Origin of the sequence: Myxococcus xanthus, from assembly GCF_006402735.1 — a bacterium.
Taxonomy (GTDB): domain Bacteria; phylum Myxococcota; class Myxococcia; order Myxococcales; family Myxococcaceae; genus Myxococcus; species Myxococcus xanthus_A.
Genome location: NZ_CP017174.1, coordinates 2,367,044 through 2,481,480 on the forward strand (window position 1 = coordinate 2,367,044; position 114,437 = coordinate 2,481,480).

Below are 114,437 nucleotides of genomic sequence, written 5' to 3' on the forward strand. Positions count from 1 at the left end.
GGGCCTGCGCCGCCTGCCCGGCCTCGACGACGGACTGCCGGGCCACCTCGCGGTAGAGCTCCAGCCGCGTCGACGGAGACTCGAACTCGAGGAACTCCGGCGGGTTGGTGAGGGCCTGCCGCGCGCTCATCGTTGCACGGACAGGTGCACCGACCTCACCACAGGCGGTGAGGACCGTCACGAGAGAGAGGAGCAACCCAGGGAGCCAGCGACGCATCAATCGGGAATATACCGATCTGCTTCGGGATCAACCAGCTAAACTCAGCGCATGCGGCCAGGGGAGCAGCTTACCGTTGTCCTTCATCAGACGCGTTCAACCGACAACCTCGGCGCCGTGGCCAGAATCATGGCCAACTTCGGGTACTCACGGCTGATTCTGTCCGAGCCGGTGCTGAAGTCCATCGAGGGCGCGGAGCGTCTCGCGGTCAAAAGTGACTTCGTCCTGCGAGGCATGGAGGTGGCGTCCGACCTGGGCGAAGCGCTGAAGGATTGCGTGTACGCGGTGGGCACGACTTCTCGTACCCAGCTCAAGGGACGCACCGTGCTGACGCCGGAGGAGGCCATGCAGCGGCTGGCGGAGGAGAGCGTGCGCGGACGCGTGGCGCTCGTCTTCGGCGGCGAGCAGCGGGGCATGTCCGACGAGGACCTGGCGCGGTGCACGGACGTGCTCGCGATTCCCACGTCGGCGGTGCAGCCGTCCATGAACCTGGCGCAGTCGTCAGCGGTACTGCTGTACCTCTGCCACCGTCAGGGGCTGACGCCCACGGCCGCGGTGGAGGAGGCGCCGGGCGCGAAGCTGGGCACGCTGGGGGCGCTGGCGAAGCGGATGCGGGACGTCATGCTGCGCGCGGAGTTCCTCAACCCGCAGGCGCCGCAGCATGTGCTGAACGAGCTGGAGCAGACGTTGATGCGAGCGCGGCTGACCCAGCGCGAGGCGGAGCTGTGGCTCACGGCCTTCAAGCACCTGGAGCGCGCGGTGACGCGGGGCGCCTCTACCTGAGGAAGAGGCCGCCCCGGCGCCGACGGCGAGTCGCGGTCTACGCCGCGTCCTTCTTGAAGGCCTCGCCGTGGTGCTTCTCGCACAGGCCGCCCTTGAACGTCTTCACGCGGCACTCCGGCTTGGAGCAGGTGCGGTAACGGCTGTGCGGCAGGTCGCCCTGGCGCCACTGCTTGTAGTGGAAGTAGCAGTAGTTCTTGGCGCGGTAGGGGCGCTTGCAGCCCTCCACGGTGCACGCCTTCTTGCCATTGCTCTTGGCGAAACGCGGCCAACTGGTGCGCTTCTGGGTCGTCTGGGCCTCGGCCATTGCGAAACTCTCCTGCGAAACGATGCGAAGTCGCGGCGCCACACCGAGGTGGACCCGCCGCAAGGGTACGGAAAAAGGCGCACTGTCTAGCGCCCATGACACCCGAACGCAAGGAGGCCGGGAAACCAGGGTTCTTCGCGGGCCATCCCAGACTTCAGGGTGCGGGGGCGTCTTGTCCAGAACCCCCCGTCCCAGGGCCTGCTTCCCCCGAGGGCGGAGCCGCCTGGCGGCTCTTCGAGCGAGGCACCGGCGACAGCAGGTCGTCCAGCACCGGCTGAGGGGCTCCCGCGTGCCGCCCGGGCGCGGTGCTGGCCACCGTGGGCAGGGGCGTTTCCTCGGAGGGCATCTCGTCCAGCTTGAGGGTCAGCTTCATCGGGCGCCCCAGCCGGTGGACCTGGAACTTCACGTCACGGCCCACGCCCCGGGCGGCCACCTGCCAGCGCAGTGCATGCGCCCGGCGCACGCTCCGCTGGTCCACCCTGACGATGACGTCGCCCACCTGCAGGCCCGCGCGCTCGGCCGGTCCGCCTTCGACGATGTCCGTCACCACCACCCCGCGGCCGCGCCGCAGGTTGAAGGCCTCCGCCACCTCCGGCGAGAAGTCCTGCACGCTCATGCCCAGCCACCCGCGGCGCACGCGGCCGTGGGCCTGGAGGTGCGGAATCACCGTCTTCGCGATGTCGATGGGGATGGCGAAGCCGATGCCCTGGCCCGCCACGTTGACCGCGTTGGCCACCGCCACCACGTCCCCGTGCAGGTCCAGCACCGGCCCGCCGGAGTTGCCCGGGTTGATGGAGGCGTCCATCTGCATGTAGTCGAAGTCGCCGTCGCGCCCGTTGGGCGTCACGTCCGTGCGGCCCATGTAGCTGACCACGCCCACCGTCACCGAGTGCGTCAGCCCGAACGGGTTGCCGATGACGACAATCCAGTCCGCCGAACGCACGTGCGACGCGGAGGCCAGCTTCAGCACGGGCAGCTTGCGGGGCGCGGCGATTTTCAGCAGCGCGCAGTCGGTGCGGGCGTCCTCGCCCACGACGATGGCCTCGAACTCCTCCACGTAGCCGCGCGGGTGCAGGACGGAGACGATGACCTCCACCGCGCCTTCCACCACGTGCGCGCTGGTGAGGATGTAGCCGTCCGGATGGATGATGAAGCCGGAGCCGATGCCCTTCTGCGCTTCTTCTCCAGCGGCGACGGCCTGCACGTCGGCGGCCTGCTGTGTGGTGATGGACACCACGGAGGGCATGGCCCGCCGGGCGACGTCGCTCAGCGTGGAGCGTTGCTTCTGGAGGGCGCGGTTCTGTGACTCCACCCACAACCGATTCCGCTCGCGGCCGGTGGCTTGTGCTGGCAGCACCAGCGCGCACACCAGCGCGGCGAACAGGATGACACTCTTGCCTCGCGCCCTGCCCATGGCCCCGCCTCCACCCCGACCATCCGCCTCCCGTGCAACCTAAGGAGGAGGGAAGGCCAGGGGAAGCGGGCCCGGAGGCGGACTACTTCTTCTGCGCGATGATGCGGTTCACCGCTGCACGGTCCTCGGCGCTGATGCGCTCACGAGGCGACGAATCCTTGTTTCCGGCGACGGCGTCCTTGGCGTCCTCGTACGCGTCCTCCAGCCCGTCCTTGAGCCGATCAACCGCGGACGGGTTCACCGAGCGGCTCCACGCCCGCTCCATGTGGTTCAAGGGCGTGCGGCCATCCACCTTGCCCGAAGCCAGGAAGACGCCGAGCCCCACCGCACAGCACGTCCAGATGATGAACTTCAATGCGTTCACGCTCACAGCCTCCTACCTCTTCGTACACCAAGGAGGAGGGCGTGGCCAGTTTCCGACCGCGGCGGTGTCCAATGCGCTGACAGCGCGGGGTGGGGCCTTTAATGTCCGCGCGCTTGCAACCCGAAGAACTCTTTCAGGCGGCCCGTGAGCGGGCCGCGCAGCTGGACGTAGGGCGTGGCGACGCGGCGGTGGAGCGGGTGCGCGCGGCGGCCTCGGCCCTCTTCGTCCGTATCCCCGAACCGCCGGTGTACCGCCGCGCGGAGGACCCTTCCCGCAAGGCCGCCCAGGCCCTTCTCCCCGAAGTCGAGCGGGTGTTGGCGGAGGCGCTGGCCGCGGGACGTGATGTCTCGGCGGTGGCTCCGCTGGAGAAGCTGGTGGCCGCGCTGCTGGCCCACGGCGAGGCGCTCTGCCACACGGCGGCCGGACGGCTGGAGGCCGCGGAGACGGCCTGGCGCCGGGCGCAGGAACTGGAGCGCGCCGCGCACCCGACGCGCCACCTGGTGACGTCGCCGCCGCGTCCGCCGCCGGTGTTCGACAAGGGCTCGCGTGTGTCGCGTTATGACCCGCGGCCCGCGCCCCAGGCGAGCGTGAAGCTGGTGTGCCCGAACATGGGCTGCAAGCGGGTGGGGGACTACGCGTTCCTCACCAGCCACGCCTACAACCGCTTCATCTGTCCGGTCTGCCGCACGCCCTTCCTGGCGTACTTCGGTGAGCTGCGCGGACTGGAGGTGGAGGTCGGCCGCAGCTCCAAGCGGTACTTCTTCACGGTGGACGAGGTCGGCACCACGGGCAGCACGCGCATCGAGTTCGAGGAGGCCAGCGGCCAGGAGTTCCCCTCCGCGCGGCGTGACTTGCTGGCGTTCGTCTACACGGAGGCGCGCGAGCTGAAGGCGGTGGTGAACCTCACCAACCAGCGGCTCATGTGGGTGAGCCCGGCGTCCTCGTGCTTCGTGGCCACGGTGGCGTTCGGCGAGGGCGCGCCGGAGCTCGTGGCCTTCCGCGCCTACCGCGACGACGTGCTGCGGAAGAGCGCGCCGGGCCGGGTGTTCATCCGGGGCTATTATCGGTGGGGCCCTGACGTGGCGGCGTGGGTGTCGCGGCGGCCGGTGGCCCGTGAGGGTGTGCGGTGGGTGCTGCGGCGGGTGCATGGCCGCCTGACCAGGAGTGGATTCGAGTGACGGATAGCATCGGGGCTCCGCCTCCGGCCCCGAAAAAGGCGGGCGGCGGAACGAAGTTGGTACTGGGACTGCTGGGGGCGCTCGGCGTGGGCGGCGTGGTGTACCTGGGCGTGCTGGAAGCGCAGCGGGCCCGGCTGGTGCCGGATGGGACGACCGCGCCGACCATGGAGATGGCGCGCCATGGCGGCGGGACGATGAAGCTGGAGGACCTGAAGGGCCAGGTGGTGATGCTGGACTTCTGGGCCACCTGGTGCCCGCCGTGCCGTGAGGAGATGCCGGCGCTGGTGAAGCTGGCCAAGGAGTACGAGCCGCAGGGGCTCGTCTTCGTGGCGGCCAGCCGGGATGACGGCGACAGCGCGCCCAAACTGGTGGAGGCCTTCATGCGCAACCACCTGCCGGAACTGGCGCCGTACGTGGTGTACGCGGACGACAACGTGGCGCGGGCCTTCCAGGTCAGCGCGCTGCCGACACTCTACTTCCTGGACCGCGACGGCAAGGTGACGGACGCGCAGCGCGGCGCGCTGTCGGAGGACGGCATTCGCCGCCGCATCGAGCGCGCGCTGAAGCAGCCCTGACACGTACGCCTGAAGTGGGGGGACTTTCGACATGTCCTGGTTCCTGACGCTGTCCTTGCTCGCGGCCACGCCGGAGGGCGGCGCCGCGAAGAAGGCGGAGGACGCCGAATCGCTGCGTCTGCGCGCCACGAAGCTCTACCGGGCGAAGAAGCTCGGTGAGGCCTGCCCTCTGTTCGAGCGCGCCGCGAAGCTCGCGCCGGAGCACGGCCCCACGCTGGCGGACCTGGGGCTGTGTCTCCAGAAGCAGGGCCGGCAAGAGCAGGCCCTGGCCGTCTACCTGCGCGCGCTCAAGGCGAGCGGCGCGGACGCCAAGACGCGCGCCAACGTCTACTTCAACCTCGCCGCGTTCCATGACGTGACGCCTGAAGCCCTGACGCTGGAGCACCAGCCCACGCCCCGGGGCCACTATCTGGCCATCCGCGGCGCCGGGCCGTGCGCGGACCTGCCCTCCTCGGAGCCGAGCTGCGGCACCGTGCTGCAGGCGTGCTTCAGCGAATGGACGGCGCCCGTCGAGGCCGTCTACGCGGAGACCCCGCCGATGTTCTACACGGAGACGGGCTTCAACATGCACGTCAACGGGGCCGGAGCGCGGGAGGACGCGTCCACCCCCGCGCGGCGTGGAGAGGCGGGGTACTGCCCCAACGCGCCTTCGCCGGCGGATGGGGGCTCCCCGACGGGGCGGCACTGCCTCTACTGGGCGAGCAACGAGTTGCTTGACGAGTGCCACTACAAGGAACACGTCTGCGAGGCGCAGCGGGAGCCGTGGCTGAAGAACGGAGGCAGCTGCAAGTTCGTCTACGTGAATCCTTGCGAGGGCCGCGTCGCCGTCGCGTGTAGCGGCGCCCGCTTCTCGCCCAAGCAGGTCTGGGTGGGCGAGGTGTTGGTGGCGCCCGTCCGCTGAGTGGGGCGGGCGCCTCACGGGCGCTCCGCCCCTGCTCGCGCGGGCTACTGCTTGCCGTCCTTGCCCGGGGCCGCGTTGGCCGGCGTCGTTCCCGGCGGCGGCTGCTGACCCGCCGGGACAACGGTCTCCTTCTGCTCCGTCTCCACCTCGGCGCGCACGAGCCGGAAGTCGACGCGCCGGTTCTTCGCGCGGCCCAGCGCCGTGTCGTTGGTGGCAATCGGGTTGTCGAAGCCGAAGCCCTTGGAGCTGAGGCGCTTGCGCGCGATGCCCTTGGCCACCAGGTACTCGAGCACGGACTTCGCGCGGCGGTCGGACAGGCCCATGTTGAGGGCGCGCGAGCCGCGGTTGTCGGTGTGGCCTTCGATGAGGACCGGGCCTAGCGCCGGGTTCTTCCGCAGCACCGTCGCCACCTCGTCCAGCAACGGGTACGACTGCTTCTGGATGACGGCGGAGCCCGTCTCGAAGAGCACGTTGCCCTTGATGCGGATGCGGTCGGACTCGACGACGACGTACGGCGGCGAGTCGTACGGGCAGCCGTTGTTCTCCGGCGGACCGAACTGCTCGGGGCAGTCGTCCTCGTTGTCGGGCACCTCGTCGCCGTCGGTGTCCGGGCAGCCGTCGTAGTCCTTCGGGCCGGGCTTGTCCGGGCACTTGTCGAGCTTGTCGGGGATGCCGTCGCCGTCCGCGTCGTTCTCGTCCTCCGGGCAGCCCTTGTTGGACTTGGGGCCCGGCTTGTCGACGCAGGCGTCCTCGCCGTCGACGACGCCGTCTCCGTCCGTGTCGTAGTTCGGGTCCGGGCAGCCCTTGGTGTGCTTGGGGCCCTTCTCGTTGGCGCAGCCATCCTCGCCGTCGGGGATGCCGTCACCGTCGTTGTCCGGGTCGGGGCAACCGTCGCCGTCCTGGAAGCCGTCGATGTCCTCGGGCTCGTTGGGGCAGCGGTCGCGGATGTCGGGCACGCCGTCGCCGTCCGAGTCGATGAACGTCTCGTCGTAGCGCACCGCGAACATCACCCGCAGGGCCTCGCGGCCGTAGCCGCTGGACAGGTGGATGCCGCGGCCGACGTTGAGCTCCATGCCCCAGTTGCCCCAGACCTTGGCGCGGGCGCCCACCAGCGCCTCCCACGGCGTCTTGAGCGTGTCGGCCTGGTCGAAGTTGAAGGGGCGCACCAGCGGGGTGCTCAGGTGCATCTCCGCCACGGCCTCCACGTCCGTGAAGCGGCCCATGTTGGGCAGCTCCGCGATGGCGCCGGCACCCAGCGTCAGCTCGTCATCCACGAGCAGGTTGAGGTACTGCGCATGGGGCCGTAGCCGCACGCCCACGTTGCCGAGCACGCGGATGGGCACGGGGAGGGCGGTGAATCGCTGCTCCATCGCGATGCGAGGCGCCCAGAGCACGCCGCGCTCGCCGGTGAAGCTGGAGGCGCTGCCGGTGGGCAGCCGGACCTCGGCGACGAGCGACACGCCCACTGGGAACGTCTCGCGGTCCAGCAGGTGGACGCGCGGCAGCAGGCGGATGTCGCCCAGCGTGGTGCGGCCCACGCCCGCGGCGCCCGGGAAGTTGGGAGCGTTCAGCGCGTCGCGCAGCAACTGGAAGTTGTCACCCTGGAGCAGCGTGACGGGCAGATCCACCGCCAGCTCCAAGCGCTCATGGAGCTGATAGGCGAACAGCAGGTGCGCATCGAGCCGGTAGGGCAAGAGGTCGCCCAGCTTCTCGTCGCCCAGCTTCAGGGCGAGGATGCGCCAGTTGAAGTCGAACAGGAGCGCCGCGCGGAAGCTGCCCGCGGGCAGCGCGTTGCTCGTTCCTTCCAGCGCGATACCGCTGTGCTGGGCCGCGGTGGCCTTGACGGGAACGGCGTCGAATCCGCGGGCGAACGGGTCGTGGTCGGCGTGCGCAGCCACCGAGGCCAGAAGCAGGCCCAGGACGGCGAGTCGGGTGGCTGAGCCACGCAAGCTGAAGCCTCGCATGTTTCAGGCTCATAGCACCCGACTCCGGGGGGTGGAAGGAAACGACCCACCCCCCGGTACTGCTGATTACAGCCGTGTGTTATTTCTCCATGAACTGCTGCGCGGGGATGACCTGAATGGCCTCCGGGCGCAGGGGCAGCTTGGACGAGGAGATGCTCTGGTCCTGCGTCAGCAGCTCCTCGGGCTTGGGTGACGCGTAGGTGATGGGCGATGGCGCACCGGAGCGCAGCGCCTGGGCGAGCCCCTCCGCGTCCTCGGTGACGAAGGCGAAGTTGAGGGCCTCGGGCTGCACGCGGCGGCGCAGCGCCTCCTGGACGGACTGCGGCGTCATCTTCGACATGGCCTGGCGGTACTGCTCCAGGAAGTCGGGCGTGCCGTAGAAGAGCCCGTCAATGGCGTAGCCCAGCCGGCGCTGGTCCGTCTGCTCCCACAGGCGGGTGTAGCCCTGGAGGAAGCCGCGCATCAGCTCGAATCGCTCCTGGGGGATTCCCTCCTTCACCATCTGGTCCAGGAAGAACACCGCGCCGCGCGTGGCGAACACGCCGTTGGTGGGCACCACGGGGCGAATCCACAGGGACAGGTCCTGCTGGGTGCGCGCGATGTTGGTGCGGTTGTACGTGGTGCCGGGCGACTCGATGAAGTGCTCGGCGTAGGCGTAGTCGCCGTAGTTGAGGCCGCGCTTCTCGCGCAGCTCGGTGAAGAGCACGCCAATGGACTGGCGGTGCTCGCCCAGGTTGGACATGGCGAAGGCCACCGGGAAGAAGTCCGGGTCGCCGCGGCGGATGGTGCTGACGAAGCCCATGCTGACGGCGGTGGAGAGCGTGGGCTTCTGGATGATGACGGTGCGGCCGGCCGTCGTCGGCACGGCGGGCAGCTCTACGCGCGGAGCCCCCTTCGCGGGCAGCGCGGACAGGCGCGAGCTGAGCGCCTGCGCCAGCGCGTCATCCACCGCGCCCGCCAGGCCGATGACGAGCCGGTCCTGCGTGAAGACGTGCTGGGCGTGGGCCTTCACGTCGTCCAGCGTAATCGCCTTCAACCCCTGCACGGTGCCGCCGGTGAAGTGCGCGTAGGGGTGACCCTGGTAGAGCAGGGCGTCCAGCGCGACCTTGCCCAGCGCCTCGTCATTGGCGCTGCGCAGGCCGTTCTCCACGTCGCTGATGGCGTTGGCGCGCAGGCGCTCCAGCTCGGCGGCGTCCAGGCGTGGGGCCAGGAGCACGTCGGTGAAGATGTCCTGGAAGCGCGTCAGGAAGTCCTTGTGGACGCGGCCGGAGAACGTCGTGAACTCCTTGTCCACGAAGACGTCCAGCTCCGCGGCCATGGGGTACAGGGCCTCGAGCAGTTGCGAGGCGGTGAGCTTCTGCGTGCCGCCCTCCGCCATGAGCTGCGCGGTGAGGGCGGTGAGGCCCTCCTTGCCCTTCGGGTCGTCCACGGAGCCGGTGTGGAACACGAGCCGGAACGAGACGATGGGCGAGTCCGGACGCGCCAGGACGACCTGCTCCATGGGCTTGGGCTGGCGCAGCGGCGTCGCGGGCACGGCCTCCGGGCGCGCGGGCCGCGGAGCGGGCTCGGGCGCCGCCGCCTGGGCGGGCACCGCGGGCGGCGGCGCGTTCTCGTCGGGAGGCGGCTTCGGCGTGGTGGCGCAGCCGGCGAGCCCCAGCAGGGCGGTGAGGGACATGAGCGCTCGGGTCTTCATCACTTCGTCCCTCCCTGGGCGTCCGTCTTGGGGGTGAGGCTGAGCAGGATGAGTTTGTTGGCGGTGAGGTAGCGCTTGGTGAAGTCGGAGAGCTGCGCGGGCGTCACCTTGGGCAGGCTCTGCAGGTGGCGCTGGAAGCCGTCGGGCGAGCCCGTGACGCCGGCGTACCAGCCGAGCTGGATGCCCACGTCCCGAGGCGTCTCCAGGGCCATGAGCGCGCCGTAGCGGGCGTGGTCCTGGATGGCCTTGAGCCGCGCGGCGTCCACGCGGCCAGCGGCGAGCCGGCTGACCTCCTGGAGCAGCGTCTTGCGGACGGTGTCGCGGTGGCGCTCGTCCTTGAGGGTGGCGGTGAGGGTGAAGAGGTGCGGGTCGCGGTGCTCGGAGTAGTCGCTGCCAATGGACTCCACGAGCTGCTTGTCCAGGACCAGCGTCTTGTAGGCGGGGCTGGTGGGGCCGGCCAGGTAGTCCACGAGGAGCGTCTGGATGGCGGCGTCGGCCGGGCTGGTTCCGGCGCCGGGCGTGCGCCACGCAATCACCTGCCGAGGCTGCGTGGGCTGAGGCCAGTCGATGTGGGCGGTGCGAGGCCCCTTCTGGGGCGGCTCGGCAGGGACGGAGACCTGGGCGGCCTTGCGGTCCCAGGGGCCGTAGTGCTGACGCACGAGCTCCATGACCTTGGCGTCGTCGAAGTCGCCGATGATGAAGAGCAGGGTGTTGTCGGGCGTGTACCAGCGCTCGAAGAAGGTGCGGCTGTAGTCATAGGCCTGGGGCATCGCCTGGATGTCCTTGTAGAAGCCCATGGTGGTGTGTTGGTACGTGTGGCGGGTGAAGGCCGCGGCGTTGAGCTCCTCCTCCATCTTGAGGAAGGGGGCGGCGGCGTTCTTGTGGTACTCGCCGAGCACGGCGAGCGCCTCCGTCTGGAAGGACGGCTCGCTGTACTCCAGGTTCCGGAAGCGGTCCGCCTCGATTTCGATGAGCTGGGGCAGGCCGGCGGTGGGGCCGTAGGAGTAGTAGAGGGTGATGTCGTCGGTGGTGAAGGCGTTGTCGTCGTAGCCGAAGTTCCCGAGGATGCGCTCGCGGTCGCCTTCCGGGTGCGTCTTCGTGCCCTTGAACATCATGTGCTCGAAGAAGTGGGCGAAGCCGGTGCGGCCGGGTTCCACCTCGTTGCGCGAGCCCACGCGGACCACGGTGACGTAAGCGATGATGCCGCGCGACGGGTAGGGCACGCGGACCACGGTGAGGCCGTTGGGCAGGGTGTCCGTGTGGAGGGTGTACGGGAACGCGTTCGACGCCGGGGCGGGCGCGGCGGCGGCCGGCAGGGCGGTGCCCAGCAGGAGCAGAAGGAGGGGGAGCAGTCGTCTCATTCAGGTGCCTCGTGGCCGGGGCGGAAGAAGCGGGACCCGGCGGGTAGGCGACCCTACGACGGCTGGCTCGGTGGGGGAGGGGCTTGTGCGCGGAGTGTCTACGGCCGTGCGCCCAGGTGTGCCTGAAGTCGTTCAGGAGGATTGACGCGCCCTCGTCAGCGGTTAATGTGAGGAAGACGGGGCGCGGTGAGTGGCCGCGTCACCAGCAGTGAACCTACCGGGGGCGACCTGGTTTCGACGGGGGCAATGAAGTTCGAGACGCGTGCCGAGCTTGTCAGGTAGCTCGTAAATCCAACCGGGCAAAGACACAAAAGCCAACGACAACGTTGAGCTCGCGCTGGCTGCCTAAAAACAGCTCTTAGTGCGCGGTCCCCCCGCCCTCGGCCTGTGGGGTTGGGACAGACCGTCATAATGCAGGCTGGCTGCCGAGGGGGCCTGGACCCGAGGTGGCGAGACCTTTCCAGGACCGGCTCTGAGTATCCCGTCCGTGGGAGCCTCAGGGACGTAGCAAATCGCGGACTACGCACGTAGGGTCGAAGAACGGACGGCTTTCGGACGCGGGTTCGATTCCCGCCGCCTCCACTGAGTGAAGCCCAGCAATCTCAACGGGTTGCTGGGCTTTTTCTTTGTCCTCGTAGCTTCATGTGCCCTCAGTGTGCCCCTGCGGCGTCTCTGGTCGGTTCGGCCTGGAGCTGGGGCGCTGGTTGGTCGAGCTGCTGCACGGCACTCTCCCGGGCCCCCGGCGCGAGGTGGGCGTACCGATTCGTGGTGCTGAGGTCCGCATGGCCCAGTAGCTCCTGAATGACCTTCATCGGAATGCCCCGCATGGCGAGGTGGCTGGCGTAGGTGTGCCGTAGGTCATGCCAGCCGACTTGCCCCACTTCGCGGGTGATGCCTGCCGCCCGGAGGGCTCGACGAAGGGGGGCCTTCATCTTCCCTTCGGTGAGAGGCTGTCCGTCCTCTTGGCAGAAGACATGGCGGCCTCGCAGGTGGCGGTGGGCCTTGAGCGTTTCCACCACCGAAGTCGGGACGTCCACGGTCCGTTCGCGCCCGCCCTTGGGCAAGTCCTCAACGCCCCTCCAGACGGTGCGGCGAACCTGGAGCTTGCGGCGCTGCAAGTCCAGGTCGTTCCACTGGAGCCCGATAAGCTCCCCCTCCCGCAGCCCTGTCTTGATGGCCACGAGAATCAATGGCCGCCACTCCGGTTCGGCTGCATCGATGAGCCGCTCGGCTTCCTCAAAGGTGAGGAAGTCGAAGTCGGGCTTGGGCAACTTCCCGAAGGGCTTCACGTAAGGAGCCTCCCGGATGACCTTCTGCTCGACCGCGACGGCCAGGAGCTTGCTGAGCGATGACAAGACGTTGTTGATGAACTTCTTGCTCAGTGGATTGGGCGTCACGTCCTTGCGCTTTCTGATGGCTGCCTTTGTGGGGGCTGCCTTGCGTGAGCGCGCAGCCGAGGGCTTCTTCTTCATGGCGGCTTTGAAGTCCTCGATTTGCGACGGGCCGATGGCGTCCAGAGCCATTTCTCCGAAGAACGGAATGATGTGGTCTTCCTGGTGCTGCTGTTTGGTGACGACGGTGGAGTGTTTGTCGTTGTTCTCGCTGTAGGTGAGGAAGCGCGGGACGAACTCCCCGAGGGTGAGGATTCGGTCCGGCTCGCTTTGCTTCTCCTTTCCGAAGGTTCCAGTCAGCAGTGCGTGGCGAACCTGACGCTCGTACTCTTCAGCTCCACGGCGGGTGTTGAGTGGAGACGCCTTGCGGATGCGCTCCACACGCCCGTCGGGGTGCTGGTACTTCACGTCTACCCACCACGCCTCCTGCACCTTTCCCTCCTTCGTCTTCCACTTCCGCAGCCTGACGCTCATGGCTTCTTCTCTCCGAGCGCAGGACCGCTGTTACCCGGCATCCAGTTTACCAATGCGCTTCGACGGATGCGGAGGACTCTTCCGAGCCGCACGATGCCGGGCACCTGCCCGAGTCGGATGGACTCATAGAGCGTCTTCCGATTCACGCGCAGGAGTGCTGCGGCTTCTTCCACGGTGAGGAAGTCGGGGGCCCCGGGGAGAGCCACCGCTGCGAGCACAGGGGCTTTGCGACAAGTGCTGTGGCTCATGAAGGTTTCCCCATCAATCGGTCCCGCAGGGATCGCGGCCTCGTAAAGTGGGGATGGGCATTCGAGGTTGATGGTGGGATGGAGTTCGGCGAGGGGAACGGAACGACCTTCGCGTCGTGGCTCGAAGGGGCATCGCTCCTGTTCACGTGCCATGGCGGAAGCCAGCCCCTCGCCTTGTTGTCGCGTTGCTCAACCCAGCCCGCTGCCTTCAACGCGGCCAGGAAGGTCCGTTTCTGTGGGGGGTGCTTCTGTCCGGTGGACTTGCAGAACCCCACCATGGCCACGAAGAGGGCGTCATTTGTGAGCGCTTGAGTTTTTCCGACTCGGGGCCCCATGGTCGTGGTCCAAATCGAGGCGAAGTTGGAGACGTGTGTCGCCCAATTGTAGAGCTGTCGGTCTGGCTCGGGGCTCTCGCTGAGTTCACGGAGGAATTGCTCCGTTACGGGCTCGCTGAGCTGCTGGAGTTCATCGCGGGATGCGTTCGTGTGCGGTCTGCGGACTCGCTTCATGTCCACCGCGCGGGTACTCATCTCGTAGGCGAAGGCGGCCACCTGCCGCATGAACTCTGGGGTGAAGGCGTCATCCGTGCCCGGAGCATGGAGCGACTCCAAGAAATCGCGGTGGGACAGCCCCATGTCCGGGTGGTGGTACTCGGCGGGCTTCGTCCTGTTGTGGAAGACCGTCCATCGCCGGTCGCTCTCCTCCAGTTCGATGGGCTTGGATCGGTTGGTCGCCGCGATGAGCGCGACGCGGTTGACCGCTGGAGTACGGGCAACGCCCTTGCTCTCCAGGAACACCTCGCCATCGGTGATGGTCGCCTTGAGACCGTCGCCCAGTGCCCCACCGCGCTTGTGGTTGTCGAGCAGCTCGTTGGCGAAGACCAACAGCTTCGTGGCGTAGTGGTGGTTATAGGGCTTGGCGAGGTCGTCTTCCCCAATCTGGACGCAGTTCGCGTGGCCGAGTACGTGCGCCAGGATGCGATAGAGCACGTTCTTTCCGGTGCCCGGGGGGCCCTGGAGAAGGACTGCGGTTCCTGGCTTGGAGCCTGGGTTCTGCACCTTGAACGCAATCCAGTTCAGGAGCCAATCGAGCCCGGCTTCATCCTCCGCGAGCCAGAGAAGGACGCGTCGCACGTCGGCCCAGTCCCCCGGCGCTGGGGTGAGCGTTGGTGCCTCCCACGTGTTGACCGCATACGTATCGTCCTCGCGAGGCAACAGCTCGGGGGCGTTGGGGCGGCATTCGAGCCCCATGACTCCGACGCAGAGCTGCGACACGTTGGGTCCTACGGCCAAGGGGCTGGCACCTCTCGGCCACGTGTCGCGTGGGTGGAGAAGCTGGCGCAGTATCAAGTAGTCCTCGGCGGCCTTCTGGGTGAGGAAGTCCGAGCTGAAGGAGCGGCCACCCGGTCGGCGCGACAGGTAGCGCTCCAGAGGGACGACCTTCACCAGGGGAAGGCTCGCAATCTCCGCGCGAGCCGCTTCTCGGTCGGCGTCCGTGGCGGCCTCATTTTCGGGAGGGCGGTTCGGAGTCATGAGGCGCTCCCAGTGCGGTGGTTGGAGGTGGCGGCGAGCAGGATGGTTCTTCGCCACTTGGCGTCTTTCGCCTCGCGATTGGCCTTCTGCTGAAGGTCCCACTGTTGGAGCTTGGCGCGTGCGCCGTCCAGCCCTCGAAGCGCCTCCCCCCAGACGTCGCGGGAGGGTTCCAGCTTACCGAGCGCATCGAGTGAGCGCTGGGCGATGGCGAGCAGGCTCTCCGAGCTTTCTTCCGGTGCGGCAACCCTGGCGAGCATCTCCGTCAGCCGGTTGATGCCAAGGTGGCGCTGGCCGTCGAGCATGAGCACTTCGCTTGCGTCCATCTGCGCGATGACCTGGCAGTAGTCCTTCCGTTTGAAGCGGCGCAGTCGCTTCCGAACGGCCTGGAGGTCCACGGAGGCCGCTCCGGTGACCTGCTGCATGTCGGGGAGCTCGACGTAGCGGGCAAACGGCTGGCGCAGCATGGGGCCAAACATCGCTTCCACGTCGAGCGGTTGGCCTCGGTGATGCTCGGGAGCCGGGCGCGGGGTGGGGTTCGCGGGGTTCCAGCTTGGAAGGTAGTAGAGGCGCGCCACGTCCTTGCAGGACGCATCCGCCTTCAACGCGGCCGTCGCCTGTGCCGCGAGTCCCAAGTAGTCCATGAGGCGCGGCCAGAGGCTGTCGGCCCACCGGCTTGGCGAGCCAACCGCGACGGGCTCACTGAATGGAAGGACGACGCGGTAGCGGATGGGCTTGAAGTGATGCCCGTAGGAGTGGGTCGGGTATGCGAGGAACCAGAGGCCACGCTGGCGAAGGCTCGCGAGCCACGCGTCCAACGCGGCCAGCTCCTCGCAGTCGAAGTCCACGACGGCCAGGGCGACGTGCGAGAAGTTCGCATTGCGCCTGTATGGCGTGGGTGTGGGGTCGCCGCCCTTGCCCTCGTAGAACCCATTGGCGCGAGGTGGGAGAGGCTTGGCGGGGATGACGGCGTGACCGTCCTTCTCCGTGCGAAGCGTCGGGTCCAGGGCGTCCTCGAAGAACTCCGACATGAGGCCATCGATGGACGAGAACTCCCGGACGGAGAGTTGGTCTGGCTGGAAGCGCGAGGGGGTGATGCAGAGAGTCCAAGTCATGGGGCCCGACGCTGGGGAGTTCGATGGATGCACGACGACGGCGCCGTGTTGAACAGGGAGTGGCGACACTTCGCGGGGGTGTGACGGACGCCCCGGCGCTGGGTGTTCCGTCACAGCTCCGTCATGCCCTTTTTCACTCTGTACGTGACGGAGTGACGGAGACCTCTCATTCCTAAGAGAAGAAAGAAGAAGAGGGAGTGGAAACCATCGTCCGTCAGTCACAGCGTCATGGCCTCGGTGGGGTTGGGGACAGCGCGCGCTCATTCGCCCTTCCCGACAAGGCTGTAGGCCCGAGGCACTGCGCCGCGAACGCCGGGCTGGTACTTGGAGAACTCGCGCACCACGCCAGCGGCGACGAGCACCGCGAGACTGCGCCGGATGGCCTGCTCTCCCGCTCCAAGCGCGCCGCACAGCTCCTTCACGGTACGCCCCTGGGGACCTGCGTCGGTGAGTGCTGCGACGATGCGGGGGCGGTACTGCTCAACCTGTTCAATCACGCGTTGGACTCCTCTAGCGATGTCCTGCCCCCGGTAAATGCGTGCGGTTTTTGCGGGTGGCCCACGCGACCATTTCCGGGCCATTTCTCGGCCATGACTGACTGGGGGTGGCCCCAGCTAAATGCGTGTGGATTCCGTGGGTGGCTCGGGTGACTTGCGGAAGGCCCCCCGGCTCGGATTTCCGATGGGTGGCCACTCAGGACCGTGCTCGGAGGTCATCCACGCTGAGAAAATCCCGCAGAAAATCGCCGGGCCCGCCTCCGATGAACAGTTCGGCGCTCCCACCTATGGAATGAACACATGCTGCGTGTGGACCGCGTGCTCCGGAGTTGTTTTGAGGGGTGTGACCCGGCAAATGCGCTGGATTTCTTGTGGGTTGCCGAAGTGCCCTCGCACCAGGACAAACGGAGAAGGGCTGGAAGCCGCGCGCATCCTGGTACGGTCCTGCCATGCCCCATGGAGGTCGCCCGCGCGTGTTCTCGTCACTGGCCCGGCTTGTCCTGCCCCTCGTGTTCCTGGTGGGCCTGACGGCTGCGGCACAGCCCCAGGAGCCCCTCCGCGCGCGGGAGCTGAAGCGGCGGCGGGTGGCGCTCTCGGCGGCCACGTCTGGCAAGCCTGTGGTGCTTCACGTTGCGCCGGGCTACCTCACGACCTTGGAGTTCGACTCCCCTGTGGACCGGGAGGCGGTGGTGCTCGGGGACGCTGGGGGGCAAATCGCGCTGTTCGAGGTCAATGGGCGCAGCATCGTGCTCAAGCCCGCGATGGAGCAGGGGCCCGGGCGAGGTGTGGAGCTGACTGTCCCATTCGCGGACGGCGCGGTCCCCTCCCGTGTCGCGTTCTCGCTCGTCACGCACCCTGCCGAGGTGGACGCGCAGGTGATGGTGTCGCGCCTGCCGCGAACGGCAGATGCGATTCAGGCTGAGTTGGACGAGGTGCGCGCGGCCTGTGCGGCCAAGGATGCCGAGTTGGAGGCGCTCCGTGCTCGTTCTGTGGCGAGCGGTCCGGCTGGGCTGATCCTCGCGGGGCTTCTCGACGTGTCCGGCGTCCGGGCAGGATGGAGCGAGGTGGCGAGCAACGAGGTTGGCAGTCGTCTCTTCCTCGAAGATACAACCTCCTACCGCTCAAGCACGTGGGCCGCGCTTGCTCTTCGGGTGCGCAACACCGGCTCGGAGCCCTGGACGCCTGTGGAGGCTCGGCTCTCCGTGGCTGCGAGAGGTGAACGCATCAACGTGCTCGCGGTGCGCATGAAGGAGCCTCGGATCGAACCGGGTGGGACAGCTCTCGTGGTGGTGGAGACTGGGGCGCCCAACTGGCCGGAAGGCGCGGCGCTCCGGTTGGAGCTGCGCGACAACGACGGGGGGCGGCGCCTTCTCATTCCTCGACTCCCGTTCTAGAACCGCCTTCCATGTTGATCGGGTTGAGTCCGGCACACCTGCAACCTGGGCAGACGGTGGACGGCTGGCGCGTCGTGAAGCCGCTGGGCGCGGGGAGCTTCGGCGCCGTCTACCTCGTGGAGAAAGAGGGCCACCACTTCGCGATGAAGATGGCCATGCACCGGGCCAGTAGTGGAGACGCTGAACAGGCCGACGCGCGTCTGCTGCGGGAGATGGTCTGTCTGTCCCAGGTGAGCGGCCATCCCAACGTCGTGGAAGTCCACGCCCACGGACGTTGGCAGCACCCGACCCAGGGGTGGCTCTACATCATCCTGGACTACGTGGAGGGCTACACGCTGGGGGAGTGGGTGGAGAAGACGCACCCCACGGCGCATGAAGTGGCCCGGGTGTTCGGCAAGCTTTCGGGCGCTCTCGCTCACCTGCATTCGCGTGGCGTCTTTCACCGCGACTTGAAGCTGGGGAACATCCTCGTGCGCGCCACGGATGGTGAGCCCTTCATCCTGGATTTCGGCGTGGGGGATTACACGCTGGCCCCGGAGCTGACGGACACGCCCTTGCCACCTGGCACTCGGCGCTATCGGTCCCCCGAAGCGTCGCGCTTCCTTCGTGAGCACGGTGATGAGCAGGACGCGCGTTACGAGTTCAAGGCGACCGACGACGTGTACGCGCTGGGAGTCTGCCTCTATGACGTGCTGACCAATCCCCAGCCTGTGCGCGAAACGCCCCGCGTCCTGGTGGGCGCCCAGTGGCCTCCCCCCGCGCCGCACGCACTGAATCCGCGCGTGCCCGTGTCCTTGAGCGCTGCGGCCATGCACTTCATCGAGCGCCACCCCGAGAAGCGCGCCCCTTCCGCCGAAGTCATGCGGCGCGAGTTGGACGCGCTGCTACACGAAGAAGGCGAGGCGTGGACGGCGACGTTGCATGTCCCCACGCCGCATCTTCCGCTTGCCCTGGAGGTGGCGCATAACGACGTGCCCCAGGACGAAGCGCAGCCCTCCACGCCGAAGCGGACCCCTGGGCGACGCGTGGCGGGCGCAGTGGCCATCCTGGCGCTCGTTGTGGCCTCGCTGGTGGGCTACGCGGCTCTACGCCCCACGGCCCCAACACGGCAGGCGCAGCGGCTTGTGGAGCCCCCCGCGCCGCCCCCGCCAACGGATGCTGGCGCCATTGAGCCGGTGGCTTCCTCCGTCCCTCCTACACCCCCTGTGTCGTCCCCTGGGGTAGCTTTGCCCCCTCCCGTGCCTGTCGAGAAAGAAAGCCCTCCCGTGAAGCGCGCTCCTGCCCGAATCCCTCTGCCCGCCGAGTCCACCGCCAGGAAGCCAAAGGCCCTGGCCTCCCGTCCGAGCTGGCCCCCCTCTCCGTGGGCTGGGTTCCTCAAGACGTGCGCGGGTGCGACCGCTGCCGCCGCGCTTTCCATTGGTTGCCCAGGTGCGCAGGTGCGTCCCGAGCCCGGCGCCTGCCCCTCAGAGGCACGTGAAGTCATGTTCAGGTGGGAGCAGAAAGGTGGCCTGCGCTTGAGTCCGGGAGATTCGGTGCTGCTCACGCTTGATAGGCGCCAGCCCGGCTTCCAGGGGGAAGCCGGTACTTATGCCGATGGTCCCGTGACCGGAGTGGTGTTGCGCAGCTACTTGAAAGGGCTACCGGAAGGAACCCGGCTGTCAGGCTACCTTTGGACGAGCGGAGAGTTTCTCGTGGGGCGCTACACAGAAGCAGAACTCCCCGATGGTCGCACCGTGCCCGTCTGCTTCGCGCTGGGAAGGCGGGGGTACATTGAGAAGTGGGAGGAGTCCAAACCCGGGGCTACGGTTGTGGGGAGAAGTAACCCCGCCTATCCCGTCGAGCGTTGGCCCTAGTTTCCCTCTGAGAGCGTAAAGAAACTTTGCAAATCTGGCCTATCTCGGTTCACTCGGGGTGAAGGATAATTCATCCTTTTTAGACCTGACACGTCGTTCAACTCGGAATGGGCTGGCAGTACCTTGAGTTTGCCTTTGCGAGAATCCCTCTCGCGCGGGCACTCGGAGCTTCCTGCCCATGTCCAATCCGTCTGACTCTCGGCCTGCCGGGAGCGCTGTCCTATTCACCAACGGCGACACCTCCTACGAGTTCTTCCGGGACTTAGGGGAGGGGCGCGTGGGTGAGCGAATCCTCCTCGCGCGGACCCGCACGCCCAAGGGCCTCGGTGACTGCGTGGTGCTCAAGTGCTTGCCGGTGCCGAAGTCCACGGACGTGACGGAGAAGTACCATCGCGCCCGTGCTCGACTGGAAGAAGAGGTGCGGTTGGCGCAGTACCTTCGTCACCCGCGCATCGCGCGCGTCCATGGCCTCTATGAAATCCCGCAGGGGCTGTGCGTGGCGATGGAGCATGTGGAGGGGCTGTCCCTCAACACGTTGCTGGCCGTTGCCCAGTCGCGCGGGCGCTACTTCTCCGAGGCGTTCATTCTCTACGTGGGCGCGGAGGTCGCGGCGGCGCTGGCCTATGCGCACGAGCGCACGGACGACGCGGGCTTTCCGCTCGGCATCGTCAACCGTGACGTGAATCCCGCTCGAATCCGCGTGGGGCCCCATGGTGAGGTGCGGCTGACGGATTTCGGTGTGGCCCTCTCTCGTCTCTCGGGGCGGCTGGCCACGTCCCTGCCGCGCCCCCAAGGTGAAGTCCTCTACTCGGCACCGGAGATGTTGCTGGGCGAGGTGGTGGACGCGCGAGCCGACGTGTTCTCCCTGGGACTGACGCTGTTGGAGTTCGCCACGGGCCGTCACCTCTACGACCCGGGCCATGTCCGCATTGAAGAGGTGGAATCGCGGATGTCGAAGCCGGAGCGGGAGCAGGCGTTCTCGGCTTCGGTGGCGTCAGTGGTGGCGGAGCTGCCTGACTTCGCTGAAGACGCCATCTGGTGCGCCATGGCATTCCGCTCCGACGACGTCGAGCAGGCCGCGCGAGGGCTCTCCGTGCCCCTTCGGGACATCCTCCACACGATGCTGCGCAGAAGTCCTGCTGAACGCTTCGGGACGGCTGCTGAGCTGGAGGTCATCTTGCGTGCCCAGTTGGCGCGGCTGGGGCCCTACACCCACGAGGATGCCTTGGGAGAGATTCAGCGGGCGCTCGCGGATGCCAGTGAAGGACTTTGGGACTTCGAGGTGCCCAGCGATGAGGGAGGCATTACGCCCCCTGTGCCCACGGGGCGGGGCGGCTACGAGCCCACGACGGAAGCGCCGTCATCCCTTGGGGGCGCGCGTCGTGCGTTGGCGGGCTCTCTCCATCCGGACGACGTGCCAACGGAGCCCGGTGCAGGCCCCCGGCGTGCGTTGACGAAGCAGCCGACCGTTTAACGGCGGCCCTCAATCCCTCTCACCACTGCTGATTCACCACCGGCCCGACTCAAGTCGATGAGCCGACCGGGAGACGTGTGTTTCTCGTGCCTCAAGTCGGGGCACGCACAGGAGGCGTGTATGCACAGGAAGCGAAGGTATCTGTCCGCGCTGTTGCTGGTGCTTCTGCTGCCGATGACGGGATGGGCCTCGGAGCCTCCCTCGCCAGAGGAAGAGGCGCCGTCCACTCCACCGGCCTCGCCCGCGCGCAGGTGGTACTACCTGACGCGCCTGGAGGCGACGACGTTTGCGCTGCTCCCTCGCGCGGGCGCTGGTGGTGATGACGGCTTCATCCAGGTGGAGCCCACCTTCATCATCGACGGTGGCCCCGAGTTCGGCGTCAACGTGGGCGCCCCAGTGCGCTTTCGCATGTGGGGTGGTGGCGAGGGCGCGGGCCTCGTGCGGCGGGAGGATTGGGACTCCCTCTCGGACTGGGGGCAACTCGTCCGTGGCCTCAAGTTCGGCTCGGACAACGCGCCGCTGGGAGTGTGGTTCGGTGGCCTGGACAGCTACAGCCTGCTTTCCGGGCATCTGGTGCGCCGCTACTCCAACCGCGCGAATCCGGACTACCACCCGGCAGGAGGCTTCCTCACTGGCACGCTGGGGCCCCTCTACACGGAAGCGTTCGTCTCGGACGTGCTGGGCGCTCGGCTGATGGGCGCGGAGTTCTCCCTAGACATGGAGCACGTCTTCTTCGGCAAGGCCAAACATCACAGCCGCTACACCCTGGCGTTGTCCGTCGTGCATGACTGGGGGCGCGCGGGTGGACGCGCAGCCTCAGTGACGCTGGCCCATGCGGACGCAACGGCGGTGGTGGTGGTGCGACCTGACTACGAGGTCCACTTGGTTGCGGGCTGGGGCGGGCGTCCTGGCGAGGGCGGCGCATGGGGGGCCGTGGCGGGCGCTGGGTTGGACGCGGGGACCGAGACACTCAACCTGCGGTTGCGGCTGGAGGCGAGGCGCCAGCAAGGCGGCTTCCGGCAAGGTTTCTTCGGAGCGGACTACGAACTGGCGCGCTTCCAAGCGGCGGGCCCGGATGGCGTGCCTCTCGCGGATGCTGGCTTCCCGGACGGCTACTCGGCTTTCGGTGAGGCAGAAGTGGGCTGGGACGCCGTCAGCTACGGGGGCCTCTACAAACACCTGAAGCTGTCGCTGGGAGCGGAGGCGTTCTCCTGGGGGCGCTTCGACGTCGACGGGCGCGTGGCGGTGCAGCTCTTCGAGCGCAGCTTGGAAGTGGCGTTGAAGGGCCTGGGCGTGGGTATGGGGCAGCCCGGAGCGCGCTACCTGGGGGCGGCGGAGGTGCGCTGGAGATTCCTGGGCGGGAAGCTCTACGCGATGGGGACAGGCGGCACATTGCTCTTCCCCACGGCGGAAGGGACGCTGCGACCGGGGGCACTCGCCTCGGTGGGCCTGGGGGTGGACAATGCGCGCTAACGCCCTGCTGGTGGTGGCGGTGCTGGCCACGGGGGCCGCTTCGGTGGCGCATGCCTCCGGGCTTGGCGGAACGTTGAGCTATGCGCCGCGCGTGGCCGTGTCTCCCGCGTGGGAAGACGCGCTAGACGATGAGCCTCCGCGTTCCTCGGACGCTTCTCCGTTCTCAATCTCGGGGCCCGAGGAGGACCAACGGCGAGCGCGCCAGCGGGGGCCACGGCACGACGCAACAGGGGCTGTGCCTGGCACTGCGTCCGTAGCTGTCGGAGGTGGAGTGCAGAGCGCCGTAGCGGTGCGTCAGGCAACCCTCGACGCCATTGATGAGGTGAAGCGCTCCCTGGAGGGCATCGAAGCCGCGCGCGCTCGACTTGCGTCGCGTCCTTCCTCTCTTGGTGGCCGGGGACTCGACGGGGTGTTTACGCGCTATCTCGACCATGGCTCCAAGCAACTGACGTGGCTTCGAGGAACGCTGGGGAGTGCCACGGCGCTGGCGGGCGTGGCGTCGGAGGTGGGGGATTCCGGCATGGAGCTGGGCATTCTCCAGATGACGGGGCCCCGGCTCCAGGCCGCGATGTTCGGAACCCTGCTGCTGGCGACCTGGGTGGACTTCCTTCAACTGGCTGATGCCTTGCTCCGCGACTGTCCCATGTGCGGTTCCGAGAAGCTGTTCGCGGACCTGCATCGAGTTCAAAGCAAGCTGACTCCGTCGCTGGCGGACCTCTCGTCTGGGGACGCGGAGCGGATAGAGGCGGCGGCGACCGCGATGCCCGTGCTGATGGGGGCGCTGACCCACGAGTTCGACACGATTCGCCGGGAGGCGCGCTCGGCCATGGAGGTGGGCGGCAAAGTCATGGTGGCGGCGCAGGTGATGGAGCTGCTCGCCCTGATTTCCACGCTGAAGATGTCATTCCCCCGGCCACCCCCAGCCGCCCCCGCGACGCTCGGCGTGGGGCTCGTCATGAGTTCGGGAGGCGTCATGGCGGGCTCGCGGCTCGTCGTCTCGGCGGAGTGGGTGGAGATGATGCGCTGGCTGGTTCAGGCGGGCGTCATCTCCCTTCCAGCAGTGAGCGCGGCCGTCCGCATTCACGGTGGGCAGGTGATGATGGCCCAGGCGCACCAGGACTTGCCCGAGGGCGTGCGAGAGGCGCTGGGGGACAGTCCCGAGGTGCGAGGCATGCGCGTGACGGGCAAGGCGGGGGCCGGAATGTCCGAGGCCCCGAAGCACCACGTGTTGCCGAAGGAGCACCGCGAGTGGTTCGAGGCGCGTGGCTTCAAGGGGGACATGGACATCGACCAGTTCTGTGTCCGGCTGGAGCAGGCCCACCACGAGGCGATTCACGGAGGGGGGAACTGGAAGCTGGGGCGCATGTGGCCCGAAGAGTGGAGTAGAAGGATTATGCGCGCGCTCCAAGATGCTGAAGTCAGCGCCGGGAGGCCGTTGACGCGACATGCGATCCTCAAGATCGTCGGTAAGAATATGAAGGCCTACGATATTCCAATGAACTTCACTCCCGGGAGAAGCCGATGACCGATGGACGCTCGTGGCAGGGGAATTGGATCGCCCGCCTGTATGAGCGCGTCCGTGAGCGGGGGTACGACTCGGTCACCGCCTTTGCTGAAGATCGTCCCACGGCATCCCTAGTCGCTCTTGCAGAGGAGCTTGGCCCGGACGACGTTGCCGGTGTCCAGGTGTTCAAAGGGCTGGTCGCTGAGGCTGAGCGCAGCAAGAAGCTCACTCGATTAGCTCGCGGACAGCTTGTTCGCGAACTGTCGGAGGTCCACCCCAACGGCTGGCCAGCCGTGCTGGATGATGATGCCCGCATGGAGGTCGCGATAGCACTTGGCCAATGGTCGGCATACACCCCGGAACCCCTCGTGGAGCGTGTAAGAAGTGCTAGCGGCGCGCTCCTCGCCAATCCTCCGCCGGCCGGCTGGCGCCCGCTCGGTCCTGACGACGAAGTTCTCCGGGCGCTCCTTCCCAACGACGAAGCCTGAACGACTGTGGTGCCCCTCCAGTTGGGGAGGTGGGGCGCCACGCTGCTACGCCGTCACTTCGTCCCGCAGACGTTTACGAAGGGGAGGAGTCAATGACTGCTGGACGTTCGTGGCAGGGAAACTGGAAGGCCCGCCTGTATGAACGGGTCCGTGAGCGAGGCTACGACTCACTCACTGCTTTTGCCGAGTTCCGTCCCACCGCATCGTTGGTGGAATTGGCCGAGGAGCTTGGGCCGGACGACGTTGCTGGAGTCCAGGTGTACGATGGCCTGGTGGTCGAGGCGGTGCGAAGCAAGCAAGTAACCCGCTTGGTGCGTGGACAACTTGTGCGCGAGCTATGGGGGAGCCTCCCCGATGGGTGGCCGGTGGTGCTCGATGACACGAGTCGATTCGCGGTCGCAAAGGCGCTTGGCCCCTGGATTGCCTATACCCCAGAACCGCACAAGGAGCGTGCACGCGAAGTCAGGACGTCGCTCCTCGTCAATTCGCCCCCTGCTGGCTGGCGTCCTCTCGGTCCTGACGACGAGCTTCTCTTGACGCTCCTTCCTGATGACGAAGCCTGACCGTCAGTAGTGGCTGGCGAATCAGAGATGGAACTGCGATGTGCCTCCCAGGGTGCCCTTACTGCGTGGTTCGCGGCGGTGCACTGGGAGGACAGTGAGGGATGGGTAGGATGACAAGCCTAAGGAGAGTCAATACGACAGCGAATAACAGCGGTCCTGATCGGGCATCTCATCACCTTGTCCGTGGATTCTAATTCATGCTTCTTGTCGATTTCTGAGCGCGGGCGATTACGGAGCGATTGTTCGTCATTCCGTCTTATCTCGCATGATGTGCAGCATGGCTTATGCTCAAGCGCCCGACTAGCTCGTGACCGCGGTTGGACCGCAGCGGGAGTTAGACTGCAAGGATGGCAAGGAGAGTATTTGTTTAGGTTGGGAGTTGTGCCTCGCAAGTCATCGGGCTCAATGTCGCCGCCCGTAGTAGTGCGGATCGAACCAGCAGAGGTCCGGCGGAGTCGAACTCGTCAATCCAATCGCGGAACAGTCTACGACAGTCGACTTTGAGGCCGTGGCACTCGCGAAGCGTGGGCATGAACATCTACACGTACCATTATGACGAGTGGCATACTGGGTTTGCCGTCCCGTGTGCCAAACGCACCAGAGATGCGCATGAGGACAGATCACGAGCCTGCTTGCTGCCCATGCTTGGCTCTCGCACTGCGTCGCGGTAGTCGCGGGCGTCGGGCGGGGGCTGGGCCTGTTGGGAATCGCGAATCGATCTCCTCAAGAGTTGCTCTCGCCGTGAATGCGTTGATGCGAATCATTTGCTCAAAAAGGTGAATCCCAAGGTCGCGTGTTGGGCCACCAAGTCGATGGAGGGTGATGGAGATATTTACCAGTTCCGGAGCGGAGTGTGCTGCGCTTGTTCTGAGGTCGCCGAGGTCATCAATCAAGTTAGTGATGACGCCATTCGTGAGCTGACCAACGACAACGGCATGTTCGGGGAGCAAGTCCTGTAGTTGGCTGGCTAGAAAAGTATTGTCTTGCTTTCCTGCCTTGCAGATGTGCGCAGCCATGGTTTCGAGGAGGCTCGCCACCTCAATTGTGTCGCGTAAGTTCTTTGCCAGTCGAAAAATGTCGAGGATAGCACTCCAGAGCTTTGGGTCTGCCTGTGGGATCAGAGTGATGAGGACGGCGTTCGCTCGTGCGCGGAGCTTGGGGTCTTCCCAGAGGCGAGCGGCACTGAATGCGATGCCGATCTTGCGCTCAGGTGGAGTGTTAGATGCCAATCCTTCATCAAGCAGGCATGTCGCCCAGTCTAGAGTCGGATGCACGGCTGCAACGAGGGTGCTTATCTCGCCTAGGACTTGCTGTAGCCAGGGCTCCTCCCGCGCGCGCCAGGAGTACAGGAGCTCCCGTACTTGGTCGGGGGCCCACCAATGTGCATACCCGAGAAGGTGGACTGCATCGTGGCTCTCAGCAATCTTTGGGTATCGGCGGAAAAGTTCGTCTATAAGACGTCCTCGCGCGGCCTTGTCTGTTGGGTTGATATAGGGCAGGTAACGTAGTAGTGCCCGCCAGACCTTTGGGTTCTCTCGTCGGGCGAGATGCCGTTCCCAGATTTCAACGATTCGATCATGTTCTCCGCGCACAATCAGGGTGCGGGTTAGCGCCTCAAGGGTCGGAAAGTTTCCGTGCGGCAATATGGTGAAATGAGTCTTGTCCCATAGAATAGGGCGGACGCCCTTCGTCTCGTCCTTCTTTCCCAGTCCTCGTATTTCGTCGTCATCTGACTCTGGTGCGTCCGGATCGGAAGCGTCGCAGAGCCAGCCTTGCAGGAGCGTAATCACCTCCTCATCAATGACCACATTCCGGCTTGCTAGACGCTCGATAGCGCTTGCCGACGAACTTCGAAACTCCTCGCTATAAAATCCGCGGCGTTCCGCATCAATAAGGGTTGTAACAACTAAAGTGGGGGCGGCGGTTTCTGCGATAGCTCTGAGGGCCATGCCGACCGCACGCGAACCGAAAAAGGGATCAAAGCGGGTGATGAGGCGTGTTGCACGCTCCGGTTGCTTTTTGGCGAAGTCTGCGAAGGCTTGAGACAGTTGCATGTTGCCACCCCGCATTGAGTCGCGGGGGTGTCGGGTTTCAGTCAGGTCGGGCAACGTGCGAAAGGCATTAAGTATGTTGTCGTCGGAAGCCTTGAGCATGGCTTCAGTGCTCATTGGTGAGTCGATTGATCTGAAGCTTGGTATTGGTATTCTAGTTCGCTCGTCCTGGAATACCCGGGCCTCTTGTCGGATGTGACTCCTAACTTCCTGGTCGAGGCTCTCTTGCGGAAGAGCCTTGAGCAGACCCAAGCAGTGAATGCGCAGGCTGCGGGCTCTGATTCGCATGCGCTCTGCATTCACCTTCGTCCCCCCTGGTGGTCGATAAGTGCGAATACGTCGGACGAAGGCGACAAGCATCTTTTGGGGCCAATGAGGACTCGCAGCGCGGATAAGGGCTCTTGTGGTGCTCGATTCGTCGGCGTAGTTGCCTAAATAAAATCTCCGACTGTCCGCCATGAGGAAGTCGAAGGCGTCTTGCGCGTATTCCTTTCCATCTTGCGCTAATGAGTGCGCAAGGAGACGCTGAGCAGGCACTACCTCCAAATTGATGGTCTGCGCTATCCAAGATCTTAGTAACTCTGGAGTCTTCGCCAATCTCTCCGCCGCGATCGCTAAGGCACTGAGAATATGGGACTGCTGATCAAAATCGCCGGATTCATCCTCGTGGAAGTGGAAGTTCAGTGTCCAGTTCAGAGGATAGGTTTGTTGATCTGGCTCCGGCGCGGCTCTGAGTGCGATGGCGTCGACGACGCGTGTGAACCATGGCCACATTGCTGCCATGAGCGGCTCCGGCGCGGTTTCTGCGAGAACTGAGAGGACAGCCCAGTCGTGGCGCTGTTCGATCAGTTCCTTCAAAGGCCTCATCGTAGAATGTTCGATGCGCCAAGCTAGCTCGTCGGCTGTCTCTGTGTGTGCGGGGATTGGCGTCTTTGCATTTTCAAGGGAAGCTTGTATTGCTACAGCTAGGTCCTGATCCAAGCGCGCACGAATAAGACGAAGTGCAATCGTGGGCTGGGTTACTCCGAGATGGGCAGCGACGCGCTCAATGTGATAGGTGGCAAGCGGCGTTCTGTTCAGTATTGCAATTGCCAACTCTGTAATCTCATCGGACCATTCTGGTAAATCTGCGATAACTGTCCAGCTATGTTCGTCGAATCTTGAATTTGGTGCCCAGTGTTGCTGGATCAGTGAAAGTACCCTTGTGGGGGAAAAGTTCCAGGCTTGTTGCAATGCAGTCGTGACAAGCCATGCGGACTCTTCGCGTTCAGTCATTGCCGATGCGATAGCTGATCCGGCTATTGCGGCGAACCATCCAGGGCTTCCGGTGATAGCACTGAATGCCAGAGCGCGTTCCGGGCCTGATTCCAGAATTGGCTTCATGAGACGCCGCTCTGATTCAATGGGGTCTTTCTGCTGTCCCATAAACTCGATCAGTAGCAGTTTTAGATGCGAGCGTAGACTCCTTGAATGCCAAATTGCGAATAGCTCGCTTTCATAGGTGTTTATCTCTGCGTTACGTAGATACGTAAGCGCCACCCAGAGCTTTGGCCTGAGAAACAAGGAAGATTCCCGACCGGTCACGTAGGCCGACAGCCGCCCCTTCCCACGGGCAAAACTGCGCGCGAGTACATAGTCGTAGAGCGTCTGATGGCTGAATCCGATGGCGATCCCGTCGGCAGATGGCTTTAGTATCTCAAGTCGCTCCAGATCTCGGAGATCTTTGGCGTGGTCGTCGTAGCGCGATCGGGCGAGCCATAAGCTCTCTTCCTCTGCCATAGCATTGGCGATATCTGTAGCCAATCCAGCTAATCTCTGGCCGTGTGATGCATGTAGCACGCGATCAATCCAGAGTCGCTCCAGCATGGCTTGGTAGTTCTGGAATGGCGCTGTCGCACCGCTATCCGCAAGGCGCAAAAATATAGCTAGGTGCTGTGGTGTTCGGAGGGTTTCTTGGGCATCCGTGGGCCAGCCCTCTGGGTTGAGATTGCGGGCGGTGAGCACGGGCATGACCTCCTTCCATGGGGGGAGGTCAAGGTTAAGGGTGTCCGCCTCAATCGAGCGTAGTCGCACGTCGTGATTAAATTCGAAGGTGCGGGCCGAGACGATTATGTGGATATTGTTGCGCCGCCCGAAGCGCCGGATCAAGTTTAGAAGTACGTTCAGTCGGCCGGTCTTAAGGTCCACAAATCCTGCGAGAGCATCTAGTTGGTCAATGATTAATACGATAGGCCCAAACCCGGAGAATTGCGTCAGCAGCCGAGAAGGCGTTTCATCGAGCATTAGTTGGCGCTGGAGCCCTGCTTCGTCATTGATCTCCGGGTCCAAGACATCAGCCTTAACCCCCAAGACTGGCCAACCTCGTGCGATAATCTCCTGGGCCGCACGGGCTAGTAGGGCGGACTTCCCTGCGCCAGGAGGGCCAAGCACTGCCGTCGCGCTGCTGTCGAGTTCGTCAATCTTCTGCAGGAGTTGACTGAACTCGGGGCGCTCAAATCGCGTGCCGCCCGGCAGGGCTTGGGGCCACGCGAGGAGGTCATGTGAAGCCTGCTGAAGGCTCGTCTTGGTCTCCTGCAGGTGGTTGAAAGCTGCTTCCTCAATGCCACCTAAGAGGTTGAATCCTTTCGCCTTTATTGCATCGAGAACATCCGACCCGGAAAGCAGCGCTAGAACGTCAGTTTGTGCAGTTACGAAGACCTGTTCTGCTCCTGCCTCAATTCTTGTGACATCCAGCGTGTCATCGCTGGTGGCCTCGCGGAGGGCGGCGCGAAGGGCCGCAAGGCGTTCGGGCGTGCCGTCGGCGAGCGAGCCTTCGAGATTGAGTACAAATCGGAGCCGACGGGACGCTGTGCTTGGGGGCCGTTCAGTGCCCATCTTGACAGGATATTCGTCTCCGAAGGAGTCTTTGATGGGTAATTGCGAGGCCTCTGCGCTAGGAAGCTTGTCGTCGCCAGGACGGAGTACCCCTTGAGTGGAGTGTCGTGACTTGAGCGAATTTGGGGCGAGGGGGCCTTCTTTCAATAGGCCGATAGAGTAGGCTGCCGCGACATCGCAGGCGTAGGTGCGCCAGAGTTGCTTTGTCTCAGCGTTGCCAATGGCGTCAGCTAGATCCGAAATTCCCCTGATCATCAACATTCCGGGGCGCAGTTCGGTCTGATGCAATACGATGCTAAGTGCGCCACCCTCCATTTCAACGCCAGCAAGCTTGGAATGCGCCTCCTTGAACTTCGCAATGATTTCGGGCGAGGCGATGACGTCTCCACCAGAAGCGAAGAGGCCGGTGCGTCGTTTCGGCGTCCCAGGGGTGGGCCGTGCGGCTTGCACGAGATCTTCCCACCCTGTGGGGAAATTGACTGCTGCGTCGAAAAGGCTGGCATCCACCGGAGCGCTCTTCCAACGGATGTTGCGATTCCCGTTCTCCTCGAACTTACCAAGCGCATAGTCCTGGATTTCGGAGGCTACCAACACATCCCCAAGTTGTACCTCTCCCGCGATCCCTCCAGCGATTCCTACCATCAGAACGCGGCGAGGCTTCCACCGCTGCACAATTGCCGGCGCCTTGGCCGCCGCCTCGATAGGGCCCATTCTGGCGAGCGACGTTACAATCAGGCGATAGCGGGCCTGATCCTCTCGCCGTGACTCAATAAAGGCTTCATAGTACGTATGGGGCTCCTCCCCAACGCGGTCGAGTTTGCGGTACCCCGGGAGCTTCGACAGAACCGCGTCACGCTCCTCCTCCAGCGCTGTGAGGATAATGAAGTCAACCTCTGAATCGGAGGTTTGGATTGTCGCGTTCACGGATGGGCCATGGATTAAGAGGAGTGAGTCCCATACTAACCCCGAGGCGCATCGCCACAGACGATGGAAGCGCTCATCCGTGGAAACGAGGCCTCTGGAACCCGCCAGACACCATCAGAAACTAGCCGGGTGTTGCTGTACCCAGGGGGCTCATTCGGGTTGTAGTGGGCGCAGAGGCTCGACTGGACCCGGTTGAGAGCCGCGAGGATTCGAGGGAAGGGAAACTGAATGGCTACGCGTAGGGCAAATACCCAGGCACGCCGTGCCCCACCTGGCTCGACGCCGCTCCGCTATGCGTGTGGCCGAGGTCTCTCTGATCGCCTCATGCAGCCGAATCCCCTTGGCTGTCTCCTCCGGTACTCCGACTTGTCCGGCTGCCCCTCTCGACCTCCACCTCATCTGGGCACAAGTTTCTGTCAGCCTCCCCTCGCTGCGCGTGGGCTCTGGGAGTTTTGTAGCTCGCTTTGGTGAGTGGTTTGATCCTGTAGAGTTGTATGTGCCCCCAGTGTGCCCCTCCAGCGTGGTTCGAGGTGGCACCTGGGGGAACGTCATGGGACGAGGCGGGATGACGAACCCGAGGAAATTCAAGGCGATAGGGGGTAACAGCGCGTCCTGCCTAAGGTTTTCTATCTGCCTACCTGCGGGTTCGATTCCCGCCGCCTCCACTGTGAAGAATGAGCCCAGCAATCCAATCGGGTTGCTGGGCTTTTTCTTTGGCCTCGGTGCCTCATGTGTCCGCTGTGTGCCCCTGCGGTGTCTCTGGTCGGTTCGGCCTGGAGCTGGGGCATGGGTCGGTCGAGCTGCTGTACCGCGCTCTCCCGGGCCTCCGGCGCGAGGTGGGCGTACCGCATGGTCATCTCGATGGTCGCGTGGCCCATCAGCTCCTGGATGACCTTCATCGGGACACCGCGCATGGCGAGGTGACTGCCGTAGGTATGGCGCAGGTCGTGCCAGCCGATGCGCCCCTGCTCGCGGCTGATGCCCGCCGCCCGCAGCGCACGCTGGAGCGGCAGCTTCATCAGGCCAACGGTGAGCGGCTGGCCGTCCTGCTGGCAGAACACGTAAGGGCCTTGCCGAAGGTGAGGAAGTCGAAGGCGGGCTTCTCCGTCCGGAAGAGCTTCACGCGCGGGACGTGGGCGATGACGCCCTGTTCCTGCGCCAGTGCGAGTAGCTTGTGCAGCACCGTGAGCACGTTGTTGATGGACTTGAGGCTCAGGAGCTTCGGGCCGGTGGTCTGCTCCCCATGACGGGGCCTCCCGAGCGATACTCCCGGCCGGTGGACAGACCGATTGAACCCCCTTGGGGTCCACGCCTGCCCAGGCCGCGCTCCCATCAGGTGCGAGGCAGGGGCCGCCGACCTGGTGGCTGTCTTGCGCCTCAACACCCCGCGGCCTGGGGTGGCCCTCGTGCCGGGGCCAACCACGCACAGGCCGTGGGCAAGCCCAGGTGCTCCAGAATCGCCCGCACCCCGGGGGCCCCCTTCACGTACGCCAAGACCCTTAAGCCTGCCTCCACACCTCACGCAGGCGAACACGTCAACATCGGACGTCCTCCTCCGCAGCTCTGCCCAGTCCACGTAAGAGTTCACCGTGCCCTGTCGTGCCGGACTCCCTGGGGGGCGTGAAACCTCCAGGCCTCGTGAAATAACTGTGCACTGATGCCACGCCCCCGCTGCGATGGCACGAGGTCGTAGAGGGCGCGCGTATCCGCTTACGTCCGGCCTCGCGCTCACCCCCGAGTTGACCGGCGAACGCATCGTCGAGAAGCGCGAACGCGAGCCCCTCCGACATGAGGGTGGCTTGGTGCGAGAGCCAGGCGACGTACCGCTCCGCATCAAGGGGATTCAGAGAGCTGATTCCGTGGTCCTCAAGCGCCGCGGCGCGTCTGTGCTCCCGGTCAGAGAGGTGACTCGGCAAAGGGCAGGGCGTCGTGCCGACACCGCTTCAGCTTCGGGTTTCTCAGCCTTTTCAAGCGAGGAGCCCCTACATCACGCCGCAACCTGGCATGGGCCGCAGGGGGGCTTGCACCATGGGTGTTCGTTTGATACGCGAAATCCTGCCGGTTCCAGACGGTGTGGCGCGTGATTGTCGCCTCCGCTGCCGGTGCTCCATCCGAATGTTCGGAAAAGCTGGCGGGCTCGCTTGTGCTGCAAGGCGCGGCGTTCCCTTCACTTCGTCCGTCCGTGCCGTCCCCGCCGGGGGCGGAGCGGGCGTCTTCTCCATTCGAGGACATGACATGACCATTTCCGTTCGATGCGTGCTGCGGCACCACTTCCGGCACTTCAACGCCCGGACCCTCGTGGATGCAGCGGACGCCTGGGCGGCGCACGCCGATGACGGTGGCAAAATGATGGTGACGCTCGCCGGTGCCATGAGCACGGCGGAGCTGGGGATCTCGCTCGCCGAGATGATTCGCCGCGACAAGGTCCACGCGATCACGACCACGGGCGCGAATCTGGAGGAGGACGTCTTCAACCTGGTGGCCCAGGAGCACTACGTGCGGGTGCCCGATCCCCGCAGCCTCACGGCGGAGCAGGAGGCCGAGTTGCGCGACAAGGGGCTCAATCGCGTGGCAGATACCTGCATCCCGGAAGAGGAGGCAATGCGCAAGGTCGAACGCCCCCTCCTCGAGCTCTGGCAGAGGGCGGAGCGGGACGGGCGCCGCCACTTTCCCCACGAGTACCTCTACGAGTTGCTCCTCTCCGGCGCGCTGGCCGGCTCGTATCAGGTGGATCCCCGTCATTCGTGGCTCCTGGCGGCTGCGGAGAAGCGCCTTCCGATCTTCGTACCGGGATGGGAGGACTCCACGCTGGGCAACGTGTTCGTCGCCAGCGTGATGCGCAAGGAGCTGGAAACCTGGAGTCCAATCCGCGGCGGCGCCGAGTACATGGCGGCCCTCGCCGACTGGTACCGGGAGACCTCCTCGTCCGCGAAGGTCGGCTTCTTTCAGATCGGCGGGGGGATCGCCGGCGACTTCCCGATCTGCGTGGTGCCGATGCTGCGCCTCGATTTGGAGGAGGAGGTCCCCTACTGGTCCTACTTCTGCCAGATCTCCGACAGCACGCCCTCGTTCGGCTCCTACAGCGGCGCACCGCCCAACGAGAAGATCACCTGGCACAAGGTCGACGTCGACACGCCCCGCTTCGTGATCGAGTCCGATGCGACGATCGTGGCGCCGCTGATCTTCTCGTACGTCCTCGACTGCTGGGGCATGCGCCAGAAGACGGGCTGAATGAGCGGCTCTGGAGACCCTGCCGACGTGGTGCTCCGGCTCGGGCTCCACAAGCTCTCCGCCATCGACTCGGGCGTGCGGAGCGGCTCCGCCGCCCGGGTGCTGCCCGCCAGCGCCCGGGGCGCGATTCGCATGGGACACGGCCTATCGTGGCCGAGGTCGACCCCAAGGATGCGCGCATCGCGGAGCTCGCGCGTCAGGTCGAGGCGCTGACTCGGAGGCCCTTCCCCGCCTGCTGCGCACGGAAGGGGCCGCGCCAGATCAGCGCCTCAGTCCGCGGGCGAAGCGTACCCGCGCCGCCCACTCCGGGAAGTCGATGAAGGGGTTGCGGTTCTTCTGGATGGAGAAGATGGCCTGGTTCCGATGCAGCTCCCACTCGGAGGGGAGTTCTTGCTGGTGCCAGCGCAGCAGCGTCTCCAGCCGCTCCTCGGCGAGCTCCGCCGGGCTGTTGATGGCGTTGGGATAGCGGACAAGGAAGTAGAGCGTGGCGCGCGCGGCGGCTCCCTTCCCGGCGCCCGGCTCGAACCGGTTCTGCTCGGCCCGCCCGCAGTCTTGTTGGAAGGCTTCGGTGCTGGGGAACTCGAAGTAGGCATTGTTGCTGCGGAAGCTGTTGCAGCGCATCTCGCAGGCGAACAGGTGGTGCAGGTCTCCGCGCATCGGCTCCCTGGCATTGAACCAGGACTGGGGCACGACGTGCTCGCAGTTGTACGGCAGGGCGGACTCGAGCTGCTCCAGGAAGCCTTCGTCGAGACTCTCTGTAAGTGGCCGCTCCAGGAGCCGTAGCGCACGCTCCCTCTCCACCTCCAGGTCCTTCTGGAGGATCTCCTGGAGCGTGAAGGAGTGGCCCGCCGCCGAGTACAGCGAGCGGAGGAGGAGGTCCTTCTGGCGGTCCACCCATGGGTAGAGCCATCGGCTCGGCTTGTAAGATGGGCGGTCCGTATGCGTCCGCTCGAGGAGTCCGTGCAGGCCGTCATAGAACGTGTCCTGGTCGGAGTCCGGCTGCACACCTTCGTAGTAGCGCTCCCGGTCCAGCGCGTCCGCCTGGGCGTCGTAATAGGGGAGGTCCCGCGTCCGCTGGGCTTCCGCGACAGCCTCCGCGACGTCGACCTGTGTCAGGCCCGGTGCCCCAGCCCCCACGCCTCCCCCGGGTTGGCCTGGCACTGGCGCGGGCACTGCCGGCCCGGGGACGAGCGCGGTCTGGCCATTCCCCGCCAGGGCGGGAACCCCCAGGCGGAGGGTGATGTGGAGCGGAATGGTGAGCGCCAAGGACTCGCCGCGCGGCGCCGGGACGAAGAGGACGGGAGACGGCGGAGGAGGCGAAGGCGGCACCGCCGGGGGGCCCTCGTTGTCCTTCCACGCGTTCGCCCATGGGAGCTGTCCTCCGACGTTCGTCTTCGTGACCAGCACCCCGGCATCGACCACGCGGGAGTCCCGGCTGAGGTCATGGGCGGACACCGCGTAGTTCGCTTCGAGGTACCGGCCCCCGAAGTGGAGCCCGAGCACCTTGCCCGAGCGCGCATCCAAGATGGCCGAGCCAGAGTTGCCTCCGAGCGTCGAGCTGTCGTGCGCGAGCGCCTCCACCATCCGGCCGAAGCTCGAGGTGCGCCGTGCGCCCATGATCTTGCCCGGCTGCAGGCGCTTGACCTGGTAGACGCCCCGGAAGATGCGGTGCTGGAGCGCGGCATCGTTGCGTGGGTCCTGCGCGGGATACCCGATGACGACGACGTCCTGCTCGCGCACCTCGTCCACGTGGCGCGAATCCAGGGAGAGGGGCCTCAGTTCATCAACCCCCTCTACCTCCATCAGCGCCATGTCCCAGTAGGGATGAATCATCAGGACACGCCGCACGCGGAAGGGCGCGGACGCGCTCGAGCCGCGCTCCCGCTTGAAGTCCACCTGCACGTTGTCGAGCCCCGGCTGGAACCGCAGCCCCCGCATCCCCAGCCCCATCGTGAACAGCTCGGCAACGTGGCGATTGGTCATCAGCAGCCCGCGCCCGACTACGAAACCCGTTCCAACGTACGGCAGCGTCGGGTGCTCGGGAACCTCCACGCGTCCGATGGCGGGAATGGCCGCCTCGATGGGCTTGCGGAACTTCGCATCATCCAGGGCGCTCCAGGGGGCCCCGGGGCGCAGGTAGCTGCCGTTGATGATGTCGATGACCGGTCTGTTCCGAGGCAGGACGATGGCCTCGAGCGCCCACAGCTCCTCTGGCCGTAGGGTGGACTCCAGACCCCGGGTCACCGCGTGGGCCGCCTTGATGGCATGCTCCAGGACCTCGGCACCTGGCTCGAGCGGGGCGCTGCTTTCCGTCGCCAGCGACTCGATTGTCTCGGCCGAGGGGGCGATCCGCTTCGCGTAGGTCAAGAGCCGCCGCTGCTTCTCCTGCTCGTTCACGCATCCTCTCCCGGGCCTGGCCACCTCATCGGTGGGCGCAAACCCCATGCATGCAGGCAAGGGAAGAGGAGACACCATCACCCTCCAGTGCGTGAGTTGCCCAGAAGCCCAGCGGTGTTGGTGGGGGACGGCTGGACGGTGTTCCGCGGCGGGCACGCGGCCCTGAAACTGGTGGCCACGCTGCTCCACGACACCTGAGTGTTCCGGAGGGGCTGGGGCCGTGAGCGCGGGCGCTCTGTCTGTCTTCACCCGACCATAGGGGGGCACTGATCCAGGGCCACGCGACAGCGCCCCTCGGGCCGAATTGGCAGGGCCCGTCGCTCGAACCCCGGGCCCCCATCGCTGGCGGCGAAGAAGACGCGCCGACCTACCGCGAATGGAGACCGGGGAACTCTGGCCGCTCGCCTCTGTAAGCGGCTTGCAAGGTCTCCGTCGTGACCAAGGAGCCTCCGGCCCAGGCTGCCCACTCAAGTGACGGTGGAAGGCTGTTCGGAGCGCGTCGGACAGCCCTTCTCAAACCCAGTGTCACAACAAACAAGCCAGGGCGGGGCAGACCCCGTCAGGGCTTCAGCCCCAGCAGGAACAGGTCGCGGACGCCAGAAGGCACGAGCGTCTTGGGCCCAACGTCGAGGGGGGCGATGAGGCCTCCCAGAAACACCGACGCCCCCGCTTCGTCAACCGACACGCGGTAGCGGTCAATGGCGGTCGACACATCCGGCGGGTGGGCCATGGGAAAGCCCCTCGTCCAGCGGGGATGTCCGTCGACCCGGTCGTACTTCGCGGCGAAGAGGTTGGTATCACTTCCAGGAACGCCGCAGAGCGGCCCGAGGCCGAGGTCATCTCCGTCCTCATACCTCCCAACGACCACCAGGTCGTCGCGGTGGTCCAACGAAATATCCAGCACCTCGCGACCGAGCTGCTTCGCCCAGCGCGCCTCGTTCGCACGGGTGAGCGCGACGACGAAGCCATCCTGCGAGTGCTGGGGGAAGAACGTCTGACCACCGAAGGAGAGCGGCGACATGAAGGTGCCGGTGAGGACCACGCGATTTCCGTGCACTCCCACGCTCTGTGCATAGCCAAGGGTGGTGTCCAACTGTCGCTGCCACAGCCGCGTCCCCGCCGGGGAGAACTTGTTCACGAAGGGAATGACATCCAGCGGCGGATACAGGTCCGTGATGATGGTTCCGGCCATGTAGAGGTTGTCGTCCTCGTCCGTGGCGACGCCGCCTGACTGACCGAAGTACGGCGATTCGACGTAGCTCCACTGGTAGCTGCCCGTTGGCGAGAACCGGAGGAGGACGGGCGCGCTGTCCGCAACGACGCCCTCGGTGTCGAAGTAGATGGCGCCTCGCAGCACACCGGTGACCGCGATGTTGCCATGGCTGTCCGTGAGCATCTTTCGCGCGCCGAAGAAGCTGAAGAACTCCAGCGGATAGGCGACAGACCAGACGTGGCGACCACTCGCGTCGAACGCAGCCAGGAACACGCCCGCCAGGAATTCACCAACGGTGAGCGGGCCCCCGCCCAGGTCGATGCTTCCTTCGAAGGTGCCGGTGACAAGCACGTGCCGCGCTCGGTTCGTCGCGAGCGCCCTCACCTGCGCGGGCACGGTCCGAGCCCACACCCGCTGACCATTGGGTCGGTACTTCGCAAGGATGGAGGCCCGCGTTGTGGACTTCCCCAGTGTCCCCTTCGCATCCGACAACTTGCCCTCGAAGGCCGCGGCGATGAAGAAGTTTCCGTCTCCATCATGTGCAACATCGGCTGCCACCTCCTCGCTCGGACCGGTGAGTCGCTGTGCCCACCGGGTCGCGCCAGACAATTCCCGAGGACTGGAATCCAAGCTGTGCGTCTGTGCTGTGGTGGCCGGTACGACGTCCACAGGCGCTTCGTTTCCAGCGCCACATCCCAGGAACAGTACGGCGAGCACCGTGAGACTCCATCGCATGAGCTGTCGCATGACATTCTCCTCACTGGCTTCGCTTCCAGGCCGTAGCCGTCCGCGAAATGGGCTCATGCTGGCGCGGCACGAGGACTCGGGACAGGGACCTCTGGCTCCACGACTTTGCGCTGTCCTGTACGAAATGGATGGACCGCAGCGCTATCGATGACGCGACGGAAGAAGCAAACCGTGTCGGCTTAGAGCTTGTACCAATGCGTCAGACTGGCCGCATCACGGAGGCGCGACCGGCCCCGGGGGCCGGCCCGGGATGTGCTCAAGCGCTCCGTGACGCGATGAGTGCGAGGTTGCGCGGGGACAGGCGCGGGTCGAAGAGCTGGAGGAGCTCGACCTGGAAGCCCGATTCCTCCAGGAGGATCGCGCGATCAAGCAGGAGCACGACCTCCAACGCCCTCGCGAAGCGGTCCCTCAGCAGATGGCAGAGCAAAAGGTCCCGTGTCTCGGCGCGAACGGACACCTCGAAGGCATTCAGCTCGGCGTCCGTCATGCGGGGATCGAGGCCCAGGCGCTCCAGGCGGTCGCGTGCGTAGACGGCGAAGCGTTCGGCGTAAAGCGCCCGGGGCGCGTCCCCTGCTCTCACGAAGCCGCGTTCGGGAAAGTGCCGCCTCGATAGGAGATCGAATGCGAAGCGCCACGCATACACCCGCTTCATCCGCGCGAACTCCACCTCGGTCTTGTGATGCCGTCCCCGCGTCGTCAACGCCAGGGCATGCGGGGTGAAGGGCAGCGGATGCACGCTCCCGAAGCGAGAGACGGGGTAATCCCGCGGGACCTCCAGCTTGTCGTAGCAGCAGCCGATGTTCAGGACGAAGCCCGCCCCCCGGCTCTTGCGGATCTGCGTGAGGGCGAGCGGCCCGCAGGTGTGCAGACCGATCGAGGCCCGGTCCCGGCCGGAGAAGAGCGGATCGAGCTGTGTCTGGAGCCCGTCCTCGACGGAGGCCTGGATGAAACACAGGGTGTCCCCACCTGGGGGATGGGTTCTCGTCAACCACCGTCGGCCCTTGTCCTGCAACGCGGCGTCCCGATCGATGCTGTGGAAGGTCCACCCGAACGTCCGCGCACAGAGGCGGGCGAGATGTCCCATGCCGCCGCCAATATCGACCGCCTGGTGGATGAAGCGCGTTCTCGGCTCGAGCAGGGCGAGCACCCGCTCGAGCTCGTGGGTCTTCTTGGCGCTGAGGCCCTGCGTCTCCGCGACAGTCAGCGGGTGAAGGCCCTCGTGCCATGGCAGCGCCGTCAGTTCCTGGAGCGCGCCCAGGAGTGCGCTCAGGGCCGGAGGCGGGACGCCCGAGAGCGCCCCCTGGTCCAGCCGCTGCTCGCCCGCTTCATCGAGCGACCGGGCATAGGCCAGCCAGTCCTCGGGATAGGCGGCTCCGGACCCGGGCCAGCTCTGGAGGATGGAGCGGGACCAGAGCGGGGACCAGGGCCGGAGTTGGTGCGTGAGCGCTTCGAGTCGCGCCTGGAAGTCCATGTCGACGCATCCTATGCGCCGCTGCTCCGCCGGTTGGGGATGACGGTGCCGATGTCCCAGGACCTGGCGGCGATTCAATCATCTCGTACTTCCCCCGTCAGCGGTCCTTCGCCGTCAACAGCGCCTCGAATTCTCCGAGGCGCCACCACCCCCGGAGGCATCACGGATTGAGGATGTGGACCTCGACGGCCAGTGGCGCATTTCGGTGGATGGCGACCAGGTCCTGCCCGCTCCCGAACAGCTCGAGGCCAAACAGGCTCGGGTCATCCCATCGGCCCCTCTCGAACGTCCAATCCCAGTTCGCGGGATGCAGTGCGGTGCCCGTCTGCGACACGAAGCTGGAGAAGCCGCTCGCCCCGGACACGGCATTGGAGCCGCGACGACTGGGCGGCAGGTCAGGCCATCTCGCGACGCTTGCGCGCCCAGGTCTCGAAGCTCATGGGCGAAAGGCCATAGGACCGCGCGATCTCGGGCCGCGCCAGCACCGGGGCGACGTTCATGTACGTCAGGCCTTGCGCCACGCCAGGATGCAGGCCGGCTGCGACGGCCTCCTCGACCGTGCTGACCTGGACGATGTACTCCTTGCCGTCGAGGCGCGAGAGGACCTCGGCGATCTGAGGAAGCGTGAGCAGGTCACTCGCGAGCTGCAGCGTCACTCCGTTGAACGTCGCGGGATTGTTGAGCGCCGCCGCGGCCGCCTTGCCGATGTCCTCTGGCGCGACCAACGCGATGGTTTGATCGGTTCTGATCACCGTGAGCAACCGGCGCCCGTCGACGAAGCCAGCCGGATCCAACATCGGATGATCCATGAAGGTGGCGGGCAGGATGAGGGTCCAGTGCTTGAATCCCGCGCTGCGGACGAGGTCGCAGGTGGCAAGCTTGTTCTCCCAGTACGTCTCGTGCGACTTCCAGCGCCCCTCCGCCCAGCCCTCGACGTTGCGGTGGTCGCCGACACCGGAGGTCGCGGTGTGCACGAACGTTTCGACACCTTCGGCAAGCGCGGCCTCGACGAGGTTCCTCCCTTGCTGGAGTTCCTTGCTGTAGTCGACGCCGGTCGTGGAGATGATGGGGGACTGCATCGAGAAGACCGCCCGTGCCCCAGCGCAGGCCGCGCGCAACGAAGCCGGATCGTCGAGGTCCCCGACGACCACCTCGGCGCCAGCCGCCGCGAGGGCCTTCGCGTTTGGCTCCTTGGGATTGCGCACCATCACACGCACCGGGGTGCTGCCTTCGGCCAGCAGCGCCCGGGCGGTGGCGCCGCCCTGACGCCCCGTGGCAGCGGTGACGAGAACGCATTCATTGCTGCTCATGGACCGCTCCTTTGTAAGTGGGGGACCCCACCGTTTATTCTCGTGGTTAGATATGGAGGGGGACCCCATTTGTCAACGCGGGTTCTCGTGAGGAGGCGGTCGCGGTGGAGCATGTGAAGCCGTTGCGAGCGGACGGGCGGCGCAACCGGGAGCGGATTGTCGCGGTCGCCGCGGAACTGGTCGGCAGGGATGGTGCGCAGGTGTCGCTCGAGGAGATCGCTCGGCGGGCGGGGGTAGGCTCGGCGACCCTGCACCGGCACTTTCCCTCGCGGCAGTCGCTGTTGGAGGCGGTATTCCGCGATGGCGTCGCGCAACTCTGTGCGCGGGCATCCTCGCAACCGGGAGAGGATCCCGCCGCCGAGTTGGCCGTCTGGCTCGAGGACTTGACGATCTACACGGCGACCCACCGCGGGCTTGCCGCAGCGCTGTTGACCGGCCCGGATGGCCTTACGGCTGAGGAGGTCTGCTCCACCGACAAGCTGCTCGATGTGTTGAGCGTTCTGGTGGCGCGGGCGTCATCGGCAGGCGCGATTCATGCTCGTGCCACGACGGAGGACCTGCTGATGCTGGCGAACGCGATTGCCGTCGCCAACGAAGACGATCCGCTCACTGCGAGCCGGGTGCTGCGCCTCGCGCTCACCGGCATCCGGCCGTGAAGGCAGGGCGCGCGGCGGTCTGGTCTCCCGCTTGAGGACGCCCTTCTCGGGGACGCCGGAGTGATTCTGTCGGCGGGTGGACAGGCCGCGCTGCCTTTTGGGGGGACACGCGGCCCTGTCCGCGCTCCCAGGCGGTGCGCGGCAGGGGCCTGGCTCGCTTGGCTGGGATAGCTCGAGCCTCAACACCACGCGGCCTGGGGCCAGCTCATCGAAGCCGCGCGCAGAGTGAAAGGTCAGACGGTTGCGGCCTTGCGTGGCTTCTTCGGCCACGCAGGGCGCTCTGCTCGCGGACCTACCTGACGGGGATCAGGTGACTTCGCGCGTCAGCTTGGAGTCCCACGGGCACCAGTGACCGCCCGGGAGGAATGCACCGCCCGCCTCGTCGAGGTGGTCTTCCACATACGTCATGTTGGCATCGCAGACCTCGATGGCCATCGAGAAGAAGCGGATGGTGCTCGGGTCCAGGTGGAAGGAGAACTTCGGGTTGTAGGCCGCGGCCCGCTTGATGATTCGTCCGTGGACGTGGACTTCGTTCCGCTCCTCGCCAGAGAGAATCTTCCGTGCATGTGCAATCGTCTTCTCGTCAGCCAACTCGATGATGAACTCCAAGTTGGGCTGGGAGTGCTGCGTGAAGGCGAATCGTACCGTGTTTGCCATTGCAAGGCTCCTTGGGTAAGGGGGCCCCATATAGGCGATTGTCCTCACTCGCTTGTATCACCTGCCGGTAGCGGTGGTGTGTCTTGAATGCGGCATCGTGAGGTGTGTCATCTGAGGCAGTCGCATGGGGCGGGGTGTCAGCCTCGCGAGAAGGAGTTCGTGCTCGCGGCGTTGCGCTCCACCCTGGCGGCGAAGGCTCCGCGCTGCGATGGAGTGGGAGCGCCCGAGGCCTGGGCCGGGTTGGGGCGGCCTCCGAGAACCGGCAGGCCGCCTGCGCGATGGGTTGGCGAGGCGTCAGTGACTCGCGACCCGCGGCTTTGGCACGGGCAATACCCAGATCTCCCGGCCGAGTTGCCCATCCAGTGCCGTGAAGTAGATGAAGTTGCCCGCGCGCAGCAGGTCCTGCGGATAGGAAGAGGCGGGGCCCGGGACGATGTCCTGCAGGAGCTTGGTGCCGCTCGGCTGTCCGTTGCTCACCCAAAGCTCGTGGCCGTGCGCTTCATCGAAGGCGTAGAAGACGACGCGGTCGTCATCGGTGGGGACCGGCGTGGGCGGTCGGAGGTCCGGAGAGACGATGAGTGGCTGGTACAGCAGCTTCGTTCCCTGGGGGGTGGCATCGGTCCGCCACAGCTGGACGTCGAAGGGGGCGGGGCTGCCGATGTCGTAGAAGAGCGTGAAGTAGAGTTTTCTCTCGGTCGCCGTGGACGTGGCGACGAAGATGAAGAAATCGAAGGGAAGGTCGGCGTAGGGGTTGGGGATGCTCGCGACGAGATTCGAGCGCGGGTGGCAGGAGGGATCCGGGTCGAGCTTGCGAATCTCCGTTACCGTGAAGCCCGGTGTGAAGGTGGCGAAGTAGAGGCGCTCCTTGAACAGGGCGAAGATTTGCGCTTCCGAGCCCTGGGGGCCGGGAACGGTGTCCTCGACCAGCTCCGTGCCCTTGGCCGTGCCATCGCTGCGCCACACTTCACGGCCATGCACGCCGTCGTCCGCGGAGAAGTAGAGCACCCCCTCCGCTTGCGTCAGGCTCCGGGGGAACGAGGAGGCTGCACCCGGGTTGATGTCCTTGACGAGGCGGGTTCCGGAGGCGCTGCCGTCACTCACCCAGAGCTCCACTCCGGTGTCGGGCACCCCGAGGCTCATGAAGAGGCGGTTGCCCACGCTCGCCAGGTCAAAGGGCCCGTTCACGGTGTCCCTCGGTCCCAGGTCCTTCACGCGCACCGTGCCGGCCGAGGTGCCATCACTGCGCCACAGCTCCAGGTTCTCGGCGGCGATGAGGGTGGGCCGGACCGACCGGAAGAAGTAGAGCTTGTTGCCCACCGCGATGAAGTCCGCCAGGGAGGCGGTGCCGCCCTCCGGGGAGAGGTCCTTCACCTGACGCGTGCCCGCAGTGGTGCCATCACTCACCCACAGCTCCGCGCCGTGTTCCATGAATCCTTCGGTGAAGAAGAGCTGCTGGCCGACGACGGTCAGCCGTCCGGGAGAATCGTCCAGGTGCTTCACGGGGACAGTGCTCGCTGTCGTGCCCGCGCTCCGCCACAGCGCGCCCTGGTCCGCCTCGAAGTCGAAGGCCGAGAAGAAGAGCTTGCCGCGGAAGGACACCAGATCCGTTGGCGACGGGCCACCCAGCGGGTCCGGGAATGGCCCCGGGGGAGGCGGGTAGATGTCCTTCAACAGCGTGGCGGGCCCCAACTTCGGGAGTGGGGCATCCCAATGCGCGGTGGCCTCCTCGGGGACGTGTTCCTCGGAGAGCGATGCTTCTGGAAGAGGCCCACCGCATCCCGCGGTTGCCAGACAGACCCATGCCACTTGCCACCATGCACGCATGATTTCCCCTCGTTCTCGGGTGGGCGACAGCCCCGATGGCGATAAGTCCGGAGCAGAGCCGCGGCCAGGGGGAGCGCCGGGTTCCTGGTCGCAAATCTTCAGCAGGTCCAGTCGCGCTCACTTCCATCGCCTCGTGATGCTTCGTTGATGGATGAGAACGCGACGCAGGCTCCTGCATGCGGGCGACGGCTCCCGCGAGCATGTGTCCTTTGGACGGTGCGGTGCTCTCGGCCCGGACTACCGCGTCGTGGAGCTGGGCTTCCTCGCGCCGCAGGCCACGTTCACCGGGGGGGCGCTGGACTCGCTAGCCCGATGGCCGAGTACGTCATTCCCGGGCGCACACGGTTGCCTGCCTCCCCGCGGCCGGGCTTGCGCGGGCGAATCGCTTCCCCTGGACACCGCCCGTGCGTATCACTGGCCTTCGTGTGTACGCCCATCGACCGATACCTGCCGCCGCGCCCCGACACTTCCTCCGCCGTCACGCCCCAGCGTGGGCGGGTGGTGGTCATCGCGCCCACGCGCGCCGCGTGCGAAACCATCGAGCTGGCGCTCGGGTTGGAGCTGCGCACGTATCTGGAGGAGCACCACGGCGAGCGCCTCCGAGAGCTGGCCCGGAGCGGGCAGGGGTTTGGCATCGTCGCGGGCACTGGCACGGGCAAGACGCTCGCCATCCGCCCCATCGCGGAGGAGCTCGTGGGCCGGCGGCCCCTGCGGGTGGCGGTGGTCAACCGCGAGCGGGAGGCCACCGCGGAGGCGCCGCTCGCGGACGTGGTCATCGTCACCACCGGCATCGCGCGGCGCTGGTTCCAGGGCGGCGCCATCCGGCGCGAGGACACGCTCATCGTGGATGAGATCCACCAGACCTCCGCCGAACTGGAGCTGTGCCTGGCCCTGGGCAAGCGCGTGGGTTGCCGCTTCATCTGGCTGTCCGCCACCGTGGACCCGGCCTTCTACGCGCGCTACCTGGACAGCGCGGACGTGCTCCAGGTGTCCTCCTTCGACCCGAGGAAGGCGGCCCGGGTGGAGGTGGAGCGTCGTCAGCCGCTGTCCTTCCTCGACGAGGACTTCCTGCGGGACGTGCAGCAGCAGGGGCGCGGCGTGGGCGTGTTCCTGGCCACGCGCGCGGGCGTGGAGGAGGCGGCGGCCCACGTCCGCGCGAACGCGCCGGAGCTCCACGCGGCGCACTACCACGGCGGCGAACCGCTGCGCGCCATCCGTCCCTTCCTGGAGGGCACGGCGCCCCGGCCCTTCGTGCTCGCGATGACGGCGGCGGGGCAGAGCGCGCTCAACGTGCCAGGGCTGGACACGGTCGTCATCGACGACATGCGCTTCACGAACCTGGTCGAGCGCGGCCGCAACGTCCTCACCCGCGTGCACCTGGGCAACAACGAGCTCTTGCAGATGGCGGGGCGCGTGCACGGGCGGGTGGAGGGCGGGCGTGTCTTCATCATGAGCGACCGGCCGCTGCACTTCGCCTCGCTGCGGCCCACCGAACCCGAGTTCCAACTCGCGGGCGAGCCGGAGCGGGTGGCGCTCACCGCCGCGGCCCTGGGCGTGCGGGCGGATGAGTTGGACCTGCCCGTGCCGCTGGACCGCAATGCCTATCGCCGGGCGCTCGCGAAGTTGCAGGCGCGCAACATCGTGGACGCGGAAGGACGGCTGTCCGACTACGGCCGCGCGGTGGAGGCCCTGCCGGTGGAGCGTCCGTGGGCGGAGCTCATCGTCAACGCGGAGGACGCGCTGCTGCCGTTGCTCGCGGTGTGCAGCTCGGTGGAGTCGCTGCACCGGATGACGCGCGAGGAGCGGAACCTGGACGGGCTGCTCGTGCCCGGCAGCGACCACCTGACCGCGTACAACCTCTACGCCGAAGCCTTCCGTGAAGCGGGCACGGTGGGGGAGGTGCAGGGGCTGCCGCGCCACGTCTTCCATGCGGAGAAGCTCGCGGCCTGGGCGGAGGTGCGTGGGGTGCTGGTGAAGGCCCTGGAAGACGCGGCGCTCGCGATGGCGAGCGTGTACCGGAGCGTGGGGTTGGCGCTGCCCGCGCGCATGCCCTTCGCGAACCCGCGCGTCTCCCAGCGCTTCTGCGACCTGCTCGCACGCTTCATGCCCTTCGACCTGGTCATCGACGAGCGCACCGCCTGGGGCGAGGTCGCGCGCGTGTCGAAGACGAGCGTGTGTGGCAACCTGGGCGCGGTGGCGGGCACGCTGCGCTACTTCGCCGGCCGCAACGGCGACTCACAGGCCGGCATCGAAGGCACCCAGTTGCCCCAGGCCCTGCTGCGCCGCTACGCACGCCGTCACTCGGCGGCGCCGGTGTACGACATGCGCTTCCGCTCGGTCGTGCTCGAAACGCGGGTGGACTACTTTGGCTTCGAGCTCGAACGGGAAGTGGAGGTGCTGCGCGCCTGGGGGCCGGAGCTCGCCAAGGCGGCCCGGCACGCGCTCGCCGAGGCGCTGGCGCAGGGCGAGGTACCCCATCCCGCGGTGGACCGTCACCGGGTCGCCATCGACGAGGTTCGCGAGCTGTGGCGACGCTCGGGAGGGACCACCGCGCCGCTGGGGTTGCCGGAGCTGACCGCGCTCTACGAGGCGCAGCTGGAGGGGGTGGACACGCTCGACGACTTCAAGGCGCGCCCGCTGCGGCTCGAACTGGACGCGCTCGTGCCACCCGCGACGCGCCAGGCGCTCCTGTCGCTCCCGGACGCCGTGGTGGTGCGCGAGCAGGAGGTGCCGCTCGAGTACGACGTGGAGATGCTGTCGGACGGAGCCCCGCGAGGTGTGGCGCGGCTGCACCTGCCAGAGAAGCTCGCGCGCACGCTGGTGGAGGAGGAGCTGCCGCCGCTCGACCGCCCCCAGCGCTTCAGCGTGGCCCGGGGCCGGCGGGGCGTGCTCGAGGCTCGCTCGCTCCTCGAGCTCCAGGAGCTGCTCGACCGGCCCTGGATGCCGGACGAGATCGCCGAGGCCACCCGTGAGCGTCCACTCCCGCGACAGGACCGGGAGCGCGGCGCCCCCAGGCCTGGGGGGCACCGGGGCCATCACGGCAAGGCCCCCAGGGATGGAAGACGGAAGGGCGGCGGCGGGTGGCGGCGCTGACCTGACGCACGGGCAGGGCGCTCACCACGCATGGCGGTCCGGCCAGCTCCGGACGGGGGATATCGCTCGTCGAGCACCTCATGGGTGAAGCGCATCTCGATGCCCTTCGGCTTGACGACGACATGGGCCGAGTCACTCACCCGCTCGCTGTCGGAACGCACCAGGCGTCACGCCCACGCTTCGCTTGAAGGCCTTGCCGAAGGAACTCTCCGTCTCGTAGCCCACGGCGCGCGCCACCTCCGCCATCGACCGGTGCCGCTCGCGCATCAGCCCCATGGCGCGATGCATCCGCCACTGGGTGAGGTACGCCAGCGGCGCTTCGCCCACCAGGGAGCGGAAGCGCTCCGCGAACACGGAGCGGGACATGCTGGCGATTCGAGCGAGTCCCTCCAGTGTCCACGGCGCTTCCGGCTTCTCGTGCATTCGCTGCAACACCGCGCCGATGCGCGGGTCCACCAGGGCGCGCAGCCAGCCGTTCTCGCCGGAGGACGACGCCATGTGCGCTCGGAGCGCCTGAACGAAGAGCACGTCCGCGAGCCGGCTGACCACCGTCTCGTAGCCTGGCTGCTTCGCCTCGACTTCAGCGGCCACGAAGCGCAGCGTGGGCTCCAGCCAGCGCGGCGTCGTCTCCGCGTCGCCCTTCACGTGCAGCAGCGTGGGTAGGTGCCTGACGAGCGGGCTGTGCGTCTCGCCCTCGAACGTGAACGAGCCCACCACCAGCGTCACCGCGGCGCCCCCTCCGCCGTAGTGGAGAATGCCCCCGCATCGCATGGGGCCGCGCGTCGCGTACACCTCCGCGATGGGGAGCGTCCGCGTGCCCGTCCTGTCTCGAAGCGCGAAGCGCACGCCCGCGGGGATGAACACGAAGTCTCCCCCCGCGAGGGACAGCTCCTGGTCGTCCGTGGACAGCAGGCAGTTGCCTCGCATCACCGCGTAGAAGAGCGGGAACGGGCACCCGTCGACGCGCATGCCCCATGGCGCGGTCATCTCGTAGCGGGCGTCCACGCGGCTTCGCAGCCGCACGCCGCGCAGCGCATCCGCGAGGACGTCCAGCCCCGGCGGCTGGGCTCCGGACGATTGGACGAGAGAAACGGACTTCTGGCGCATGTTCGTCCTTTCCACGAAGACTATAGGTTCAGGCGCATCCTCACAGGAGACACAGCGCCATGAAAGCCATCCAACTGCGTGAGTTCGGCGGCCCCGAGCAACTTCGTCTCGAAGAAGTGCCCATTCCGACGCCGGGCGACCACGAGGTCCGCCTCCGGGTCCATGTCGCCGGGCTCAACTTCACCGACCTGGGGCAGCGGGAGGGACGGCTGCTCGGCACGCCTCCACTGCCCTTCATTCCCGGGCTGGAGGCGGCGGGCGTCATCGACGCAGTGGGCAGCGCCGTCCAGGGCCTCGCGTCGGGGATGCGGGTCGTCGCGCTCCTGCCGAACCAGGGGGCCTTCGCGGAGTACGCGCTCGCACCCGCGTCGGCGCTGCTCCCGATTCCAGCGGCCGTGTCCTTCGAGCAGGCGGTGGCCCTGCCCTCGCAGGCGCCCACGGCTCTGCTCGGCCTGCGCGTGGGCGCGCGCCTCCAGGCGGGAGAGTCCGTCTTCATTCCCTCCGCTGCGGGCGGGGTGGGCACGCTGCTCGTGCAACTCGCCAGGACGCTGGGGGCCTCGCGCGTCATCGGCGGCGCGAGCAGCGAGCCCAAGCGCGCCCTCGTGACGAGGCTCGGCGCGGACGCGGCGGTGGACACCACGCAGCCGGACTGGCCCGCACGGGTGCGGGAAGCCACGGGCGGACGTGGAGCGGATGTCGTCTTCGTCTCCGGAGGGGCGGAGGCCGGCGCGCGTGGCCTCCAGGCCCTCGCGGCCCGGGGCCGGCTGGTGCTCTTCGGCGCGGAGAGCATGTTCGACTCCCAGTGGAGCCGAGAGCAGATGATGGGACTGGTCGCCCAGAACCAGTCCATCGTCGGCTTCGCCACCTTCACCCTCCCCCTGGAAGAACGTCAGGCGGCGCTGCGCGAGGCGCTCTCCCGCGTCGAGGCGGGATCCCTGCGGGTCGTCGTCGGACAGACATTCCCCCTGGCGGACGTGGCGAGCGCCCATCACGCCCTGGCGGCGAGGACGACCACCGGCAAGGCCATCATCCACGTCGGAGCATAGGAAGGATTGAAGGCCAGTTGAGAGGTGGCGGACTGGAGCGCAAGGGCGGAGAAGGGCCGCAGACAGCGCCGCCCGAGTGGCTGTCCCTACGCGCCCTTCAATCGCAACGAGATATCGCTGACCGAAGTCGCGAACGGCGAGGTCCAGCCCATCGTCTTCGAGCCACGCCCGAGCACGGACCGCCTCTACGCCCTCCGGAGCCGCGGCGGTGAACGGGCTTGGGGGCTGCGTGGCCGCGCATCCGGGGAGAAGGCCAGCGGCAGCGTCACGCCCTCGAGGCGGTACTGGAAGTCACCGCTGTGGACGTCGAGTGAGGAAGCGGACGGGGGTGGCTCATCCAGGGCCTTCTCGACATCGAAATCCGAGCGCTGGCCCCGTGCACCCGAGACAGGTCAACTTGGTGCCCTCTCGCGGCCTCCATGCGCGCTTCGTCCGCACCAGAGGTGCTCGCGGCGGCTGCTCGTGTTCTTCGTCCCGACCGGCACCTTGATGGCGTTTCGCGAGCACGTCATCCCGGCCCCCGGAAGCAGGCTGTGCCCGTGCTCTGGTACACTCGCATCCCTACGAGGTGCCCATGGAGGCTGTCTTTCTCCTGCTGCTTTGCGCCGGGGTGGTCGCGTTCGTCGTCTTTGTGCTGTGGATGATGGTCGTCGGGTGGCGGCACGACCGGAACGTGATCCGGCCACTGATTCGGCGTCTCCACTGCCCCGAATGCCAGGCAAGCTATGGCGACGTTGTGCCTGACGCTCGTCCGCCAGAGGTGCTGCCTCTCGTGGACCCGGCGCCCGGGTACAAGCCTCCACCGCCACCTCTGCCCACATTCCAGGTGACATGTCTCGCATGCGGGCTCTCCTCCCTCTTCACAGAGGAGGGAGAACTGAAGCGGACGCACCGCTAAGCCGCGCGCAGTCTGAGTCGCGAAACCCCCGTGCCGCGCAGAGAACTGGCCCCCTGGAAGTGACCATGTTCAACTTTCTATATTACTTCGCGCTGTGGCTGGCGCTTACGAGCGCCGGCGTCCTCCTGCTCTTCGCCCTCATCGCTGTCGAAAATCGCGGCCGCGACAAGGAGAGGAAGGCCCTGCTCGAGTCTCTCCGCTGCGTAGCGTGCGGCGGCGAGAGCGCCCCTGACTCCATCTGGGAATCGGGTTCATATCCGATGAGGAGGGGCATCCCACAGCCACCTCCTGAAGTCGAAATGACGTGCGCGACTTGCGGACTCGTCGCCATTCACACCGACAAGGGGGAGTTCGTGCGGGTTGGCTCGTTCGGACCCAGCGGAGATTGAGCAAGTCCCCGCGCGCTGAAGCTCCTTCTCCACTTCCCCGCGACGCTGAACGAGCGAAGCCCGCCGAGCCCTGTCGGCCATGGCCCAGAGGAAAGCAGGAGGTGTGCAGGGGGCTCTACCGGTCTGGACCTTCCTCGTCGGGGTGGATGATGGAGGGACTCCGCCTCACCGCGGAGCGCGCCTCCAACAGACGCAAGTCGATGAGCAGCCCGTGTCGGTTCGCCATCAGCCCGTTGAGGCAGTAGCTCAGCTTCGCTTCCTTGTTCTTGTTCTCGCCCTTCGACTGGAAGGACTTCATGCTGGCCCAGGCTTCGATGAGCGTCCCATCCACGCTGAAGTGCTCGCTGCTCGTCAGCCCCGCCCTCTGTGCCTGGCCCACAACAGCCGAGAAGACGTGGCGCGCAACATCATGTTCCAACAGGCGCGTGCGATTGGCTGAGAAGGTGCTGTGGTCGATTGATGCCTCCTCGAGGCCCATGTTCAGGAACCAGCGGAACAGCAGGTTGTAGTCGAGCTGCTCACAGGCCTTCAGCAGTTGCTTCGGAGGAATGCTGGGGCGGCCCATCCGGCTGTACATCCCCCTCGAACGTTGGCGACAGCGCCACCTGGGCAGTGTGCGCTCCACCACCCATCGGTAGTGCCCGAGCCGCTCTTTGGACTCAATGCCGGACGCGCGATGCGCGGGGCGATGCCACGCTGGCGGAGTCCCTCCGGTTCTTCCTGGAGGCCGTGGATTGCCGCGACATGTTTTGGAGCCGCTACTGCCGCTTCAGTTCATCCGCACGGAGGGTCGCCTCAAGCGCATCCGCCAATGGGCAGTCTACGACTCCAGCTTCCTTCGCGGCATCACGGAGCACCTTGGCCTTATCCTGGGGGTTGATATTTACAATAGCAGCCCAGAACATCTGGCCATCCGAAGTCCGGGCGCGCTCAGCAGCCCACGAGGCCGCCCTTGTCAGGATCTCCTCCTCGGCAATTGGAAGCTCGCGCGCCTTCGAGCGCTCCACTGCATGACACGCATCCTCCATGTCTCGCTTGTAGCTACCGCATGCAGTGACAAGCGCGACGACAAGCCCCCCGAGGAGCGGTCGAAACATCATTCGAAAGTTCATAGCCACGCAGGCTAACAGCACGTCCACTTCAGATAAATAGCATCACATCCGCCCCCCGCGTCGTGCGCGAGTGGAGCCATGGCACACGGTCCTGGTGGAGCGGCGCGACAGCCTCCGGGTAGGATTGGCGACCGCGCCAGGGGACGCCTCAAGCGAGGCCGCGGTGGCCACCGACTTGCTGAAGCTATTTTGAGCCCACAACCGATGAAGCAATGAGAGGCGGCTTCTGGGCCGCGACAACTCAGCAGAGCCGAATGCTTGCAGTAGGCGGATTGGTTTCCGCGATTGTGATGACGATGATGGTGCTGATTCCACCTGCCACACCCTCTATCTGCCGAAAGTCGGCCTCTTGGAGGGTTCGGAGCGTCTCACGCTGGAGGCTGAGCTTGCGCATGGGTTCTGTGGCCTTCTGCTTCTGCTTCTGCTTCTTCTTCGACTCGACCATGGAGACACCTCCGAGAGAGCAGGGGTTGATGATGGAGCACGCCGCATTCTTCCCTTATTGACACTCCGAGAACAGGGCATGGGAAGGATGGAAGGCCTGTTGAGAGGAGGCGGAGTGGAGCGCAGCGGTGGAGGACGCTGGGGGCGGCGCGATGTGGGCCCGCCTGCTGAAATGCATGTGGGTTTGGCGCTACGCGCGAGGGGGGCTCTATTTTTGCTGTCCGCGGCTGAGGGGAAATGCGCTCTGGATTCGTTCCCTGTGGGCAGTACCAACGTCAAGCAGGAGCTCTCGAGCATGAAACCTTTCAGAATGAGGCCGCTACTGGCAGTCCTGTCAGTGCTGGCCGTATCCCTCGTGGGATGCGGGGTGCCAGAGGAAGAGTCCCGCGCCTCTTCTAGCGCCGATTCCCAGGCCCTGGCCGGTCCATATGATGCCTGGATTGCCCGCCACGGGCTCACCACCGCCCAATATCAGACGGAGTTCAATACGTGGGTGGGGCAGGGCTATCGTCTCTCCTATGTCAGCGGTTACGAAGAGGGGGGCAGTGCCCGTTACGCGGCCATCTGGGAGCAGACGAGCGGCCCGGCCTGGCGGGCCTACCACGGGCTGACTTCCGCGCAGTATCAAACCACCGTCGTCAATCAAAATGCGCAGGGATACCGACCGGTGGTGGTCAACGGGTACAGCGTCGGAGGCGTGGCCTACTTCGCGGTCATCTTCCACGTGGACAGTGGTGCCGCGTGGGTGGCCCGCCATGACCTGAGCGCGTCCCAGTACCAGACGGAGTTCAACACCTGGGCGGGGCAGGGCTACCGGCTCGTGCACGTGAGTGGCTACACGTCCGGTGGCGCGGAGCGCTACGCGGCCATCTGGGAGCAGACGAGCGGTCCGGCCTGGCGGGCCTACCACGGGCTGACCGCGTCCCAGTACCAGTCCACGTTCAATACCAACGCGGCCCAGGGTTACCAGCTCGCGAAGGTCAGCGGCTACAACGTGGGCGGCACGGACCGGTACGCGGCCATCTTCCATGTTTCATCGGGGATTCCGACCGCCGCGCGTCATGGGCTCTCCGCCGCCGCGTATCAACAGGCCGTGACGGACCTCAAGAACCAGGGATATCGCCCCGTCCTGGTGGCGGCGCACAACAATGGGAGCCAGCCCGAGTTCGCCCTGATCTGGCAGAACCTGACGTTCAGCGCGGCCGACCTGCAGCACATTGACGATACCGTCCAGCAGGCGATGACCAGCACGAACACCGTCGGGCTGTCGCTGGCCATCACCCGCCACGGACGCCTCGTGTTCGCAAAGGGGTATGGCCTGGCCGACCGAACCAGCAACACCCCGGTCAACACCTCCCACCGCTTCCGCGTCGCCAGTGTGTCCAAGCCGATGACATCCATCGGCATCATGCGGCTGATTGAAAGCGGCCAGATCCGGCTGACGGACCGAGTCTTCGGCAGGGGTGGATTGCTCGGTGAGACGTTCGGCGCGCAGAGCACCTACGCGGACAACCGCGTCCTGAACATCACGGTCCAGCACCTGCTCGAGCACACCGCGGGCGCATGGGACAATGACGGCGCCGACGGCACGGGCGACCCCATGTTCATGAACACGGGCATGACGCACGCCCAGCTCATCCAATGGGTGTTGCAGAACGTGCCGCTCGAGTTCGCGCCTGGGACGACGTACCAGTATTCGAACTTCGGCTACAGCGTGCTCGGCCGCATCATCGAGCGGGTCACGGGCATGACCTATGACGCCTATATGCGCGCCAACGTGTTCGCGCCCAGCGGCGCCACCAGCTTCGCCGTGGGGGGCGATACGTTGAGCGCGCGTCTGCCGAACGAGCCCGTCTACTACCAGCTTGGCACGGGGGCCTTCAGCCCGTATGGCATGCCGGTGCGTCGCATGGATGCGCACGGTGGCTGGGTCGCCACGCCCATCGATTTGCTGCGTGTCGCCGTGCGCGCGGATGGGTTCTCCACCGTTTCGGACCTGCTGAGCGCGAGCTCACTCACCACGATGACCACACGCACGACGGCGCTCGACACCTTGGGCAACTCCGTCAACTACGCCAAGGGCTGGTCGGTGAACAGCCTCCCCAACTGGTGGCACGGCGGCTACATCCCGGGCACCCGGGCCCTGTTGGTGCGCACCGATGACCGCTATGGGCCCAGCCGCTCCGAGGAGTTCACCTGGTCCGTCATGACCAACTCCAACAACAGCTCCGGCTCGGGTACGCCCGACATCAACCTCGACAGCCTCATGTGGAACGTCGTGAACGGCGTCGGCGCCTGGCCCGCGCACGACCTGTTCTAATCAGGGCCTCCACCGGATTTTCCGGGAGGGCTCGTAGGACCGGCGGGGCTCGCAAAGGCCTCCGCCGGTCCGTGCTGCAGCTCACTGCCAATCCCGCATGCAGCCGACCTCGAAGCCCTGTCGCTTCTGACCACGCGCCTCGTGGAGACGGGGAAGCGGAAGAGGCGTGCGAGCGGATGGACGGAGCACCAAGACCGCCGCGACGGGAGGCTGAGAAGCAAGACTCCCCGGCAGCGCGCGCCAGCGGATGATTTCATCCGGGTAGAATTGACTTGGGTTTTCACCCGGGTAATATCTGGCCATTCTCGAACCTCCGACACCTGGGATGACCACGCCTTCGACCACCTGGACCGCCTTCGCGGGAAAGCGCCTGATTGCCTCCGGCCCTCCGGCTGACGTCATCCTCGCGGCCCGCCGCGCGCTGGACACCGGGGAGTCCGCGCCCCTGTTGCTCTTCGACGACACCACGGGCCGGACCGTGGACTTCCACCTGCGTGGCTCGCGCGAGGAGCTACTGGCCCGCCTTCAGCCCGCGCCTGCCCCCACGGAAGAAGACACCGGGCCTCGGAGCCCCGGCAGGCCGAGACTGGGCGTGGTGGCGCGCGAGGTGACCCTGCTTCCACGGCACTGGGAGTGGTTGGCCACGCAACCGGGCGGTGCCTCCGTCGCGCTGCGCAAGTTGGTGGAGGCCGCGCGCGCGAGCAGCGGCGACACCGACCGGCGCCGTCAGGCCCAAGTCGCGGCGGACCGCTTCATGACCACGATGGCCGGCAACCTGCCCGGCTACGAGGAGGCCGCCCGTGCGCTCTACGTCGGGCACCGCGCCCGGTTCAATCAGTGGACCCGAAGCTGGCCGGACGACCTCAGGAATCACGCGCGCCGGCTGGCCGCGCCCGCGTTCGGAAAGGTGACGCCATGAGCACGACGTCCAATCGCCAGTGGGTGCTGAAGACCCGTCCTCGGGAAGCGGTGTCCGACGACTGCTTCGAGTGGCGCGAGGGCCCCGTGCCCACGCCAGGCCCGGGTGAGGCGCTGGTCCGCGTCACCTGGCTCGCCATCGAGCCCACCCAGCGCACCTGGCTCAATGCGAATGCGACGTACATCCAGCCCGTCGCGCTCGGCGAGGTGATGCGGGGCGCAGGCGTGGGCATGGTCATCGCGTCCCGAACCGAGCGGCTGGCGGTGGGTGACTGGGTGGCGGGGCTCACCGGCTGGCAGGACTACGTACTGACCGGCGACGCGGGGCTCTTCGGCCTCAACAAGGTACCGGGCGGCGTCGCTCCGAAGGCGATGCTGAACCTCTATGGCGCGAGCGGGCTGACGGCGTACTTCGGCATCACCGACGTGGGCCGCGTTGCGCCGGGAGAGACAGTCCTGGTGTCCGCCGCCGCGGGCAGCGTGGGCTCCATCGCGGGTCAGGTGGCCCGGCTCCGGGGCTGTCGTGTCATTGGCATCGCGGGAGGGCCGCACAAAGCCGAATGGGTCACCCGCACCGCGCGCTTCGATGCCTGCATCGACTACAAGTCTGAAGACATCCAGGCGCGGCTTCGCGCCCTGGCGCCCCAAGGCGTGGACGTCGTCTTCGACAACGTGGGTGGCCACGTCCTGGAAGCCGCGCTAGACCATCTCGCCCGAGGCGCGCGGGTGGTGCTCTCCGGCAGCGTGGCCTCGGGATACAAGGACGGTGACTACGGCACCGCGCCGCGCAACTACATGCAGCTCGGCTTCAAGCGAGCGCGGATGGAGGGCTTCATCTTCCTCGACTACGTCTCGCGCTTTCCTGAGGCTTTTCGCGAGCTGGCGGCTTGGGACGCCCAGGGCGCGCTCCATTGCGCGGAGTCCATCGCGGAAGGCTTGGAGCAGGCCCCCTCTGCCCTGCGAGGACTCTTCGAAGGCCGCAACGTGGGCAAGCAGCTCGTGCGCGTCACCTCAATTCCCTGTTCGAGCTCGACCCCCCGCGCTCGATGAGACCGGAGGCAACTCGCAGGCTGCTGAAGCAGCAGTCTGCGTTGGCGCTTTCTCAGGGGCCGCCCGCGGTGGCGGGCGGTCCTTCCGGCCTGCGCGGAGGCACGAGCGTCAGTCTTGGGTCAGGGTTCGGAACACGGCCGGCAGCTCCTGGTCCCCCAGCCCCGCGCTGACGGCTCGCTTGTAGTTGTCGAGCAGTTCCTTCGGGAAGCGTGCGCTGATGCGGGCGTCCTGGCTCAGCCGGACGATGTGTTCGATTGCGGCGACGTGGGTGTTGAGACTGCACTGGTCGCCTGAGAAGTCATTCTTCTCGACCATTCCCTGCGCGGCGTCGGCGGTGACGGAAATCAGGCCGAGGAAGGAGTTCTTCTGGGCGAAGAAAGCCTTCGGGTCCAGGCCTTCCGCCTTGCACATGGCCGCCGCGTGCAGGAACGCCAGGGAGCCGCCGTAATAGGCCTCGAGAATCGCGCAGTCGAGCGTCGCGGCAGCGCCAATCTTCTCGTCGACGTACACGGAGTTCTTGGCAATCGCCTGGAGGGTCTCGGCGTGCCGGTCGAAGATGCCGCGCGACCCGGCGTAATAGACGGTCGCGTACTCGGTGGCGACGAAACTCGGGTAGGCGAGGATCGCGGCATCCAGGTAGTCCACGCCGTGGGCCTGGGCCCACGCCAGCCCCTCGCGCGCGTCCGCGGGTGAGCCGCTGGTGAGCTGAACGAGCGTCGTTCCAGCCAGTGCCGCCGCGACGCCCTTCTCGGAGAACACCTCGGCGGCGGCGGCGTAGTTGGAGAGGGAGACGACGACGAGCTCGCGTCCCGAGACGGCCTCGACGAGGCTGTCGAAGGCACGGGTGCCACCACCGACAGCGGTGGCCTTGCTGGGAGTCCTGTTCCAGACCGCGACGTCGTGGCCCGCCGAAGCGAAGGCTCGCGCCAGTGCGCTTCCCATGAGACCACAACCCACCACCGCCATCTTCGCTGAACGAATCGAGTGCATGTGCAAGCTCGTTTTGACTCCAGGTTGTACGGCACCCCGAAACGTGAAGCCCGCCCATCCCTCAAGGAACCGGGCGAACTGGTGGAGCGGGCGTCAACACCAACCCATCCAGGACACCATACGCATAGGCCACCGCGAAGGCATAGGCTCCCACCAGGTACGTCACGTTGAGCGTCCGCGCCGTCCCCGCGTCGCTCGCGCGATACCGGCCGTCCGGCCCGCGCAGCGAGAGCGAGGTCCCCAGGGAGACTCCCGCCGCCGCGAGTCCCAGCCCCTGCGTCACCGCCAGCACCGTGCCCATCCCCGAGCGCCCGTGCTTGAAATGCCCCACGCCCAAGGGCGCCAGATACCAGGCACGGGTCAGCGCCGGCGAGGTGGGCACCTCGTCTTTGCGGATGGGGTCGACGATGCGGGAGGGTGACGGAAACAGCCGAGGACTCCGCTGGGCACGCAGTTCCCCGATGCGTGTCTGGTGTTGGGCACGCGCGCGCTCGACGAAGGCGAGGAAGTCCGGTGGATACAGCAGCGGGTCCAGCGCCGAGTCGCCGTGAACGGCCAGCCCTCGCACCACCTCGTCCTCTGCGCGGGCCAGCTCCTCCTGTGCGTGATAGGTGGCTGCGAGCAGCAGGTGCGCTTCTGCTTCCAACGCCTCTCCGTCGAGCCGCAGCGGATAGAGCAGGGACTCCAGCTCGGCGCGGGCCTTGGGCAGCTCGCCGGATTGGTAGGCACCACGCGCGCTGTCGAGCGGGGACGCCGCGAGCACCATCAGCATCAAGGCCGCGCCCATCATGGCGTCACATCCAGCGCCACTTCGAGCCGACGACCCGCGACCACGTCCACCTCTCGCACCAAGGGAGGTTCACCCGCGCGGCGTGCCGTCACCGTGTGTCGTCCATGTTCGACCATCACCGGACCGGACAGGGGGGCGACGCCCACCTCCCGGCCGTCCACGAAGAGCCGCGCGCCCACGGGAGCGTGGATGCGCACCTCCGCCTTGCGCGGTGACAACACCACGTCGCGCGTCACGGTCTCCCCCGGCGCGAGCGTCACCTCCTGCTCGACCTCGTCGCACAGAGGGTTGACGAAGCGCAGCCGGTGGGTCCCCGCTGGCAGCGAGAGTTCACGCACCCGAGGTGTGTAGCCGTGGCTCTCGCCGTTCACGAACACCTCCGCCCACGGGCGCGCCGTCACCTTCAACACGGCGGGACGCGCGGGGAGGGTGGTTCCCACGTCCGGGCCTGGCGCCGGCACCAAGGGCCGCGCGGCCCCTGTGCTCTCGGTTCCCGCCGAGTGCCCTGCCGGCAGGGCCGATACGGCCCGCTTCGCCGAATCCATTCCTCCCGAACGCCCTGTCGAAACGGATGGCCGAGCCGGCTTCGCCCCGGCACCGTCCGCCGAGCGTTCTGTCGGCACGAATGCCCCAGCCAGATTCGTGGTGTCTCTTCCGGCCGAAGGCCCCGGTTCTCGCGAAGCGTCCAACCTGCCGGGTTCCGTCCCCGGGGCAGGCATCTCCTGGCCCGGGGGCGTGGGCGCATGAAGGCGTTCACCAGTGGAGGCGCCGTCAACGGATGCTGTTCCGGGGGAGGCCTGCCCTGACGAGGGCTCCGCGCCACGCGGCGTCTTCACGCCTTCGATGTCCTGGTGCGACCACACCCACCCCGCAGTCGCGCAGAGGACGAGCCCGGCGCCCACGGCGCCAGCCCTCCACGCGGAACGCCTCGGCCGCTGACGCAACAGCGCCACCACCTCGGCGGACGTCGGCTCCAGCGACAGCGCGGCGTTGAGGACCTTCGCGGCCCGCGCCCCCTCGCCGCGCGCCAGCAGTCCGCGCCCCTCCTCCAGCAACCGCTCGAAGCGCGCCCGGCGCCATCGACTGGCGCGGGCCACCGGGTCTCCCAAGAACTCCCGCGCCACGTCGGCAGGCGGGCCGACCTCTCGTTGGAGCAGCTCCTCCAACGCCAACGCCAGCGCGGCCCCGTCGCGCGGTCTATCCCGCGCATCCTTCGCCAGACACCGCGCGACCAGCGCTGACAAGGGCTCGGGCGTGCCCGGCACCACCTCCGTCAGCGGCGGCGCATCCTTCGTCATCACCGACGCGGCCAGATGCGCCGCGCCCTTGCCCGCGTGCGGCGTGGCGCCCGAGCACAGCTCGAACAGGATGACACCCACTGCATACACATCCGAGGCAGGGGAGTACGCGCCCGTGTCGATGCGCTCGGGCGCCATGTATGGCAACGAGCCCGTCACCGCCCCGGTGCTCGTGAGGCGCTCCTGGTCCTCCAGCGCGGCGAGTCCAAAGTCCGCCAGCTTCAGCGGCCCGCCTTCCGCCACCAGCACGTTGTCGGGCTTCACGTCGCGGTGGACGATGCTGTGTGCGTGCGCCGCCGCCAGCGCCCGGGCGAGCTCCCAGCCCAACACCATCACCGCCTCGGGAGGCACCGGCGAGAGCCTCCCCGCCAGCGCGCGGAGGTCCTCGCCCCGCACCCACTCGCAGACGAGGAACGGGCCATGGGCCTCATCCTCGCCGTAGTCGTGGACCTCCAGGACGTTGGGATGATGGAGCGAGGCGGCCAGCTCGGCCTCCCGCCGGAAGCGCTCCGCGCGGCCCGTGCCGCCTCCCGGGTGCATCCGCTTCAGCGCTACCGGGCGCGACAGCCGCACGTCCGTGGCCAGGAAGACCGTGGCCATTCCCCCACGCCCCAGCTCCCGCTCGAGTCGGTACCGGCCCGCAAGCACTTCACCCGTCATCACCCAGGCATTCTCCGGGAGCGCGCTCCCGCGAGCAACCTGGTAGATTACAGCGACAGCCGACAGGCCTTCGTGTCCCCCACCTGCTCGCAGGCGCCCGTCGCCCCCCCGGGGCAGTCCCGGTCCAGCCGGCACGGCTGCCGGCACCGCAGCTCCGTCCCCGACGACAGGCACACGCTACAGGGCGCGCAGTCCAGCGAGTTCTCGCAGACCTCTCCCACCGAGGCCGGGGTACCCGAGCACTCCTTCACGCACAGCCCGTCCGGAGCGCATTGGTAGCCCGCCTCGCAGAGAGTGCCCCCCGGGTTGCAGCTCTCCTCGCACCGCATTCGCTCCCTGGGGCAATGGGCGAAGTCGGAGCACTCGAATGTGTCCCTGCACGCCTCTCCAATCCGAGGCCCCACGACGCATCGCGCACTGGTGCACCGTCGCCCGTCGCGACACGTGAAGTCCGTCGAGCACGTCAGCGTGCACGTCCCGCCGACACAAGCCGCCGCTGCATCCGCGCACTCGCATGGCTGCGTGCACGCTCCTCCCTCCTCCACCGTGCTCGCGCATCCCGCGTCCGGAGTCCCGCATCCCGTGCCTGTGCAGCCGGCATCCGGCGTCCCGCATCCCGTGCCTGTGCAGCCGGCATCCGGCGTCCCGCATCCCGTGCCCGTGCAGCCCCCATCCGTCGGCGTCGTCACCGGCACACATGCACTCAGGGGGCCGGACGCGTCGGGCACGGGCCCACAGCCATACCCTGGCCGAGCACAGGCCTCGCCACAGGTCCGCAGGCATTGCCCCAGCCCCGTCGCGCACACGCTTCCTTGCGGGCACGGTGTCGACTCGGAGCACGCCAGCAGGCAATACCCGCCCGGAAAGCCCGTGCCACAGGTGAGCCCTGGGGCGCATTCGGCATCCGCGCCACAGGCCTCTCCAATCCGCTCCGTGCCCATGGGCTCGCAGTCACCTCGCACGCAGACCTGCCCCTGGGGACAGCCGTCGGGCTCGTCACAGCGGATTCGGATGTCGAGCGGACAGCCCGGCGCGACGAGCAGCACCAGCGCGGGCAACAACGAGAGCAGGAGGAGTCGGCGCATCACCAAGGCCCGGGCGACTCTAGGCGCAGGGAGGCTCGAAGCGCACCCCCCCAACAACGCCAGAGGCCCCGTGCTCCCCGACTGGGGAACACGGGGCCGTCTTCGCCAGCTACATGCAGGTGCCCATGACGCCCGGCGCGCCGAAGCACTGGCCGCTCTTGCAGTGGCTGTTCTCCGCGCACGGGAAGCCGAAGGCGCCCGGGCTGCAGAACCCGAGGACCGCGCCGGAGAAGGGCTTCACGCAGCTCCACTGCGAGGGGCAGTTCGAGTTGTCACTGCAGAGCCCCTGCATGCAGAAGCGGCCCTTGTTGGGCAGGTAGCCGTCGTTGCACACCGCGCCGCCCAGGCCCGTGGGGCACACGCCATCCTCGGGGCAGGGCGCGAAGCTGGCGCAGTACGGCTGCTGCGAGCCCTGGTCCGCTGCGTCCAGGCACACCGCATAGGTGTCGCAGCCGTCCTTGAAGTCGCTGGTGTTCGGGTTGCACGAGGGCGGGTTTGCCGGAGGCGCCAGGCTGCACAGGCCCTCGATGCAGACCTGGTTGCTCAGGCACTGGCTGTTGGAGCTGCAGGTCGGCACCTTCTTGTTCTTGCAAAAGGAGACGGCCATGCCCGTGTCCTCGAGGTCGCAGTACTGGTCCGCCGCGCAGTCCCCGTTCGACTGACAGCCGATGGCACACAGGCCGTTGAAGCAGAACTGCCCGGAAGGACATGCCTTGCTCGCGCTGCACAGCCCCGCGCTCTGCTCATTGGGGTTGCCGTCGGGCCCCTCGCCGTCATCGTCCTTCGTGCTGCCGCAGCCCATGACCGTCAGCGCCAGGAACAATCCCATCACCACATGCTTCATCGTCGTCTCCGTCAGGTTCATCTGCACCGTGGCGGCTCTCCGCCTTCGTGCGATGGGCAACACCAGAGCAACGTGCGTGCCCAAGCCTCGCGAGACATCGAATCGCCCCGATTCCACGGGGTTGCATGACGCCCCTGGCCCTCCGAGCACCTGACGCCGGGGGAAACGTGCCAGGACTGGCACGCGGACAAGCCCCCCAGAGGAGGCGGCCTGTCAGTCCCCCTCGCCCAGGTAGCGAAACAGCGAGCGAAGGCCGATGCCCAGCGCCGCCGCCGCGTCCTTCTTGCTGCCGCCGCAACGGGCAATGGCCTCCCGCACGTAGCGCTGGACGAACGCCTCCCGCGCCTCCTCCAGGAGAATCATGGGCGCTGCGTCGCCGCCCAGCTCCAGGTCTTCGGGGCGCAACAACTCGTCCGTCGCCAACACCGCGGCGCGGCGCACGCGCGACGCCAGCTCTCGCACGTTGCCAGGGAAGGGGTGCCCCCGCAGCGCCTCCGAGGCCTTCTGCGTGAAGCCTCGCGCCTTGCGCGCCTCTTGAGTCAGCACATGGTGGGCGATGAGCAGCACGTCCTCACCACGCGCTCTCAGCGGCGGCACGTCCACGCGCACCTCTTCCAGCCGGAAGCGCAGGTCCGCGCGGAAGGTGCCCCGCCGCACCGCTTCCTCCAGGGCCACATGTGTCGCGGACACCACGCGCACGTCCACCTTGCGCGGCTGGTGTTCGCCCAGGCGGGTGACTTCGCGCTCCTGCACCACGCGCAGCAAACGCGTCTGGAGCGACAGCGGCATGTCCCCAATCTCATCCAGGAAGAGGGTGCCACCGTCGGCCGCCTCCACCAGTCCCGCCCGCTCCGTGCCCGCGCCGGTGAACGCGCCACGCGCATGGCCGAACAGTTCGCGCTCGATGAGGCTCTCCGGCAGCGCCGCGCAGTTGATGGCCACCAGCCGGCCGCGCCGGCCACTGCGCCGGTGGAGTGCCCGCGCCACCAGCTCCTTGCCCGTCCCTGTCTCGCCTGTGACGAGGACGTTGAGCGGCGTGGGCCCCAGTCGCTCCACCTGCCGGTACAGGGCGCGCATCGACGGGGATTCGCCGATGAGCCCCTCGAACGTCGCGGCTTCGATGCGGCGGGTGAGGCCCTCCACCTGCGCGCGCAGCTCCGTCAATTCGCGCCGGGTCGACAGGAGCAGCGCCGTCAGCGCGGAGAGCGCCATGGCCTCCTCCAGCGCCACCGCTGAAAAGGCCGGAGCACCCAACCTCCGTCCCAGGTACACCACGGACAGCGGCACCGGCTCCACGCGCAGCGGCACCACCAGCGCGGAGCCCAGCCGCAGTGCTTCCATGCTGGGCGCCCGGGCCAGCGCCGCGTCCGCCTCTACGTCGGCCACCCGCACCGGGGCACCCGAGGTCAGCACCCGGTCCACGAGGCTGTCCACCACCGCCGCGTCGGGTCTGGCGCCCGTGGAACACAGCACGCGCCGAGGGCCCTCCCGAGAGTCCGCGGCGACGAGGAAGCCCACGTCCGCGCCCACCACGTCGGCGAGCCCCCGCATCGCCACCTCCAGCAGCTCCAGGGGGGGGCGCTGCACCAGCAGCCGCGAGGACAGCTCCGCCAGCACCGCCACCAGCCGGCCGTCCTGTCGCCGGGGGGCCACCTCCGCCGCATCACCCGCGACGGACTCCACCGCTTCGATGAGCTCCAGCTCCACCGTGCCTACGCGGAAGCGGTCCCCGGGCTCCAGGGGCGCCAGGTCCACGCGCCGCCCTCGCACCTTGATGTCACAGCCCTTGCCCGCCGGGGACACGCTCCAGCCTCGCGCGTCGCGGAACAGCAGCGCGTGGCTCGGCTTCACACCGGGCGCAAGGAGCACGGCGTCACAAGTGGCGTCGGAGCCTACGGAGACGACGGGCTTGTCCAAGGGGAGACGGCGGCCGTCGGGGAGGACCAGAAGCTGGGGCATGGCGGGAGCGGACGACACAGTCGCATATCAGGAATGCGGCGGCGTGCGCATGCGGGGCCCGGAAGGGGCGTGCCGAAGAGGGGGCCCCGTGCCGTCGCCAATCGCCTGTGCTTCGACGTGTCCGAGTTCCACGGCGCCAAGGGCTACCTGAGCGCGCCAGGGTGGAATGCCGTCGCGGGGCAGACGCGCCCCCCACCACACGCCTGCCGCGGCCACTCCATTCCACGGAACCGTAGAATCCATGTACCGTCAGGAGCTTCGCCGTTCCCTGGCAGTCCTTCCCATTCCCGGTTCCTCTGAGTGGCACTCCCCATGCGCCTCATACGCCCTTCCTGGCTCTGGGCCCTCTTGTTGGCCCTCTCCGCCTGTTCCTCGACCTCCACGACCCCCTCCGACGCGGGGACTCAGCCCGATTCGGGGACGCAGGGCGGGCGCATCGAAGGCCAAGCCATTCTGGAGGGGGCCTCGTCCCACGCGGGCATCAGCGTCTCCGTGGAAGGCGCTTCGCTGAGCGCCACCACGGCCACTGACGGCCGCTTCACCCTGGAGAACGTCGCCCCGGGCACGCACATCGTGGTGGCGAAAATGCCCGGCTACTCGGAGGCTCGGCAGTCCGTCACGGTCGCCACGGGAGCAACGGCCTCCGTGAGGCTCGATCTCGTGCGTGGACGGGGTTCAATCCTCGGCAATGTCAAGGTGGAGGGCGTCCTGGATGCCTCGGGCGTCAACGTCACCCTGGTGGAGACGGGCGCCAAAACGACCACGGACGCGACGGGGCTCTTCACCTTCTCCGACCTGGCCCAGGGCACCTACACGGTGGCGCTCCAGAAGACGAACTACCTGGCGACGCAGCAGACGGTGGAGGTGCGGGGCACGGGCTCAACCCTGGTCAATTTCTCCCTGTCGCGCGAGCGGAGCAGCGTGACCGGCGTCATCCAGCTCGAAGGCTCAAGCAACCACGCCGGCGCCGTCGTCACCCTGGTGGAAGCGTCCCTCACCGCGACCACGAATGCCGAGGGACAGTTCAACATCCAGAACGTGATGACGGGCACGTACACCCTGCGAGTGCGGCGGGAGAACTACGTGGACGCGCAGCAGACCGTGGAGGTCCGCGCGAACCAGCCGAGCCAGGTCAACCTGACGTTGTTGCTCGTACGCGGGGACGTGGCGGGCACCGTCCAACTGTCGGACGGAGCCACCCCCTCGGGTGTCACCATCACCGTGACGCAGACGGGTGCCAATACGATGACGAACGCGCAAGGCCAGTTCACTTTCACCGGGCTTCCGCTGGGCACCTACACCCTGACCGCCCAGAAGGAGGGCTACGCGGTGGTGCAGCAATCCGTCACGGTGCGCACGGGCGCTGCGGCCACGGTTGCCTTCTCGCTGGTACGAGCCCAGGGCCGAGTGGAGGGCACGGCCCTGCTCGAGGGCGCGAGCAGCCACGGCGGCATCACCGTCACGCTGGCGGAGACGGGGGCCACCACGACCACGAACGGCCAGGGCCGCTTCGCCTTCAGCAGCGTGGCCGCGGGCACGTACACGGTGGAAGCGCGGTTGAGCGGCTACGCCGTGGCGCGCGAGTCCGTCCAGGTGCAGGAGAACCAGGCGGCCACCGTCTCGCTCTCGCTGACGCGCGAGCGGGGCAACGTGGCCGGTGTCATTCAGCTCGAGGGCGGGGGCGCGCCGGTGGACGTCAACATCACCCTGGCGGGGACGGCCTTCAGCACGCGCACGAACACCGCGGGCCAGTTCTCCCTCACTGGCGTCCCCACGGGCTCCTACACCTTGGAGGCCCAGAAGGACGGCTTCGCCACGGGCCAACGTACCGTGGAGGTTCGCGCCGGCGAGCAGGCCCAGGTCAGCCTGACGCTGTCCCGCGCTCGCGGGAACATCTCGGGCGTGGTCCTGCTGGAGGACGCCAACACCACCTCGGGCATCTCGGTGGCGCTGGTGGAGAGCAACGCCTCCGTGTTGACGGACGCCCAGGGCCGCTTCTCCTTCAGTGGCCTCATCGTGGGGACGTACACGCTGTCCGCCTATTGGACGGGTTATGAGATTCAAGAGCGGAGCGTGGTGGTGCGGAATCAGGAGACCACGGTGGTCAACATCACGCTGCGGCGCAGGCCCGGCGTGGTGACGGGCACCATCCAACTCGAAGGCGAAAGCCACCACGAGGGTGTCACCGTGTCGCTCTCCGGCCATGGCGCCACCGCGACGACAGATGCCCAGGGGCACTTCGTCCTCGAGGACGTGCCCCAGGGGCGCCATACCCTGGCGGCCAGCAAGGCGAACTACGCGAAGGCGGAGGCCGCGCTGGACGTGCGCGAAGGCGAGCCCCAGCCGGTCAGCCTGTCCCTGTCGCGGCTGGGCGCGCTCGAAGTCTCCGCGCCCAAGCTGGCGGTCCAGGGGGGACACCTGACCTTGACGGGCTCCGGCTTCGGCGCCGAGCGCGGCCCCTTCACCGTCACGGTGGGAGGAGAAGCCGTCACCGACTTCATCTCCTGGTCCGACACGGAGGTGGTGGCGCGGGTGGCGCACCACGTCGTTCCGGGCGAGCACGACATCGTCGTGACGCCCGGGGTGCCCTGGCGGCGGCACACCACCACCTCCGTGTGGGTGGTGCCCCAGAAGACCGTCGCCTACGGGGAGCATTGGGGCGTGGGCGTCCTTGCTTCCAATCACGTCTCCGTCTGGGGTGGGCCCTCCCTGGCCGACATCCACCCGATTCCGGCGGGGCTCACCGACGTGGTGAGCGTGGCCACGTCGCGAACGACTGCCTTCGCCCTCCAGGCGGATGGCACCGTGGTGGCGTGGGGCGGTGACCTTCCCTCGGACCTGAGCGTCCCCTCCGACCTCTCGGAGGTCGTGGCCATCGCGGGAGGTGACTCCTTCGTCCTGGCATTGAAGGCGGATGGCACCGTCGTGGCCTGGGGCGACAGCGCCATCGCTCCGTCCTCCGACGTGAGGGACGTGGTAGGCATTGCCGCCACGAGCAACGCCAGCCAGGCCTTCCTCGCCGACGGCACCGTGGTGACGTGGGGACAGGAGAACGAGGGCCAGGCAATGCCTACCGAGAACCTCTACCTGCCGCCGCACGACCTGGTCCTGCGCGTCCCGGCTCGCTAGCCCCGTCGCAACGTCGCGGCTCCGTCCCGCCGTTCGGGGACGGAGTTGACCGCACAGGCCGCGTGGGAAAGCGCCCGAGCCGTCGTCACAGGCTCGCCTCCGCATCCACTCTTCCCGAGACGGGGCGCTCACTGGCGCGCGCACGTCACGCGCTGGCATCCGCTGGATGTCCCACGACTGCTCGCGGGGTTCGTCGAGGACGCGAAGCGGACACTGCCCGATGCGGTGCAGGAAGAACTGGAGACGCTTCTGCGGTGGCCTCGCGATCCGAGGCTCCTTCCCGCGCTGCTGGCCCTCGGCCAGTTGCCCATGCGCCACCTGGGGCTGTCGAAGGGCCACGGGACCAGCGACGCCGCGTTGTTCGATGCGCTGGCGGAGCTGCCCCAGCTCTCCCTGCTGGAGCTGGCGTACGCCACGGCGCTTCAAGTGACCGCGTGTGCCCAGTCCCAGCTTGCGCCCAGGCTGGAGCGCTTCGCGGCCGGGCTCAGGCGCTCCAGTCCAGGCCACCCTCGTGAGCCCGAGCGGGGCGAGGGTGCTCGCGGAGGCCCTCCGCGCCGCCGCGGAGCTTGGCACCCAGGAACTCGTCCTTCGTGGCACGGGACAGCTCTCCACCCCTGCCATGGCGCACCTTCGTGCGGCCTCCACCGTCTACGCGCGCGTCGAGTGGCTGTGAACCCCTGAAACACGCAGGTGGGTTCTGCGTCCACGTTGGATGACCCATGTCGCTGCATCCGGGCACCGGGGAAGCGGCAAGCGCCGGCAGACCCGAGTAGAAGACAAATCCATGAATCTTGACGACCCGTCGTCCATTCTCCTGCACCTCGGCATCGTCGTGGCCGCGATTGCCTTTGGCTTCTTCTTTTGGCAGGCCCACAAGCGGCGCCTTCAGGCATGGAGGGACTTCGCGGACAGGCACGGCTGGGGATTCACCGATTCCATGGCGTCGTACAAGGTCGGGGGACTCCATCGGGGAAGGCCCTTCTCGATGCACACGGAGCATCGCCGCAGTGGAAAGAGCTCGCAGCTCTACACTGTGGTGCGGCTGGAACTCGGCACGGCGCTTCCTCCCGACCTGCGCATCGGTCCCGAGGGATTCGGGGACAAGCTCCTCAAGGTCTTCGGCAAGCGGGACGACGAAGTCGGCGACGCGGAGCTGGATGCGGCGCTCGACATGAAGAACCTGACCGACGAGGCCCGGGACACCCTGCGTGCTCCGCGCGTGCGCGAACAACTCCTGTTGCTGCGGCAACGCTGCGCCAACTTCTCCATCGAAAATGAGGAACTCCAGGCGGAGCAGCGCGGGATGCCCGACAGCGTCGACACGCTGGAGTCCTTGGTGGCTCCAGCCCTGGACCTGGGGGATGCGCTGCAAGAAGCCGCCTCGAAGGCGCGCACGCGCCGGAGCGGCGAAGGGGCACCGTGGTGACTTCGAGGCTCGTGCTCCGGCGCTTGCACGCCGCGGTCCCAGAATCGCTTGCGCCCGTGATGCTCCCTGCGCGTACGCGGCCATCGCACGCGATAGCGGCCTGCAGTACGCACCCGCCTGAAGGGCAGACAGCGGTCGCTCAGTCGGCAGCCCGTCCCTTGCGCGCCGTCTCCAGCAACTCGCGGATGGCATCGGCGTGCTTGCCATCGGTTGGCGCCCAGTCGGCGGGCATGCGGCCGGCGCGGTCGCGTATGAACGGGTCGGCACCGGCTTCGAGCAAGGCCTGCACGAGCGCCGGCACCGCATGCGCCAATGCGCGTTGCAGCGGCCGCTGTCCTTCATCGTCGGGCACATTGGGATCGGCACCCGCCACCAAAAGGCTGCGAATGATGGGGCCGTGCACGCGTGCCGACGGATTGAACAGCGCCATGTGCAGCGCGGTGAGTCCCTTGTCCGTACGGTGATTCACATTGGCGCGGCGTGCGAGCAGGAGGTTCACCGCACCCAGTTCTCCACTGCGCGCGGCCAGCATCAGTGCCGTCGGGTTGCCCTTGAACTGCGTCCAGTCAGGGGCGAGGCCGGCGTCCAGCATCCGCCCCACCAGTTCGAGGTTGCCGGCAGCGGCCACCGAAGGGAAGTCCTGGGTCGCCCACTGGCTGCGCGCAATGCCGCCAGAGAACGTCCATTCGGGGTCGGCAGCAGCCGCGCCACTGACGTCCTTGCCCGTGGCCCTGTCGACAACCTGTGCGCGCCGTGCCTCCGCCGCTTGCCGCGCGCGCTTCTTGCTGCCGCGCCAGAAGGAATGCGTGGCTGGGTAACTCGCCGGATCGTTCAGGTAGTTTGACAGCGCGACATGGCCATTCTCCAACGCCATGATGGAGGGCAACTTGCCGTCGTTGTCCGCCTGCTCGCGATCCGCGCCGGCTTCCACCAGGCATCGTGCGATGTCGGAAAAGCCATTCGCGGCGGCTGTCCACAGCGCGCTGGCACCGGTTTCGTCCCCCGCGTTCACATCTGCGCCGGCCTTCACCAGCAAGGTCACAAGAGTTGCGAAGCCATGCGCAGTGGCCGCGACCAGCGGCGGCTGGAAGGCCGCTGCATTCGGGGCGGCCTTCGCGTCCAGCAGCGCGCGCACGGCAGCCTCGTCACCGTGACTGCAGGCATACGCCAATGGCGTGGCCTGGTAGCCGTGGAGGTCGACTTCGTCGGGGTCGGCCCCTTTCGCCAGCAGGTCCTCCACTGCGAAGACATCGCACTGCTCGATGGCAGCAAACAGGTTTTGGGGCTTGTCGAGCTTCATGGAACGCTCACTGATGGAGTCGTGGCGTGGGGCTGGATGCCGGAGCATCGCAGCCTACCTACAATCCAGCAGCCGTGTGCGCGCCATGCCTTGCCCGTCGTACAGCCAGCGTCGAAGAACGTCGGGGCATCCGCGTCATGCCCCGGGACGTCAAGGGCCTGGAGCACCACATCGAGCGGGTGCGGTAGTCACGGCTCCACGGCGGGCGCCGACCCTGCCGGAAGTGGGAGGAGCCGCGAGTCGGCCCTCCGCGCCGCGTCACGAAGGGACTCCAGGCCTGGCCCGAGCGCCGGGAACGGCGGCAGGTTCAGGATGGTGAGCGCCTCCTCGAAGCGCTCCAGCTCGCGCAGCAGTTCCGCGTGCATCCACCTGTGCTCGGCGTCGTCCAGTGCGCACAGGGTCATGAGGGCCTCGGCGTTGTCGCGGACCTGGGGCGTGCGCTGGGCGAGCGGCACCCACGGCGCGTCGCGACGATAGGCCTTGTTCCCCTGCCACCAGGCCCACTGTCGCAGCTCGCGCTCCTCGTCGGAGGTTGTCGCGAGCCCCTCGCGAAGCGCATCCAGGAAGAGCGCTTCACTCACGTCCTGTACCTGCGGGGCTTCAGTCCATTCCCTGGGGGGCATGGGCACGTCGGGCTGGGTGACGATGCGCGTCGAGCTGACACGAGCGCCCAGCTCCTCGAAGCGGTCGGCGATGTGTCGGGCCGTGCCCAGGTGGTCGTATTCCCCGAGGCGCGCGGGGAGCTGGGCGACGAAGTGCTTCACTTCCTGGAGTCCCATCCCCAGGTCGCTCCGCAGGCGCTGCATGACCTCGATGCGACGCGCCCCCGTGCTCTCCAGGGTGAGGGTGGTGAATGTCTCACCGCACTGGGAGGTGACGCGGTCCACGTGCCCCAGCTCGACGGCGCGCGCGACCCAGAAGAATGCATGGCAGCCCATGCAGCGCGCAACCAAGGGGGGCAGCGGCCGCATGGGGGCTTCGAACCAGCCATCACTCCAGAGCACGGCACCGAACGTATTGCCGGAGGCCAGGGACCAGCGCCTGTGGAGGGCGCCACAGCGCGGACAGCCAATGACCATGTCGGGACCGGGAATCATGACGGTGGATTCAGGGCTCCTTCAGTCATTGAAACCCGATGCCTCCGACTCAGGCCGCTGGCTGGCGCAGGTAAGCGAACATGTGCTGGACGTAGTCGGCCTTGCCAAGCTGCACACCGTTGTGCCGCAGGATGTTGTAGGCCGTGACCAGGTGAAAGTAGAACTGCGGTGTCACCCAGTTCCGCGCGTATTCGCTGCCGGTCATGTCGAAGGTCATGCCATTGGGCAACTCGATGGAGAGTTGGCGTTGTGCGCCTTCCTCTATCCGCGCCCTGTCCGCGCTCGAAAGCAGTTGTAGCGTGCGCTCAATCAAGGCGTTCGCCTGCTCCATGTCAGCCGGCGCGTCAAGCGGCGACAGCGGTTGCTGGCCAAGCCGCAGCACCGCTTCCTGCGCCTGGGTACAGACAAACTGCACCTGGCTGGCCAGGTTGTGCATGTCGGGAGCCAGCCGCGACTGAAGCAGGTTCTTCGGGTCACAGCCCAGCTCGCGAGCACGAGCCTCCCCCTTCTGCAGGAAAACCAGCAGCGCACGCAGCATCTGCGCGAAGCAGGGAACGGTCGTTTCGTAGATCGACATCGGTGCCTCCTCCTTGAATGACTCAACCCTAGCAGGTTTGATTTGGACAACGCGCGCGGATGTGAACAGCGACACGTCATGGTGACAGCGCCGGGCAGTCCCCATGCGTGACGCCGGGACGGCCCTCCTGCAATGCTGTGGTCAGGAGGGCGTTCCATGTTCCTAGCCTTCATGACATCCGCGCTCACGAGCGCATGGCTGCTCACGGCAGCCCCCGTGTTCGTCACCGTGGAGCTCCTCGGCTTCACCGTCCGGTCGGACGGAGAGAAGGTAACGGTAACGCGAGTCAAGCGGGGGAGTGTCGCCGCCCGTGTGGGACTCGAGCCTGGGATGCGAATCGAGCGCATCGACGCGCCTCGGCGGAGGTTCGCGCGCGGGCCCATCGCGAAGCTCTCCCAGGTCGACCTGCACGATGCGCTCATTCCCACGTGGGATGAGCGGCTCCTGCTGCAGGTCTGGGCGGACACTGCGGATCACGGGGCGGCCCGAACAGTGGAAATCATGGGTGTCGACACTGGCTGAAGACCTCTCCATGGCGGTCAGGCAGGGCGGGGAATTGCTTGTCAGTAAGCTCGCTTTGACGAAGAAGACGCGCGGTTAGTCGATTGTCGCGGAGGTGGTGTGTGTATTGTAGGTTGGATGCGAGGTATAATTTTGCTGCACATGGCGTCGAGGGTGTTGCCTTGGATGAGTCGCCCGACGTCGACGTCCCTTGGACCATGGGCATCCGTTATCCGGACCCCGTACAAGAGCCCATCCCGTGCTATCTCGACCCGCGCAGCGGTCCCGTGATGCCGGACTCATCATCGACGTCCCTCTTTTTCCCAGCGCCTCATTGAGGTGCTCAAGGGGGCGGGAGTTCGCAATCTCGACCTGTATGACGCGGAGGTCATTGATCGGGAGCGAGAGAAGACCTATTCACACTACAAGGCAGTCAACATCGTTGGTCTGGTGAGTTGTGCGGATTTGCCCAGATCGGAGTGTCTTCCTGGTTACAAACCGCCCCTGATGAAGTTCACGAAGCTCCGCGTCGACGAATCGAGGACCCTGGGGCTGCCGCTGTTTCGGCTTGCCGAGGACTCACTGGTCATTCTCGTGTCGGAGGCCGTGATGCAAGCCGTCGAGGCCGCGAAGTTGGTGGGAGTCCGGGTGGTATCGCTCGAAGAGCCGTCCGCATACTGAGGGGATGATGGGAACGAAAGTCTTTGCTGACGGGCGCGGTATTTCCGCTGAGGACAGTGGTGGACAGAGCGTTGTCTTCCCCGACGTCTGCAAGACGCCGAGCCCGGGTGGACCAGTGCCCTTGCCTTATCCCAACCTGGGCAAGTCCTCGGACGCCTCGAATGGGCCGAAGAAAGTCACCGTCAATGGGTGGTCTGCTCCCCAATTTTTGGACCGGTTGAAGAGTGAGAGAGTCCTCGCGGCCAGGAGGTAGGTCGGTCGTGAGGAAGAGCAGGTTTACCGAGGAGCAGATGATCAGCATCCTGAGGGAGGCGGAGGCGCCTGGGGCCAGCGTGGTGGAGGTGGCCCGGAAGCACGGCGTCGTCGAGCAGACGCTCTACCGGTGGCGGCAGAAGTTCGGCGGCATGGAGGCAGTCGAGGCGACGCGGCTCAGGGAGTTGGAGAAGGAGAACGCGCGTCTGAAGAAGCTGCTGGCCGAGAGGGACCTCGAAATCGAGGTCATGAAGGAAATCTCCACAAGAAAATGGTGAGCGCGCCCGTCGGCCGTCGGCAGGTGCGGTACGCCATGGGAAAAGGCGTGTCGCAGCGCCGGGCGTGCGCGCTACTACAGGTGGCCCGCAGTAGCCTGGGCTACGCCAGTCGCAAGGAGTGTTGGCGGTCATCAAAGAGCGCGGGATTCTGGTCATCGACGCGGTCAGCACGCGGCGAAAGGGTTGCCCGTTCCACTCCGGGACATCCTCCACACGCTGCTGAGGCGCAACCCCGCTGAGCGCTTCGCCACGGCCGCCGAGCTGGAAAACCGTCATGCGCGCGCGGCTGGCCCAGTTGGGGCCTTACGCGGGCGAAGACGTGGTGAGGGAAGTTCAGCAGGCGCTCATAGAAGCAGGTGACAGGCTCTGGGACTTGGAAGTACCGGAAGACGAGGGCGGCATTACTCCGCCGCTTGCCGAGGCCGCCAGCGAGGACGAGCTTTCGACACAGACCGAGCCCCCCAATGGCGCGCGGGCGATTGCCTCTTCGACGCGCCATCCGGACGAGGTGACGACCGTGCCCGGTGGAGGGCCGCATCACTCGAGTAAATAGACGCCAAGGAAAGATGGGGGCCCTGGTGGAGATGGGGGCGGTGCCCGAACCCCAAGCGGTGCCTTTTAGCGATTCCCACTGCGATTCATCAGCACGGGAACTTTCCTGCCTTGTGCGCGCCTCGCTCACTCGCCTTGAGGCACTGCCCACTGTGACCTTTACGCGCCCATGACGCAGCGACCGAGTTTTGGGTAGACACAGGGTGTCGGTCCGTTCTCCTCGCCCCATGTCCGGTCAACACCGGACGGCCCCGACCTATTTGCAGACACGACGTGGGTGTTGTTTGCCTCAAGGGACTTCTCACAGCCCAGAATGACGTAGGCCCGGGAAAACTTGACCGCATTGGCGTTGCTGAGCGCCCAAGTCGTTTCTCAATCCTTATCCGCTGGGGCCTTCGCCGCGACCGGCCGGATGCTGAACGGCACGTCGACGTAGGCGTCGATGGTGTTCAGCACCCGGGCCATGATCGTCGGCCGTTCTCCCCGAGCCATGGCCAGCCGCATCTGGGCCTGATGCCAGGCCGTGACGTAGCGGAGCTTTGGCGGGGTGAGGTGGATTCCCCGATGCATCGAGCCCTTCAGGAGCTTCCACGTGAGCCGCTGTCCAGGCCCCCAAGGCAGCCTGTACGCCACGCGCCAGCGCTCCGGTAGGAGGCCGGCGGTGAGCACCTCATCGAGCTGTCCTCGGGTGAACGGCGAATTGAAGAGCAGGCCTGCCAGCTCAAGCGCAGTGTCTCCCACGCTCAGCCGCTCCCCCGCCAGCTCCCCGTTGTACCACTCGTAGAAGGCCTCGAGCGTGGGCGGCATCTGCTCCGGTAGGAGCCCGAAGTACGCCGCGGCGAGCAGCGTCTCCTGATAGTAGCGGCGCTTCTCCTCGACGCTGAGCGGCCGCACGAATGTGTCGAAGATCAGCATGGCGGTGTCGATGAGGGTAGCGTGCACCCAACGCAGCAGCGAAGGATCGTTCGCGCGATAGGGGCCGGAGCCCTGCGGGCCGGCACCGTCCGGAAGTGCGCCGTAGACGCGGCTGTGCACGCTGTGGATCCGCTTCGCGGCGCCCGTCGCCTCCGAGAGGCCACCAAACTTGAGCTGGTACATCGCCGTATAGGTGCGTCGCGCACGGCCGAGCAGGTCATTCCGGAAGTTGCTGTTCTGGGCGATACCGTAGGCCACTGCCGGATGGGCGAGTTGCAGCAGGATGGCGCGCAGTCCGCCGAGGAGGATCACCGGCTCGCGATAGAGCACCCAGGTCACGCTGTTGGGGCCATAAACGCCCTCGACCTCGCCTGCCGCGTGTTCCCGCATGTAGTCGAGACACTTGCGGAAACGCTCGCGGTCCAGGTTGATCTGCTGCTCCACTTCCGGAGGGGGCGGCCACCGCCTCGGGTTCGTCTGCGTATTCATGAATCTATCCCCATCATGATTGTCACAGCAGTTGCTCCGCTAGCAGGTCGGGCCCTATCACGTCCGCGCGCCATCTCCCCGCGACACCGGAGTATATCAATTGGGCCGCCAGCGCGCGCGAGTGCAGCCCGAAGCCGCGGCCCTCCATGTGCGTGGTGAATCCGTGAACGTATAGGCGGGATAGAGGCCCTGTTGAGGGTGAGGGCTGGAGCGGAGGGGCCGAGGAGGGCCGCTGACGGGGCCGCCCGAGCGATGCTCCCGTTCGGTGGACAGCTGCCGCCACTTGGTCCCGAACCAAGGCCGGGGAAGCGGTCCAGGGTTCGCCCCTCCTGACGCGCTGTCCTGGTCGCGCCTCGAACCACCCGAGCAGCAAGGGGCTCCACGGAAGCCCGTGGGAGCCCCTCCGTAGCGTGAGCCCTGGCGAGGTGTGGCTGGGGGAGGGGCAGGTGGAGGAGCGCGGGTGGGAGTACCGGCGGAGGCAGCAGGAGGGGACGGTGCTGTACGAGGCGGTGAGGGACAACCTCGCCACGCTGCTGGCGGAGGCAGGTGAGCTGGGACGCGGCCTGCCCCGGTACGTGGAGCGGGACTTCGCCAAGTACCTGGAATGCGGAGTGCTGGCACACGGCTTCGCGCCGGTGCGCTGCGAGAGTTGTAAGGACGAACTGCTCGTCGCCTTCTCGTGCAAGGGGCGAGGGGTGTGCCCCTCCTGCAACGCGAAGCGGGCGCAGGTAACGGCGGTGCATCTGGTGGAGCAGGTGCTGCCGCGCGTGCCCTACCGGCAGTGGACGCTGTCCTTTCCGCATCGGGTGCGGTGGGCGCTGCTCAAGGACGTAAGACTGCTCTCGGACGTCCTCACCGTCTTCCTGCGCGCGGTGTTCGCCCTACAACGTCGGCGAGCGCGGAGGCAGGGCATCCGTCATGGGCAGGTCGGGGCCGTCTCTTTCATCCAGTTCTTCGGCTCGGCCTTGCAGGTGACGCCGCACTTCCACTCGCTGGTGCCGGACGGCGTCTTCGTGCCAGAAGCATGCAGAGTTGGGCCTGGAGCCTGCGAAGCTCCTTTTCATAGGCCTTGCGCTTCATGGGTTCCGTATGGGTGTCTGGTTGCCATGACCTCGTGCCCCGGTAGGAGAAGAGGGGGGCTTCACTCCACGGGGGGGCCATGCCCGGGCACTGGCCCGGCGTCAGCTTCCCGGCGGTCTCGTGGATCTCCGCGCGCAGTCGCTCTCCATCCGAGGGGTCCACGGCTTTGTAGGCGATGGTGACGCCCTGGGGAGTGTCCTCCACGCGGGCGTAGGTCGGTACGCTCGGAGCCCCCGCAGAACCCGGGAGCCCGCTACCGCCCATGGCCTCGTAGTCGATGCCGGGAGGCTGCTCGAGGCCGCGGCGCCCCGATACGCCGTGCTCCGCCTGCCGCTGCATCATGTTGCGGCCACGCTGCCGGAGGTTCGACACCTGGTCCTCCTCGGAGGTGGTGAAGACGAGGGCCACGCCGTCGGGCGTGTCCTCCGCCCGCGTCTGAGCGCCGGGGACCGTCATGCAATGCGGCCTCACGTGCCCGCCCCTCCCTCGCGTTGGAGCGGGCGCTCCACCCCACCCCTTTCAAGGAGTCGGGAGCATGTCACCTTGCGCGAGAGGGCAAGAGCCCTGGGGAGAGGGCTCTTGCGGACCGGCCTGTCACGGTGAGCGGTCAATCTCCTCGGTGATGCCCACGTCCGTCACGGAACATGCGCCGCCGCTGCTCTCCACGAGGAGAAAGGACTCCGCCGGGAAGATGTTGACGCCGTGCAGGTACGAGCACTCAATGAGGGCGTTCATGTCCCGGCTGCTGCTGTAGGTGAAGACGCGGGCGGGCGCGCTGAAGTCACCGTCACCGCCCGGCGAGGTCGCCACCGCCGTGTTGGGCTTGAAGTCCCAGGACTTCACCTTCACCTGCCAGTGGTCGCCTGGGATGCAGCAGTCCGCCACCTTGACGTCGAGCTGCTTCGTGCCCGGGCAGCTCACGGCGTAGCGCTGGATCTGGCCGGGACGCGACAGAAGGCAGGAGAGTTGAATCTGCTGCCCGCCATCGGACCGCTGGGTGATTTGGGGCTGGCGCTGGCCCGTGGAGCGGTAGTTGAGCTCGCCCGCGCGCGGCGCCGCCTCCGCGGGCTCGCCGGCGGCTGGCGGCTCCGCGGATGCGAGCGGCGAGACGCCGAGCGCGGCGCAATACAGGACGAGAGAAGCGAGCCTCCGGAGCTTCATGAAGGAAGCGGTCATGACGTATCTTTCTGTTGGCGCGAGAGAAGGACCTGCGCTCCAGGTAGCGCCCCGCCTGAGAGCAGCGAGGAAATAGGCATACGGAGCCGGGCCGGGCAGTGTTTCCGAGGGGCATGCATGCGTTCATGTCGTGAAAGCCAGCGTCTCCTCACGCCTGCGACTCTCCCGCGGCCTCCTTCAGGGGCTGGCACGGAAGCACCACCGTGAACCTCGAGCCCAGGCCCGGCGTGCTGCCCACGCGCACCGTGCCGCCCATGGCCTCCGTGAGGCTCGAACGATGTAGAGGCCGAGCCCGAATCCGCCGTAGTGCCGGGTGGGCACCGCGCGCTCGAACCGCTCGAAGATGTGGAGCAGGCGCTCGGGCGGGATTCCGATGCCGTGGTCCTCCACCACGAGCTCGGCCGTCCCCTCCCCGCGTGAGAGCGAAATCTCGATGGGCCTGCCCTCGCCGAACTTGAGGGCATTGCCGAGGAGGTTCGCCACCACCTGGTCCAGCCTGCTCCGGTCCCACATCCCCTCGACGGGCCCTTCGGCGCGCATGTCCACCAGCGACCCGGTTCGGGCGGCGGTCTCGATGAACCGCTCCACGACCTCGCCCACGACGGCCAGGAGGTCCACGCGCTCCAGGTGGAGTTCGAGCCGCCCGGCGTGCAGCCGCGAGACATCCAGCACGTCGTCCACCAGGCGCATGAGGCGCTGCACCTGCCTCTCGGCCGACTCGAGGGCCTGCATGAGCCGCTCCGCGGAGGGGCGCTCGTTTCGTCTCCGCAGCACCGACTGAAGCACGATGTTCATGGAGGTGATGGGCGTCTTCAGCTCGTGCGCCGCGACACCGAGGAACTCCTCACGGACGCGGATGCCCTCCTGGGCCTCCTGGTAGAGGTGGGCATTGTCGATGGCCATGGCCGCCCGGTGGGCCAGTTCCTCCATGAGCGCCAGGTCCGATGGCCCGAAGGGGCGCATCGGGTCCGTGCGGCCCATGGAGATGGCCCCCAGCGTCCGTCCGCGCGCCATGAGCGGCACGGCCATGCCGCTCCGGGTCCCCAGCTCGCGGATGAGCCGGGCATTCTCGGCGTCGAGGCTGTAGTCGTGCATATCGGGCTCCGAGAGCTCGGAGCGCAGGAAGGGCTTGCCGGACCATGACGCGGATGGCCGGCTGGAGCGAGCCCCAGTGGGGCGGATAGCGCTCCTCCAGCTCGCGCAGGACCCTCTGCTTCGCGGGGTCGGAGTGAAACCCGGCCACCCGGCGAATCCTGCCGTCCGCTTCGGCCACATCGACGATGCACCAGTCGGCGAACGTTGGCGCGACGAGGCGAGCCAGGCGCTGGAGCGTGGTCGGATAGTCGAGCGACTCGGCGAGCAGCGCGCTCGCGTCGGACAGGAGGCGCACGGCCTTCTCCGCGCGCATGCGCTCCCTCAAGCAGGTGCGCAGGAGGCGAGCGTGGGGCTTGAGGCGGCGGCCAGCACGGAGCCGATGAAGGAGAAGACGCCGCGAGTGGACTGGGCCGAGTTGCTCAGCAGGACGTTCGACGTCGACGTGTTCGCCTGCATGAGGTGTGGAGGCAGGCGGCGAGTGCTGGCGTACGTGAAGGGGGCGGAAGGGGTGCGAGCGATTCTGGAGCACCTGGGCCTTGGCCAGGCGCTTGAGCAGGTGCGCATAGGTTCCATCGGCGCGCGCGTGGGCGAGCTCATCGAAGAGACGTGAGGCCCGGCGGTACACCACCGAGTAGCCATCCCGGCACGCCTTCTGTCCCAGCGCGCATGCGAGGAAGGACTTGCCGACGCCCGTGGGCCCGGTGAGGAGCACATTCTGCTTGTCCGCCGCCCACTTCGAGGTGGACAGCTCCATCACCTGCGTCTTGGCGAGCCCGCGTGCGTGCCCGTAGTCGATGTCCTCCACGGCCGCGGCCTGTCGCAGGCGCGCGGCGCTCAGCCGCGAGGAGAGCTTCTTGTTCTCTCGGTGCATCCACTCCGCGTCGGCCAAGAGGCCCACCAGGTCGGCTGGGCCAACGTCTCGCTCCCCTGGCCTCGCCAACCAATCGCGCAGGTACGAGGCCATCTCGTGCAGCTTCATCCCGTTGAGTTTCTCCAGCGTCTGTTCCACCAGCATCGGGTTTGTTCCTCATGTCGGTCATGTGGGGGCTTGCCCGCGCGCGCTTCTCAGCGCGCGGGCCCCTTCCGAGTGCGGGGGACCGAGGCCTCGCACCAGACGGGAAGTGCCCGCGCACCCAAGGGGCTCCACCGCGGCAGGTGGCGGCGGTGCTCCTCTCTGCGTGCGCGAGGTACGTCAGTGGTAGTAGTGGGGGCCTCGCACGTTCTCATGGGCGGGCAGGGGCGGCTTCTCTTCGCGCTCCTCCCGTGCGTCCTCCAGGTGGTGCTGGAGGATGGCGGCCACGGACTTGTAGCTGTAGGCCCGGTGGCGCACGGCCCTGGCGCACGCCTTCTCCAGCCGTGCCTCGCCGTACTTGTCCTTCAATCGCATGACACCCAAGGCCCCGCGGAAGCCCTGCTCCGGATGGGGTTTTCGCTCCATGAGGCCTTGCACCAATGCGGCCGTGGAGGGGCCCGTCTTCTCCGCCCACGTCAGCAGCCGCTCGGGCGTCCACTCCGCGTGGGCCCGGTGGCTGGTGGGCATGTGCTCCTTCAGCGTGGTGTAGCCCTTGGCGTGCTTGCGCACGTGGCTCGCTACCCGACGCCCCCCGAGGAACACCTCGACGCTTCCCTCCGTGTAGCGGGCCTCCACCTGCTTGTGCGCCAGCGAGTACGGCACGCTGTACAGGTGCCCCTCCACCTCGACGTGGTAGTCCGGGTGGACGCGCGCCTTCTTCCAGAAGGCCAGCTCGTAGGCATGTACCGGCAAGGCCTTCAGTACGGGCTTCTCGAGTTCCTCGTACAACTGGCGACGCGAGCGCCCCACATGTCGCATCGGGCGCTCATTCAGCTTCTCAAGCAACGGCCGTATGGCCTCGCGTACCTCGTGCAGGCCACTGAAGCGGCGGTTGCGCAGGACGGCCAGAATCCACCGCTCCGCCACCAGTACCGCCGCCTCTACCTTCGCCTTGTCACGCGGGCGGCGAGGACGTGCCGGCAGAATGGCGAAGCCGTAGTGCCGGGCCAGGTTCGCATACGTGGGGTTCTCTTCCGGCTCGTAGCGGTGCGCACGTGTGACTCCTGACTTCAGGTTGTCCGGCACCACCAACTCCGGGACTCCGCCAAAGAAGGCCATGGCGCGCACGTGGCAGCCCACCCAGGTGGCCAAGCCCTCGGAGTAGACGGGCTCGACGTACGTGTAGCTGCTGGCCCCCAACGTGGCGACGAAGAGCTTCGCGACCCGCACCTCTCCGCTGTCGCCGTCCACTACTTCGACTCCATCCCCGCTGAAGTCCACGAAGAGCTTCTCGCCCGCCCGGTGCTCCTGTCTCATGGTGACGCCGAGGACGGACTGCCAGCGCCCATACCGCTCGCAGAACTGGCTGTACTGGTACCCACCCGGGTTGGCCGCCAGGTACTCCTCCCACAACAGCAGCTTGGTAACTCCCTTGCGCTTGAGCTCTCGATGCACCTGCGCCCAGTCCGGCTCCGGCCGGTGCGCAATCGCCTTGCCCTCGTCTGGGAAGAACAGCGCGGTGAGCGCCCCGTCATCGTCCAGTTCCGCCGGCAACGGCCAACCTCCCACTCCTGCTATCCGCGCTCGCCCCAGGTACTCGCACACCGTCCCATTCCCGATGCCCAGACTCGTGGCGATGTTTCTCGTCGACAGCTTCGACGCGAACCGCAATCGCAACACCTCTCTCAACTTGCGCACCGCCAGCCTCTCTTGGGCCATCTCCACCTCCTCGAAGGAGATGGAGGCGAGACCCTGCTGCCCAGTGCCGCCAACTCTCCGTGTGTCGCCTCCTCCCGTGCTCACCATGCCCGGAACGGGTGCTCACCTTGGGCCGGAACAGGTGCTCACCTTGGACCGGAATCGGTGCTCACCATGGTCCGGTACACGCAGCTGCTGTTTCGTCGCAGCCCAGTGGACGGGAAGGTGGCCTTCTACATTGCCCATGCACGACGCAATGCCTCGCTTGCCTCGCTCGTACGGGCGGCGGGTAGCCGGTGGGCCATTGAGGAAGACTTCGAGTCCGCCAAGGGCGAGGTGGGCCTGGCGGACTACGAGGTGCGTACCTGGACGGCCTGGCATCGACACATGTCGCTGTGCCTCGTCGCGCACGTTTTCCTGGCCAGCGCACGGGCCATGGCCAACCTCGAGCCACGGGAGGGACTGCCCCCAAAAGCGCTCGGCCTGCCGACTCGAAGAAACCCCATGCGGGCGTTTCTCGTCCGGCGCGGCCTTCACTGACAACCTTCGTCCGCTACTCCGTCCAGGAGGTACGAAGACTGCTGCTGGCGCTTTGGTGGCGCACACTGCCCTCAGTCGCCTACCTCCTCTCGTGGAGTCACTGGCGACGCCATCACCAGGCCGTCGCCATGCGCTGTCACTACCGCGCACGTGGTGCGCGGCTCAAACTACAACTGTAGGACTAAACCAACGGTCATGATTCTCGGCCGACCTCAGGCGGAGCGCCTGAGGTCGGCCCGGCGCAGGGATGGACTGGCGGAGCGCTGCGCCTCATCACCGCTGTCGCCCTGGAAGTCACTGGAGTCTGGGACGACCGCGGCTCCCTCGACATGTCCCTGCTGAAATCATCCCCTGTCACTTCCGCTGCCTGATGCCGCCAAGGAGCCTTCCTCCCCCGAACCCCCTCCGAACCAACTACACAAGATTCGGGACTTGACCCTGCCGAATTGTGCCCATGCCCTCTGATGATGTCGGCTGTTTTCGTCGTGGTGATAGCCGTACCAGCACCTCGCTCACCCGACTTGACGCACCCCTGAAGTAGGCTTGACGCACCATGATGCGGCGACCGGATTTTGGATAGGCACAGATGCTGCTCTGGCTCAACCAGCCCCATCATCCGGAAGCCTTCTGAACGGGGTGTCCTCGACAGGCGGACAGACTGGCCGGGGACAAACCAGGATCAGGGTTTCGCAGCGTAGACCTTAACGCCGCCCTTCCACGTCGACAGCACCGTGATGGCGCGCATGTTCTGGTAGATGGCCTCAACGGGCGGCAGTTCTTGCTCCGTCCTCGCCACATCGTGGCCATGGCCACGCCCGGGCAGCTTCTTCCCCATGCTCAGTGGGTCCTGCGCCAGGATCACGAAGTCGGCAAGGTGGCCGGGCGTCAGCGACCCGACCCAGTTCTCGGCCCGGCAATGCCATGCTGCATCATAGGTGACGGCGCACAGAGCCTGTTCCGGCGTCAGGCATTCGTCCTCGTTCAGGACGCCCTTGTCCGGATCGGCTTCCATGATCCGGGTAATCGCCTGCTCCATCTGCCGCAGCGGCCCGAGCGGGGTGACGCCGTAGTCGGAGTGCAGGCTGATGCGCAGCCCCTTGTCTAACGCCGACTTGCACAGGTCGAGGGTTTGGGCCTTCTTCTCCTCGAAAATCACCTTGTTGAAGGCATAGCCCCAGTAACCGACGTGACCGATGAGGAAGCTGGGGGAGATGCCCCATCTGTGCATGGTATCCAGTTGCCCGGGACTGAGCAGCGAGCAATGCTCAATCCGGTCGCGGCGGTCGTCCCGTTGCTGCGGCGTCAGGGACTTCAACGCGTTGACATAGGCCTGCGTCGTGAGCTCATTGGCCCTGTCGCCGTTGGCGTGGATCATCAGCGACCAGTTCTTCTTGGCCGCCGTCTGTACCAGGGTCGCGAAGTCCGGAGGCTTGGTGGAGCCCGACTGCGAGCCCCCTGCATCGGTGAAGTTGAAGATGCCGCGGTTCTCCGGCGGGTTGCAGCAATAGTACTCCTGCTGGTATCCGGTCAGGCCCTGGTTCGATCCGTCGGAAATCACCTTGAGGTGCCCGATATAGAGATCTTCGTAATCAGTCATCGGCTCGTACGGTTTCAGAGCATCCTCGACATCCTCCTGGGCTTTGATGAGCTTTGCCCCGCCAATGCGGACACGCGGTTTATACACCTTCAGGTATGCCTTCAACACCTCGAGTTGGTCCTCGTCCAGGCCAGCGTCATAGAGCATGGTCACGCCCCGTTCCACCGCCGTTTCGAACAGCCGCGTCAGGTTCGGAACGGCTTTGGCCTTTATTTCCAATATCTGGTGTTTGGGAATGGCTAGCAGTGCCGGCTGCATGGCCGGAATTTCTTGAAGCTGGCCCTTGTTGGTGGCCTTGTACTTCTCGAACGTACCGAAATCCCTCTGCAAGTCAGGGCTGTTGTTATAGGTATGTCTCAGGGCCGCCGTGTTCAGGTAAGCGGTGTGCATCGACGCGCTCAGCAGCAGGACTGGCACGTCGGCGACATACTGGTCGAGAAAGTCGGCATCGATTGTCACCAGGTTGTTCAGTTTGCCTGGCGGGTTCACCGTGAACGGCATCAGTGCCGGATCGACCTCGCGTCCCAGGACCCAGGCATAGGGCTTGATGCCGGTGGGAATGATGTGCGCCTCCGGCCCGAACTGTACCATCGAATTTACGTTGCGGATGGTGGCCGCCTCATCCTGGATCTTTGTTGTCAGCCACTTCTCGTTGTAGTCGGGCCGCAGGGACTGCCCGTCGAAGGCGCCCATGTCGGTGAACCCCGCAGACACTGCCGATGCCACAATGTGCATGTGCGGTTCGATCAGCCCGGGCAACAGTGCCTCAGTGGCTTTCAGTTCGAGCGTCTTGAACGGGATGCCACGTGTCCGCATCGCCGCCTCGACCGTCGCGAACTTGCCGGTGGCGACGACCTTGCCCTGATGGATGCCAATGGCCTCCACCTCCTCCGCCGAGCCTTTGATCATCGGGCGGATGGTGCCCCCTCGGATCAGCAGGCTTTCCGGAGCTTCCGGCTCATGCGCGGCATGTTCCACCGGCACGCGGCTGAAGACATCCGGGGTCAGCAGCTCTTTGCAAAGAGTATCCATCAAGGGGTTGTTGCAACCACAATGGGTGCAGGTCGGATGGGAGTGGTGCATGGCTTGCGTCTCGTGCCTACGGGTGAGTTCGAGGTGTGCCACCGTGTGCGGAGGCGCCTCGGTGCAAGGCGTTTGCAGTGGGCGTGCCGGGCCCCCAGGAAGGGCCCCTCTCTCGGAAAGCAGAGATTGGAGACTTCGCCTTGCGTCCCCCGTGACGTGTCAGCCCTCCGCGCTGACACGTCAGTGCGTGCGCTAACCTTCCGTGGGGCCGTGTGACGGGGGAACTGTCAGCCTTTCGCGGAGGGGCGAGTGCCCGGCGAAGAGGCGGCGGCTGTGGTCGGCTCAGAAGCCTCCTGCGACAGCCCTCACTTCAGGGGCGAGCCAGGAGGGCCCCCTTTCAGTACCGCGAGCCAAAATCCCTTGAGATTCAGGGGCTTGAGCATGAAGGCCCCGCGATTTTCATCGCGAGGCCCGTGTAAAACAAAAGGGCCTTACCGGTTCTCCCCGAATGAAACTCTGCGCGAACTCGTTCTCGGCATTCTCTCCAGAGACTGCGACGGAAAACACGAGAGACATCATGGGTTACGCGAAGTCGGGAAAATTCGGGGTCCGATTGAGTCTCCGCAAACTTCGTCGCCTTTGTTCCCGATTGTCGCGGATTGAGGAGGGCGCCCACCATCCTCCAGAAGGAGACGATGTGGGGCGCCACGTGGGTCGATGGGGCGGACGGGGCCTCGTGCCCCCATGGTCTGAGGCCACGAACTCTCGTATCCGGACCCGCCCGTGAGCCCTGGCCGAGAGCACTGCTGCGCTGGTCGCCTGGGCACGCGGTTGTCCTTGATGGGCTGGCGGTCGGCAGGGCCGGCTTGGCGCTCCCTTCATCACGAGTGCTCAGCCTTTGATTGCGCGGGACGGCGTGGGCGGTGTCACGATGATTCCGACCCCACTTTCACTGCTACAGGAACTCGCCGGCCCGCGCGCGCCTCGCTTGCTCACCTCAACGCGCTCATGACGCAGCGAGCGAATTTTGGGCAGGCACAAAGGGTTGACGTTGCGGGGACGGATGTTCAGGCGTGGAGCTGCTGCTGGAGCCAGGCGGGGAAGCTGCTGACCTTCGCGGCGAGCTCGTCACCGCTCAGGTCCCGCTTCTCCTTGAGGAACACGTCGCTCAGGGAGCCCTCGATGGAGACACCGCCGCTGGCGCGCCCCGCGTCCAGCGACAGCTTCCCGGTGAAGCCGGCCGTCGCCGCGAACTCTCCCTCCACGGTGACGGGCACCTTCCCCAGGTTCTTCGCCTGCGGCCCGAAGTCACCGTTGGCCAGGGCCTCGCGCGCCTTGGGGTCCGCCAGCGCGGCGGCGACGGCCACCGTCTTCCCCGTGAGCTTCAGCTTGCCGGACACTCCGGTGTCGCCCTTGAGGCTGGCCTCCGTCTGCGTGCCTCCCGGAGTGGCCAGGCCCACGCCACCCTTGCCGGAGACGCCCACCTCGGCGGAGAGCGTGGAGTCCACGAGGTTGACCTTGAGCCCGGGGGAGCCGCCCTGCAGCGCCGCCTCCAGGTCCAGCTTCCCGTTGACCTCGAACTTGTTCTGAAAGGCGAGCTTGATGGCCCCCTTGCCCTCGCCTGTCTTCGTCAAGAAGGTGCCGCTGTCGACGGAGCCCTTGCCCTCGAGCTGTCCGGACTGCTCCACGGTGATGGTGGGCTTCTGGCCGTTCTTGCCGAATTCGATGTCGACCTTCGTCTCGAGCTGTCCCTTGAGCTCGCCCGCGAGCGCGCGGTTGGGCAGTTCCAGTTTCCCCGCGAGCTTCCCGGCCAGGGTGCCCTTCACCGACAATCCCTTCAGGTGGTCTACGAGGAACGTCTGCGCGTCCGTGCCGACGTACGAGTCCAGCTTCCGGTTTGCGTCACCCGCCTTGTCGAAGGAGTTGCCGAGGCCGTCGGCGCCCACCGCCTTGGCTGCGCCCGCCAGGAAGCCGTAGGCCTTGTCATTGACCTTGGCGCCGGCATCCACGGCGTTCCCTCAAGCGGGGGCGGAGCCGGGGCTGGAGGAGGAGAGCCCGACCCAGGCTGCGACGTTGGAGTCGACGATGGAGCGCACGCCGCGATTGGATTGGGCGGGACTGGTGCGCCGGACGTTCGCGCTGGATGTCTTCGCCTGCTCTCGGTGTGGAAGCCGCAGGAGGGTGCTGGAATACCTGACGGCCCCCGGTGGGGGGCGCGCCATTCTGGAGCACCTGGCATTGCCCTCGCGGCTTGCGAAGCTGGCCCCGGCACAGGGTCCACCCCAGAGCGCGTGGTGTTGAGCCCAAGCACCCACAGTGACCTGGAAGCCCACGCCCCTGCGGCCTGCCGCCTGGATGGGGCGCTTGGGCCGGCATGTGCCCCGAGGGGCGGCACAGCCTCTGCTCCGGCACGGCGCACAGCCCGCGTGTCACCCTCCAGCGGCCCTTCTTGGCCCCTCTTCACCAGCCCGCCGCCCTCAACAGGGCTCCTATCCGTCCTATACTTTCGTGGAGGTCGCACCGCGCTGCTGACCGGTGTGCGCCGGGGAGCTGGCGCCCGCAGGCTGTGCGTCGCATTACCAGGGGTGGGCCTGGCCCGGAAGGCCACGTTCCCACTCCTCCTGCGAGTACCACTGCACCGCGCCCAGTTCACCTGCGCCCTTCAGCCACTCCGCGATGATCTCGGACACCGGGATATTTCCTGCATGTTGGAGGAGCCACCGGCCTGGTACGTCGCCGATGGGGTTGGCCGTCACTTCGTGGAACCCATTCTCGGTCCAGGAGAACGAAAAGGAGGCGCTGGAGGCGCTCCTCTTGATGTGAGTGGTTCGATAGTTGGGTTGTTGGCCCGTCAGCCAAAGACGGAAGCGCTCAAGCACAGCCGCTGACTCCCAAGCGCGAGTATCGAGACGCTGTGCTTCGACGGAGACGTGGTTCCGCAAGACAGGGCGGATCCCTGCGGGCAGAGGCGCATCGCACTGGTCGCCTTCCCCCGCTTCAGTGAGTCGGCGCAGGATGACGGGGTGGGTCCCCCGGTACCGAACGCATCCGAACTCCTGGCAGCGAACGACCATGAGCGCGCGGTCGACCTCTTCGGGGGTGGTGGGCTGTCTCTGGACGTAGCAGTCGCCGCCAAGTCGTTCGGTCGCGAACGTCTCTGGCGCAATGTGTGTGGGAACGCCGCATGCGGTGCAGCACTGGTCCACGACATAGAAGTCGCCAGGCACGTTCATGGGATGGGGCTCGTGCTGCTTCGACATGCGGTTCTCCTTGAGCGCGAGCCTACCTGGGCGCCGGGCTCAGGCGCTGTGCGATTCACGGAGAGACAAGGCTCTCGTTCCTTCACGATTCGTCTACACTCGCCGCGAATCCATCCTTTCACGGAGATGTCACGATGTTCAGCGCCTTCTCGCGCACCCTGCGAACGTTCACTGCAACCACCGCGCTCCTGGCCCTCACTGGCTGCGGTGAAGATACGCAGGACCCGCTTCCGGGTCCTCCCGAGGAACTCGCCTGCGATTCACAGACCTATGCGGAGGCCGTCCGCAACGCGGCCGAACCCGCGGTGGCGGACATCTCCACGGAGCTGTGGGCCATCAGCCCGTCGAATCCGCGGCTCATCTGGAACGAGTCCCGGACGGCCGTGCGCATGGCCATCTGGACCACGTTCGCTGGCTACACGCTGGGCGAGAACACGCTCTCCCGTGAGGTCTGGGTCACACCCGCGCCTCAGCTCCAGACGTTCTGCAAGACGGTACCCGAAGAGAAGCTCGTGGGTCGCCTCAACCAGTACCTGGGATTGCCCCCGGCCACGGAGAACGACAACGCTCGCTACGTCGTCGAGCTGTGGGTCCGGCCCGAGAACCTGTTCCGGCCCTGCCCGGACGCGGAGATTGACGACGCCTCGTGCGGTCTTCAGTTCCCTGCCTCCGCCACCTCCGAGCACAGGAATTGGATCAACGCCTACTACGCCTCCAGCTATGGGTTCTGGCAGAGCACGCACTACCCCTGGACCGGGTTGGGCTACACGTATGATTGGTGCAACGCCGACACGCGTGTGGGTGCCAGTGAGTACGTGGTTCGCGCTGACTCCATCGTCGAAGTGACGGGCAAGTTCGAGCGCGCCATCTACTGCGCGCCGTAGCGAACCGCACCGGACCCCGGGCACGCGGGCCACCTCGTCAGTGAGGGCCCGCGTGTCTGGTCGCGGAAACGGGGCCCGACTGGTCTCTTTCTCCGCGCCATGAATCAGGCCCTCAACTGGCCAGGTCCTGGGACTCGACTGGTGGACGCTTGGGCTCGCCGAAGGCCATCAGCCGGCGGTGGAGCGGCGCGAGCAGCCCGAGGAAGCTCACCAGCACGCCGGTGATCTGCAGGAGCCGCTCGATGGAGACCACTTCTGCCAGGGAGCCGAAGAGCGGCATGGATAGCGGGATCAGCGCGGTGGAGAGCATGGTCATCACGCTGAAGACTCGGCCCAGGTAAGCCGGCTCCACGCGCTCCTGGAGCATCACCGTGGCGGGCGTGTTGTAGAGCGGCAGTGCCACGCCGAAGATCCCCATGGCCGCCAGGTACACCCCCAAGTGGGGCACCACGCCGAGGGCCACGGTGCACGCGCCCATGATGAGGTTGGACACGACCATTGTCCGCATGCGGCTGTCGAAACCGCCCCACGCCGCGAGCGCTGCGCCCCCCACCATCATGCCCACCGAGAAGACCATCTCGATGGCCGTCAGCCGCCACACCTCGTCCCCGAAGCTTCGCGCCGTCTGCAAGGGCGTGAGGAATGTGGCCGGGGTGATGAGGACCATGATGAATCCCAGGTAGCCGAAGAACGGCACCAGGTGCGTGTGGCCGCGGATGTATTGGAATCCGTCGCGGATCTCCGTCAGCTGCGAGGCTCCCTCCTGCGCTGGTTCGCGGGGGCGTGGTGCCACCCGGACGAAGAGCTCCCTCAAGCGGGGGCGGAGCCGGGGCTGGAGGAGGAGAGCCCGACCCAGGCTGCGACGTTGGAGTCGACGATGGAGCGCACGCCGCGATGGGATTGGGCGGGACTGGTGCGCCGGACGTTCGCGCTGGATGTCTTCGCCTGCTCTCGGTGTGGAGGCCGCAGGAGGGTGCTGGCATACCTGACGGCCCCCGGTGGGGGGCGCGCCATTCTGGAGCACCTGGCATTGCCCTCGCGGCCTGCGAAGCTGGCCCCGGCACAGGGTCCACCCCAGAGCGCGTGGTGTTGAGCCCAAGCACCCACAGTGACCTGGAAGCCCACGCCCCTGCGGCCTGCCGCCTGGATGGGGCGCTTGGGCCGGCATGTGCCCCGAGGGGCGACACAGCCTCTGCTCCGGCACGGCGCACAGCCCGCGTGTCACCCTCCAGCGGACCTTCTTGGCCCCTCTTCACCAGCCCGCCGCCCTCAACAGGGCTCCTATCCGTCCTATACTTCGCGGTCGGCGATGGCGCCGATGCGGCCGAACTCCTCGGCCTGGAAGAAGCGGCCCTTGCTCGTGGGCAGCAGGAGCACGGGCTCGCCTGAGTGGCCGAAGACGAGCAGCTCCATGTCGCGGTGCAGCCGTTCGCTGTACCAGCGGTGGTATTCGCGGTTCATGGCGTGCAACTTAACCGCAACGCGGCAACGGCTGCGACCGGGGTGCAATGGCCTTTCGGCAGACAGCCGGGAGTGAACACCCGGGTGGCTGTCTGGCTTTACCGATTCGACGGTTACCCGCCCGGCGGTTCGTTGCAGTTCATACGGTCTCCGCGCCGCGCCAGGTGATGTGTCCACTGTTCTTCGAGTTGGAGGGTGCATCCCAGCCGCACGCCCGCGTCGAGCAGGGCGGAGAGGTCTTCGTCCGTGCCGAGCCGGGAGAGCGCTTCGATGGCCGCCTCGACCTCGGGGGAGAAGACAGCTGGGAGGCAGGGGCAGCAAGGGCAGCCGTGGCTGTCGCCCTTGGGGGAGGGCGCGCTGGCGAGCACCTGGAGGAACAGCGCCCGGCTGGCGTTTCCGTCCAGCAGGCCGAGCCAGCGGAGGGCCTCGGCGCGCAGGAAAGGGGTGGGCGCGTCCAAGGTCAGTTGCTGGAGCGGCGTCAGCCATTCGCGCTGGCCTTGCTGGACCAGTCCCGCGGCGGCGGGGATGCGGACCTCGGGATGAGGCTCGTGGGCCAGGGAGAGGAGCCGGTCGACCCACGCCGGGCCAGACTCCCCGAGCGCGAGCAGACCTTCGATGGCCAGGCCCCGAATCCTCGCGTCCGGGTTTCGCAGCGCGGACAGGAGCAGCGGGCGGTCTTCGGGCGTGGGTGTGTTGAGCGCGGCATGCTGGACGACGGTGCCAATGAGTGGCGCGTTGCCGGGATATCTCTCAGCGGCCCGCGCCCAGCGGACGGCTGCGGGGCGGTCATGGTCCGACAGGTGTTCCAGCAGGTGGCTCCGAACCTGCGAGGCCACATCGGCGTCACACAGGAGTGGGTACAACACGCGGCGCCGGGCCACGTCCCATTGAAACAGCAGGTCATTGGCCCAGTGGAAGGCAGGGTGGTGCTTCACGAGGTTGTAGGGCACCTTGCATGCGACGCTCTCCGCGCGCACGACGCGTTCGAGCCGATGCAGCAGTCTCTCTTCGCCCCAGTGCGCAATCAGGTCTGGCAGGGGGAGCAGCAAGGCTTCCGCGGCACGGTGGTGGAGCGCCGGATGGGTGCGCGTGATTCGAGCCAGTTCGTCGCGAGAGACGCCCCAGTCCACTCGAATCAAGTCTCTTTCCAGTTCCTCCGCGCTCATGTCCTGACACCACTCGGTGAGCAAGCGCCAGGCTTCGGGCCGCTCCTTCCACGTGAGGGCGATGCAGAGGTTGAGCTGTTCGTAGGGGTCCACCTCCTCGCGAATGGCGTGACGGTCGGAGTGGTACCAGCGTTCGAACAGCCATTCCGCGAGCGCGTACGGCTGAGCAACGACGCCTTGCTCGGGGAAGGGGAAGCGAAAGGGATGAAAGGGATGGCGGTCGAGCCGGGCCTTACTCGCGCGTTGCGCCTGTGTGCGTTCCGGGGACTGCGGGGCGCTGTGGCCGCGCCGCTGCGCGATGAGCAGTCTGCCGCGGGGGCGGGGAGGCAGCTGGAGGAGCGCCGCCTCCAGGTCTGGACTGAACGTCGCCAGCCTCGCGAAGGAGATGAGGTCGACCAGGGTGAAGCCTGGACCCATGCGTTCGCGATGGTCCTCATCGAGTTGGATGAACTCCCGTGGGGAGAGTTGGAGTCCGTGCCTCGCGCCCGCGCGTAGTGCGAGGTCCTGGACGTTGAAGTCCTCGTTCGGGTCGAACAGGAGGGCGCGGAAGAGGGGGAGTTGCTCGACGCCGCCGAAGCTGCCGAGCATCCAGACGATTCGGCGCCGGGTGTCGAAGTGCTCGGGCGGCGTTGCCTTCAGGAGGGAAATCAACTGCGCGCAGATGTTCTCGCGCGAGGACCACACCAGACTGGGAGACGAGGGCAATTCAGACGCCGAGTTGGGTCCGGCTGGCGACACCGGCTGCGAACACGCAGGAAGTTCAGGAGAGCCTAGCGACGGTTCTGCCCACGCGCAATCCCGCGGCCTGCGGGGGGTGACGCGCGCGGACGGTTCGACGCCGTGAGTCAGTCTGCCCGCACTCTCCACGCTCGGACATACCACCCGGGAGGGAGAGCGCATCTGGAGCGTTCGTAGGACAAGGCGCCTTGTGCCTGTCACTCGACGGCACCCAGAATCCAACCACACGCGTCTGTTCGAGAGAGCGGGCTCGTGCGCGGTGGGGGGAGTGCGATGACCAAGGATCCGGATCGTCCTGGGGCGCCATCACGGCCACGCGTGGTCACGAATGAGCCATTGGCTCACGTGACGGAAGACTGTCGACCTCACCTGTTGCGCGAGCACCTGGAAGCCGTAGGGCAATGGGCCGCTCGACTGGCGCCTCGTGAGGACTTGCGCGCGCCTGCCCTGGCCACGGGACGGTGGCATGACCTGGGCAAGTACACCCGGGACTTCCAGATACGCATCCGCAAGGAAAACGGCTTCGAGGCGCACCTGGAGAAGGAAGGGGCGCTGGAGCGGGACCACTCGACGGCGGGAGCGCTCTGGGCGTTGAGCCGGGATCGTCGGCTGCTCCCGCTGGCGCTGGCGATCACCGGGCATCACGCGGGCCTGCCCGACTTGCCGAAGTTCAAGGAGCGGGTGGGGCGCGATGAGAAGCAGGCGCTGCTCGCGGACGCGCGGGCCCGCTGCGACAGCCCTTCTCTTCTGGATGAATCGCTGGGCTTCTCTCCGGAGACGCTCGTGAAACGTATAGGCGGGATAGAGGCCCTGTTGAGGGTGAGGGCTGGAGCGGAGGGGCCGAGGAGGGCCGCTGACGGGGCCTCCCGAGCGATGCTCCCGGCCGGAGGACAGACCGATTGAACCCCCTTGGGGTCCACGCCTGCCCAGGCCTCGCTCCCATCAGGTGCGTGGCAGGGGCCGCCGGCCTAAGACGGCCGAGCCCAGCACCTCCGGGGGCAGGCGGAGGATCGTCTCGACCGACAAGCGCAGGCGACGGGATATCCGCAAGCGATTGTATGGCTTAGACTCGCCGCATGGGACTCTTGACCTTCAGCATCAACGTCACCCTGGACGGCTGCGTCGACCACCAGGAGGGAATCGCCGACGACGAGACACACGCCTTCTTCACCCGCCTCATGGACGAGGGCGGGGCGATGCTGTGGGGCCGCGTCACCTACGAGATGATGGAGAGCTACTGGCCGGCGGTCGCCCGCGGCGACGCGGAGGCGCCGCCGGCGATGCGCGAGTGGGCGGTCAAGCTGGAGGCCAAGCCGAAGTACGTGGTGTCGTCGATGCGAAAGGACTTCCCGTGGACCAACAGCCACCACATCGCCGGCGACCTGCGCACGGGCGTGCAGAAGCTCAAGGACGCGACCCCGGCTGGCGTGCTCCTCGGTAGCGGCACGCTCGCGACCGAGCTGGACCGGCTGGATCTGATCGACGAGTACAAGTTCCTCGTCCACCCCAGGATCGCCGGCCACGGCCCGACCCTGTACCAGAGTGGGCTGCCCAGCACGCGGCGGCTCGAACTGGTCTCGGCGAAGCCGCTCCGCAGCGGCGTGGTCGCCATGCACTACCGAACGTATAGGCGGGATAGAGGCGCTGTTGAGGGTGAGGGCTGGAGCGGAGGGGCCGAGGAGGGCCGCTGACGGGGCCTCCCGAGCGATGCTCCCGGCCGGTGGACAGACCGATTGAACTCCCTTGGGGTCCACTCCTGCCCAGGCCGCGCTCCCATCAGGTGCGTGGCAGGGGCCGCCGGCCTGGTTGCAGCGCGTCCTCAGGCCCTTGCGCGGGCAGGGCCCCTCTTTTCTCCAGCAGGCGCAGCACCCGGTGACGCACCACCCTCAGCAGCCGCTCCACATCAACTTGCGTGGGCGGCGGCAACGCCTCGAAGCGCACGCGCCCTCCCCCGGCACGAAGACGCCTTCCGGCACCAGCGCATGGTAGTGAGGCGTTACTTGCGAGGCCGAGCCGAAAAATTGGAGAAAAGAGACGGCCCCGGTCTGTCCACCGCGCACGCCCTGCCGCCGTGCCCTGCGACGTTGCAGGGCAAACACCGCTCGCAGGAAAAGGGTGAGGACGTCCGAGAGCAGCCCCTTCTCCTTCAGCAGTACCCATCGCATCCGATGCGGAAAGGACAGCGTCCACTGCCGGCAGGGCACGCGCGGCAGCACCTGCTCCACCAGATGCACCGCCGTTACCTGCGCCCGCTTCGCGTTGCAGGAGGGGCACACCCCTCGCCCCTTGCACGAGAAGGCGACGAGCAGTTCGTCCTTACAACTCTCGCAGCGCACCCGCGCGAAGCCGTGCCCCAGCACGCCGCACTCCAGGTACCTGGCGAAGTCCCGCTCCACGTACCGGGGCAGGCCGCGCCCCACGTCGCTCGCCTCCGCCAGCAGCGTGGCAAGGTTCTCCCTCACCGCCTCGTACAGCACCGTCCCCTCCGGCTGCCTCCGCCGGTACGCCCACCCCCGCTCCTCCACCTGCCCCTCCCCATCCCCCACCTCGCCAGGGCACTCACTACCGTCAGCCTCCCACGGGCTTCTCGTGAGCCCTGCGAGACTGGGGAACTCGGGCCGCTCGCGTCCGTGAGCGGGTTGCCCCTGTGGGGCCGCATGTGCCCCCAGTGTGCCCCTCATGCGGGGATGAGAACGGGACAAGACGGGGGAAGACGGGATAGGGCGGTACAACGAACCGACGTGAGATCAAGGCGATAGTGGGTAACAGCGCGTCCTGCCTGGGGTTTCCTATCGCCTTGCCCGTGGGTTCGATTCCCGCCGCCTCCACTGTGAAGCCCAGCCATCCCACCCTGCGGTGTCTCTGTCCGGTTCGGTCTGGAGCCGGGGCGTCGGCTGGTCGATTTGCACCGGTTCACCGCTCTGGAGTCTCCATGCGGATGGCCAGCGCGCGACAGCCCGCGCCGGCCTCCAGGCCATCGGGCGGAGCCCACGCTCCGACCGAGTGATAGAGTCGGCCCTCGCGCCTCTCCAGGTAGAGAATCATGTTGAGCGGCCAGCCGCTGCCCTGGAAGAGGTGGCGGTCCATGGGCGTGGGCTCCTGGCTGACGCGCAGGCCGCGCTCGTGGAGCGGGCCGATGCGGTGCCAGTCCGGGTGCAGGTGGATGGAGCCGAGCACGTCCAGTCCCTGGACCGCGGCCTCGGTGGTGATGCGCAGCAACTCCCGCGGCTCGCACCAGAAGCCACGACGCCCGTTGGCGTAGCAGGCGCCGAAGCGGGGGATGATGGTGGTGTCGAACTCCTGGAGCACGCGCTCATCCGTCTCGCGGATGTTGGTGGCGAAGCGAACACGCTCCACGCGCATGGCGTCGCCGGCGACGCGCCCCAGCAGCACGGCCCAGCTCCGGGGCGGAAGCTCAGGGGTGCACGTGGTGTACTCGCGGATGGCGTCCACCAGGAAGTCCGACAGCACCGCCGAATCCAGCAGGACGGCCTCCGTCCTCATTCCTCCAGCTCCGCCGTGGGAGTGCGGAGGCGGCCCGCCGCCCGGTCCTCACGAAGCTGGGTGACGAGGTGGCGGGCCATGCGCTCCTCGTAGGCGGCGGTGGACTCGGGCGTCCAGGAGTAGAAGCCCTGGCCCACCTTCTGGCCCAACTCGCCCCGCTCCACCTTCTGCGCGAGCACGGGCGGCACGGGGCGGCCGGTGCCGCGGAGGAGGGCCGTCATGAAGTCCAGCCCCACCAGGTCCAGTCGGTCGAAGACACCCGAAGCGCCCAGGCGCCGTCCGACGCCCTGGGTGAGCACGCGGTCCACCATCTCCGGCGTGGCCACGCCCTCGTGCACCAGCCGGATGGCCTCGCCAATGAGGGCCTGCTGCAGGCGCGGGCCCACCGAGCCCGGCACGTCCCTGGAGAACACCACCGGCGACTTGCCCAGCTCCTCGAGGAACCGCCGCACCGTCTCCACCGCGTCGGGGGACGTCTTCTCGCCGGGGATGACGTCCACCAGCGGGATGAGGTGCGCGGGCAGGTAGTAGTGGGCGGAGAGGACGCGCTCGGGCCGCGTGCAGTCCTGGGCGATGGCCGTCACGCTCAGCGCGGTGGTGTTGGTGGCGAGGAGGGTGTCGGGGGCCGCGAGCCGGTCCAGCTCGCGGAAGAGCTGCTGCTTGAGGGCGAGGTCCTCGGGGATGGACTCGATGACCAGGTCCTGCTCCACGGCGGCCTCGGCGAGCACTGTGGTGCGGCGAATGCGTCCGAGCGCGGCGGGGGCCTGCTGTGGGGCGAGCAGGCCTGTCTCCACCAGCAGCGCCGCGTCTCGCTCCAGCTTCGCGCGCGCCCGCTCGCTGCTGTCGGCGCGCGTGTTGTAGAGCACCACCTGCCTGCCGGCGATGGCGAGCTCGAGCGCGATACCGCACCCCATGGCGCCCCCGCCCACCATGCCAATCCTCTTCAGCCGCTTGTGTGTCATGGGACGCAGCCTTGCCAGCCCGCGCGACAGAGACAACCCCTTGATGTGTTGCTGTAATTGTTCATGGTGCGTGTGTGATTGATGCACTGGGCCATGCTGCGGGCCCGAGGGCTCGTCGACCTGGCCACCTGCTCCCAGCGGGGTCCTCCCCGTGGCGGCGGCGCCCGTCATCACTGCGTGCGCGTCCTCGATGCACGGACGGGAGCGCTTCAGCACGAGTTCCCTCACCCGTCCCCGGCCTTCTCCGTGGCCCTGGGGACGAGGCGCTCGTCATGCTTGCCAACGAAATGCCCGCGCGCATCTTCGACCTGTCCACGGGCGCGCTGCTCGCACAGGTGCAGGGGGCGCGGCGGAATGACGAGCGCGCCGAGAAACGCCTCAATAGGTTGCTCGTCCCATGAACAGATGACCCGCGGGCGCGACAGCAGATTCTTCAGCTCGTCGACGCACTGGGCTTCGATGCCATCGACGCGGGCCCCTTGTCGGGGTCCTGGCGGCAGCAACAGGGCACGGCGGTGTACTGCACCGACCTCGACGCCGAGAATCCCCCAAAGGCCCTGGCCGCTGCCGACGCGACGAAGGTGGCCGAGGTCCGTCAGCAGAACGACCTGAGCGTCAAGGCCATGTTCAGCCGCTGAGGCGCCCGCGTTCAACGCGACCCGCGGACGGGCTCGTAGGCCACGCGTCGCCCCTGGAAGTGAGGCGGCTCAGGCGCGCGTGGCTTCGGCGATGCAGCGGGCGGCTTCGGCCGCGTCGCATCCGTTGAGCCCGGCGCCCCACGCGGCGTTGGCTTCCAGGAGCGCCCAGCCCCGGCCCTCCACCCAGGCCGCGTCCAGCACGCACGTGCGAGGCAGCATGGGCGCCCCCGCCGTGGTGGCGAGGAGCGCCCGTGCCTCTGATCCCAACGTCACGACTTCCGAGGACAGCACGGGCGTCTCCGGCGAGAGGCCCCGGCACTCCGCCGTGAGCGGCTCCGGTCCGCTCTACACTGCTCTCCGCGCGTGTGTCCCAGGTGGTGCGGGCCTACAACGCCTGACCCAGGGCGCGCGTCACGGCGCGAACTGTTCGACCGAAGGCGCGTGCGAAATGCGGATGGCTGGGATGTCCAAGACATCATCCTGCTTCACGCGGGTCCCCACGGTGACCTGGTAGGGCGGTTCATCCATCACGGGGGCACGCCCGTAGACGACGAAGTACTTGTCGTTGGCATAGGCCACGTTGCCGGACACGAGCTGGCGAGCCGCCGCGCCCCGGGAGATGGCGAAGCCGTGGCGGTCACGGACGTCCCCGTTCAGCTTCACCCGGGCGCCACGGACGCGGCCGGTGTCGGCCGTCAGCGCGCTCCAGGTGACGAGCACCTGGTGGCCCTCGGAGGCGACCTTGGGCGTGATGTCGTTCGTGTTCGAGGTGGCGATGGGGATGCCGCTGGGGTCCAGGACGTTCGCCGTCCCGTCCTTCACTCGGGCGCCGTAGATGTCGGCGGTGCCATTGCGTGCGTCGCTCCATGCGACGAAGAAGCCCTGCTTCGTCGCCGTCACCGCCGAGAAGTTCTGATTGCCCGGCGCAGCGGAGATGACGAAGCCGTCCGGGTCGAGCACCGCGCCCGTGCGCCGGATTCTCGCGGCGAAGATGTCCTGGCCGCCGAAACGAGAGTCCGTCCATGTCGCCAGGTACCGGTCATGGGACCAGGCCACCGCGACGCCATAGGAGTTGATGGCAGACAGCTGGTTGGAGATGAAGACCTCCTGGACGTCGAAGCCCGGCTTCGCCGTGTTCAGGGTGATGCCGCGGACCGCGCCAGTGGCGGTTCCGCCGAAGCCAATCCACGCCACCAGGCACTTGCGGTCGTGGCAGGCGATGCCCGGGGAGCCCGCGGGCTGGTGGTCGGTGGGTGTGAAGAGCGTGACCGGCGGGCCGTCCAGTGTCCCGTTCCGGTTGACACGCGTCAGGAAGATGGAGCTGTCTCCGGTCCAGACGACGAGGAACTGCCGGCCATCGAACGCGGTCGCATGGAAGTAGGCGTCGGGTCGAAGCCCGGGGTTGAGGGGGATGGCATCCGGGTCCAGCAACCGGCCATTCTTCGAGACGCGCGCGGCGTAGAAGCGGCCGGGGCGGCCGTCGGACCAGGCCACGAAGAACTGGTTTCCGTCCTCGGCCACCTGGGCATCCGTCGAGAAGGTCGGTGTCGACCAGTTCGGGTAGGGCCCCTGGTTCCCCGGACCATGAAGCCCGGCCTCGACGTCCTCTTGCGAAGAAGCGTTGTCCTCGAACAGCTCCGCTTCACCGCCGCACGCCAGGGTGAGTAGCCCCCCGAGGAGCAACGCGCCCCAGCCACGAGTTTGCTTTGACAGTCCACGCATGAATTGCCCCCTTGCAACATCAGTCCGGCGGCAGGGTCCACGGCGGGGGCGGGTGGTCGCAACGCGGTATCCATGCTGAAGCTGGCGAATGGACAGACGCTGGACGCATCCACGCGTGCTTCGTCGCACCTTGAACGAACGCCTGAAACCGTGGCCCATGGCATGGCGGCCGGAGAAGAGCGCGGGTGAGGGGACAGGTTGCTCGAAGGCCGGTGTTGCTCTGGAGCCAACCGCGTTCAAGGAGGCGGACCTGATTTTCCGGGTGGTGTCGCGCAGGGATGGGAAGAAGCCGATTGTTCTGACGACCAATCTCCCGTTTTCGGAATGGACGACCATCTTCCCCAGCGCCGAGTGCGCCATCGCCCACATCGACCGCGTCATTCACCACGCGAGCATCATCAGCATCGAGGGTGACAGCTACCGCCGGCGCGTAGCCGATGCGTCTCGCGCCGAGCGCAAGGCCAAGAAGGGCTGGATTCCTCCGCTACCGGCCGGTCCTGCTCTCCCGCTGCGTTTTCTCGGACCCGACGGTAGTTACGCGGCTATCGCATCGACGTCTACGACTCCACTGCGTGTTCCGGGGCATGTCGAGCACCTGCGGTGAGGAGGGGCGCGACAGGCGCCATGACGGCGCCGGGCAGCAGCAGGCCACTGCGCCTCCGATTCGGAGGAGATGGCGGCACAGAGGCTGTCCATGCGGGAGTTGAGAGAGCTGTTCCGGTTGAGGTTCGAAGCGAAGCTGACGACGCGGTCGATTGCGGCGAGCCTGGGCATCGGCAATGGCACGGTGTGCGACTCCCTGGGGCGGGCGGCCGCTGCCACTGGAACTGGACGATGACGTGGCGCTGGCGGCGCTGCTGTTCCCCGAGGACGCGAAGGTGCTGGCGGAGCGTCCGGAGCAGGACTGGGCGCGCGTGCATGCGGAACTGAAGAAGAAGGGCGTCACCCAACTGCTGCTGTGGCAGGCGTACCTGGAGGCGGTGCCGGGCGGCTACCAGTTCAGCCGCTTCTGCTTTGGCTCGGTGTTACGGACAGCCCACCCTCATTCAGAGGAGTGAACGGCCACTCGTACGGGTAAGCGGAGCACAGGGAACGAGGCGCTTGCTCAGCGCACGAAGAGTGGCCCAATGGAGGGGCAGGAGGGCGAGGAGCGCGCAGTCCGCCACAGGGCTTGGCTGCGTCGAGGGCTTTGGAGGGTGAACGAGGTCTTCTGCGCTGGATTCGCTGGCCCCCGGGAAGTCTGCGCCGACTTTCGTCGGGCTTGCAGAATGGTCTCAGTAGTTTGGGCGCTCGAAAGGCCGCGAGCCAATATTCCGGGTGGCGCGTCCTGAACTGAGTGTCAAGACTTGGCCTGATGGGGAGCCCCGGTTTGAATCTTGACGGGCTCTCAGGGGGAACCATGACCCTGGCAATACCTACAACTGCAAGCAAGAGCCATTTCGAGAATACCGCGTACCAAAACCCTCATGATGAGTGTGACCTCATCATGAAAGGAGGTGTCACCAGCGGTGTCGTCTATCCACCGGCAATCCTGGAGTTGGCGCGGCAGTATCGCTTCCGTTCGCTGGGAGGGACTTCTGCCGGCGCTATCGCTGCTGCCGCAGCTGCCGCCGCCGAGTATGGCCGAGAGAAGAATTCACGCCCAGACGTAGGGTTCGCCGGTTTGCGCAGCATGATGGAGCAGCTTCAGCAAGCAGGATTCCTCCTCCATCTTTTCCAGCCGGCCCCTCAAGCGCGCAAGTTGTTCGATGCCGTTGTCGCGACAATCACCGCTTTCAATGAGCCTGGGGAGAAGCGACAGATACTTCAATGGATGGAGTTGGTGCGAAAGGTTCTTCAGGGGCCCGACGTGGCAGCGCAGCGAGGCATACTGCCCATTAGAGCAGTTCGTCAGTCCCTTGCATTGATGGCATGGCCCGTTGCGACCATGGCACGTTGGGCCTCACGTCCCGTGAAGACGCTGGCAATGGGATCATCGCTTTGGTCTTTGGCCGGCGTGATGCGGAGGGGACTCGACATCTGGCAGTCACTCAAGGGTGGGGTTGCGTATGTGAGAGCCAAGGACGAAAGCTTCTTCGCCCTTTGTACAGGAATGGATGTCTCGTCCGAGAGCAAGGCCCCGAAGTACCCGGCACTGACTCCCTGGCTGCACGAGCACATCCAGAAGCTCGCGGGACTCGACAGCGATGACGTCCTGACTCTTGGCCGGTTACGGGAAAAGAAAGATGACAAGGGCAAGGCTGTTGGCATCGACTTTCGTATGGTGACAACGAATCTGAGTCAGCGTCAGCCCTATACGTTGCACGGCGAAGACGCGGACGCATCGAGCAGGCGAGTCGTGCACCCGGAAGAACTGGACGCTGGGTATCTCTTTTGTGCCGACGACATGCGTCGCCTCTTCCCCCTTGAGGTGGTGCGATATCTCAAAAATTGGATGGATGTGAGAACGTATCCGCTCAACAAGACTCAAAGTGAGCGAACCAAGGCCGCTTTCGAAAACTTCGACTTGGAGAAGGCGCGGGACAAAGGCTTCTATCCGTTCCCTGCAGGTAACGCGCTGCCCGTCGTGGTTGCCACGAGGATGAGTCTCAGTTTCCCTTTGCTCCTCAGTGCGGTACGTCTCTACACCATCAGGCATAGTGTTTTTCAGATGCGAGAGACGTTGAGCAAAGGGAAAAGGCCCTATGTGCTGCGGGTGAAGGATGCTGGTGCTGAGAAGAGCGACCTGCTGGAGAACTGGTTTAGTGATGGAGGGATTTCGAGTAATTTCCCCATTCACATGTTTGATGACTGGTTGCCTCAACGTCCGACGTTTGGGATTAATCTGGCGGACTCGCAGATGCCCACGAACATCACTGGGCCCAGGGAGGCGTCCATTCATCGGGGGAGTGATGATGTCTTTCTGGCACAGCCCCGATGTGTCCTCACGCCTCATGTCTACCCGCTTACGTGGTTGCGTGAGTTTCTAGGGGCAATCTTCGATACCGCACAGAATTATCGTGACAATACGCAAGCCCGCCTGCCTAGTTACAGAGAGCGGGTGGCTCACGTCCGCCTGGCGGATGGGGAGGGGGGACTCAATCTGAACATGGGGGTGGGCACCATCCAGACCATTGCCGAGAAGGGTGGTCGTGCCGCGGAAAGATTGCGGCGTGAGTTTGGATTCGATGAACACCGCTGGGTGCGCCTGCTCGTGTTGCTCGGACGATTGGAGGAGGAATTCTTCCGTCTGCGAGAACGATACGAGAATGAGTCAAAGAATGGGAACTGGCGTCAGGAGTTGCTGCGCCAGTACGCGGCGCTCTTGGCAATGTCTCAGGAAAACGGGCGAGGGTGGTACCGTGTCCCGCAGGAAGCGCGGTGGCCACGATGGCGCAAAGAGGCGATACAGCGCATCGAGGCCCTGACCGTGCTCATCGATAAATGGACCTCCGGAAATACAACCGGAATTCCGTACGCACGAAATGAGCGGAAGCGGTATTTCTTCGCGTACGATGAGCCCATGCCCGAGAGCATCCTGCGTGTGACGCCCGAGCACTGATTGACATCGACCTTGGCTGCGGCGAGGCCTCACGTTGCAGTCAACGCACGGGCGTCCCACGGTTGTGATCTGGCCCCCGTTCTTTGGGCCACGAGTTACGAGAGTCCTGCGGTGCTGCTGATGCCGTGCTCGGGGGATGATGCGGCGGGGCCGGCATGGGCACCTCGTGGATTGAATGTCAAAGTGGGGGCTCTGACCTCATGCGCTGCCCGGTTCCACCATTGGCTTCGCCATCGCCCGGCATTTCAGAGGCTTGCCCTCATGGTCCCATCCATCACAATCCAGGCCCTGGAGGACTTCCCTTCGCAGCTCGAAGCGCACTACGCCGCCATCCCGGAGGACTTCAGGCATTGGGCCCCCCCTTCGTGGGACGGCGTGCCCAGTGCGCCTTTGACCGCCATCGAGCAGGTCTGGCACGTGCGGGACATCGAGATTCTGGGCTACCACGTTCGCCTGCGTCGCACGCGGGACGAATGGAATCCAACGCTGGCGTCGCCGGATACCGATACCCTGGCCAGGGAGCGCGCCTACGGCAGCCGGCCCGCGGACCTCGCGCTGGCGGAGTTCCGGGAGGCCTGTGCGCAGACGGTGGCGCTCATCGCGAGCCTGTCGCCCGAGCAGCTCCATCGCACCGCTGTGTTCGAGGGCGACGGTCCACTGTCGCTGCAAAGCCTGGTGCACAATCTGTGCAGCCGCGATCAGCAGCACCTTGCGCACCTGGGTGCGGTAGCTCCCGCACCCCGCGCTCAGACGGGCCACACCTCAAGACGGCAATTGGTCCCTCACCAACTCGCGGACGCTGCGGAGCTTGTCCGGGTTGCGGGTGACGTAGATGGCAACGACGCGGCCATCTTCGATGCCCAGGGCGGTCGTCTGGAGCGTGCCGTCCTTCTCCAGGGTGACGAAGGCGGGCAGTCCGTCGATGAATCCCTCGTGCACCAGTTGCGAGTAGTTCACGCCCCTGATGCGCAGCAATCCCTCGAAGAGGCGCAGCGTCTTCTCCTGCCCGTAGATGGGGTTGAGGGCCGCCTTCACCTTGCCGCCACCGTCGGAGTACACGACGACGTCCTGGGCCAGGAGCGCCTGGAGCGCGCCCATGTCCCCGCTTCGTGACGCGGCGTAGAAGGCCGAGGCCAGCTCATGGCCCTTCGCCTCCGACACGGGGAAGCGGGGCCGAGCCTCGCGCACGTGAGCCCTCGCGCGGCTGGCGAGCTGGCGGCAGGCGGCCGGGTCCCGGTCGATGGCCTTCGCCACCTCCTCGAAGTCCATGCCGAACACGTCGTGCAGGAGGAAGGCGGCTCGCTCCAGAGGGGACAGTCGCTCCAGGGCCATCATCAGGGTCAGCGTCAAGTCATCACTCTCCACCGCATCGACGATGGGCTCCGGAAGCCAGGTGCCCACGTATTCCTCGCGGCGTACGCGGGCGGACTTCAGGACATCCAGACACAACCGCGTCACCGTGCGGACAAGCACGGCCTCGGCGTCGCGCACGGCGGTGCGGTCGGTCTGGTGCCAGCGCAAGTACGCCTCCTGCACCACGTCTTCTGCCTCCGCGACGATGCCCAGCATCCGGTAGGCGATGCGGAGCAAGCGGGGGCGCAGTGGGTCGAAGGCGTCAGCGGGATTCACGTCAGGCGGCCTCGGTGCGGGGAGCGGTGACGGGGTGAATGGAGCGGAACCCCACGGCGATGCGGTTCCAGGTGTTGATCATCCCGATGAGCAGGGTGAGGTGCACGATTTCCTGCTCCGAGAAGTGCGGCTTGAGGGCAGCGTAGTCCTCATCGGGCGCGTGCGTCTGGGAGACGTGCGTCAGGGCCTCCGTCCAGGCCAGGGCCGCTCGCTCGCGCTCGGTGTACAGAGGCGACTCGCGCCAAGCGTCCAACAGGTAGATGCGCTCCTCGGTCTCCCCATGCGCGCGGGCGTCCCGGGTGTGCATGTGGATGCAGAACGCGCAGCCGTTGATCTGCGAGGCGCGGATCTTCACGAACTCCAGGATGCTCTTCTCCAGGCCCAACTCCAGCAGCTTCTGGCCATAATCGAGTGTCAGCTTCATCGCATCGGGGGCGGCGGCGTACGGGTTCAGCCGGGACTTCATGGGCGGCTCCTGAGTGTCGGGCAGGGCGAAAGTGCCTGCGTTCAACTTCAGGACGACGCAGCCGGGGCCGCATGTGACATGGCCTTTTCCGGCCGATTTATTCGCCCTACCGTTCCCGGGGCGAGGAATCAGTCGAGCCCCGTCTTGCCCACCGCCCAGTAGGCCTTCACCTTCGGCGTGGCGCGGTCGCCGTCGCCGCGCAAGCGGGCGCGCAGGGCCTGGATCGACTGCGCCCGGCCCGTCATCACCAGCGCCGCCCCGGGCTTCGCGCCCATCGCCTCTCGCAGCCGTTCATGGAGGCGGGCCAGGTGGGCGTCCCCAGGCTCGCGCGCCACGGACTGGCCTTCGAAGCCCATCTCACGAAGCACGGGGGCGCACGCGTCAGGCGCCGTCACCTCGAAGAGCGGCGTGACGTCCCGCCTCGCCGCCGTTCGGAATGCGTACGCCACCGCGAAGGACGTCTCGTCGCCGAACAGCACCACCGGCGCGTCTCCGGCCTCCAGGGACAGCGAGCGCCGGGGGCCGAAGAACTGGACGGTGTCGCCCACCTTCACGTCGCGGCCCCAGCTCGCACCCGGGCTGTCGCCGTGCAGGTACACGAGGAAGGAGGTGGCACCCCGTTCCTCGTCCCAGGACTGCGGCGTGTACGTACGCATGCCCAGCCCTGGCAGGAAGACCTGCACCTTGTCGCCAGGGGTCCAGCCCTGTCCCTTCAACGCGGGCCCCTCGCAGTCAATCTGCCGGAAGACGCGCGAGCGCTCGTGGACCTGCGTCACACGGCTGTCGGTGAAGAGGAAACGCCCCAGGACACTTCCCAGCAAGGCCTTCGCGGATGCCATTGGCACCTCCCTCCCGGCTTCCTTATGCGCCCCTCCTGTCCGGGGCTCGTGAAGTTGCGTGAAGCCGTCCCCGTGGTGCGAAAGCTCACTCCGGCTGGAGGAAGCGTCCGTCCACCAGGTGGTCGATGACCTCTCGCGCGGAATGCGGGTCGAGCCGGGCCTTCGCGCCGAGCTTTGACACCGCGCTGGAGACGGTCGTGGGGTGCTCGAAAGCAGCCAGGGCGGCCAGGAGGATGGCGCCGTCCTCGCCCTGCGTGAGCGTGGGGTCGGAGAACCGCTTCGGGCTGACAGAAGGAGCGCAGCTCATCGTGATGCCATCCACGGAGCGGAGGACCGTCACCGCCTCACCCGCGAGCTTCGCGGGGGCGCGATGGCTGCCCAGCCACTCCCCCAGGGTAAAGCGCTGGGTCCAGGGGGCGGTGTTGCGCAGCCGCGTCCTGCCCTGGATGGCGACGCTCTTGCGCGTGTCGCGGTGCTTCCATGCCAGCGCGTCCACCCGGTCGGAGGTGTGCTGGACCGCTGCTTCCAGCGCCGCGTCGCGGAAGCGAATCATCGGCACGGACACGTCACCGGGCTCGCGGCGCTCGAAGTAGCCGAGGAACTCCGCGAACGTCTTCGCCTCTGTCACCATGTCGAAGCGCGCGGGGTGCTGCGTCACCAGCGCCCCGGGCTGCGCTTCGAGCCGCTGGTAGCCCACCACGCAGTCCAGGCCGATGATGCGCTCCACGAGCCGCAGCTCCTCCGCCAGGGTGGCCTTGCTCGCGAAAGGCAGGCCTCCGATGCCGGAGATTTCGATGTCCAGGTTGGGGTACTTGCGGCAGGCGTCGATGACTTCCAGCAGCTCGTGGTCCTTCGCGCAGGGCTTGAGCAGGCCCCGGCCCATCTGCTCCAGCCGCTGCTGTTCGGAGAAGCAACCGATATCGATGACCATGTAGACGCGCTGGAACGTCGCGGCCAGCGCCGCCACCAGCTCCACCCGGGGTACGCCCCACAGGAAGTACGTGCAGCAATGGCTGGAGAGGTCCACGCCCGCCCAACTGCTGCTCAGGAACCCGGCGGTGCTGCCCGCGAAGTCGTAGCGCATCTGCCACGTCCGGGCGGCGATCTCCTGGTGGTCGCGGCGCACGTTCTCCTCGGCGCGCAGGAAGGGCTTCGCGCGCCCGAAGTCCGCTTTCTGGTTGCCTCGCGCCCCGCCGCAATACAGGCAGTTCTCACCGCACCCCTTGCCGGGAGCGACCCAGCCGGAGAACGAGTGCTGGTCCATCTGGCTGAGGAAGATGTCGTTGAAGTGCGAGTAATAGATGTCGTCCGTGTTCGTGGAGCGCTGCACGTACTCCAGCGGCATCCGGCGCGGCCGGCCGTCCGGACTCCTCGTCACGACGTTGGGCGGCGCCTCCTCGCCGTTGCACAGCGCCAGCAGTGGCACCTCTCCGTCGCCCAGCATGATGTGGTCGATGCTGTCGTAGCCGCTCAGCTCCTTCCACCAGTACGACGCGGAGTTGCCTCCCACGACGATGCGGATGGAGGGGTCGAGCCGCCGCACCGTCCTCGCGATGAGTAGCGCGCGGTCCACGTGGTGGAACCACTTGAGGCTGATGCCCACGAGCTTCGGGCGTACGCGGCGCAGGAGGCCCTCGAAGGTGCGTGTCACCTCGGCTTCGGTCTCATCCCCGTCGTACAGCCGCACGAAGGCCTCGATGCCGCCGCGCCGCAGGTAGCCCGCCAGGTACAGGATGCCGCACGTGGCCTCCCCCGTTCCGGCACCGACGAGGAGGACTGGAGAGAGGACACGACCGCCCATGCGACGTACACCGGCCTTTCAGGAGACGGCGGGCAGCGTAGGCGAAACAGGCCCGTCTCGGGCGGAATGGTGGCGCCCGTCCGCCTGGCTGCCCGTCCCCATCCGGGTAAGGCGGAGCATTTCAGCAGGTCCGCCAGGTCTGCGGCACGCAGCGGGGACTGGAACTCCGCGTCCTGCTTCACGCCCGGTAGCCAGTCTGCTCCGAAACACGCGGGCATGAGAGGTGCTCGCGGAGCACCCGAGCCGGGTCATGGCGGCCTTCCGTCCGCCGTTCACTTCGGCGACGCACCGTTGCTCGTGCGAAGCCTCGCGAGGGTTCGCTCGAGGACCTTTCGCTGGAGATGGTCCTGGGGAATGCCTGGCGTCCGGTCCATCTCGCTCAAGGCCTCGGTCAGCAGTCGCTCCGCGTGTGCCCGCTCGCCATGTGCCATGAGGATGCGCGCATGGCCCGCGAGCACGGTGCCTCGGGAGACTCCCTTGGCCAGGGCCAGGGCCCGCTTGCTCGCCGTCAGCGCCTCATCCTTCCGCCCGGCCATCAGGTACAGCGCCGCGAGCCGGGCTGGCGGGTTGTAGTCCCCGGGCAGCTCCCGCTCGCTGCGCTCCAAGAGGGGAATGGCGGCGTCCGGCTCGTCCAGCAGCGCGGTGGCCATCACCCGATGCGAATCGAGCGCCGCGCGCTCCTCGGCCCCATTCGCGTGAGTGGCCTGGCGCTGGAGGAACGCCCACCAGGTCCGTGCCTGGTCGCGCAGCCCCGCTTCGTCCCCGGACGCCTCACGGGCCTCGCAAGCCAGCTCGTAGAGCGACGAGCGCTGAAGCGGAGTCAGCTCGGTCTCGGGAGCACCCAGGGCCCGGTTTGCCTCCTCGGCGAACTGGCCGCGCACCGCTCGCGCCTCATCGGTGTCCGTGTCCAGCGCGCAGCCCATGCCCACGTACAGCAGCCGCGTGCGATCGTCCACGCGCGAGAGCTTCGGCAGCTCCCTCGCGGCCACCCGCATGCAGTCCGCGGAGGCGCCCGTGGCGGCCAGCGACTTGCTCCAGGACACGAGGGCGCCCGCGCGGCGCGCGTCCGCGGGTGCCAACTGCTCCAGGGTCCGCTGATAGGCCGCCGCGGCTTCGCCGTGCTGACCGGAGAGGGCGAGCGCATCCGCCCGGACCAGCGCCTCCGTGCCCAGGCGGCCTTGCTGGAAGGTCCGCTCGGATTGCTCGAGCAAGCCCAGTAATTGGGGGAGGGACACCGCACCCAACGAGCGCGCGAGGACGGCACCCGTTTCTGGCTCCAGGACGAAGAAGGTGGGCCACGTGTCCACCGGGTATCGCTGGAGGAAGGCCATGCTGGTGTCGGCGTCCGTGTCCACCGCGAGCCAGACGAAGCGGTCCGCCCACTCATCCAGGGCGGGGGACGTCAGCACCGTGGCGCGCATGGACCGGCACGACTGGCACCAGGGGGCCCAGGCCTCCACGAGGACGGGCCGCCGGCCCTCCCGCCCCGCCTGGAGCGCTCCCTCCCAGTCATTCTCCATGAAGACGGGCCCTGCCTTCGCGGGAAGGGTGCGCTGCGGGGTGGCGGGAGGCGTCGCGCACCCCCAGAGCAGCAGCAGGGCGCCGACGGCGAGTCTCATCGTCATGGATTCTCCGGGGTTGTGGGCTCGACGCGGGCCCCAGACACCCCGGGGGCTGGTGCGGTTCCGGAATGCGGACGGATTGGACGGAGAGGGGCTGTGTTGAGAGGGGGAGGGCTGGAGCCGCAGCTCCGCGCCCCCCGAGGACCGAGTCGCTCGGGGAGCGTGGAGCATGCCGTGGCCGGCGGTGACTTCAGCGCGGCGTGACCTTGAGCAGCTTTCCGTTGGTGGCGTCGGTGAGCAGGTAGAGGGCTCCGTCGGGGCCCTGCACCACCTCGCGGATGCGCGCGCCCAGGTCCTTGAGGAGATGCTCCTCGCCCACCACGCGGTCGTTCCGCATCATGAGCCGCACCAGCGCCTGGCTGGACAGGCCTCCGATGAAGATGTTGTTCCGCCACTCGGGGAACAGGGTCCCCGAGTAGATGGTCATCCCCGAGGGAGAGATGACCGGGTCCCAGTAGTACACGGGCTGCTCCATGCCTGGGCCCCGAGGGCTCTCGTGGATGGGCGCGCCGGAGTACTCCTCGCCATACCCGATGGTGGGCCAGCCGTAGTCCTTGCCGGCCTCGGGGCGGTTGAGTTCGTCACCCCCGCGCGGTCCCATCTCGACCGTCCACAGCCGGTGCTGGCTGTCGAGCGCCGCCGACAGGACGTTGCGGTGGCCCACCGACCAGATTTCCGGCTTCGCCCCCTCGGTATTCACGTAGGGGTTGTCCTGGGGCACGGAGCCGTCGGGATTGATGCGGACCACCTTGCCGAAGTGGCTGTTCACGTCCCGAGCCTGCACCCGGCCCGCGAGGATGGAGCGCTCCCCGAGCGTGACGAACAGCTTGCCGTCGGGGGTGAACACCATCCGTCCCCCCGAGTGCAGCGTCGACTCGAGCGTGGGCATCATGCGGAAGATGACCTGGACGTCCTCCACGCGAGGCTGCGCACCGTCCACGAGCTTCGCACGCGCCACCGCGAGCCCGTTGCCGCCCTGGCGTGGCTCGGAATAGGTCCAGTAGATGAGCTGGCTCTGCGCGTAGTCGGGGCCGACCTCCACGTCGAGCAGGCCCCCCTGTCCGCGGCCATCCACGTTGGGCAGCCCCACGACGGCGGGAGACTTCGCGCCCTGCGGTGTGACGATGTAGAGCGAGCCGGTGGGCTTCTCCGTCACCAGCATGCGCTGGTCGGGCAGGAAGGCGATGGCCCAGGGATTCCTGAATCCCGAGGCAATCTCGGTGACCTGGATGGGCGTCTGCGTCTGGATGGCTGGGACGCGTGTCTGCCCGGGGAAGGCCGGATCGAACTCGGGCACGTTGGGCGGCCCCTGCGGGACCGGGGGGCCTGTGGGAAGCGGCTCTTCAGGCGGAACACCCGCGTCGTCCGGCGGAACGCCCGCGTCATCTGGCGGAACGCCCGCGTCATCTGGCGGAACGCCCGAGTCTTCCGGCGGGAGGCCCGAGTCCTGCTGCGGGACGCCCGAGTCCTGGGGCGTTGGCGTGGGGTCTGGCGTCTGGCTGCAGCCAGATAGGAGGGCGGCGACGATGAGGGGCAATGACAGGGTTCGCATGCGACTCTCTCCTGGGGGATAGAACGGAAATGAACATCGCGTGCCTCGTGTCGAGTGGAAAGTCCGCGCTTCAACCGGCGGCCGGACCGTGCCGGACATCGGACAGAGGCTCGGCTCTCGGGCGGAGCTCAGCACGCCATCGCCAATCGCTGTGCAGCGAGGCACAAATTGTATGGAGTGGCCGTAGTATCCCGTTCACGGCGAAGCGGTGCCAGGGCAACGCCCCTCATTGGGCCGTGCACGGGGGCTTCACGGCGGTGCTCACCTGGGACTCCGCCGAAGAGCCACCGGCCAACGCCCAGGAGGAGCGCGACGAGGACGAGAGCCGGCTTCCTGCCTCACGAGCCCAGGGGGCGCCCTGGGGCCGGGCGAGAAGAGCGGGCTACGGTTCCGCGCCAGGGTGGGCTGAAGACTTTGGCGACGGGGCCCGGCCCGGCAGGACGGCGCGGAGCCGCGCATCGCGCAGCCAGAGCCCCAGCCAGAGCAGCGTCGCGATGTAGACGGGGAAGAGCATGTGGGAGAAGAGCGGGTTGCCGACCCGGACGTGGGTGGCGACCGCGCCTCCGAGATAGCCCGTCCACAGGATGGCCCCCAGCACCGAGAGCCGGGGAGTGAGGTACACCGCCAGGCACGCCAGCTGAACGATTCCCAAGCCGAAGAGCACGCTCACGGGGTAGCCGAGCTCCACCGTGCCCTGCTGCGCCTCCGGAATCTGGAGCAATTTCCCGGTAGCATCGAACAGCAGGAAGAGGACGGCGATGCCGCTCAGGATGCGTCCCGTCCACAGGGCCTTCTTCGAGGAGTACTGCGTGCCCGACTGCAGGCAGGGGGCCGGGGCGGTGTGCTGGAATTCGGTGTGGGTCGTCATGGTCATGGGGTTCTCCGTGAAGCGGTTTTGAGGGTTGGACCGCCATGGCCGCCGAAAATCATCGGTCGGTCGGAAGAAAGATCGCGGGCCTTCCTCGCCTGACTGACCGCCGCTCAGTTTGGCGGGCAGGGTGGAGGAACGAAGGCCTCGCTGAGGCAGGCCTCCCTCGGTTCAGCGCGCTTCTGGCCCGCGCGCCATCATCCATTGCTGTGCAGTGAAGGACCCAGCGGGTGCAGGCGCGAACGTCACGCGCGGCCGTCAACCCGACGAACCCGCCGGAGCACTGACCGGTTGGCCCAACGCCGTCGTTGGAGGACTCTCCGGCGGCGGTGTGGTTTCCGCCGGACTTGGCATCGCCAATGGAAATCTCACGCGAGGCTGAAGCTCGTCACGACGCGGCACTCCTACCCATCAATCGAGTTGACGCCCATCTTCTCTGCTTCCGTCGTGTCGCTGTACCAGAGGTTCCGCTCCCCGCGCGTGTCTCCCGCGCCCGCTGGCTTGTTGTTCCAGGTGATGGTCCGCTCGTGCCAATCGTCATCGGGGACGTAGGTCGTGTAGGCGTTTCCGTCGCCCCTATGTGCGACGCCAGTGTTGGCGGTCACGGAGAGCCGCACCGAGCGCACTCGAATATTCGGTGGCAGGAGGCTCAAGTCGAAGCGCATGTAGACGTGACTGTACTGGCGGTTCACTTCCCACGCGGAATACTGGCCGTAGTTGGTGTCCGGTGCGGAGGAGGTGACCTGAGAATCGGCCACGGGCTCCATCGTCACCGTGGTTCCGCCCAGCGCGGAGGTTCGGGTGGCGACGGGAAGCGGGGTTCGGGAGAGGACTCCACGCTGACATCGCCGCACCCCGCGGCGCAGAGCGCGAGCAGGGCCGTCAGCGAGAGCGGATGTCGGTGAGGCGGAGAGAATTGCTTCAAGAAATGCATCAGGTCTGCCTCTCTGTGAGAGTTGTCAGACACGGGGCCTGATGCCGCCGTGAATCCAGGTGTACATCACGACTGAGAAGGGCCGGGCACGCTCATTCCCAGACCCGCAGTGTCGAGGCGCGGGGTGGCGGTCTAGGATGCCGCGCCATGGGAATCTTCGTCATCGGGTCTTTCTTTCTGGCGCTCCTTGGAGGGGGCGTGCTCGGGGTCGTGTCACTCCTCATCCACCTGTTCGCGGTGCGAAAGGGGCGCGGCTCGTGGAAGCGGTTCCTGCTGATTTCCGGAGCATCCACGGTGGTGGTGGGCGTATCAGCCTATTTGTGGATGTTCAGTGGCCCCGAGGCATCGGGCGCACCGACAGGGGACGACTACGCGCGGGCCATCCTGGGAGCAGCGCTCCTTGGAGGCTCGCCTGGGGTCGGGCTGCTCGCCGGACTGCTGACCTTGCTCAAGGGCAACGCACCGGCCCCCGTCTCGCCGGCATGAGGGCGCCTGATAGGGGACCCATGCGTCACCTGGCGGCCGTCGCTCTCTGGGTGCGTTGGTGTTGCAACCGGAGCCCCACGCCGCACGCGGGCGTGGCCTCCAGAGGCGAGGCGCGCTACTGCATGCGCTTCTTCCCCTGCTGAAGACGCGCTGGCGAAACGAACAGTCGAGTTCGTCCGCCATGGGGTATCCCCAGTTGCCCTCTATGCAACGGCCATGGGGGTAGGGTCCTCACGCGGACTCAGCCGCCGCCTGGGCGCCCCGAGAATCCCTGTTGCCATGTACCAACCGAGAACAGGACCAGCCCCTGCTCCCATGACGGGTACCGGGAAGTTGCCGAGCATCGGCACGCAGAGGGTCGCGGCGATGTAGACGAAGAGACTGGTAGCGAGGGGTGTTCCAGGGCCATCGCTTGTCTTCCATCGGGCGGTGCCTGGCGCGGCGGGCAGAAGGAGAAGGGCAAGCGCGGCCACTGCGCCGCGATGCCGAGCGCGGGCGCCAGACTGGCGGCGAGCTGGAGGATGCGCTCGACGTGGGGGACCGCGGGGAGTGGGTCCGGCTGGAGCCATGCACCGAAGCCGATGAGGAGAACGACGGTGCAACTGACGGCACGCTGGAGCCAGTGCGTCGAGTGCGCGCGGGCGAGCAGGGTGCTCGCCGCCAGTGCGAAGGCAGTCCCCTGGCCTGCGTCGGGTTGCGCGGCATGGACGGCCGATAACCCCACGGCAAGGACTGCAGCGGCGGAGAAGCGCCGGTGCAGCGCATCGCTCATTCCGAGGAGCACCCACGGCACCGCCACGGCGGAAGCGTGGAGACGAACCTGCCCCAGCTCAATCCATCGATGAACTTCGTCGAGTCCCGGAAAGAGGAGCGTCGAGGCGGTGAGCAGCACCGCGATGACGGAGAGGGGGCCGGAGACTCTCAGGAGTATCGCGCTCGAGAGGCGTCCTGCCATGGCCGCCACGCCAGCACCCAGTGCCGCCGCCGTCGCATTGATGGCGAATGCGGCGATGGGAGCGCCACTTCGCCATGCGACGAAGGCGCCCAGGAGCATGGCGGGAAGTGGCAGGAGCAGAAGCCATGACGGTGCAGTCTTCTGCGCCTCGGTTGGAGTCATGCGGGGCGTATAATACGAGCGACAGTGCCCTCGCCTTGCGGCGCCCGGCCCCGACCTCGCTAGTAGGTGCCCCAGCGCGAAGGCAGGGGGCCGCTCCACTGTGTCCGAGTCCCGGGCGTCGTCAGCGGCGAGTCTCCGGCGATGCGCATGACGTTTGCGTCCGCGTTCATGTTGGACCAGTCCACGGCGATGTTGCGGCAGTACCGGTCACGGGCGAACCCTGTCTGGAGGTCATGCACACAAGGCGTCGGGTCCCAGACCCGGTCTGCTTGCAGACGCTGGACCGCTGCGACGATGTTGGAGGGCATCTCCCCGGAGGCCCGGACGAAGGGAACGCCGTCGATGGGCGTGCCGTCCGACGCGAAGAGTTCGAAGACCTTGCCGGAGTAGCTCAGCGCGCCCGGCATGCTGAAGTCCCATGCCCCGGCGGTGAATGGGGCGGCCTGTCCACAGGAGGCCGGGTTCCCAGGGGCATCCGTGCATGCGCCGCGAAGGTGGAGGACCAACACCGCGCCCGTCTCCACCGTGTAGCCCTGGGGGAAGGTGAAGGTGAAGTTGGAGTTGGTGAGCTCCTTGAGGGAGATGCCCGTCAGCGAACCGCCGGTGACAGCCACCAGCTCGATGAGTTCCTGCTGGACGTACGGATTGATCTCCGTGATGCGCAGCGAAGCCTCCGGCGCGGAACTCCCGGCATCCGTGCCCGAGTCCGGCGCG

General features: G+C 66.9%; 95 protein-coding genes, 1 other RNA gene and 5 pseudogenes (2 of these 101 running past the window's edge). 41 read left to right on the top strand and 60 right to left on the bottom strand.

All coding sequences use genetic code 11. From position 1 onward, the window contains the following. Positions 1-217, bottom strand: the beginning of a protein-coding gene (locus tag BHS09_RS10090; RefSeq protein ID WP_174259234.1) for a hypothetical protein. Its footprint begins 371 nt before the window's first position; the window shows 217 of its 588 coding nt (coding positions 1-217); the start codon lies at positions 215-217; its stop codon lies beyond the left edge, outside the window. A 51-nt stretch (positions 218-268) separates the two neighbouring features. Here BHS09_RS10090 and BHS09_RS10095 point away from each other — a divergent pair, with 51 nt between their 5' ends. Then, a complete protein-coding gene (locus BHS09_RS10095) occupies positions 269-1,000 on the top strand; it encodes an RNA methyltransferase (RefSeq protein ID WP_140789262.1) in 732 nt (243 codons plus the stop codon). Between the two features lie 37 nt (positions 1,001-1,037). On the opposite strand, the gene BHS09_RS10100 is transcribed toward BHS09_RS10095, so the two are convergent. The 3 genes from BHS09_RS10100 to BHS09_RS10110 all read right to left on the bottom strand — a co-directional run bounded on the left by BHS09_RS10100 (position 1,038) and on the right by BHS09_RS10110 (position 3,088). Further along, a complete protein-coding gene (locus tag BHS09_RS10100; RefSeq protein WP_140789263.1) occupies positions 1,038-1,304 on the bottom strand; it encodes a vegetative protein in 267 nt (88 codons plus the stop codon). Between the two features lie 154 nt (positions 1,305-1,458). Next, positions 1,459-2,718, bottom strand: coding sequence for a S1C family serine protease (locus tag BHS09_RS10105; protein WP_140789265.1), 1,260 nt, complete (start codon positions 2,716-2,718; stop codon positions 1,459-1,461). An 82-nt stretch (positions 2,719-2,800) separates the two neighbouring features. Beyond that, a complete protein-coding gene (locus tag BHS09_RS10110; RefSeq protein WP_140789266.1) occupies positions 2,801-3,088 on the bottom strand; it encodes a hypothetical protein in 288 nt (95 codons plus the stop codon). Positions 3,089-3,183: 95 nt separating this feature from the next. Between BHS09_RS10110 and BHS09_RS10115 the strand changes: the two genes are divergently transcribed. Genes BHS09_RS10115 through BHS09_RS10125 form a run of 3 tightly spaced genes read left to right on the top strand, consistent with a single transcriptional unit; the run spans position 3,184 to position 5,736 of the window. Then, positions 3,184-4,260 carry a CFI-box-CTERM domain-containing protein gene (locus tag BHS09_RS10115; RefSeq protein ID WP_140789268.1) on the top strand — a complete coding sequence of 359 codons (1,077 nt, stop codon included), beginning with the start codon at positions 3,184-3,186 and terminating at the stop codon, positions 4,258-4,260. Then, positions 4,257-4,835 (top strand): TlpA family protein disulfide reductase, encoded by a 579-nt coding sequence (locus BHS09_RS10120; protein WP_140789270.1) that lies wholly within the window; start codon positions 4,257-4,259, stop codon positions 4,833-4,835. The genes BHS09_RS10115 and BHS09_RS10120 overlap by 4 nt, the downstream gene beginning before the upstream one ends. A gap of 31 nt (positions 4,836-4,866) precedes the next feature. Next, on the top strand, positions 4,867-5,736 hold the full coding sequence (locus BHS09_RS10125; RefSeq protein ID WP_140789271.1) for a tetratricopeptide repeat protein: 870 nt from the start codon (positions 4,867-4,869) through the stop codon (positions 5,734-5,736). A gap of 44 nt (positions 5,737-5,780) precedes the next feature. Here BHS09_RS10125 and BHS09_RS10130 read toward each other — a convergent pair whose 3' ends face one another. The 3 genes from BHS09_RS10130 to BHS09_RS10140 form a co-directional block, all read right to left on the bottom strand. Further along, positions 5,781-7,700, bottom strand: a complete 1,920-nt coding sequence (locus BHS09_RS10130) for an OmpA family protein (RefSeq protein ID WP_140789272.1) — start codon at positions 7,698-7,700, stop codon at positions 5,781-5,783. A 79-nt stretch (positions 7,701-7,779) separates the two neighbouring features. Further along, positions 7,780-9,393: a M16 family metallopeptidase gene (locus BHS09_RS10135; protein WP_140789274.1), complete on the bottom strand. Its 1,614-nt coding sequence runs from the start codon at positions 9,391-9,393 to the stop codon at positions 7,780-7,782. Next, a complete protein-coding gene (locus tag BHS09_RS10140; RefSeq protein WP_140797766.1) occupies positions 9,393-10,754 on the bottom strand; it encodes a M16 family metallopeptidase in 1,362 nt (453 codons plus the stop codon). Before BHS09_RS10140 ends, BHS09_RS10135 begins: the two co-directional genes overlap by 1 nt. A gap of 219 nt (positions 10,755-10,973) precedes the next feature. Between BHS09_RS10140 and ssrA the strand changes: the two genes are divergently transcribed. Beyond that, positions 10,974-11,339, top strand: a transfer-messenger RNA (tmRNA) gene (gene ssrA / locus BHS09_RS10145). A gap of 65 nt (positions 11,340-11,404) precedes the next feature. Here the strand turns inward: ssrA and BHS09_RS10150 are convergent. The 5 genes from BHS09_RS10150 to BHS09_RS10170 all read right to left on the bottom strand — a co-directional run bounded on the left by BHS09_RS10150 (position 11,405) and on the right by BHS09_RS10170 (position 16,008). Further along, positions 11,405-12,619, bottom strand: a complete 1,215-nt coding sequence (locus tag BHS09_RS10150) for a tyrosine-type recombinase/integrase (protein WP_140797767.1) — start codon at positions 12,617-12,619, stop codon at positions 11,405-11,407. After that, positions 12,616-12,867: a helix-turn-helix domain-containing protein gene (locus tag BHS09_RS10155; RefSeq protein WP_140797768.1), complete on the bottom strand. Its 252-nt coding sequence runs from the start codon at positions 12,865-12,867 to the stop codon at positions 12,616-12,618. The genes BHS09_RS10150 and BHS09_RS10155 overlap by 4 nt, the downstream gene beginning before the upstream one ends. After that, entirely contained in the window at positions 12,864-14,399 is a 1,536-nt protein-coding gene (locus BHS09_RS10160; protein WP_140797769.1) for a DUF5906 domain-containing protein, read from the bottom strand. Before BHS09_RS10160 ends, BHS09_RS10155 begins: the two co-directional genes overlap by 4 nt. After that, positions 14,396-15,511: a hypothetical protein gene (locus BHS09_RS10165; RefSeq protein ID WP_140797770.1), complete on the bottom strand. Its 1,116-nt coding sequence runs from the start codon at positions 15,509-15,511 to the stop codon at positions 14,396-14,398. The genes BHS09_RS10160 and BHS09_RS10165 overlap by 4 nt, the downstream gene beginning before the upstream one ends. A 260-nt stretch (positions 15,512-15,771) precedes the next feature. Then, positions 15,772-16,008 carry a helix-turn-helix domain-containing protein gene (locus BHS09_RS10170; RefSeq protein ID WP_002636263.1) on the bottom strand — a complete coding sequence of 79 codons (237 nt, stop codon included), beginning with the start codon at positions 16,006-16,008 and terminating at the stop codon, positions 15,772-15,774. Positions 16,009-16,481: 473 nt separating this feature from the next. On the opposite strand from BHS09_RS10170, the gene BHS09_RS10175 reads away from it, so the two are divergent. The 7 genes from BHS09_RS10175 (at position 16,482) to BHS09_RS10205 (ending at position 24,757) form a co-directional block, all read left to right on the top strand. After that, entirely contained in the window at positions 16,482-17,402 is a 921-nt protein-coding gene (locus BHS09_RS10175; RefSeq protein ID WP_161605141.1) for a DUF2381 family protein, read from the top strand. An 11-nt stretch (positions 17,403-17,413) separates the two neighbouring features. Beyond that, on the top strand, positions 17,414-19,255 hold the full coding sequence (locus BHS09_RS10180) for a serine/threonine protein kinase (protein WP_237080278.1): 1,842 nt from the start codon (positions 17,414-17,416) through the stop codon (positions 19,253-19,255). Between the two features lie 178 nt (positions 19,256-19,433). Then, positions 19,434-20,729, top strand: coding sequence for a serine/threonine protein kinase (locus tag BHS09_RS10185; protein ID WP_140797773.1), 1,296 nt, complete (start codon positions 19,434-19,436; stop codon positions 20,727-20,729). A gap of 120 nt (positions 20,730-20,849) precedes the next feature. Continuing rightward, positions 20,850-22,202, top strand: a complete 1,353-nt coding sequence (locus BHS09_RS10190) for a hypothetical protein (RefSeq protein ID WP_140797774.1) — start codon at positions 20,850-20,852, stop codon at positions 22,200-22,202. Positions 22,203-22,473: 271 nt separating this feature from the next. Then, on the top strand, positions 22,474-23,727 hold the full coding sequence (locus tag BHS09_RS10195) for a DUF2380 domain-containing protein (protein ID WP_335929700.1): 1,254 nt from the start codon (positions 22,474-22,476) through the stop codon (positions 23,725-23,727). Further along, positions 23,724-24,194 carry an NUDIX hydrolase gene (locus BHS09_RS10200; protein WP_140797776.1) on the top strand — a complete coding sequence of 157 codons (471 nt, stop codon included), beginning with the start codon at positions 23,724-23,726 and terminating at the stop codon, positions 24,192-24,194. Before BHS09_RS10195 ends, BHS09_RS10200 begins: the two co-directional genes overlap by 4 nt. Before the next feature lie 92 nt (positions 24,195-24,286). After that, positions 24,287-24,757, top strand: coding sequence for an NUDIX hydrolase (locus tag BHS09_RS10205; protein WP_140797777.1), 471 nt, complete (start codon positions 24,287-24,289; stop codon positions 24,755-24,757). 620 nt (positions 24,758-25,377) lie between these two features. Here BHS09_RS10205 and BHS09_RS10210 read toward each other — a convergent pair. Further along, positions 25,378-30,606: a phosphorylase family protein gene (locus BHS09_RS10210; protein ID WP_140797778.1), complete on the bottom strand. Its 5,229-nt coding sequence runs from the start codon at positions 30,604-30,606 to the stop codon at positions 25,378-25,380. Positions 30,607-31,376: 770 nt separating this feature from the next. Next, positions 31,377-31,831: pseudogene (locus BHS09_RS10215) on the bottom strand (tyrosine-type recombinase/integrase); the annotation flags it as partial. Between the two features lie 1,010 nt (positions 31,832-32,841). Here BHS09_RS10215 and BHS09_RS10225 point away from each other — a divergent pair. Next, a complete protein-coding gene (locus BHS09_RS10225) occupies positions 32,842-33,837 on the top strand; it encodes a deoxyhypusine synthase family protein (RefSeq protein WP_140789296.1) in 996 nt (331 codons plus the stop codon). 261 nt (positions 33,838-34,098) lie between these two features. Here BHS09_RS10225 and BHS09_RS10230 read toward each other — a convergent pair whose 3' ends face one another. The 5 genes from BHS09_RS10230 to BHS09_RS10250 form a co-directional block, all read right to left on the bottom strand. Then, positions 34,099-36,234, bottom strand: a complete 2,136-nt coding sequence (locus BHS09_RS10230; protein ID WP_140797780.1) for an endonuclease — start codon at positions 36,232-36,234, stop codon at positions 34,099-34,101. A gap of 559 nt (positions 36,235-36,793) precedes the next feature. Beyond that, entirely contained in the window at positions 36,794-38,005 is a 1,212-nt protein-coding gene (locus BHS09_RS10235) for a hypothetical protein (RefSeq protein WP_140797781.1), read from the bottom strand. A 445-nt stretch (positions 38,006-38,450) separates the two neighbouring features. Then, complete coding sequence (locus tag BHS09_RS10240) at positions 38,451-39,665, bottom strand: methyltransferase (RefSeq protein WP_140789302.1); 1,215 nt, start codon at positions 39,663-39,665, stop codon at positions 38,451-38,453. A gap of 160 nt (positions 39,666-39,825) precedes the next feature. Then, positions 39,826-40,029, bottom strand: a complete 204-nt coding sequence (locus tag BHS09_RS10245) for a hypothetical protein (protein ID WP_140789304.1) — start codon at positions 40,027-40,029, stop codon at positions 39,826-39,828. A 31-nt stretch (positions 40,030-40,060) separates the two neighbouring features. Next, positions 40,061-40,975 carry an NmrA family NAD(P)-binding protein gene (locus BHS09_RS10250; protein ID WP_140789306.1) on the bottom strand — a complete coding sequence of 305 codons (915 nt, stop codon included), beginning with the start codon at positions 40,973-40,975 and terminating at the stop codon, positions 40,061-40,063. 104 nt (positions 40,976-41,079) lie between these two features. Here BHS09_RS10250 and BHS09_RS10255 point away from each other — a divergent pair, with 104 nt between their 5' ends. Continuing rightward, on the top strand, positions 41,080-41,631 hold the full coding sequence (locus tag BHS09_RS10255; protein ID WP_140789308.1) for a TetR/AcrR family transcriptional regulator: 552 nt from the start codon (positions 41,080-41,082) through the stop codon (positions 41,629-41,631). Positions 41,632-41,937: 306 nt separating this feature from the next. On the opposite strand, the gene BHS09_RS10260 is transcribed toward BHS09_RS10255, so the two are convergent. Together BHS09_RS10260 and BHS09_RS10265 are read right to left on the bottom strand one after the other, a co-directional pair. Then, complete coding sequence (locus tag BHS09_RS10260) at positions 41,938-42,288, bottom strand: BP74-related protein (protein WP_140789310.1); 351 nt, start codon at positions 42,286-42,288, stop codon at positions 41,938-41,940. Positions 42,289-42,582: 294 nt separating this feature from the next. Continuing rightward, positions 42,583-44,112, bottom strand: a complete 1,530-nt coding sequence (locus tag BHS09_RS10265; protein ID WP_140789312.1) for an ELWxxDGT repeat protein — start codon at positions 44,110-44,112, stop codon at positions 42,583-42,585. 423 nt (positions 44,113-44,535) lie between these two features. On the opposite strand from BHS09_RS10265, the gene BHS09_RS10270 reads away from it, so the two are divergent. Beyond that, positions 44,536-47,205, top strand: a complete 2,670-nt coding sequence (locus BHS09_RS10270) for a DEAD/DEAH box helicase (RefSeq protein WP_140797782.1) — start codon at positions 44,536-44,538, stop codon at positions 47,203-47,205. A gap of 132 nt (positions 47,206-47,337) precedes the next feature. Here the strand turns inward: BHS09_RS10270 and BHS09_RS10275 are convergent, their stop codons facing one another. Then, positions 47,338-48,312, bottom strand: coding sequence for an AraC family transcriptional regulator (locus BHS09_RS10275; RefSeq protein ID WP_140789316.1), 975 nt, complete (start codon positions 48,310-48,312; stop codon positions 47,338-47,340). Positions 48,313-48,371: 59 nt separating this feature from the next. Between BHS09_RS10275 and BHS09_RS10280 the strand changes: the two genes are divergently transcribed. Then, positions 48,372-49,358, top strand: coding sequence for a quinone oxidoreductase family protein (locus BHS09_RS10280; RefSeq protein WP_140789318.1), 987 nt, complete (start codon positions 48,372-48,374; stop codon positions 49,356-49,358). Positions 49,359-50,321: 963 nt separating this feature from the next. Beyond that, a complete protein-coding gene (locus tag BHS09_RS10290) occupies positions 50,322-50,645 on the top strand; it encodes a hypothetical protein (RefSeq protein ID WP_140789320.1) in 324 nt (107 codons plus the stop codon). A 115-nt stretch (positions 50,646-50,760) separates the two neighbouring features. On the opposite strand, the gene BHS09_RS10295 is transcribed toward BHS09_RS10290, so the two are convergent. From BHS09_RS10295 to BHS09_RS10305, 3 genes are all read right to left on the bottom strand, one after another. Continuing rightward, positions 50,761-51,210, bottom strand: a complete 450-nt coding sequence (locus BHS09_RS10295; protein ID WP_161604871.1) for a transposase — start codon at positions 51,208-51,210, stop codon at positions 50,761-50,763. A 193-nt stretch (positions 51,211-51,403) separates the two neighbouring features. Then, positions 51,404-51,652, bottom strand: a complete 249-nt coding sequence (locus BHS09_RS10300; protein WP_140789324.1) for a hypothetical protein — start codon at positions 51,650-51,652, stop codon at positions 51,404-51,406. Between the two features lie 346 nt (positions 51,653-51,998). Next, a complete protein-coding gene (locus BHS09_RS10305) occupies positions 51,999-52,202 on the bottom strand; it encodes a hypothetical protein (RefSeq protein WP_140789326.1) in 204 nt (67 codons plus the stop codon). Between the two features lie 213 nt (positions 52,203-52,415). Between BHS09_RS10305 and BHS09_RS10310 the strand changes: the two genes are divergently transcribed. The 3 genes from BHS09_RS10310 (at position 52,416) to BHS09_RS10320 (ending at position 56,489) form a co-directional block, all read left to right on the top strand. After that, entirely contained in the window at positions 52,416-54,521 is a 2,106-nt protein-coding gene (locus BHS09_RS10310; RefSeq protein WP_140789328.1) for a serine hydrolase, read from the top strand. Between the two features lie 325 nt (positions 54,522-54,846). Then, positions 54,847-55,440 carry a DUF2239 family protein gene (locus BHS09_RS10315; protein ID WP_174260012.1) on the top strand — a complete coding sequence of 198 codons (594 nt, stop codon included), beginning with the start codon at positions 54,847-54,849 and terminating at the stop codon, positions 55,438-55,440. Beyond that, positions 55,437-56,489 (top strand): NADP-dependent oxidoreductase, encoded by a 1,053-nt coding sequence (locus BHS09_RS10320; protein ID WP_140789332.1) that lies wholly within the window; start codon positions 55,437-55,439, stop codon positions 56,487-56,489. The genes BHS09_RS10315 and BHS09_RS10320 overlap by 4 nt, the downstream gene beginning before the upstream one ends. Before the next feature lie 108 nt (positions 56,490-56,597). Here BHS09_RS10320 and BHS09_RS10325 read toward each other — a convergent pair whose 3' ends face one another. From BHS09_RS10325 to BHS09_RS10350, 6 genes are all read right to left on the bottom strand, one after another. Next, positions 56,598-57,479 carry an NAD(P)-binding domain-containing protein gene (locus BHS09_RS10325; RefSeq protein ID WP_237080280.1) on the bottom strand — a complete coding sequence of 294 codons (882 nt, stop codon included), beginning with the start codon at positions 57,477-57,479 and terminating at the stop codon, positions 56,598-56,600. Between the two features lie 61 nt (positions 57,480-57,540). Continuing rightward, positions 57,541-58,269 carry a hypothetical protein gene (locus tag BHS09_RS10330; protein WP_140789336.1) on the bottom strand — a complete coding sequence of 243 codons (729 nt, stop codon included), beginning with the start codon at positions 58,267-58,269 and terminating at the stop codon, positions 57,541-57,543. Continuing rightward, positions 58,266-60,167 carry a serine/threonine-protein kinase gene (locus BHS09_RS10335; RefSeq protein WP_237080281.1) on the bottom strand — a complete coding sequence of 634 codons (1,902 nt, stop codon included), beginning with the start codon at positions 60,165-60,167 and terminating at the stop codon, positions 58,266-58,268. Before BHS09_RS10335 ends, BHS09_RS10330 begins: the two co-directional genes overlap by 4 nt. Before the next feature lie 107 nt (positions 60,168-60,274). Then, entirely contained in the window at positions 60,275-60,556 is a 282-nt protein-coding gene (locus BHS09_RS10340) for a hypothetical protein (protein WP_140789341.1), read from the bottom strand. Positions 60,557-61,421: 865 nt separating this feature from the next. After that, positions 61,422-62,177 carry a Dickkopf N-terminal cysteine-rich domain-containing protein gene (locus tag BHS09_RS10345; RefSeq protein WP_140796403.1) on the bottom strand — a complete coding sequence of 252 codons (756 nt, stop codon included), beginning with the start codon at positions 62,175-62,177 and terminating at the stop codon, positions 61,422-61,424. A 192-nt stretch (positions 62,178-62,369) separates the two neighbouring features. Beyond that, positions 62,370-64,115, bottom strand: a complete 1,746-nt coding sequence (locus BHS09_RS10350; RefSeq protein WP_140797785.1) for a sigma 54-interacting transcriptional regulator — start codon at positions 64,113-64,115, stop codon at positions 62,370-62,372. Positions 64,116-64,427: 312 nt separating this feature from the next. On the opposite strand from BHS09_RS10350, the gene BHS09_RS10355 reads away from it, so the two are divergent. From BHS09_RS10355 to BHS09_RS10360, 3 genes are all read left to right on the top strand, one after another. Continuing rightward, positions 64,428-67,244, top strand: a complete 2,817-nt coding sequence (locus BHS09_RS10355; protein ID WP_237078190.1) for a carboxypeptidase regulatory-like domain-containing protein — start codon at positions 64,428-64,430, stop codon at positions 67,242-67,244. A gap of 511 nt (positions 67,245-67,755) precedes the next feature. After that, a complete protein-coding gene (locus tag BHS09_RS38550; protein ID WP_161605142.1) occupies positions 67,756-67,917 on the top strand; it encodes a hypothetical protein in 162 nt (53 codons plus the stop codon). Positions 67,918-68,028: 111 nt separating this feature from the next. Continuing rightward, entirely contained in the window at positions 68,029-68,670 is a 642-nt protein-coding gene (locus BHS09_RS10360; RefSeq protein WP_140797786.1) for a hypothetical protein, read from the top strand. A 139-nt stretch (positions 68,671-68,809) separates the two neighbouring features. Here BHS09_RS10360 and BHS09_RS10365 read toward each other — a convergent pair whose 3' ends face one another. From BHS09_RS10365 to BHS09_RS10375, 3 genes are all read right to left on the bottom strand, one after another. Then, positions 68,810-69,970: an ankyrin repeat domain-containing protein gene (locus tag BHS09_RS10365; RefSeq protein WP_140797787.1), complete on the bottom strand. Its 1,161-nt coding sequence runs from the start codon at positions 69,968-69,970 to the stop codon at positions 68,810-68,812. A 188-nt stretch (positions 69,971-70,158) separates the two neighbouring features. Next, positions 70,159-71,067, bottom strand: coding sequence for a ribosomal protein L7/L12 (locus BHS09_RS38840; protein WP_174258715.1), 909 nt, complete (start codon positions 71,065-71,067; stop codon positions 70,159-70,161). 49 nt (positions 71,068-71,116) lie between these two features. Beyond that, entirely contained in the window at positions 71,117-71,644 is a 528-nt protein-coding gene (locus tag BHS09_RS10375; protein WP_140789344.1) for a DUF1993 domain-containing protein, read from the bottom strand. 156 nt (positions 71,645-71,800) lie between these two features. Between BHS09_RS10375 and BHS09_RS38735 the strand changes: the two genes are divergently transcribed. The 5 genes and pseudogenes from BHS09_RS38735 to BHS09_RS39000 all read left to right on the top strand — a co-directional run bounded on the left by BHS09_RS38735 (position 71,801) and on the right by BHS09_RS39000 (position 73,909). Further along, a complete protein-coding gene (locus BHS09_RS38735; protein ID WP_162520982.1) occupies positions 71,801-72,166 on the top strand; it encodes a PDZ domain-containing protein in 366 nt (121 codons plus the stop codon). 486 nt (positions 72,167-72,652) lie between these two features. Beyond that, positions 72,653-72,826, top strand: a complete 174-nt coding sequence (locus BHS09_RS39275; RefSeq protein WP_237080282.1) for a hypothetical protein — start codon at positions 72,653-72,655, stop codon at positions 72,824-72,826. Positions 72,827-72,830: 4 nt separating this feature from the next. Continuing rightward, a pseudogene (locus BHS09_RS10385) lies at positions 72,831-73,016 on the top strand (PAAR-like domain-containing protein); the annotation flags it as partial. A gap of 70 nt (positions 73,017-73,086) precedes the next feature. Beyond that, positions 73,087-73,475 (top strand): annotated as a pseudogene (locus tag BHS09_RS10390) (transposase); the annotation flags it as partial. A 155-nt stretch (positions 73,476-73,630) separates the two neighbouring features. Continuing rightward, complete coding sequence (locus BHS09_RS39000; RefSeq protein WP_201800553.1) at positions 73,631-73,909, top strand: hypothetical protein; 279 nt, start codon at positions 73,631-73,633, stop codon at positions 73,907-73,909. Positions 73,910-74,280: 371 nt separating this feature from the next. Here BHS09_RS39000 and BHS09_RS10400 read toward each other — a convergent pair whose 3' ends face one another. After that, entirely contained in the window at positions 74,281-75,312 is a 1,032-nt protein-coding gene (locus BHS09_RS10400) for an oxygenase MpaB family protein (RefSeq protein ID WP_140797788.1), read from the bottom strand. 611 nt (positions 75,313-75,923) lie between these two features. Between BHS09_RS10400 and BHS09_RS40250 the strand changes: the two genes are divergently transcribed. Next, positions 75,924-76,574, top strand: coding sequence for a transposase zinc-binding domain-containing protein (locus BHS09_RS40250; protein ID WP_472796584.1), 651 nt, complete (start codon positions 75,924-75,926; stop codon positions 76,572-76,574). 412 nt (positions 76,575-76,986) lie between these two features. On the opposite strand, the gene BHS09_RS10415 is transcribed toward BHS09_RS40250, so the two are convergent. Then, positions 76,987-77,568: a hypothetical protein gene (locus tag BHS09_RS10415; RefSeq protein ID WP_140789348.1), complete on the bottom strand. Its 582-nt coding sequence runs from the start codon at positions 77,566-77,568 to the stop codon at positions 76,987-76,989. Positions 77,569-77,745: 177 nt separating this feature from the next. Further along, the gene (locus tag BHS09_RS10420) at positions 77,746-78,843 is read right to left on the bottom strand and encodes a GAF domain-containing sensor histidine kinase (protein ID WP_140797790.1); all 1,098 of its coding nucleotides are present in this window, start codon (positions 78,841-78,843) and stop codon (positions 77,746-77,748) included. Positions 78,844-79,009: 166 nt separating this feature from the next. Between BHS09_RS10420 and BHS09_RS39285 the strand changes: the two genes are divergently transcribed. Continuing rightward, positions 79,010-79,273 (top strand): hypothetical protein, encoded by a 264-nt coding sequence (locus BHS09_RS39285; protein WP_161605144.1) that lies wholly within the window; start codon positions 79,010-79,012, stop codon positions 79,271-79,273. Here BHS09_RS39285 and BHS09_RS10430 read toward each other — a convergent pair. Both BHS09_RS10430 and istA read right to left on the bottom strand, forming a co-directional pair. Further along, a pseudogene (locus BHS09_RS10430) lies at positions 79,247-79,678 on the bottom strand (ATP-binding protein); the annotation flags it as partial. The gene BHS09_RS39285 and the pseudogene BHS09_RS10430 sit on opposite strands and share 27 nt — an antisense overlap. Positions 79,679-79,855: 177 nt before the next feature. After that, the gene (gene istA / locus BHS09_RS10435; RefSeq protein WP_140797791.1) at positions 79,856-81,394 is read right to left on the bottom strand and encodes an IS21 family transposase; all 1,539 of its coding nucleotides are present in this window, start codon (positions 81,392-81,394) and stop codon (positions 79,856-79,858) included. Between the two features lie 204 nt (positions 81,395-81,598). Here istA and BHS09_RS10440 point away from each other — a divergent pair, with 204 nt between their 5' ends. Further along, positions 81,599-81,913, top strand: a complete 315-nt coding sequence (locus BHS09_RS10440) for a hypothetical protein (RefSeq protein ID WP_201799752.1) — start codon at positions 81,599-81,601, stop codon at positions 81,911-81,913. A gap of 679 nt (positions 81,914-82,592) precedes the next feature. Here the strand turns inward: BHS09_RS10440 and BHS09_RS10445 are convergent. The 3 genes from BHS09_RS10445 to BHS09_RS10460 form a co-directional block, all read right to left on the bottom strand. Then, positions 82,593-84,593, bottom strand: a complete 2,001-nt coding sequence (locus BHS09_RS10445) for an amidohydrolase (RefSeq protein WP_140789350.1) — start codon at positions 84,591-84,593, stop codon at positions 82,593-82,595. Positions 84,594-85,600: 1,007 nt separating this feature from the next. Continuing rightward, positions 85,601-86,542 carry a hypothetical protein gene (locus tag BHS09_RS10450; protein ID WP_140789351.1) on the bottom strand — a complete coding sequence of 314 codons (942 nt, stop codon included), beginning with the start codon at positions 86,540-86,542 and terminating at the stop codon, positions 85,601-85,603. A gap of 567 nt (positions 86,543-87,109) precedes the next feature. Then, the gene (locus BHS09_RS10460; RefSeq protein WP_140789352.1) at positions 87,110-87,793 is read right to left on the bottom strand and encodes a ferredoxin; all 684 of its coding nucleotides are present in this window, start codon (positions 87,791-87,793) and stop codon (positions 87,110-87,112) included. 134 nt (positions 87,794-87,927) lie between these two features. On the opposite strand from BHS09_RS10460, the gene BHS09_RS10465 reads away from it, so the two are divergent. Further along, complete coding sequence (locus BHS09_RS10465) at positions 87,928-88,677, top strand: hypothetical protein (protein WP_140789353.1); 750 nt, start codon at positions 87,928-87,930, stop codon at positions 88,675-88,677. Positions 88,678-88,789: 112 nt separating this feature from the next. On the opposite strand, the gene BHS09_RS10470 is transcribed toward BHS09_RS10465, so the two are convergent. The 3 genes from BHS09_RS10470 to BHS09_RS10485 form a co-directional block, all read right to left on the bottom strand. Further along, complete coding sequence (locus tag BHS09_RS10470) at positions 88,790-89,470, bottom strand: MFS transporter (RefSeq protein ID WP_237078193.1); 681 nt, start codon at positions 89,468-89,470, stop codon at positions 88,790-88,792. A gap of 497 nt (positions 89,471-89,967) precedes the next feature. Beyond that, positions 89,968-90,138 carry a hypothetical protein gene (locus tag BHS09_RS10480; protein WP_237078194.1) on the bottom strand — a complete coding sequence of 57 codons (171 nt, stop codon included), beginning with the start codon at positions 90,136-90,138 and terminating at the stop codon, positions 89,968-89,970. Between the two features lie 113 nt (positions 90,139-90,251). Then, positions 90,252-92,009, bottom strand: coding sequence for a HEAT repeat domain-containing protein (locus BHS09_RS10485; RefSeq protein ID WP_161604876.1), 1,758 nt, complete (start codon positions 92,007-92,009; stop codon positions 90,252-90,254). A 378-nt stretch (positions 92,010-92,387) separates the two neighbouring features. Between BHS09_RS10485 and BHS09_RS10490 the strand changes: the two genes are divergently transcribed. Continuing rightward, positions 92,388-92,945 (top strand): CRISPR-associated endonuclease Cas3'', encoded by a 558-nt coding sequence (locus tag BHS09_RS10490; protein WP_237078195.1) that lies wholly within the window; start codon positions 92,388-92,390, stop codon positions 92,943-92,945. A gap of 173 nt (positions 92,946-93,118) precedes the next feature. After that, positions 93,119-93,733 carry a dihydrofolate reductase family protein gene (locus BHS09_RS10495; RefSeq protein ID WP_140797792.1) on the top strand — a complete coding sequence of 205 codons (615 nt, stop codon included), beginning with the start codon at positions 93,119-93,121 and terminating at the stop codon, positions 93,731-93,733. 195 nt (positions 93,734-93,928) lie between these two features. On the opposite strand, the gene BHS09_RS39005 is transcribed toward BHS09_RS10495, so the two are convergent. The 3 genes from BHS09_RS39005 to BHS09_RS10515 all read right to left on the bottom strand — a co-directional run bounded on the left by BHS09_RS39005 (position 93,929) and on the right by BHS09_RS10515 (position 96,508). Continuing rightward, complete coding sequence (locus BHS09_RS39005; protein ID WP_201799753.1) at positions 93,929-94,567, bottom strand: transposase zinc-binding domain-containing protein; 639 nt, start codon at positions 94,565-94,567, stop codon at positions 93,929-93,931. Between the two features lie 388 nt (positions 94,568-94,955). Continuing rightward, positions 94,956-95,546, bottom strand: coding sequence for an MPN domain-containing protein (locus BHS09_RS10510; protein ID WP_140797793.1), 591 nt, complete (start codon positions 95,544-95,546; stop codon positions 94,956-94,958). Continuing rightward, positions 95,543-96,508 (bottom strand): 3-hydroxyacyl-CoA dehydrogenase family protein, encoded by a 966-nt coding sequence (locus BHS09_RS10515; RefSeq protein WP_140789361.1) that lies wholly within the window; start codon positions 96,506-96,508, stop codon positions 95,543-95,545. Before BHS09_RS10515 ends, BHS09_RS10510 begins: the two co-directional genes overlap by 4 nt. A gap of 272 nt (positions 96,509-96,780) precedes the next feature. On the opposite strand from BHS09_RS10515, the gene BHS09_RS39895 reads away from it, so the two are divergent. Both BHS09_RS39895 and BHS09_RS39290 read left to right on the top strand, forming a co-directional pair. Continuing rightward, positions 96,781-96,909 (top strand): hypothetical protein, encoded by a 129-nt coding sequence (locus tag BHS09_RS39895; RefSeq protein ID WP_257792138.1) that lies wholly within the window; start codon positions 96,781-96,783, stop codon positions 96,907-96,909. Between the two features lie 78 nt (positions 96,910-96,987). Continuing rightward, on the top strand, positions 96,988-97,146 hold the full coding sequence (locus BHS09_RS39290) for a hypothetical protein (RefSeq protein ID WP_237078196.1): 159 nt from the start codon (positions 96,988-96,990) through the stop codon (positions 97,144-97,146). A gap of 69 nt (positions 97,147-97,215) precedes the next feature. Here BHS09_RS39290 and BHS09_RS10525 read toward each other — a convergent pair whose 3' ends face one another. Both BHS09_RS10525 and BHS09_RS10530 read right to left on the bottom strand, forming a co-directional pair. Further along, on the bottom strand, positions 97,216-97,437 hold the full coding sequence (locus BHS09_RS10525) for an ATP-grasp domain-containing protein (RefSeq protein WP_237078197.1): 222 nt from the start codon (positions 97,435-97,437) through the stop codon (positions 97,216-97,218). A gap of 120 nt (positions 97,438-97,557) precedes the next feature. Continuing rightward, positions 97,558-98,868 (bottom strand): hypothetical protein, encoded by a 1,311-nt coding sequence (locus tag BHS09_RS10530; RefSeq protein ID WP_237080286.1) that lies wholly within the window; start codon positions 98,866-98,868, stop codon positions 97,558-97,560. Positions 98,869-98,983: 115 nt separating this feature from the next. On the opposite strand from BHS09_RS10530, the gene BHS09_RS10535 reads away from it, so the two are divergent. The 4 genes and pseudogenes from BHS09_RS10535 to BHS09_RS10550 all read left to right on the top strand — a co-directional run. Continuing rightward, positions 98,984-99,472 (top strand): ATP-binding protein, encoded by a 489-nt coding sequence (locus tag BHS09_RS10535; RefSeq protein ID WP_237078199.1) that lies wholly within the window; start codon positions 98,984-98,986, stop codon positions 99,470-99,472. A 175-nt stretch (positions 99,473-99,647) separates the two neighbouring features. After that, entirely contained in the window at positions 99,648-99,926 is a 279-nt protein-coding gene (locus BHS09_RS10540; RefSeq protein ID WP_140789362.1) for a hypothetical protein, read from the top strand. Between the two features lie 428 nt (positions 99,927-100,354). Then, complete coding sequence (locus BHS09_RS10545) at positions 100,355-102,409, top strand: patatin-like phospholipase family protein (protein WP_201800554.1); 2,055 nt, start codon at positions 100,355-100,357, stop codon at positions 102,407-102,409. A gap of 261 nt (positions 102,410-102,670) precedes the next feature. Continuing rightward, positions 102,671-103,114 (top strand): annotated as a pseudogene (locus BHS09_RS10550) (DinB family protein); the annotation flags it as partial. Positions 103,115-103,171: 57 nt separating this feature from the next. Here BHS09_RS10550 and BHS09_RS10555 read toward each other — a convergent pair. The 8 genes from BHS09_RS10555 to BHS09_RS10590 form a co-directional block, all read right to left on the bottom strand. Next, a complete protein-coding gene (locus BHS09_RS10555; protein ID WP_140789364.1) occupies positions 103,172-104,038 on the bottom strand; it encodes a sigma-70 family RNA polymerase sigma factor in 867 nt (288 codons plus the stop codon). A 1-nt stretch (position 104,039) separates the two neighbouring features. Beyond that, positions 104,040-104,504: a carboxymuconolactone decarboxylase family protein gene (locus BHS09_RS10560; protein ID WP_140789365.1), complete on the bottom strand. Its 465-nt coding sequence runs from the start codon at positions 104,502-104,504 to the stop codon at positions 104,040-104,042. A gap of 128 nt (positions 104,505-104,632) precedes the next feature. Beyond that, positions 104,633-105,343, bottom strand: coding sequence for a siderophore-interacting protein (locus BHS09_RS10565; RefSeq protein ID WP_140797795.1), 711 nt, complete (start codon positions 105,341-105,343; stop codon positions 104,633-104,635). Between the two features lie 85 nt (positions 105,344-105,428). After that, positions 105,429-107,144: a B12-binding domain-containing radical SAM protein gene (locus tag BHS09_RS10570; RefSeq protein ID WP_140797796.1), complete on the bottom strand. Its 1,716-nt coding sequence runs from the start codon at positions 107,142-107,144 to the stop codon at positions 105,429-105,431. A 272-nt stretch (positions 107,145-107,416) separates the two neighbouring features. Then, positions 107,417-108,769 (bottom strand): thioredoxin family protein, encoded by a 1,353-nt coding sequence (locus tag BHS09_RS10575; RefSeq protein WP_140789368.1) that lies wholly within the window; start codon positions 108,767-108,769, stop codon positions 107,417-107,419. A gap of 187 nt (positions 108,770-108,956) precedes the next feature. After that, positions 108,957-110,318: a PQQ-dependent sugar dehydrogenase gene (locus BHS09_RS10580; protein ID WP_140853650.1), complete on the bottom strand. Its 1,362-nt coding sequence runs from the start codon at positions 110,316-110,318 to the stop codon at positions 108,957-108,959. Between the two features lie 382 nt (positions 110,319-110,700). Beyond that, positions 110,701-111,192: a DoxX family protein gene (locus BHS09_RS10585; RefSeq protein WP_140797798.1), complete on the bottom strand. Its 492-nt coding sequence runs from the start codon at positions 111,190-111,192 to the stop codon at positions 110,701-110,703. A 398-nt stretch (positions 111,193-111,590) separates the two neighbouring features. After that, a complete protein-coding gene (locus tag BHS09_RS10590) occupies positions 111,591-111,953 on the bottom strand; it encodes a DNRLRE domain-containing protein (protein WP_418764039.1) in 363 nt (120 codons plus the stop codon). A 314-nt stretch (positions 111,954-112,267) separates the two neighbouring features. On the opposite strand from BHS09_RS10590, the gene BHS09_RS10595 reads away from it, so the two are divergent. Then, positions 112,268-112,606, top strand: a complete 339-nt coding sequence (locus tag BHS09_RS10595; protein WP_140797800.1) for a hypothetical protein — start codon at positions 112,268-112,270, stop codon at positions 112,604-112,606. A gap of 241 nt (positions 112,607-112,847) precedes the next feature. Here the strand turns inward: BHS09_RS10595 and BHS09_RS10600 are convergent, their stop codons facing one another. Beyond that, positions 112,848-113,723 (bottom strand): hypothetical protein, encoded by an 876-nt coding sequence (locus BHS09_RS10600; protein WP_237080288.1) that lies wholly within the window; start codon positions 113,721-113,723, stop codon positions 112,848-112,850. Between the two features lie 59 nt (positions 113,724-113,782). Then, positions 113,783-114,437, bottom strand: the 3' portion of a protein-coding gene (locus tag BHS09_RS10605) for a lipoprotein TP_1001-related protein (protein ID WP_140789377.1). 266 nt of this gene lie beyond the right edge of the window; the window shows 655 of its 921 coding nt (coding positions 267-921); the start codon falls outside the window, past its right edge — the gene reads right to left on this strand; it ends in the stop codon at positions 113,783-113,785.

Bases quoted from the DNA above. Each gene is read 5' to 3' on its own strand.
- BHS09_RS10420 (WP_140797790.1), bottom strand. From the start codon at position 78,843: ATGTGGCCGAAGCGGACGGCAGGATTCGCCGGGTGGCCGGGTTTCACT.
- BHS09_RS10345 (WP_140796403.1), bottom strand. From the start codon at position 62,177: ATGAACCTGACGGAGACGACGATGAAGCATGTGGTGATGGGATTGTTC.
- BHS09_RS10375 (WP_140789344.1), bottom strand. From the start codon at position 71,644: ATGTCGATCTACGAAACGACCGTTCCCTGCTTCGCGCAGATGCTGCGT.
- BHS09_RS39895 (WP_257792138.1), top strand. From the start codon at position 96,781: ATGCTTGCCAACGAAATGCCCGCGCGCATCTTCGACCTGTCCACGGGC.
- BHS09_RS10335 (WP_237080281.1), bottom strand. From the start codon at position 60,167: ATGGCCACGGTCTTCCTGGCCACGGACGTGCGGCTGTCGCGCCCGGTA.
- BHS09_RS10160 (WP_140797769.1), bottom strand. From the start codon at position 14,399: ATGACTCCGAACCGCCCTCCCGAAAATGAGGCCGCCACGGACGCCGAC.
- BHS09_RS39000 (WP_201800553.1), top strand. From the start codon at position 73,631: ATGCGCGCGCGGCTGGCCCAGTTGGGGCCTTACGCGGGCGAAGACGTG.
- BHS09_RS10140 (WP_140797766.1), bottom strand. From the start codon at position 10,754: ATGAGACGACTGCTCCCCCTCCTTCTGCTCCTGCTGGGCACCGCCCTG.
- BHS09_RS10240 (WP_140789302.1), bottom strand. From the start codon at position 39,665: ATGGACTTCCAGGCGCGACTCGAAGCGCTCACGCACCAACTCCGGCCC.
- BHS09_RS10265 (WP_140789312.1), bottom strand. From the start codon at position 44,112: ATGCGTGCATGGTGGCAAGTGGCATGGGTCTGTCTGGCAACCGCGGGA.
- BHS09_RS10600 (WP_237080288.1), bottom strand. From the start codon at position 113,723: ATGACTCCAACCGAGGCGCAGAAGACTGCACCGTCATGGCTTCTGCTC.
- BHS09_RS10165 (WP_140797770.1), bottom strand. From the start codon at position 15,511: ATGACTTGGACTCTCTGCATCACCCCCTCGCGCTTCCAGCCAGACCAA.
- BHS09_RS10340 (WP_140789341.1), bottom strand. From the start codon at position 60,556: ATGCGGTGCGAGGAGAGCTGCAACCCGGGGGGCACTCTCTGCGAGGCG.
- BHS09_RS10315 (WP_174260012.1), top strand. From the start codon at position 54,847: ATGACCACGCCTTCGACCACCTGGACCGCCTTCGCGGGAAAGCGCCTG.
- BHS09_RS10105 (WP_140789265.1), bottom strand. From the start codon at position 2,718: ATGGGCAGGGCGCGAGGCAAGAGTGTCATCCTGTTCGCCGCGCTGGTG.
- BHS09_RS10575 (WP_140789368.1), bottom strand. From the start codon at position 108,769: ATGACGATGAGACTCGCCGTCGGCGCCCTGCTGCTGCTCTGGGGGTGC.
- BHS09_RS10400 (WP_140797788.1), bottom strand. From the start codon at position 75,312: ATGAATACGCAGACGAACCCGAGGCGGTGGCCGCCCCCTCCGGAAGTG.
- BHS09_RS10330 (WP_140789336.1), bottom strand. From the start codon at position 58,269: ATGATGGGCGCGGCCTTGATGCTGATGGTGCTCGCGGCGTCCCCGCTC.
- BHS09_RS10580 (WP_140853650.1), bottom strand. From the start codon at position 110,318: ATGCGAACCCTGTCATTGCCCCTCATCGTCGCCGCCCTCCTATCTGGC.
- BHS09_RS10560 (WP_140789365.1), bottom strand. From the start codon at position 104,504: ATGAAGTCCCGGCTGAACCCGTACGCCGCCGCCCCCGATGCGATGAAG.
- BHS09_RS10515 (WP_140789361.1), bottom strand. From the start codon at position 96,508: ATGACACACAAGCGGCTGAAGAGGATTGGCATGGTGGGCGGGGGCGCC.
- BHS09_RS10365 (WP_140797787.1), bottom strand. From the start codon at position 69,970: ATGAAGCTCGACAAGCCCCAAAACCTGTTTGCTGCCATCGAGCAGTGC.
- BHS09_RS10480 (WP_237078194.1), bottom strand. From the start codon at position 90,138: ATGAACCGCGAATACCACCGCTGGTACAGCGAACGGCTGCACCGCGAC.
- BHS09_RS10325 (WP_237080280.1), bottom strand. From the start codon at position 57,479: ATGCACTCGATTCGTTCAGCGAAGATGGCGGTGGTGGGTTGTGGTCTC.
- BHS09_RS10355 (WP_237078190.1), top strand. From the start codon at position 64,428: ATGCGCCTCATACGCCCTTCCTGGCTCTGGGCCCTCTTGTTGGCCCTC.
- BHS09_RS10205 (WP_140797777.1), top strand. From the start codon at position 24,287: ATGACTGCTGGACGTTCGTGGCAGGGAAACTGGAAGGCCCGCCTGTAT.
- BHS09_RS10465 (WP_140789353.1), top strand. From the start codon at position 87,928: ATGTTCAGCGCCTTCTCGCGCACCCTGCGAACGTTCACTGCAACCACC.
- BHS09_RS10260 (WP_140789310.1), bottom strand. From the start codon at position 42,288: ATGGCAAACACGGTACGATTCGCCTTCACGCAGCACTCCCAGCCCAAC.
- BHS09_RS10115 (WP_140789268.1), top strand. From the start codon at position 3,184: ATGTCCGCGCGCTTGCAACCCGAAGAACTCTTTCAGGCGGCCCGTGAG.
- BHS09_RS10200 (WP_140797776.1), top strand. From the start codon at position 23,724: ATGACCGATGGACGCTCGTGGCAGGGGAATTGGATCGCCCGCCTGTAT.
- BHS09_RS39275 (WP_237080282.1), top strand. From the start codon at position 72,653: ATGAAGTTCACGAAGCTCCGCGTCGACGAATCGAGGACCCTGGGGCTG.
- BHS09_RS10305 (WP_140789326.1), bottom strand. From the start codon at position 52,202: ATGGTCGAGTCGAAGAAGAAGCAGAAGCAGAAGCAGAAGGCCACAGAA.
- BHS09_RS10585 (WP_140797798.1), bottom strand. From the start codon at position 111,192: ATGACCATGACGACCCACACCGAATTCCAGCACACCGCCCCGGCCCCC.
- BHS09_RS10495 (WP_140797792.1), top strand. From the start codon at position 93,119: ATGGGACTCTTGACCTTCAGCATCAACGTCACCCTGGACGGCTGCGTC.
- BHS09_RS10295 (WP_161604871.1), bottom strand. From the start codon at position 51,210: ATGGGCCGCCCCAGCATTCCTCCGAAGCAACTGCTGAAGGCCTGTGAG.
- BHS09_RS10530 (WP_237080286.1), bottom strand. From the start codon at position 98,868: ATGCGTGGACTGTCAAAGCAAACTCGTGGCTGGGGCGCGTTGCTCCTC.
- BHS09_RS10460 (WP_140789352.1), bottom strand. From the start codon at position 87,793: ATGTCGAAGCAGCACGAGCCCCATCCCATGAACGTGCCTGGCGACTTC.
- BHS09_RS10320 (WP_140789332.1), top strand. From the start codon at position 55,437: ATGAGCACGACGTCCAATCGCCAGTGGGTGCTGAAGACCCGTCCTCGG.
- BHS09_RS10510 (WP_140797793.1), bottom strand. From the start codon at position 95,546: ATGAGGACGGAGGCCGTCCTGCTGGATTCGGCGGTGCTGTCGGACTTC.
- BHS09_RS10595 (WP_140797800.1), top strand. From the start codon at position 112,268: ATGGGAATCTTCGTCATCGGGTCTTTCTTTCTGGCGCTCCTTGGAGGG.
- BHS09_RS10360 (WP_140797786.1), top strand. From the start codon at position 68,029: ATGAATCTTGACGACCCGTCGTCCATTCTCCTGCACCTCGGCATCGTC.
- BHS09_RS10185 (WP_140797773.1), top strand. From the start codon at position 19,434: ATGTCCAATCCGTCTGACTCTCGGCCTGCCGGGAGCGCTGTCCTATTC.
- BHS09_RS10590 (WP_418764039.1), bottom strand. From the start codon at position 111,953: ATGGAGCCCGTGGCCGATTCTCAGGTCACCTCCTCCGCACCGGACACC.
- BHS09_RS38735 (WP_162520982.1), top strand. From the start codon at position 71,801: ATGTTCCTAGCCTTCATGACATCCGCGCTCACGAGCGCATGGCTGCTC.
- BHS09_RS10125 (WP_140789271.1), top strand. From the start codon at position 4,867: ATGTCCTGGTTCCTGACGCTGTCCTTGCTCGCGGCCACGCCGGAGGGC.
- BHS09_RS10100 (WP_140789263.1), bottom strand. From the start codon at position 1,304: ATGGCCGAGGCCCAGACGACCCAGAAGCGCACCAGTTGGCCGCGTTTC.
- BHS09_RS10190 (WP_140797774.1), top strand. From the start codon at position 20,850: ATGCACAGGAAGCGAAGGTATCTGTCCGCGCTGTTGCTGGTGCTTCTG.
- istA (WP_140797791.1), bottom strand. From the start codon at position 81,394: ATGGCCCAAGAGAGGCTGGCGGTGCGCAAGTTGAGAGAGGTGTTGCGA.
- BHS09_RS10155 (WP_140797768.1), bottom strand. From the start codon at position 12,867: ATGAGCCACAGCACTTGTCGCAAAGCCCCTGTGCTCGCAGCGGTGGCT.
- BHS09_RS10135 (WP_140789274.1), bottom strand. From the start codon at position 9,393: ATGAAGACCCGAGCGCTCATGTCCCTCACCGCCCTGCTGGGGCTCGCC.
- BHS09_RS10570 (WP_140797796.1), bottom strand. From the start codon at position 107,144: ATGGGCGGTCGTGTCCTCTCTCCAGTCCTCCTCGTCGGTGCCGGAACG.
- BHS09_RS10095 (WP_140789262.1), top strand. From the start codon at position 269: ATGCGGCCAGGGGAGCAGCTTACCGTTGTCCTTCATCAGACGCGTTCA.
- BHS09_RS10275 (WP_140789316.1), bottom strand. From the start codon at position 48,312: ATGCGCCAGAAGTCCGTTTCTCTCGTCCAATCGTCCGGAGCCCAGCCG.
- BHS09_RS10150 (WP_140797767.1), bottom strand. From the start codon at position 12,619: ATGAGCGTCAGGCTGCGGAAGTGGAAGACGAAGGAGGGAAAGGTGCAG.
- BHS09_RS10130 (WP_140789272.1), bottom strand. From the start codon at position 7,700: ATGCGAGGCTTCAGCTTGCGTGGCTCAGCCACCCGACTCGCCGTCCTG.
- BHS09_RS10290 (WP_140789320.1), top strand. From the start codon at position 50,322: ATGTTCAACTTTCTATATTACTTCGCGCTGTGGCTGGCGCTTACGAGC.
- BHS09_RS38840 (WP_174258715.1), bottom strand. From the start codon at position 71,067: ATGATTCCCGGTCCCGACATGGTCATTGGCTGTCCGCGCTGTGGCGCC.
- BHS09_RS10540 (WP_140789362.1), top strand. From the start codon at position 99,648: ATGGCACGGTGTGCGACTCCCTGGGGCGGGCGGCCGCTGCCACTGGAA.
- BHS09_RS10180 (WP_237080278.1), top strand. From the start codon at position 17,414: ATGTTGATCGGGTTGAGTCCGGCACACCTGCAACCTGGGCAGACGGTG.
- BHS09_RS10445 (WP_140789350.1), bottom strand. From the start codon at position 84,593: ATGCACCACTCCCATCCGACCTGCACCCATTGTGGTTGCAACAACCCC.
- BHS09_RS10350 (WP_140797785.1), bottom strand. From the start codon at position 64,115: ATGCCCCAGCTTCTGGTCCTCCCCGACGGCCGCCGTCTCCCCTTGGAC.
- BHS09_RS10415 (WP_140789348.1), bottom strand. From the start codon at position 77,568: ATGACCGCTTCCTTCATGAAGCTCCGGAGGCTCGCTTCTCTCGTCCTG.
- BHS09_RS10565 (WP_140797795.1), bottom strand. From the start codon at position 105,343: ATGGCATCCGCGAAGGCCTTGCTGGGAAGTGTCCTGGGGCGTTTCCTC.
- BHS09_RS10225 (WP_140789296.1), top strand. From the start codon at position 32,842: ATGACCATTTCCGTTCGATGCGTGCTGCGGCACCACTTCCGGCACTTC.
- BHS09_RS10545 (WP_201800554.1), top strand. From the start codon at position 100,355: ATGAAAGGAGGTGTCACCAGCGGTGTCGTCTATCCACCGGCAATCCTG.
- BHS09_RS10250 (WP_140789306.1), bottom strand. From the start codon at position 40,975: ATGAGCAGCAATGAATGCGTTCTCGTCACCGCTGCCACGGGGCGTCAG.
- BHS09_RS10280 (WP_140789318.1), top strand. From the start codon at position 48,372: ATGAAAGCCATCCAACTGCGTGAGTTCGGCGGCCCCGAGCAACTTCGT.